The 115,343-nt window shown below is 70.3% G+C and carries 98 protein-coding genes, 1 tRNA gene, 1 pseudogene and 2 CRISPR repeat arrays; of the genes and pseudogenes, 60 read left to right on the forward strand and 40 right to left on the reverse strand.

The genetic code is table 11. The annotated features are described in order from the left end of the window. Window positions 1–816 precede the first annotated feature (816 nt). The 23 genes and pseudogenes from ACGFIV_RS08360 (at window position 817) to ACGFIV_RS08470 (ending at window position 20,599) form a co-directional block, all read left to right on the forward strand. On the forward strand, window positions 817–2,826 hold the full coding sequence (locus ACGFIV_RS08360; protein ID WP_392833151.1) for an erythromycin esterase family protein: 2,010 nt from the start codon (window positions 817–819) through the stop codon (window positions 2,824–2,826). Window positions 2,827–2,853: 27 nt separating this feature from the next. Beyond that, window positions 2,854–3,528 carry a hydrolase gene (locus ACGFIV_RS08365; protein ID WP_358554946.1) on the forward strand — a complete coding sequence of 225 codons (675 nt, stop codon included), beginning with the start codon at window positions 2,854–2,856 and terminating at the stop codon, window positions 3,526–3,528. Between the two features lie 119 nt (window positions 3,529–3,647). Then, a complete protein-coding gene (locus tag ACGFIV_RS08370; protein ID WP_358554943.1) occupies window positions 3,648–4,277 on the forward strand; it encodes an SIS domain-containing protein in 630 nt (209 codons plus the stop codon). Continuing rightward, the gene (locus ACGFIV_RS08375; protein ID WP_358554940.1) at window positions 4,274–4,507 is read left to right on the forward strand and encodes a HypC/HybG/HupF family hydrogenase formation chaperone; all 234 of its coding nucleotides are present in this window, start codon (window positions 4,274–4,276) and stop codon (window positions 4,505–4,507) included. Before ACGFIV_RS08370 ends, ACGFIV_RS08375 begins: the two co-directional genes overlap by 4 nt. 115 nt (window positions 4,508–4,622) lie before the next feature. Next, on the forward strand, window positions 4,623–5,243 hold the full coding sequence (locus ACGFIV_RS08380) for an SIS domain-containing protein (protein WP_358554937.1): 621 nt from the start codon (window positions 4,623–4,625) through the stop codon (window positions 5,241–5,243). Continuing rightward, on the forward strand, window positions 5,227–6,303 hold the full coding sequence (locus tag ACGFIV_RS08385; RefSeq protein WP_392833156.1) for a hydrogenase expression protein HypE: 1,077 nt from the start codon (window positions 5,227–5,229) through the stop codon (window positions 6,301–6,303). Before ACGFIV_RS08380 ends, ACGFIV_RS08385 begins: the two co-directional genes overlap by 17 nt. 18 nt (window positions 6,304–6,321) lie before the next feature. After that, on the forward strand, window positions 6,322–8,106 hold the full coding sequence (locus tag ACGFIV_RS08390; RefSeq protein WP_358559692.1) for a nickel-dependent hydrogenase large subunit: 1,785 nt from the start codon (window positions 6,322–6,324) through the stop codon (window positions 8,104–8,106). A gap of 58 nt (window positions 8,107–8,164) precedes the next feature. Then, the gene (locus ACGFIV_RS08395; RefSeq protein ID WP_392833159.1) at window positions 8,165–8,731 is read left to right on the forward strand and encodes a NifU family protein; all 567 of its coding nucleotides are present in this window, start codon (window positions 8,165–8,167) and stop codon (window positions 8,729–8,731) included. Next, entirely contained in the window at window positions 8,728–9,462 is a 735-nt protein-coding gene (locus tag ACGFIV_RS08400) for a DUF5947 family protein (RefSeq protein WP_392833162.1), read from the forward strand. Before ACGFIV_RS08395 ends, ACGFIV_RS08400 begins: the two co-directional genes overlap by 4 nt. Beyond that, complete coding sequence (locus tag ACGFIV_RS08405; RefSeq protein WP_358559687.1) at window positions 9,455–10,087, forward strand: DUF6084 family protein; 633 nt, start codon at window positions 9,455–9,457, stop codon at window positions 10,085–10,087. The genes ACGFIV_RS08400 and ACGFIV_RS08405 overlap by 8 nt, the downstream gene beginning before the upstream one ends. Then, window positions 10,084–11,427 (forward strand): hypothetical protein, encoded by a 1,344-nt coding sequence (locus ACGFIV_RS08410; protein WP_392833165.1) that lies wholly within the window; start codon window positions 10,084–10,086, stop codon window positions 11,425–11,427. The genes ACGFIV_RS08405 and ACGFIV_RS08410 overlap by 4 nt, the downstream gene beginning before the upstream one ends. Beyond that, window positions 11,424–11,921 (forward strand): hydrogenase maturation protease, encoded by a 498-nt coding sequence (locus ACGFIV_RS08415; RefSeq protein ID WP_358559683.1) that lies wholly within the window; start codon window positions 11,424–11,426, stop codon window positions 11,919–11,921. The genes ACGFIV_RS08410 and ACGFIV_RS08415 overlap by 4 nt, the downstream gene beginning before the upstream one ends. Then, the gene (locus tag ACGFIV_RS08420) at window positions 11,918–12,022 is read left to right on the forward strand and encodes a DUF6893 family small protein (protein WP_392833169.1); all 105 of its coding nucleotides are present in this window, start codon (window positions 11,918–11,920) and stop codon (window positions 12,020–12,022) included. The genes ACGFIV_RS08415 and ACGFIV_RS08420 overlap by 4 nt, the downstream gene beginning before the upstream one ends. 61 nt (window positions 12,023–12,083) lie before the next feature. Beyond that, window positions 12,084–12,476: a hydrogenase maturation nickel metallochaperone HypA gene (locus tag ACGFIV_RS08425; RefSeq protein WP_358559681.1), complete on the forward strand. Its 393-nt coding sequence runs from the start codon at window positions 12,084–12,086 to the stop codon at window positions 12,474–12,476. Continuing rightward, window positions 12,451–12,702, forward strand: a complete 252-nt coding sequence (locus tag ACGFIV_RS08430) for a HypC/HybG/HupF family hydrogenase formation chaperone (RefSeq protein ID WP_392833173.1) — start codon at window positions 12,451–12,453, stop codon at window positions 12,700–12,702. Before ACGFIV_RS08425 ends, ACGFIV_RS08430 begins: the two co-directional genes overlap by 26 nt. Window positions 12,703–12,709: 7 nt before the next feature. After that, the gene (hypD, locus tag ACGFIV_RS08435) at window positions 12,710–13,837 is read left to right on the forward strand and encodes a hydrogenase formation protein HypD (protein ID WP_358559677.1); all 1,128 of its coding nucleotides are present in this window, start codon (window positions 12,710–12,712) and stop codon (window positions 13,835–13,837) included. Continuing rightward, entirely contained in the window at window positions 13,834–14,901 is a 1,068-nt protein-coding gene (hypE, locus tag ACGFIV_RS08440; RefSeq protein WP_392833176.1) for a hydrogenase expression/formation protein HypE, read from the forward strand. Before hypD ends, hypE begins: the two co-directional genes overlap by 4 nt. 82 nt (window positions 14,902–14,983) lie before the next feature. Then, on the forward strand, window positions 14,984–15,388 hold the full coding sequence (locus ACGFIV_RS08445; protein WP_358559673.1) for a hypothetical protein: 405 nt from the start codon (window positions 14,984–14,986) through the stop codon (window positions 15,386–15,388). Window positions 15,389–15,500: 112 nt separating this feature from the next. Continuing rightward, the gene (locus ACGFIV_RS08450; protein ID WP_358559694.1) at window positions 15,501–16,511 is read left to right on the forward strand and encodes an LLM class flavin-dependent oxidoreductase; all 1,011 of its coding nucleotides are present in this window, start codon (window positions 15,501–15,503) and stop codon (window positions 16,509–16,511) included. Window positions 16,512–16,538: 27 nt separating this feature from the next. Beyond that, window positions 16,539–17,200 (forward strand): annotated as a pseudogene (locus ACGFIV_RS08455) (NAD(P)H-binding protein). A 267-nt stretch (window positions 17,201–17,467) separates the two neighbouring features. Beyond that, window positions 17,468–18,970, forward strand: a complete 1,503-nt coding sequence (locus ACGFIV_RS08460; RefSeq protein ID WP_392833180.1) for a cellulase family glycosylhydrolase — start codon at window positions 17,468–17,470, stop codon at window positions 18,968–18,970. Window positions 18,971–19,163: 193 nt separating this feature from the next. After that, window positions 19,164–20,039, forward strand: coding sequence for an alpha/beta fold hydrolase (locus ACGFIV_RS08465; protein ID WP_392833183.1), 876 nt, complete (start codon window positions 19,164–19,166; stop codon window positions 20,037–20,039). A gap of 59 nt (window positions 20,040–20,098) precedes the next feature. Next, window positions 20,099–20,599 carry a DUF523 domain-containing protein gene (locus ACGFIV_RS08470; RefSeq protein WP_358555869.1) on the forward strand — a complete coding sequence of 167 codons (501 nt, stop codon included), beginning with the start codon at window positions 20,099–20,101 and terminating at the stop codon, window positions 20,597–20,599. Window positions 20,600–20,679: 80 nt separating this feature from the next. On the opposite strand, the gene ACGFIV_RS08475 is transcribed toward ACGFIV_RS08470, so the two are convergent. Further along, complete coding sequence (locus tag ACGFIV_RS08475) at window positions 20,680–21,915, reverse strand: DUF4032 domain-containing protein (protein ID WP_358555866.1); 1,236 nt, start codon at window positions 21,913–21,915, stop codon at window positions 20,680–20,682. A 485-nt stretch (window positions 21,916–22,400) separates the two neighbouring features. On the opposite strand from ACGFIV_RS08475, the gene ngcE reads away from it, so the two are divergent. Genes ngcE through ACGFIV_RS08490 form a run of 3 tightly spaced genes read left to right on the forward strand, consistent with a single transcriptional unit; the run spans window position 22,401 to window position 25,720 of the window. Beyond that, window positions 22,401–23,852, forward strand: coding sequence for an N-acetylglucosamine/diacetylchitobiose ABC transporter substrate-binding protein (ngcE, locus tag ACGFIV_RS08480; RefSeq protein ID WP_358555863.1), 1,452 nt, complete (start codon window positions 22,401–22,403; stop codon window positions 23,850–23,852). Between the two features lie 6 nt (window positions 23,853–23,858). Next, window positions 23,859–24,812 carry a sugar ABC transporter permease gene (locus ACGFIV_RS08485; protein ID WP_358555860.1) on the forward strand — a complete coding sequence of 318 codons (954 nt, stop codon included), beginning with the start codon at window positions 23,859–23,861 and terminating at the stop codon, window positions 24,810–24,812. Beyond that, window positions 24,812–25,720, forward strand: coding sequence for a carbohydrate ABC transporter permease (locus tag ACGFIV_RS08490; protein ID WP_358555858.1), 909 nt, complete (start codon window positions 24,812–24,814; stop codon window positions 25,718–25,720). Before ACGFIV_RS08485 ends, ACGFIV_RS08490 begins: the two co-directional genes overlap by 1 nt. Window positions 25,721–25,769: 49 nt before the next feature. Here ACGFIV_RS08490 and ACGFIV_RS08495 read toward each other — a convergent pair whose 3' ends face one another. Beyond that, window positions 25,770–26,963, reverse strand: coding sequence for a helix-turn-helix domain-containing protein (locus tag ACGFIV_RS08495; protein ID WP_358555855.1), 1,194 nt, complete (start codon window positions 26,961–26,963; stop codon window positions 25,770–25,772). A gap of 182 nt (window positions 26,964–27,145) precedes the next feature. On the opposite strand from ACGFIV_RS08495, the gene ACGFIV_RS08500 reads away from it, so the two are divergent. The 3 genes from ACGFIV_RS08500 to ACGFIV_RS08510 all read left to right on the forward strand — a co-directional run bounded on the left by ACGFIV_RS08500 (window position 27,146) and on the right by ACGFIV_RS08510 (window position 30,266). Further along, a complete protein-coding gene (locus tag ACGFIV_RS08500) occupies window positions 27,146–29,212 on the forward strand; it encodes a M6 family metalloprotease domain-containing protein (RefSeq protein ID WP_358555852.1) in 2,067 nt (688 codons plus the stop codon). A gap of 202 nt (window positions 29,213–29,414) precedes the next feature. Continuing rightward, window positions 29,415–29,960 carry a peroxidase-related enzyme gene (locus ACGFIV_RS08505; RefSeq protein WP_358555849.1) on the forward strand — a complete coding sequence of 182 codons (546 nt, stop codon included), beginning with the start codon at window positions 29,415–29,417 and terminating at the stop codon, window positions 29,958–29,960. Between the two features lie 12 nt (window positions 29,961–29,972). Then, window positions 29,973–30,266: a 4a-hydroxytetrahydrobiopterin dehydratase gene (locus ACGFIV_RS08510; RefSeq protein ID WP_358555846.1), complete on the forward strand. Its 294-nt coding sequence runs from the start codon at window positions 29,973–29,975 to the stop codon at window positions 30,264–30,266. Between the two features lie 141 nt (window positions 30,267–30,407). Here ACGFIV_RS08510 and ACGFIV_RS08515 read toward each other — a convergent pair whose 3' ends face one another. Then, window positions 30,408–30,923, reverse strand: coding sequence for a hypothetical protein (locus ACGFIV_RS08515; protein WP_392833192.1), 516 nt, complete (start codon window positions 30,921–30,923; stop codon window positions 30,408–30,410). Between the two features lie 449 nt (window positions 30,924–31,372). Beyond that, on the reverse strand, window positions 31,373–32,224 hold the full coding sequence (locus ACGFIV_RS08520; RefSeq protein WP_358555840.1) for a fused MFS/spermidine synthase: 852 nt from the start codon (window positions 32,222–32,224) through the stop codon (window positions 31,373–31,375). Between the two features lie 62 nt (window positions 32,225–32,286). Here ACGFIV_RS08520 and ACGFIV_RS08525 point away from each other — a divergent pair, with 62 nt between their 5' ends. Together ACGFIV_RS08525 and ACGFIV_RS08530 are read left to right on the forward strand one after the other, a co-directional pair. Continuing rightward, a complete protein-coding gene (locus ACGFIV_RS08525; protein ID WP_358555837.1) occupies window positions 32,287–33,840 on the forward strand; it encodes a penicillin-binding transpeptidase domain-containing protein in 1,554 nt (517 codons plus the stop codon). A 141-nt stretch (window positions 33,841–33,981) separates the two neighbouring features. Beyond that, a complete protein-coding gene (locus ACGFIV_RS08530) occupies window positions 33,982–34,662 on the forward strand; it encodes a hemolysin III family protein (RefSeq protein WP_358555834.1) in 681 nt (226 codons plus the stop codon). On the opposite strand, the gene ACGFIV_RS08535 is transcribed toward ACGFIV_RS08530, so the two are convergent. Continuing rightward, window positions 34,636–35,856, reverse strand: a complete 1,221-nt coding sequence (locus ACGFIV_RS08535; protein WP_358555831.1) for a M20 family metallopeptidase — start codon at window positions 35,854–35,856, stop codon at window positions 34,636–34,638. The genes ACGFIV_RS08530 and ACGFIV_RS08535 overlap by 27 nt on opposite strands. Before the next feature lie 213 nt (window positions 35,857–36,069). Here ACGFIV_RS08535 and ACGFIV_RS08540 point away from each other — a divergent pair, with 213 nt between their 5' ends. Both ACGFIV_RS08540 and lat read left to right on the forward strand, forming a co-directional pair. Then, window positions 36,070–36,648, forward strand: a complete 579-nt coding sequence (locus tag ACGFIV_RS08540) for an HdeD family acid-resistance protein (RefSeq protein WP_358555828.1) — start codon at window positions 36,070–36,072, stop codon at window positions 36,646–36,648. A 124-nt stretch (window positions 36,649–36,772) separates the two neighbouring features. Beyond that, window positions 36,773–38,071, forward strand: coding sequence for an L-lysine 6-transaminase (gene lat, locus ACGFIV_RS08545; RefSeq protein ID WP_358555825.1), 1,299 nt, complete (start codon window positions 36,773–36,775; stop codon window positions 38,069–38,071). Between the two features lie 18 nt (window positions 38,072–38,089). Here the strand turns inward: lat and ACGFIV_RS08550 are convergent, their stop codons facing one another. The 7 genes from ACGFIV_RS08550 to ACGFIV_RS08580 form a co-directional block, all read right to left on the reverse strand. Continuing rightward, the gene (locus tag ACGFIV_RS08550; RefSeq protein WP_358555822.1) at window positions 38,090–38,320 is read right to left on the reverse strand and encodes a response regulator transcription factor; all 231 of its coding nucleotides are present in this window, start codon (window positions 38,318–38,320) and stop codon (window positions 38,090–38,092) included. A 197-nt stretch (window positions 38,321–38,517) separates the two neighbouring features. After that, window positions 38,518–38,593: transfer RNA gene (locus tag ACGFIV_RS08555), tRNA-His, on the reverse strand. Between the two features lie 73 nt (window positions 38,594–38,666). Then, window positions 38,667–39,263, reverse strand: a complete 597-nt coding sequence (gene orn / locus ACGFIV_RS08560) for an oligoribonuclease (RefSeq protein ID WP_358555820.1) — start codon at window positions 39,261–39,263, stop codon at window positions 38,667–38,669. 21 nt (window positions 39,264–39,284) lie between these two features. After that, window positions 39,285–40,688 (reverse strand): DUF2510 domain-containing protein, encoded by a 1,404-nt coding sequence (locus tag ACGFIV_RS08565; protein WP_358555817.1) that lies wholly within the window; start codon window positions 40,686–40,688, stop codon window positions 39,285–39,287. 105 nt (window positions 40,689–40,793) lie between these two features. Further along, on the reverse strand, window positions 40,794–42,302 hold the full coding sequence (locus ACGFIV_RS08570; RefSeq protein WP_392833200.1) for a hypothetical protein: 1,509 nt from the start codon (window positions 42,300–42,302) through the stop codon (window positions 40,794–40,796). Further along, the gene (locus ACGFIV_RS08575; protein ID WP_358553003.1) at window positions 42,303–43,940 is read right to left on the reverse strand and encodes a serine/threonine-protein kinase; all 1,638 of its coding nucleotides are present in this window, start codon (window positions 43,938–43,940) and stop codon (window positions 42,303–42,305) included. A 339-nt stretch (window positions 43,941–44,279) separates the two neighbouring features. Further along, complete coding sequence (locus ACGFIV_RS08580; RefSeq protein WP_358552999.1) at window positions 44,280–44,921, reverse strand: pyridoxamine 5'-phosphate oxidase family protein; 642 nt, start codon at window positions 44,919–44,921, stop codon at window positions 44,280–44,282. Between the two features lie 67 nt (window positions 44,922–44,988). Here ACGFIV_RS08580 and ACGFIV_RS08585 point away from each other — a divergent pair, with 67 nt between their 5' ends. After that, window positions 44,989–46,386 (forward strand): PLP-dependent aminotransferase family protein, encoded by a 1,398-nt coding sequence (locus ACGFIV_RS08585; RefSeq protein WP_358552997.1) that lies wholly within the window; start codon window positions 44,989–44,991, stop codon window positions 46,384–46,386. A gap of 26 nt (window positions 46,387–46,412) precedes the next feature. On the opposite strand, the gene ACGFIV_RS08590 is transcribed toward ACGFIV_RS08585, so the two are convergent. The 3 genes from ACGFIV_RS08590 to ACGFIV_RS08600 form a co-directional block, all read right to left on the reverse strand. Next, window positions 46,413–47,576: a DegT/DnrJ/EryC1/StrS family aminotransferase gene (locus ACGFIV_RS08590; protein ID WP_358552995.1), complete on the reverse strand. Its 1,164-nt coding sequence runs from the start codon at window positions 47,574–47,576 to the stop codon at window positions 46,413–46,415. 77 nt (window positions 47,577–47,653) lie between these two features. Then, window positions 47,654–48,736, reverse strand: a complete 1,083-nt coding sequence (locus tag ACGFIV_RS08595) for a GNAT family N-acetyltransferase (RefSeq protein ID WP_358552993.1) — start codon at window positions 48,734–48,736, stop codon at window positions 47,654–47,656. Between the two features lie 123 nt (window positions 48,737–48,859). After that, on the reverse strand, window positions 48,860–49,393 hold the full coding sequence (locus ACGFIV_RS08600; protein WP_358552991.1) for a hypothetical protein: 534 nt from the start codon (window positions 49,391–49,393) through the stop codon (window positions 48,860–48,862). A 323-nt stretch (window positions 49,394–49,716) separates the two neighbouring features. On the opposite strand from ACGFIV_RS08600, the gene ACGFIV_RS08605 reads away from it, so the two are divergent. Beyond that, entirely contained in the window at window positions 49,717–51,102 is a 1,386-nt protein-coding gene (locus ACGFIV_RS08605) for a xylan 1,4-beta-xylosidase (RefSeq protein WP_358552989.1), read from the forward strand. 65 nt (window positions 51,103–51,167) lie between these two features. Here the strand turns inward: ACGFIV_RS08605 and ACGFIV_RS08610 are convergent, their stop codons facing one another. From ACGFIV_RS08610 to ACGFIV_RS08650, 9 genes are all read right to left on the reverse strand, one after another. Next, window positions 51,168–53,624 carry a hypothetical protein gene (locus tag ACGFIV_RS08610; protein WP_358552987.1) on the reverse strand — a complete coding sequence of 819 codons (2,457 nt, stop codon included), beginning with the start codon at window positions 53,622–53,624 and terminating at the stop codon, window positions 51,168–51,170. Continuing rightward, window positions 53,621–55,009: a hypothetical protein gene (locus tag ACGFIV_RS08615; protein ID WP_358552985.1), complete on the reverse strand. Its 1,389-nt coding sequence runs from the start codon at window positions 55,007–55,009 to the stop codon at window positions 53,621–53,623. Before ACGFIV_RS08615 ends, ACGFIV_RS08610 begins: the two co-directional genes overlap by 4 nt. Window positions 55,010–55,058: 49 nt before the next feature. Next, on the reverse strand, window positions 55,059–55,859 hold the full coding sequence (locus ACGFIV_RS08620) for a polysaccharide deacetylase family protein (RefSeq protein ID WP_358552983.1): 801 nt from the start codon (window positions 55,857–55,859) through the stop codon (window positions 55,059–55,061). 4 nt (window positions 55,860–55,863) lie between these two features. Further along, window positions 55,864–56,850 (reverse strand): glycosyltransferase family 2 protein, encoded by a 987-nt coding sequence (locus tag ACGFIV_RS08625; protein WP_358552981.1) that lies wholly within the window; start codon window positions 56,848–56,850, stop codon window positions 55,864–55,866. A 5-nt stretch (window positions 56,851–56,855) separates the two neighbouring features. Then, window positions 56,856–57,623 (reverse strand): glycosyltransferase family 2 protein, encoded by a 768-nt coding sequence (locus ACGFIV_RS08630; protein WP_358552979.1) that lies wholly within the window; start codon window positions 57,621–57,623, stop codon window positions 56,856–56,858. 193 nt (window positions 57,624–57,816) lie between these two features. Then, window positions 57,817–58,935: a GNAT family N-acetyltransferase gene (locus ACGFIV_RS08635; protein WP_392833209.1), complete on the reverse strand. Its 1,119-nt coding sequence runs from the start codon at window positions 58,933–58,935 to the stop codon at window positions 57,817–57,819. Window positions 58,936–59,562: 627 nt separating this feature from the next. Next, window positions 59,563–61,197: an RNA polymerase sigma factor gene (locus tag ACGFIV_RS08640; protein WP_392833212.1), complete on the reverse strand. Its 1,635-nt coding sequence runs from the start codon at window positions 61,195–61,197 to the stop codon at window positions 59,563–59,565. Window positions 61,198–61,700: 503 nt separating this feature from the next. Next, complete coding sequence (locus ACGFIV_RS08645; RefSeq protein ID WP_358552973.1) at window positions 61,701–63,503, reverse strand: substrate-binding and VWA domain-containing protein; 1,803 nt, start codon at window positions 63,501–63,503, stop codon at window positions 61,701–61,703. 552 nt (window positions 63,504–64,055) lie between these two features. Then, window positions 64,056–64,697 (reverse strand): hypothetical protein, encoded by a 642-nt coding sequence (locus ACGFIV_RS08650; protein ID WP_358552971.1) that lies wholly within the window; start codon window positions 64,695–64,697, stop codon window positions 64,056–64,058. Between the two features lie 126 nt (window positions 64,698–64,823). On the opposite strand from ACGFIV_RS08650, the gene ACGFIV_RS08655 reads away from it, so the two are divergent. Further along, entirely contained in the window at window positions 64,824–65,594 is a 771-nt protein-coding gene (locus tag ACGFIV_RS08655; RefSeq protein ID WP_358552969.1) for a DUF4184 family protein, read from the forward strand. After that, window positions 65,587–66,399: a TrmH family RNA methyltransferase gene (locus ACGFIV_RS08660; protein WP_392833217.1), complete on the forward strand. Its 813-nt coding sequence runs from the start codon at window positions 65,587–65,589 to the stop codon at window positions 66,397–66,399. The genes ACGFIV_RS08655 and ACGFIV_RS08660 overlap by 8 nt, the downstream gene beginning before the upstream one ends. Before the next feature lie 9 nt (window positions 66,400–66,408). Here the strand turns inward: ACGFIV_RS08660 and ACGFIV_RS08665 are convergent, their stop codons facing one another. From ACGFIV_RS08665 to ACGFIV_RS08675, 3 genes are all read right to left on the reverse strand, one after another. Continuing rightward, the gene (locus tag ACGFIV_RS08665) at window positions 66,409–66,603 is read right to left on the reverse strand and encodes a hypothetical protein (RefSeq protein WP_358552965.1); all 195 of its coding nucleotides are present in this window, start codon (window positions 66,601–66,603) and stop codon (window positions 66,409–66,411) included. 212 nt (window positions 66,604–66,815) lie between these two features. Then, window positions 66,816–67,331: a GntR family transcriptional regulator gene (locus ACGFIV_RS08670; RefSeq protein ID WP_392833516.1), complete on the reverse strand. Its 516-nt coding sequence runs from the start codon at window positions 67,329–67,331 to the stop codon at window positions 66,816–66,818. Between the two features lie 82 nt (window positions 67,332–67,413). Beyond that, window positions 67,414–68,244 (reverse strand): serine hydrolase, encoded by an 831-nt coding sequence (locus ACGFIV_RS08675; RefSeq protein ID WP_358552963.1) that lies wholly within the window; start codon window positions 68,242–68,244, stop codon window positions 67,414–67,416. Between the two features lie 113 nt (window positions 68,245–68,357). Here ACGFIV_RS08675 and ACGFIV_RS08680 point away from each other — a divergent pair, with 113 nt between their 5' ends. Further along, window positions 68,358–68,897 carry a hypothetical protein gene (locus ACGFIV_RS08680; protein WP_358552961.1) on the forward strand — a complete coding sequence of 180 codons (540 nt, stop codon included), beginning with the start codon at window positions 68,358–68,360 and terminating at the stop codon, window positions 68,895–68,897. 87 nt (window positions 68,898–68,984) lie between these two features. Here ACGFIV_RS08680 and ACGFIV_RS08685 read toward each other — a convergent pair whose 3' ends face one another. The 3 genes from ACGFIV_RS08685 to ACGFIV_RS08695 all read right to left on the reverse strand — a co-directional run bounded on the left by ACGFIV_RS08685 (window position 68,985) and on the right by ACGFIV_RS08695 (window position 74,470). Beyond that, a complete protein-coding gene (locus ACGFIV_RS08685; RefSeq protein ID WP_358552959.1) occupies window positions 68,985–72,350 on the reverse strand; it encodes a BTAD domain-containing putative transcriptional regulator in 3,366 nt (1,121 codons plus the stop codon). A gap of 114 nt (window positions 72,351–72,464) precedes the next feature. Further along, window positions 72,465–73,529, reverse strand: a complete 1,065-nt coding sequence (locus ACGFIV_RS08690) for a YbhN family protein (RefSeq protein WP_392833223.1) — start codon at window positions 73,527–73,529, stop codon at window positions 72,465–72,467. Between the two features lie 113 nt (window positions 73,530–73,642). After that, on the reverse strand, window positions 73,643–74,470 hold the full coding sequence (locus tag ACGFIV_RS08695) for a PIG-L family deacetylase (protein WP_358552955.1): 828 nt from the start codon (window positions 74,468–74,470) through the stop codon (window positions 73,643–73,645). A 148-nt stretch (window positions 74,471–74,618) separates the two neighbouring features. Here ACGFIV_RS08695 and ACGFIV_RS08700 point away from each other — a divergent pair, with 148 nt between their 5' ends. Continuing rightward, window positions 74,619–75,746 carry a glycosyltransferase family 4 protein gene (locus ACGFIV_RS08700; RefSeq protein WP_392833227.1) on the forward strand — a complete coding sequence of 376 codons (1,128 nt, stop codon included), beginning with the start codon at window positions 74,619–74,621 and terminating at the stop codon, window positions 75,744–75,746. Between the two features lie 45 nt (window positions 75,747–75,791). Here the strand turns inward: ACGFIV_RS08700 and ACGFIV_RS08705 are convergent, their stop codons facing one another. The 3 genes from ACGFIV_RS08705 to ACGFIV_RS08715 all read right to left on the reverse strand — a co-directional run bounded on the left by ACGFIV_RS08705 (window position 75,792) and on the right by ACGFIV_RS08715 (window position 79,288). Then, entirely contained in the window at window positions 75,792–76,175 is a 384-nt protein-coding gene (locus tag ACGFIV_RS08705) for a hypothetical protein (protein WP_392833230.1), read from the reverse strand. Window positions 76,176–76,976: 801 nt separating this feature from the next. After that, a complete protein-coding gene (locus ACGFIV_RS08710) occupies window positions 76,977–77,225 on the reverse strand; it encodes a LuxR C-terminal-related transcriptional regulator (RefSeq protein WP_392833233.1) in 249 nt (82 codons plus the stop codon). A 110-nt stretch (window positions 77,226–77,335) separates the two neighbouring features. Continuing rightward, a complete protein-coding gene (locus ACGFIV_RS08715) occupies window positions 77,336–79,288 on the reverse strand; it encodes a BTAD domain-containing putative transcriptional regulator (protein ID WP_392833236.1) in 1,953 nt (650 codons plus the stop codon). Between the two features lie 349 nt (window positions 79,289–79,637). Here ACGFIV_RS08715 and ACGFIV_RS08720 point away from each other — a divergent pair, with 349 nt between their 5' ends. The 7 genes from ACGFIV_RS08720 to ACGFIV_RS08750 all read left to right on the forward strand — a co-directional run bounded on the left by ACGFIV_RS08720 (window position 79,638) and on the right by ACGFIV_RS08750 (window position 87,084). Further along, window positions 79,638–80,579, forward strand: coding sequence for an ABC transporter ATP-binding protein (locus ACGFIV_RS08720; protein ID WP_392833239.1), 942 nt, complete (start codon window positions 79,638–79,640; stop codon window positions 80,577–80,579). A 2-nt stretch (window positions 80,580–80,581) separates the two neighbouring features. Further along, entirely contained in the window at window positions 80,582–81,394 is an 813-nt protein-coding gene (locus ACGFIV_RS08725) for an ABC transporter permease (RefSeq protein ID WP_392833241.1), read from the forward strand. Between the two features lie 23 nt (window positions 81,395–81,417). After that, entirely contained in the window at window positions 81,418–82,578 is a 1,161-nt protein-coding gene (locus ACGFIV_RS08730) for a YcaO-like family protein (protein ID WP_392833244.1), read from the forward strand. Continuing rightward, window positions 82,578–83,897, forward strand: a complete 1,320-nt coding sequence (locus ACGFIV_RS08735) for a TfuA-like protein (protein ID WP_392833247.1) — start codon at window positions 82,578–82,580, stop codon at window positions 83,895–83,897. Before ACGFIV_RS08730 ends, ACGFIV_RS08735 begins: the two co-directional genes overlap by 1 nt. Before the next feature lie 43 nt (window positions 83,898–83,940). Beyond that, window positions 83,941–85,170, forward strand: a complete 1,230-nt coding sequence (locus tag ACGFIV_RS08740) for a cytochrome P450 (protein ID WP_392833250.1) — start codon at window positions 83,941–83,943, stop codon at window positions 85,168–85,170. Between the two features lie 14 nt (window positions 85,171–85,184). After that, complete coding sequence (locus ACGFIV_RS08745) at window positions 85,185–86,219, forward strand: methyltransferase (protein WP_358554573.1); 1,035 nt, start codon at window positions 85,185–85,187, stop codon at window positions 86,217–86,219. Between the two features lie 181 nt (window positions 86,220–86,400). Further along, window positions 86,401–87,084 carry a response regulator transcription factor gene (locus tag ACGFIV_RS08750; RefSeq protein ID WP_358554570.1) on the forward strand — a complete coding sequence of 228 codons (684 nt, stop codon included), beginning with the start codon at window positions 86,401–86,403 and terminating at the stop codon, window positions 87,082–87,084. On the opposite strand, the gene ACGFIV_RS08755 is transcribed toward ACGFIV_RS08750, so the two are convergent. The 4 genes from ACGFIV_RS08755 to ACGFIV_RS08770 all read right to left on the reverse strand — a co-directional run bounded on the left by ACGFIV_RS08755 (window position 87,041) and on the right by ACGFIV_RS08770 (window position 90,638). Continuing rightward, window positions 87,041–88,465, reverse strand: coding sequence for an NAD(P)/FAD-dependent oxidoreductase (locus ACGFIV_RS08755; protein ID WP_392833254.1), 1,425 nt, complete (start codon window positions 88,463–88,465; stop codon window positions 87,041–87,043). The genes ACGFIV_RS08750 and ACGFIV_RS08755 overlap by 44 nt on opposite strands. A 51-nt stretch (window positions 88,466–88,516) precedes the next feature. Beyond that, window positions 88,517–88,795, reverse strand: a complete 279-nt coding sequence (locus tag ACGFIV_RS08760; protein WP_358554564.1) for a PqqD family protein — start codon at window positions 88,793–88,795, stop codon at window positions 88,517–88,519. Between the two features lie 12 nt (window positions 88,796–88,807). Beyond that, on the reverse strand, window positions 88,808–90,268 hold the full coding sequence (gene stsB / locus ACGFIV_RS08765; RefSeq protein WP_358554561.1) for a StsB family radical SAM/SPASM domain sactipeptide maturase: 1,461 nt from the start codon (window positions 90,266–90,268) through the stop codon (window positions 88,808–88,810). A gap of 94 nt (window positions 90,269–90,362) precedes the next feature. Further along, the gene (locus tag ACGFIV_RS08770; RefSeq protein ID WP_358554558.1) at window positions 90,363–90,638 is read right to left on the reverse strand and encodes a StsA-related sactipeptide RiPP; all 276 of its coding nucleotides are present in this window, start codon (window positions 90,636–90,638) and stop codon (window positions 90,363–90,365) included. A gap of 346 nt (window positions 90,639–90,984) precedes the next feature. On the opposite strand from ACGFIV_RS08770, the gene ACGFIV_RS08775 reads away from it, so the two are divergent. From ACGFIV_RS08775 to cas2e, 13 genes are all read left to right on the forward strand, one after another. After that, window positions 90,985–91,185 carry an aroma-sacti cluster domain-containing protein gene (locus ACGFIV_RS08775; protein ID WP_358554555.1) on the forward strand — a complete coding sequence of 67 codons (201 nt, stop codon included), beginning with the start codon at window positions 90,985–90,987 and terminating at the stop codon, window positions 91,183–91,185. Then, window positions 91,182–94,202, forward strand: coding sequence for an AAA family ATPase (locus tag ACGFIV_RS08780; protein ID WP_392833261.1), 3,021 nt, complete (start codon window positions 91,182–91,184; stop codon window positions 94,200–94,202). Before ACGFIV_RS08775 ends, ACGFIV_RS08780 begins: the two co-directional genes overlap by 4 nt. Then, window positions 94,199–95,077 (forward strand): S8 family serine peptidase, encoded by an 879-nt coding sequence (locus ACGFIV_RS08785; RefSeq protein WP_358554549.1) that lies wholly within the window; start codon window positions 94,199–94,201, stop codon window positions 95,075–95,077. Before ACGFIV_RS08780 ends, ACGFIV_RS08785 begins: the two co-directional genes overlap by 4 nt. Further along, window positions 95,067–95,666, forward strand: a complete 600-nt coding sequence (locus ACGFIV_RS08790) for a GAF domain-containing protein (protein ID WP_392833264.1) — start codon at window positions 95,067–95,069, stop codon at window positions 95,664–95,666. Before ACGFIV_RS08785 ends, ACGFIV_RS08790 begins: the two co-directional genes overlap by 11 nt. Before the next feature lie 326 nt (window positions 95,667–95,992). Further along, complete coding sequence (locus ACGFIV_RS08795) at window positions 95,993–98,752, forward strand: LuxR C-terminal-related transcriptional regulator (RefSeq protein WP_392833267.1); 2,760 nt, start codon at window positions 95,993–95,995, stop codon at window positions 98,750–98,752. An 88-nt stretch (window positions 98,753–98,840) separates the two neighbouring features. Next, window positions 98,841–99,538: a CRISPR direct-repeat array (repeat unit 28 nt; unit sequence GGATCATCCCCGCGTGCGCGGGGCCGAC). A 158-nt stretch (window positions 99,539–99,696) separates the two neighbouring features. Beyond that, window positions 99,697–102,528, forward strand: a complete 2,832-nt coding sequence (gene cas3, locus ACGFIV_RS08800) for a CRISPR-associated helicase Cas3' (protein WP_392833270.1) — start codon at window positions 99,697–99,699, stop codon at window positions 102,526–102,528. A gap of 670 nt (window positions 102,529–103,198) precedes the next feature. Further along, window positions 103,199–104,827: a type I-E CRISPR-associated protein Cse1/CasA gene (gene casA / locus ACGFIV_RS08805; protein ID WP_392833273.1), complete on the forward strand. Its 1,629-nt coding sequence runs from the start codon at window positions 103,199–103,201 to the stop codon at window positions 104,825–104,827. A 37-nt stretch (window positions 104,828–104,864) separates the two neighbouring features. Further along, window positions 104,865–105,470 (forward strand): type I-E CRISPR-associated protein Cse2/CasB, encoded by a 606-nt coding sequence (casB, locus tag ACGFIV_RS08810; RefSeq protein ID WP_392833276.1) that lies wholly within the window; start codon window positions 104,865–104,867, stop codon window positions 105,468–105,470. Between the two features lie 38 nt (window positions 105,471–105,508). Then, the gene (cas7e, locus tag ACGFIV_RS08815; RefSeq protein WP_392833279.1) at window positions 105,509–106,630 is read left to right on the forward strand and encodes a type I-E CRISPR-associated protein Cas7/Cse4/CasC; all 1,122 of its coding nucleotides are present in this window, start codon (window positions 105,509–105,511) and stop codon (window positions 106,628–106,630) included. Next, window positions 106,615–107,430, forward strand: a complete 816-nt coding sequence (cas5e, locus tag ACGFIV_RS08820) for a type I-E CRISPR-associated protein Cas5/CasD (RefSeq protein ID WP_392833281.1) — start codon at window positions 106,615–106,617, stop codon at window positions 107,428–107,430. Before cas7e ends, cas5e begins: the two co-directional genes overlap by 16 nt. A gap of 6 nt (window positions 107,431–107,436) precedes the next feature. Then, window positions 107,437–108,189 carry a type I-E CRISPR-associated protein Cas6/Cse3/CasE gene (cas6e, locus tag ACGFIV_RS08825; protein WP_392833284.1) on the forward strand — a complete coding sequence of 251 codons (753 nt, stop codon included), beginning with the start codon at window positions 107,437–107,439 and terminating at the stop codon, window positions 108,187–108,189. Window positions 108,190–108,195: 6 nt separating this feature from the next. Next, window positions 108,196–109,227: a type I-E CRISPR-associated endonuclease Cas1e gene (gene cas1e / locus ACGFIV_RS08830; protein WP_392833287.1), complete on the forward strand. Its 1,032-nt coding sequence runs from the start codon at window positions 108,196–108,198 to the stop codon at window positions 109,225–109,227. After that, a complete protein-coding gene (gene cas2e / locus ACGFIV_RS08835; protein WP_392833290.1) occupies window positions 109,224–109,532 on the forward strand; it encodes a type I-E CRISPR-associated endoribonuclease Cas2e in 309 nt (102 codons plus the stop codon). Before cas1e ends, cas2e begins: the two co-directional genes overlap by 4 nt. Window positions 109,533–109,550: 18 nt before the next feature. Continuing rightward, window positions 109,551–111,779: direct repeats of the CRISPR family, unit length 28 nt; unit sequence CTCGCCCCCGCGCACGCGGGGATGCTCC. Between the two features lie 59 nt (window positions 111,780–111,838). On the opposite strand, the gene ACGFIV_RS08840 is transcribed toward cas2e, so the two are convergent. Further along, a complete protein-coding gene (locus tag ACGFIV_RS08840) occupies window positions 111,839–113,050 on the reverse strand; it encodes a hypothetical protein (protein WP_392833293.1) in 1,212 nt (403 codons plus the stop codon). Between the two features lie 63 nt (window positions 113,051–113,113). Continuing rightward, a complete protein-coding gene (locus ACGFIV_RS08845; protein WP_392833295.1) occupies window positions 113,114–114,046 on the reverse strand; it encodes a nucleoside hydrolase in 933 nt (310 codons plus the stop codon). Window positions 114,047–114,145: 99 nt separating this feature from the next. Here ACGFIV_RS08845 and ACGFIV_RS08850 point away from each other — a divergent pair, with 99 nt between their 5' ends. Further along, window positions 114,146–114,850 (forward strand): DUF427 domain-containing protein, encoded by a 705-nt coding sequence (locus ACGFIV_RS08850; protein ID WP_392833297.1) that lies wholly within the window; start codon window positions 114,146–114,148, stop codon window positions 114,848–114,850. A 79-nt stretch (window positions 114,851–114,929) separates the two neighbouring features. On the opposite strand, the gene ACGFIV_RS08855 is transcribed toward ACGFIV_RS08850, so the two are convergent. After that, window positions 114,930–115,229 (reverse strand): hypothetical protein, encoded by a 300-nt coding sequence (locus ACGFIV_RS08855; protein ID WP_358560980.1) that lies wholly within the window; start codon window positions 115,227–115,229, stop codon window positions 114,930–114,932. Window positions 115,230–115,343 lie beyond the last annotated feature (114 nt).

The raw sequence follows: 115,343 nt of genomic DNA on the forward strand, positions 1-115,343 counted from the left end.
GGTGGCCAGGCTCTGCTGGGTCTGGCCGTTGTGTGTGTCTGTTCTCGCGTCGGTTGTCTCGGTCACAACCCACACCACCAATCACTGTCGCGCTGGAAGGGGACAAATGGATCAGCCGGAGAACTCCGGTTTGGTGCCGTGCGCGGAGAGCCGGTCAAGCCGGCAGGAATCAAGGCGTGGAACGCTGAGGTGAGGTGACACGCTCGGCCGGCCGATGGCGCGCATCGCCGATCGCGTGAGCCGGGCGGGCCCGGCACGCGCGATTAATGGCTGCCGATTATTCGTGGCTCTGTCGCTCGGAGGGGATTGTCGCTCGGGGGATGTTCGACATATCGATAACGGACAGAACGGGTGGGCCGTTCTGTGATCCGGGGGCTTTCCGTTGCCGCTGTGTAATTATGCGGTGCCGATCTTCGGCGTGTCAATTACGTGTTCGGCCTGCTTCGCAGGTGGGAGGGATAAATAGATTGGCCCGGAACGGCGGCAACGATTAGGTATTTCCATAGAGCGCGGTGTTTGCGGTCAATGAAGGTAAAAGACATATTAAATGCGCTTATTAAGCCAGATTTCATGTTAAACGGGACATGGGCCGCCCCACGTGCGGCGCCTGCCCGCCAAACCACCCACAAACCCCCCGGACATGGGGCAGAGGCATGGCCGCGGGGCCTGAGCGGGGAGGAGGCGTAGGCTCGATGTAACGGCCAAGGCCCGCCCGAGACCGTGTCGGCGGTGGCGCGGCCGGCGTGGGCGAACGCCGGCGGCGGCATCGTCGGCGCGTGACGGGCGGTCCGCCTCCGAGCGCGTTAGGGGGCCGCCATGCCCGACCGTCTGTTCCGCGACCGCAGAGATGCCGGTCGCGCGCTGGCTGGCCTGCTCGACCACTACCGCGGCCGCGGCGACCTCGTGGTGCTGGCCCTGCCGCGCGGGGGCGCCCCGGCGGCATACGAGGTGGCCAGAGCCCTCGGCGCGCCGCTCGACGTCTTCGTCGCCCGCAAGCTCGGCGTCCCGGGGCAGGAGGACCTCGCGATGGGCGCCATCGCCGGGGAGGGGACGATCGCGCTCAACGACGACGTGATCAGGGGCCTGGCCATCCCGCCGGAGGTGGTCGAGCACGTCGCCGACTGGGAGGGGCGCGAGATCGCCCGCTGGGAGCGCCACTTCCGGCAGGACCTTCGGCCGCGGATCGTCCAGGGCAGGGTCGCGATCCTCGTCGACGACGGCCTCGGGACCGGGGCGGGCATACGGGCCGCCATCAAGGCCCTGCGCCTGCTGCGCCCCGCGCGCGTCGTCGTCGCGCTGCCCGCCGCGTCCGAGGCCGCCTACGCGGAGATGGAGGCGGAGGCGGACGAGGTGGTCTGCGCGACGACCCCGTCGCCGTTCTTCGCGGCGGATCAGTCCTACTGGGACTTCACCGAGGTCACCGTCGAGGACGTACGTGACCTGCTGCGCGCGTCCGCCGCGTCGGTGGCGGCCAAGGCGGGCGGGCAGGGCCGTGCGGAGGTCACCGCCATCCGCGCGGAGGCCACGCACGCCGATGACGGCATCCCGAGCCCGGAGGCGCTGTTCGACCTCGTGGGCGACGCGCACCTGGTGCTGATAGGCGGGTCCTCCCACGGCACGCACGAGTTCTACGCGGCCCGCGCCGCCATGACGCGGCGGCTCATCGAGGAGAAGGGGTTCCGCGCCGTCGCGGTGCAGGCCGACTGGCCCGACGCCTACCGGGTCAACCGGTACGTCCACGGCCTCAGCCAGGACGCCACGGCCGAGGAGGCGCTGCGCGACTTCCGGCATTTCCCGGCCTGGATGTGGCGCAACGCGGTGGTGCTGGACTTCGTGGGATGGCTGCGCGAGCACAACGACCTGGGCCTCGGCGGGAACTCCGACAAAGCGGGCTTCTACGGGCTCGATCTGTACGGGATTCACCGGGCGATGTATGAAGTGATCACCTATCTCGACGGCGTCGACCCCGCCGCCGCGGCCCGAGCTCGCGAGCGCTACGCCTGCTTCGACCACCTCGGCACCGGCGCCGGTCAGGCGTACGGGGCCAAGGCGGCCTGCGGGGCAGGGGAGGGCCGGGAGGACGAGGTCGTCGGGCGGCTGGTGGAGCACCTGCGGCAGGCGATGGACCGCGCGCGCAGGGAGGGACTGCCGGCCGAGGAGGAGCTCTTCTACGCGGAACTGAACGCGGCGGCCATGAAGACGGCCGAGGAGCACTACCGCTCGATGTTCTCGGGGCGCGTCTGCTCATGGAACCTGCGAGACCGCCATATGGCCGACACCCTGGACGCCCTCCTGGAACATCTCGGCCGCGGCGGCGGGCCGGCGAAGATCGTCGTATGGGCGCACAACGCCCACGTGGGCGACGCCCGGGCGACGGAGGCGGCGTGCCGCGGCGAGATCGACCTCGGCCGGCTCGTACGTGAGCGGCACGGGAAGGGATGCCGCGTCATCGGCCTCACCACCTACACCGGCACCGTCACCGCGGCGGACGGCTGGGGCGGGCCGGCGGAGCGCAAGTGGCTGAGGCCCGCGCTGTGCGACAGCGTCGAGGAACTGTTCCACGAGGTGGGGGAGAAGGCGTTCTTCACCTCGTTCGACAGGGCTCCCCGATCGGCTGATGTGCTGAGTTCCGCGCGCCTGGAGCGCATGGTCGCCGCCGTCTACCGGCCCAGGTCCGAGCGGCGGAGCCACTACTTCCGCGCCCGCCTGCGCGACCAGTTCGACGCGGTGATCCACCTCGACGAGACGCGGGCCGTCGAGCCGCTCGAACGGCCGGCCCGCTGGAGCCGCGGCGAGATCCCCGAGACCGGCCCGACCGGCCACTGAGGGCCCGGACGGGAAGAGGAGGACGTGATGGTGGTTCGCCAGAGCCTTTCGATCCCGGCGGCGGGCGTCTCGCTCGGGGCCGACGTCGTCGTGCCGCGGCCCGCCCACGGTGTGGTGGTGTTCGCGCACGGGAGCGGGAGCGGCCGCCACAGCCCGCGCAACCGCCACGTGGCGGACGAGCTCCAATCCGCCGAACTGGCGACGGTGCTCGTGGACCTGCTCACCCCCGAGGAGGAGGACGTCGACGCCCTCACCGGCGCGTTGCGCTTCGACATCGGCCTGCTCGCGACCCGGCTGGCCGGGGTGACCGACTGGCTCGGGCATCACCGGCCGGTCGCGGGGCTCGGCGTCGGGCTGTTCGGCGCCAGTACGGGCGCGGCGGCGGCGCTCGTGGCCGCCGCCGAGCGCCCGGCCTCGGTGCAGGCGGTGGTGTCCCGAGGCGGGCGGCCCGACCTCGCGGGCGGCTTCCTCCGCGTGGTCCACCAGCCCACCCTCCTGATCGTGGGCGAGTACGACACCACCGTGATCGAGCTCAACCGCCAGGCGATGGAGAAGCTGGCCGGGGAGACCGCGTTCGCGATCGTGGCCAGGGCGACGCACCTGTTCGAGGAACCGGGGGCTCTGGACCACGTGGCCCGCCTCGCCCGCGACTGGTTCGCCCGCCACCTGAGGAGCCAGCCGGCGGCAAGCCGTATGCGATAGGGCTAACCCGCGCTTTCCGCCCACGATCAAGCCTTTACTCCGGGTTGTCCCGCTTAGGGTGTCGGTTCCGTGCGTACGCACCGTAGCCTGGCGACTACGGTACATAACGGAGCGTACACATGCCTGTGACATCCACCACGCGCCTGGCGGTCAGCGAGGCCTTCGCCCGGCGCGACGCCGCGGGACGCCGCCTCGCGGAGGACTCCGAACGCATCGCGCAAGCGTGCCGGGACATGGCGGCGCGGTTCCACCGGGGCGGGAAGCTGATCGTCTTCGGCAACGGCGGCGCGGGCACGGACGCCTCCCACGTCGCGGTCGAGTTCATGCACCCGGTGATCATGGGCAAGCGGGCGCTCCCGGCGATGGCGCTGAGCAACGACACCGCCACGGTCACCGGGGTCGGATGCCGCGAGGGGTTCGACGAGGTCTTCGCCCACCAGATACGTCACTGGGCCGACCCGGCCGACATGGCGCTCGGGATCTCACCGGACGGATGCTGCGCGAACGTCCTGCGGGGCCTTGAGACCGCCCACGAGCTGGGCCTGTTCACGATGGCGCTGGTGGGCGGCGACGGCGGCGACATCGCGCGCGGCCCGGCGGCCGGCCACGTGCTCGTCGCGGGCTCGGAGGATCCTGCGGTGGTGAAGGAGATCCACGTCACCGCCTACCACGTGCTGTGGGAGCTCGTCCATGTCTTCTTCGCCCAGTCCAGCCCGCGCAAGGCGCCCGACCGGGAGGCCGTGAGATGACCGAACGCGTGAACTGCCTGGCGGATGTGTGCCTCACCTGCTCAGACGAGGCCCTTCCCGCGCTCGTGGTCCGCCTGATGGACCACGGCCTCGCGATCGCCGAGATCGGGGGCGTCCACGAGCAGGTGAGCGTGGCGCTGGTCGACGCGGCGCCGGGCGACACCGTGCTCGTCCACGCCAAGGAGGCCATCGCCGTGATCACGAAGGGGACGGGCGATGGGCATGGATGACGGGGCCTGCTCCGAAGGGCTACACCGCCTGTACCCCTTTCTCCACGCAGACCACGCAGACCACGCAGACCACGCAGACCACGCCGACCACGCGACCCGTCCGCCCGTGGGGCACGTGAACCGGTCGACCGAGGTCAAGGCCGTGGAGATCGTACGGCTGCGCGAGCAGGTGGCGGAGCTGTACACCGAACGGCTCGCCGAGTGCGCGGAGGCGATGGCGGCCCGGTTCGAGGCCGGAGGCCGGCTCTTCACGTTCGGAAACGGCGGAAGCAGCACCGACGCGCAGGAGGTGGCCACCGCGTTCCTGCACCCCCGGCACGGACGGCCGCTCCCGGCGCTCTCCTTGACCACCGACGTCGCCCTGGTGACCGCCCTGTCCAACGACGTCGGCTTCGACGTCGTGTTCGCGCGGCAGGTCGCGGCGCTCGGCAGGCCGGGCGACATCGCCCTCGGCCTGTCGACCAGCGGGGGGTCCTCCAACCTCGTCCAGGCCTTCGAGGAGGCGTGGGGCAGGGGCATGCTGACCGTCGGCCTGGCCGGCTACCAGGGCGGAAGGCTCGCCGAGCTGGCCGAGCTGGACGTCCTCGACTACCTGTTCGTCATCCCGTCGTCGTCCGTGCACCGCATCCAGGAGGCGCAGACGACGGTCTACCACGTGCTCTGGGAGGCCACGCAGCACGTGCTCGGAGCCGACACCGACCAGCAGTGGGGGAGGCGGTATGGCCGCGACGACTGAGAAAGCGGGCAGCAGGGCGCCGGAGCAGGAGGAGCCTGTTGTCCACATACTCTGGATCAACGCCGGGCTGAGCTGCGACGGTGACTCCGTCGCGCTCACCGCGGCGATGCAGCCGAGCATCGAGGACATCGTGCTCGGAACGCTCCCCGGGCTGCCCAAGGTCGAGGTGCACTGGCCGCTGATCGACTTCAACAGCGGGCCGATGCAGGGCGCGGACGCCATGATCGAGTGGTACTTCATGGCGGCCCGCGGCGGGCTCGACCCGTTCGTCCTGGTCGTCGAGGGCTCGGTCCCGAACGAGTCGATCAAGCAGGAGGGCTACTGGTCCGGGTTCGGCAACAACCCGGAGACCGGCCAGCCGATGACCCTGAGCGAGTGGCTGGACCGGCTGGCGCCCCAGGCGACCGCCGTGGTCGCCGCCGGCACCTGCGCCACGTACGGCGGCATCCACGCCATGGCGGGCAACCCGACCGGCGCGATGGGCGTCGCCGACTACCTCGGCTGGGACTGGCGGTCGAAGGCCGGGCTGCCGATCGTCAACGTGCCGGGCTGCCCGATCCAGCCGGACAACATGTCCGAGACGCTCCTCTACCTGCTCTACCAGCTCAACGGACAGGCCCCGATGATCCCGCTGGACGAGGCGCTGCGCCCCGCGTGGCTCTTCGGGCAGACGGTGCACGAGGGGTGCGACCGGGCCGGGTACTACGAGCAGGGCCAGTTCGCCGTCGAGTACGGCTCGCCGAAGTGCCTGGTCAAGATCGGGTGCTGGGGTCCGGTCGTGAAGTGCAACGTGCCCAAGCGCGGCTGGATGAACGGCATCGGCGGCTGCCCGAACGTCGGCGGCATCTGCATCGCCTGCACGATGCCCGGCTTCCCGGACAAGTTCATGCCGTTCATGGACGAGCCTCCGGGCGCTCTAGTGTCCTCGGCGGTCAGCACGGTGTACGGCGGCGTCATCCGCAGGCTGCGCGACATCACCCTCAGAACGGTCGACAAGGAGCCGAAGTGGCGCGCCAAGGGCCGCGCCCTGCTCACCGGCTACAAGGCGCCCTGGAGCTGACATGAAGACGGAGCTGACATGACGACCTCAAAGGACCAGAACCCCGACCTGGTCGAGATGGCCTGGGATCCGATCACCCGGATCGTCGGCAGCCTGGGCATCTACGCGAAGATCGACTTCGCGAAGAAGGAGGTCGCGGAGTGTTACAGCACCTCCTCGATCTTCCGGGGCTACAGCATCTTCATGAAGGGCAAGGACCCGCGCGACGCCCACTTCATCACCAGCAGGATCTGCGGCATCTGCGGCGACAACCACGCCACCTGCTCGGTCTACGCGCAGAACATGGCGTACGGGGTGCGGCCCCCGGCGCTGGCCGAGTGGATCATCAACCTGGGCGAGTCGGCCGAGTACATGTTCGACCACTGCATCTACCAGGAGAACCTGGTGGGGGTCGACTACTGCGAGAAGATGGTCCGCGAGACCAACCCGGGCGTGCTTGAACTGGCCGAGCGCACCGAGTGCCCGCACGCGGGCGAGCACGGCTACAAGACCATCGCCGACATCATGCGCTCGCTCAACCCGCTCGAAGGCGAGTTCTACCGCGAGGCCCTGGTGATGAGCCGGGTCACGCGGGAGATGTTCTGCCTGATGGAGGGCAGGCACGTCCACCCCTCGACGCTCTACCCGGGCGGCGTCGGGACGGTCGCGACGGTGCAGCTCTTCACCGACTACCTCACGCGGCTGATGAGGTACGTCGAGTTCATGAAGAAGGTCGTGCCAATGCACGACGACCTGTTCGACTTCTTCTACGACGCGCTGCCCGGGTACGAGCAGGTCGGGCGGAGGCGCGTGCTCCTGGGCTGCTGGGGCAGCCTGAACGATCCGGCCCACTGCGACTTCACCTACGAGAACATGAACGCCTGGGGCCGCGAGATGTTCGTGACGCCCGGCATCATCGTCGACGGGAACCTCGTCACCAACAACCTGGTGGACATCAACCTCGGGATCCGGGTCCTGCTGGGAAGCTCGTACTACGACGACTGGGAGGGCCAGGAGCCCTTCGTCACCCACGACCCGCTGGGAAACCCGGTGGACATGCGGCATCCCTGGAACCAGCACACCATCCCCCGCCCGCAGAAGCGCGACTTCAACGACAAGTACAGCTGGGTCATGTCGCCCCGCTGGTTCGACGGGAAGGACCTGCTCGCGCTGGACACCGGCGGCGGCCCCATCGCCCGGCTGTGGTCGACGGCCCTGTCGGGGAAGGTGGACATCGGATACGTCAAGTCCACCGGCCACAGCGTGCTCATCAACCTCCCGAAGAGCGCCACCAAGCCGGAGAAGACGTTCGAGTGGAAGATCCCCGAGCGCGGCGGCGAGCTGCTGTCCAACGCGCTCGAACGCAACCGCGCCCGCTCCTACTTCCAGGCGTACGCCGCCGCCTGCGCTCTGTACTTCGTCGAGCGGGGGCTGGACGAGGTGAGAAGAGGGCGCACCCAGACCTGGGAGCCGTTCGATGTGCCCGAGGAGGCGATCAGCTGCGGGTTCACCGAGGCGGTGCGCGGCGTCCTGTCGCACCACATGGTGATCAAGAACGGGAAGATCGCCAACTACCACCCGTACCCGCCGACGCCCTGGAACGCCAGCGTCCGCGACAGCTACGGAACCCCGGGCCCGTACGAGGACGCGGTGCAGAACACGCCGATCTTCGAGGAGAACCCGCCGGAGACCTTCAAGGGCATCGACATCATGCGCACCGTGCGCAGCTTCGACCCCTGCCTGCCGTGCGGGGTGCACATGTACCTCGGCAACGGCCAGGAACTACGCAAGCTGCACAGTCCGCATGCCTTCAACTCGGCCTGAGCGATCGGGCGCCGGGAAGCTCTCCGCTCCCCGGCGCCAGGAGGGGGAACCGGCGCAGATGCGCGAGGACCATGACATCCGGGCTGCCGGAGACCGCGTCGAGACGCTCATCGACGAGCTCGGCGCGCTCGCCGGCCCGGTGACGCGGGTGAAGGCCGAGGAGCTCGTGCGCGGCGTCGTCGGCCTGTACGGCGCGGGGCTGGAGCGCGTCATGCGGATCGTGGTCGAGAGCGAGGCGGCCGAGGTGCTGCACCGCCTCACCGGCGACGAGGTGGTCTCGGGCCTGCTCGCCCTCCACGACCTGCACCCGCTCGGCACGGCAGATCGCGTCCGCGCCGCGCTGGACGAGGTGCGCCCGTACCTCGGGCTGCACGAGGGCGGGGTGGAACTGCTCGGCGTGGAGGAGGGCGGCGTCGTACGGCTGCGCCTGGAAGGCACCTGCCACGGGTGCTCGTCGTCGCGGGCGACCGTGACAGGCTCCATCGAGCGCGCGGTGCTCAGGGCCGCGCCCGAGGTGTCCCGCGTGGAGGTCGAGGGGGTGGCGGACGACCGGACGTCCCCGCTCCTGCAGATCCAGCACCGGCCGCCGGGCGAGTGCCCGGTGCCACAGGAGGCGGCCCCGTGACCCCGGGCGGAGCGGAGCGGCGCGATCCGGGGGAGCCTGCCGGGTTGCGGCGCTTCCGCGAGCCTCGCCCCCAGGCCGGGCCGAGGTGCGAGATGTGCGCCGAGGCGCTCGACGAGCGCCACGGCCACGCGGTGAACATCGACAGCCGCGGGCTGCTCTGCGTGTGCCGAGGCTGCGTCCTGCTGCTGTCGCGTGGAGGGACGGTCGCGCGCGGGCGGTACCGCGCGGTGCCGGAGCGCTATCTGCACGTCCCCTCGTTCCGGCTGGACGCGATGGACTGGGAGGAGCTCCAGATCCCGGTGCGCACGGCGTTCTTCTTCCGCAACTCCACGCTCGACCGGTTCGTGGCCTTCTACCCGAGCCCCGGCGGGGCCACCGAGTCGCTGCTCGACCTGTCGACCTGGGACCGCGTCCTCGCCGCCAACCCGGAGCTGGCGGAGGCGCTGCCGGACGTCGAGGCGTACCTCGTCGACCGCGGGCCGGACGGGTTCACGTGTCACCTCGTGCCGATCGACTCCTGCTACGAGCTGGTCGGCCTCGTGCGGCTGCACTGGAAGGGGTTCCACGGCGGGCAGGAGGCGTGGGACGCCATCGACGGCTTCTTCGCGGAACTGCGCCGCCGCGGCGAGGTGGTCCACCCGGTCGCGCCCACGTCGTACGTGCCTTCCGGCGCCGCGCCGCACGTGCCATCCGGTTCCGCGCCCGGGGCGGAGGGGCGCGGTCGTGTCTGAGATCCGGTTCGACTGCCGCGGCGTGCGCGTGGACCCCTACGCGGCCTTCCCGACGCTGCTCTTCCGCGTGGGCATCACCGAGCCGGAAGGCGAGGCCGTGCACGCCATCGCGCTGCGGTGCCAGATCCGCGTCGAGCCCCAGCGCCGGCGGTACGGCCCCGCGGAGACGGAGCTGCTCGCCGACCTGTTCGGGGACCCTTCACGGTGGGGGGACACGATGAGGGCCCTGCAGTTCGCCAACATCTCGATCATGGTTCCGAGGTTCACCGGCGCCACCGAGGTCGACGTCCCGGTGCCGTGCAGCTACGACCTGGAGGTGGCCGCGGGCAAGTACTTCGCCTCGCTGGACGAGGGCGAGGTTCCCCTGCTGCTGCTCTTCAGCGGCACCGTCTTCGCCAGGGCCGGGGAGGGCTTCACCGTGCGGCCGGTGCCCTGGCACTGCGAGGCCCGGCAGGATCTGCCCGTCTCGGTGTGGCGGGAGATGATCGACCGCTACTTCCCGGCGAGCGGCTGGCTGCGGCTCCACCGGGACACGCTGCGGGCGCTACAGCGGTTCAAGTCGGACCGCACGCTGGCCACCTGGGACGAAGTCGTCGAAGTGCTGCTGAAGGAGGCGCGGGGATGAGCGTGCCGATGGACACGGCCCGCAAGGTGGCCGACGCGGTGCTGTACGAGGGGTACCTGCTGTACCCCTACCGTGCCTCGGCCGCGAAGAACCGGCTGCGCTGGCAGTTCGGGGTGCTCGTGCCCCCCTGGTACACGGCCACGGCCGAGCCGTCGAGGAGCGTGACCGAATGTCTCCTCGAACGCTCGTCCAACGCGCTCGTACGCCTGCGCCTGCGGTTCCTCCACGTCAAGGAGCGCCGGGTGGAGCGCGCCGAGCCCGGTGGCTTCCGGCCGGTCGGCGAGCTGGAATGCGACGGCACCACCCACATCACCTTCGACGAGGCCACCTCGCGGGAGATGGAGGCCGTGCTGCCCATGCCGCACCTGTTCGGCGCGGAGCGCACGGTCGTCGTGCGCGTCCCCGGTGACCGGTCCGAGGAGCCGATCCTCACGGCGTCAGGTGACACGCTGGGCCGCGTCGTGAACGTTCACCAGCCGGTGCGGGCCGTGCTGCGGGTCGCGGCCGAGCGGATGGCCGGGCCGTACGGCCTGGTGAGGCTCCGCGTCCGGCTGGAGAACGTCACCGAGCCAGTACGGGCGGCGGCCTCGCGCGAGCAGGCGCTGCGGCACTCGCTGGTGGCGGCGCACCTGCTCATCGGGGTGACGTCCGGAGGCTTCCTGTCGCTGACCGACCCTCCTGAGTGGGCCAGGGCGGCCACGGACGGCTGCCGCAACGAGAACACCTGGCCCGTGCTCGTCGGCGAGCCCGGGCAGCGCGACGTGATGCTGTCGTCCCCGATCATCCTGTACGACCACCCGGACATCGCCCCGGAGAGCCCTGGTGACCTGTTCGACTCCACCGAGATCGACGAGATGCTCCACCTGCGGACCCTCACGCTCACCGACGAGGAGAAACGGGAGGCGCGGGCCACCGACCCCCGGGCGGCCGAGATCATCCAGAGGGCCGGGGACCTGCCGCCCGAGCTGGTGGAACGGCTGCACGGCGCGATCCGCCACCTGGGCACGCCCACGCCCCCGTCCACGCCCTGGTGGGACCCGGCGGCCGACGCCTCGGCCTCGCCGGACACCGACAGCGTGACCGTCGCGGGGGTGGAGGTCACCAAGGGGAGCCGCGTGCGGCTGACCCCCGGAAGGCGGCGCGCCGACGCGCACGACATGTTCCTCGCCGGGAAGACCGCCCAGGTGGAGGCCGTGCTGCTCGACGTCGACGGAGGGCGCTACCTGGCCGTCACGCTCGACGACGACCTCGGAGCCGACCTGCACCGTTCGCACGGGCGCTTCCTCTACTTCGCCCCCGACGAGGTCGAACCGCTCACCGGCGGGGAGGTGAGCGCGTGAAGATCCTTGTGGCGGGCGTGGGGAACGTCTTCCTCGGCGACGACGGCTTCGGCGTCGCCGTGGCCAGGCTCCTCGCCAAGAGAGAGCTCCCGGAAGGGGTCGTGGCGACCGACTTCGGCATCCGCGGCGTCCATCTCGCCTACGAGCTCACCGGCGGGCGCTACGACTGCACGATCCTGGTCGACGCGGTCTCGCGCGGCGGGCCGCCGGGCACGCTGTACGTCATCCGGCCGACCGCCGGCGAGGACCCGGGCACCTTCGTCGACGCCCACGACATGACCCCGGACGCGGTGCTCGCGCTGGCGGACACGCTGGGCGGGACCGGGCAGGTGCTGCTCGTGGGATGCGAGCCCGCGGACGTGTCGCCCGGCATGGAGCTGAGCCCGCCGGTCGCCGACGCCGTGCCGAGGGCCGCCGACCTGGTTCTCGAACTCGTCCCCGAACAGATCGCGACGGCGTCCGCCGTCGCGGGCCGAAAGGAGGAACGGACATGACCAAACGGCTGATGACGCTCGCGGTCCTGGTGGGGGTGGGTGTCCTGGTCTACCGGTCGATCCCCGACATCAAGCGCTACATGCAGATCAGGCGGATGTGACCCGGCACGTACGGGCCGACCAGCGGAGACCGAGAGACATGAGAGATGAGGTGAGGTAATCGTGCATGAGTACGGGATCGCGGAGTCGATCCTCGCCGCGGTGGAGGGCCGGGCCGACGGCCGGCGGATACGCCGGGCACGGGTACAGGTAGGTGCCCTGCTCCGCGTCGCCGAGCCCTCGATCAACGACGCGTGGGCCATGGTCGCAGAGGGAACGGTGGCCGAGGGCGCGAGTCTCGACCTGGTCACCCTTCCCGTCCGGCTCACCTGCCGGGCCTGCGGGAACACGGCCACGTCGGTGGACCCCTACGCGGTGTGCCCCGGCTGCGGGGCCACCGACGTCGACACCGAGGGCGGCGACGACCTCGTCCTCGAATCCATCCAGCTCGCGGAGGCGACCCATGTGCCTGGGGATTCCCGGGGAGATCGTGGAGATCCTGTCGGATCGCCCTGATCTCGCGAACGTCGATGTGTGCGGCGTCCGGCGCGCCATCAACATCGGCCTGCTGGAGGGCGAGGCTCTCGTCCCCGGTGACTGGATCCTCATCCACGTCGGGTTCGCCCTGTCGAAGATCGACGAAGCCGAGGCCGCGTCGGCCATGGACTTCCTCGAAAGCATCGGCCAGGCGTACGAGGACGAGATCGCCGCTCTGCGTGAATCCATGATCGAACAGGGGTGACGTTCCGATGCGCTTCGTCGACGAGTACCGCGACGCCGACAAGGCACGGGCGCTCGCCGCCCGCATCGCCGCGCTGTGCGAGCCGGGCCGTGCCTACAAGTTCATGGAGGTCTGCGGCGGGCACACCCACACGATCTACAAGCACGGGCTGGAGGACCACCTGCCGCCGGCGGTCACGCTGGTGCACGGGCCGGGCTGCCCCGTCTGCGTCATCCCGATGGGAAGGGTGGACGACGCCATCCACATCGCGGAGCGGCCCGGCGTGATCATGACGTCGTTCGGCGACATGATGCGGGTGCCGGGCGGCCGGGGGTCGTTCCTGGACGCCATGGCCAGGGGCGCCGACATCAGGATGGTCTACTCGCCGCTGGACGCCCTGAAGATCGCCCGGGAGAACCCGGGCAAGCAGGTCGTCTTCATGGCCATCGGGTTCGAGACCACGGCCCCGTCGACGGCGATGACCGTCCTGCGGGCCGCCGCCGAGAAGATCGGCAACTTCTCGGTCTTCTGCAACCACGTGACGATCATTCCCGCGATCAAGGCGATCCTGGACTCTCCCGACCTGCGGCTCGACGGGTTCATCGGGCCCGGCCACGTGTCGACGGTCATCGGCTGCCGGCCGTACGGCTTCATCGCCCGCGACTACGGCAAGCCGCTGGTGGTCGCCGGGTTCGAGCCGCTCGACGTGTTGCAGTCGGTCTACCAGAACCTGCTCCAGCTCGCCGAGGGCCGGGCGGCGGTGGAGAACCAGTACGCCCGGGTGGTCCCGTGGGACGGCAACCTCAAGGCGCTGTCGGTGATCAACGAGGTGATGGAGCTGCGCCCGCACTTCGAGTGGCGCGGGCTCGGGTTCATCTCCGAATCGGCGCTCAGCGTGCGTGAGGCGTACGCGGACTTCGACGCGGAACGGATCTTCGACATCCCGGGCGGGCGCGTGGCCGACCCGAAGGCGTGCCAGTGCGGTGAGGTGCTCAAGGGCGTGCTCAAGCCCTGGGAGTGCAAGGTGTTCGGCACGGCCTGCACCCCGGAGACGCCGATCGGCACCTGCATGGTGTCCTCCGAGGGAGCCTGCGCGGCCTACTACAACTTCGGCCGGTTCTCGCGCGACCGGGTCAAGGAGGCGACGCGGACGTGAGCTCCGAGGAACAGGTGCTGGAGCGGATCGAACGGGCGCGCCGCCGCAGACCGCGTGTCCGCGAGGACCTCATCACCCTCGCGCACGGCGCGGGAGGCAAGGCGACGCGAACCCTCATCGAGGCCGTGTTCCTGGAGTCCTTCCGCAACCCGCTGCTGGAGCCGCTGGCGGACGGGGCGGTCGACGGCGGGATGGCGTTCACCACCGACTCCTACGTGGTCACGCCGCTCTTCTTCCCCGGGGGCGACATCGGGGACCTGGCGGTGAACGGCACCGTCAACGACCTCGCGATGTGCGGGGCGCGCCCGGCGTACCTGTCGGCCGCGTTCATCCTCGAAGAGGGCTTCCCCGTCGCCGACCTGCGCCGGATCACCGCGAGCATGGCGGCGGCGGCCCGGGAGGCGGGCGTGGCGGTGGTCACCGGTGACACCAAGGTCGTGCAGCGAGGGAAGGCCGACGGCTGCTACATCACCACGGCCGGCGTGGGGACGGTGGACCCGGAGGTCCGGCTCAGCGCGTCCGCCGCCGAGCCAGGCGACGCGGTCATCGTGTCAGGGCCGATCGGCGAGCACGGCGTCACGGTCATGCTCGCCCGCGGAGGGCTCGACATCGAGGCCGCCGGCCTGGTCTCCGACACCGCGCCGCTCAACGGCCTGACCGCGCGGCTGCTCGCGGCGTGCGACGGCGGGTCGGTGCGCTGCCTGCGGGACGCCACCCGCGGCGGCGTGGCGACGGTGCTCAACGAGGTCGCGGAGTCCTCCGAGGTCGCGGTGGTCCTCGACGAGGACGCGATCCCCGTACGGCCCGGCGTGCGCGGGGCGTGCGAACTGCTCGGCATCGACCCCCTCTACGTCGCCTGCGAGGGCCGGATGATCGTCGTGGTGGACCAGCGGTCCGCCGGGGCGGCGCTGGACGCGCTTCAGGCGCACCCACTGGGAACGGGCGCGGCCGTCATCGGGCGGATCGCCGGGGATCCCCCCGGGCTCGTCCTGCTCAAGACCGCCTTCGGTGGCACCCGGATCGTCGACGTGCTGGTGGGCGACCCGCTGCCGCGTATCTGCTGAGGCGCCCGGGGTACGAACCCTGTGGGGGGAAGGTCCCGCCCGGCGCCCGCCGGCGGGAACGCTATGCGATGGGGGTGCAGTCATGACCGATCCGCGGGAGCCCGGGGCCCCGGGCCGCAGGACCAGCCTGGAGAAGCTCCGCGCCAAGGTCCACCAGGAGGTCGTCATGGCCGGCAACCGCGCGTTCGAGAGCCCGCCGCGAGGCGACAGGCGGCCTCCGCGCGTGGTCACGGAGGTGGAGGAGCACGGCGTGAGCTCGACGGACACCGAGGCCAGGTCGCCGCTGGGCGTCGGCACGAGCACGAGCGCCCGCGCCGAGAAGATCGCCCAGCGGGAGGACGAGGCCGGCCGCAAGAAGGTCGGCGTCGAGCACCCGTCCGGACGTCCTTACGGCGTCTCGACTCCGGAGCACGCCACCGGCGTCGGACGGAGCCGGACCGCCGGAGGCGCGAACCCCTCCATGCCGCCAGGAGACCAGGCCGGCTGACCCCGCCGCCGGACGGGGCCGTGCCGCCTGCGGCCGCCACCTGGTCCGGCTCGCCCGTATGAGCCGGTCGGTGGCGTCGTGGGCTGGCAGAGTTGGCTCCGTGGCAGAGGAAGTGCGGATCGGGGTGTTCCTGCCGGCCGCGCGGTTTCCCGGGCGTGACCACGGCGAGGTGCTGTCGGCCGCCGTGGACACGGCGGTGGCCGCCGAGCGGGCCGGGTTCGACGACGTGTGGATCGCGGAGCACCACTTCATGTCGTACGGAGTGTGCCCCTCGGCCACGACGCTCGCGGGGTACGTGCTCGGCCGCACGCGGCGCATCGAGGTGGGTACGGCCGTGAGCGTGCTGTCGTCGCAGCATCCGATCGCGCTCGCGGAGCAGGCCGCACTCCTCGACCAGGTGTCCGGCGGCCGCTTCCGCCTCGGCGTCGGGCGCGGTGGCCCATGGGTCGACCTGGAGGTCTTCGGCACCGGGCTCGACCGCTACGAGAACGGCTTCGTCGAGAGCCTCGACCTGCTGATCGCCGCGCTCACGCGGGAGCGGGTCGCGGCGAAGGGGGCGATCTTCCGGTTCAGGGAGGTGGAGATGGTGCCGAGGCCGGGAAGGCCGATGCGTCCGATGGTCGCCTCGACCTCGCCGGGCACGGTCAAAGTGGCCGCGGCACGAGGGCTGCCCATGCTGCTCGGGATGCACATCGGCGACCCGGACAAGGCCGCCCTGGTCGAGGGCTACGCGGGCACGGCCGCCGCGCACGGTCACGACCTGACGGGGATACGGCACGTCGCGGCCGGCGTCGCGTACGTCGCCGATACGACCTCCGAAGCGGTCGCGGCCATGAAGGAGTCGCTCCCGAGGTGGCTCGCGCCCGGCCTGGCCGGCTACCGGACGGTGGACGACCGCACGTACATCCCGAGGGACGCGGACGACTACGCCGACCTCCTCTGCCGCCTGCACCCGGTCGGCTCGCCCGGCCACTGCGCCGACACGATGCTCGCCACGATCAAGCGGACGGGCGTCCGCCACCTCATCCTGATGGTCGAGGGAGCCGGCGACCCCGCCCTCACCCACCAGAACCTGTCCAGACTCGGCGCCGAGGTGCTGCCGGTCGTACGGGCGTCCTGCTGATCAGGGGTCGACGGGAAGGCGGCTCGTATGCGCGTTGTCATCGCGGGTGGGCACGGGAAGATCGCGCTTCGGCTGGCGCGGGTTCTGGCGGGGCAGGGGACACGCCCGTCGGGCTGGTCCGCGACCCCGGCCACGAGCGGGACGTCCGGGAGGCCGGGGCCGAGGCGATCGTGTGCGACCTGGAGACGGCCGGGGTGGAGGAGGTGGCCGCCCACCTGCGGGGAGCCGACGCCGCCGTGTTCGCGGCCGGAGCCGGGCCGGGCAGCGGCGCGGCGCGCAAGGACACCGTCGACCGCGCGGCGGCCGTGCTGCTGGCGGAGGCGGCCGAACGGGCCGGCGTGCGGCGCTTCGTGCAGATCTCCGCGATGGGCGCCGACCGGCCGCCGGAGCCCGGCGCCGGCGAGGTCTGGGCGGCGTACATCAGGGCCAAGGCCGACGCCGAGGACGACCTGCGGGCTCGCGACCTCGACTGGACGGTGCTGCGTCCGGGCGGGCTGACCGACGACCCCGGCACCGGCCTGGTCACCCTGGCGGAGCCGCCGGTGCCGCGCGGCGGGGTCACCCGTGACGACGTCGCCGCCGTGATCGCCGGGTTGCTGGGCACCCCCGGCACCGGGGGGCGCACCCTGGAGCTCGTCGGGGGTGACACGCCGGTCGACGAGGCAGTCCGCGCGGTGGCTTCGAGTTGAATGTTTCATCCTTCTTTCGGGGCAGCGAAGGCTGGTTAATCGGTTCAACCAGCGATTGACTTCCGGCGTTTCTCCAGGCTGTGAAGCCGCCGGTGTCAGGTGAACGCTCTTTGTCATCCGATCGCCTCCGACGTGCCGGTGCCGGTCCGGATGGCCATTGCCGGTATGAGTCGCGATCAATGACTTAATCGGTTAATTTCAGGACGCTTCCGCCAGCGGCAACCCATTTCTTGCCGAGGGCTGTTCATTTCCCGAAAGGAAGTCCTGATGAGACGCAGTCTCGCCACCTTCGCGGCGGCCGTGCTGGTCGCCGCCGGTGGAGTCGCCGCGGTGAGCATGTCCGCGGCGAACGCCGCCGCCGGGTGCAAGGTCGTGTACAAGGTCGTCAACCAGTGGTCGGGAGGCTTCCAGGGCGACGTCGCGATCACCAACCTCGGTGACCCGCTGACGAGCTGGAAGCTGGAGTTCGACTTCCCCGACGCCGGCCAGAAGGTCGGGACCGGCTGGAACGCCACGTGGTCGCAGTCGGGGGCGCACGTGACGGCGACCAGCATGTCGTACAACGGGGCCCTCGCCACGAACGCCACCATCAGCGGCGTCGGCTTCACCGGGACCTTCACCGGGAGCAACCCGGTGCCCTCCGCCTTCAAGGTGAACGGGGTGACCTGCACCGGTTCTGTGACGGCGACCCCGACCCCGACGGTCACGCCGACCCTCACGCCGACGCCGACCCCGACGGTCACGCCCACCGTTCCCCCGGGCACGGCGCCCAAGCTGCACGTGTCGGGCAACAAGCTCGTCAACGCCTCCGGCCAGGCCGTACGGCTCCTCGGGGCCAACCGCTCCGGCGGCGAGTTCGCGTGCCTCCAGGGCAACGGCATCTGGAACGGCCCGATGGACGACGCTTCCATCAACGCCATGGCCGCGTGGAAGATCCGGACCGTCCGCGTCCCGCTCAACGAGGAGTGCTGGCTCGGCACGAGCAACGTCCAGCCGCAGTACGGCGGGACCACGTACCAGAACGAGGTGAAGGGCTACGTCGCAAGGCTGCTGGCGCACGGCATCACCCCGATCGTCGAGATGCACTGGAGCTACGGCACCTACACCGGCAACTCGTCCGCCTGCACCGACGTACACGCGTCGTGCCAGAAGCCCATGCCGGACGCCCAGTACGCGCCCAGCTTCTGGACCTCGGTCGCGAACACCTTCAAAAGCGACACGGCCATCGTGTTCGACCTGTTCAACGAGCCCTACCCGGAGCGGGCGACCGGCAGCGCCGCCTCGGGCTGGGCCTGCTGGCGCGACGGCGGCACGTGCGCGGGGATCGGCTACCAGGTGGCCGGGATGCAGACGCTGGTCAACGCCGTGCGCGCCACCGGGGCCCAGAACGTCATCCTGCTCGGCGGCCTCGCGTACTCCAACGACCTGACCGGCTGGCTGGCCAACAAGCCGTCCGACTCGACCGGCAACCTCGCCGCCGCCTGGCACTCCTACAACTTCAACACCTGCTCCAGCCAGAGCTGCTGGGACAGTCAGCTCGCCCCGGTCGCGGCGCAGGTGCCCCTGGTCGCGGGGGAGATCGGCGAGAACGACTGCGCCCACGGGTACATCGACACCCTGATGAACTGGCTCGACCAGAAGGGCGTCTCCTACCTCGCGTGGACGTGGAACAACTGGGACTGCTCCTCCGGTCCCTCGCTGATCACCGACTGGAACGGCACCGCGACCAACTACGGCGCGGGTTTCAAGGCCCACCTGGCGACCCAGTGACCCAGGGAGGAACGACGGCCGCCTGAGCGGCACGGCGGCGGGCGCTCACGGGCGCCCGCCGCCGTCGTCGTCGTCAAGGCGGCTTCCGGGCGGCTTTCGCGCGGTCTTCGGGTGGTCTACGGGCGGTCTACGGGCGGTCTTCGGGTGAAGACGGGACTTGCCGCCGCATGAAACAGAATGGAATTCTGTTCTCATGAACCGCGTGACCGCGAACGACATCGAGATCGTGTACGACGCCTTCGGCTCCCCGAGCGGGCGCCCGCTACTTCTGATCATGGGGCTCGGCTCCCAGATGATCCACTGGGACGAGGAGTTCTGCGAGCTGCTCGCCGAGCGAGGGCACCACGTCGTCCGCTTCGACAACCGGGACGCGGGCCTGTCGACCCACTTCCACGAGGCCGACATGCCCTACCTCGGCGCGGCGTCCGACGGCGGCGCGCCCGCGGTCCCGTACCTGCTCGGCGACATGGCCGACGACGCGGCCGGGCTGCTGGACGCGCTCGGCTGGGCGAGCGCCCACGTGCTCGGGGTGTCGATGGGCGGGATGATCGCCCAGGCGTTCGCCATCGCGCACCCGGCCAGGACCCGCAGCCTCACCTCCATCATGTCCACGCCCAGCCCGCAGATCGGGGGGCCGACCGAGCAGGCGATGGCCGCGCTCCTGTCACGGTCGGCCCCGGAGCGGGAGGCGGTCGTCCGCCGCGCCGTGGAGGTGTGGAAGGTCATCGGCTCGCCCGGCTTCCCGATGGACGAGGAAGGGATCACCAGGGTCGCGGGCCAGAGCTTCGACCGCTGCTACGACCCCGCGGGGTTCGGCCGCCAGTTGGCGGCGATCATGGCCTCCGGCGACCGCACCGCCGCCCTCCGCGAGCTGTCGGTGCCCGCTCTGGTGATCCACGGCGAGGCCGACCCGCTGATCCAGCTTCCGGGTGGCGTCGCCACGGCCGACGCGATCCCCGGCGCCAAGCTCCTGACCTTCCCCGGGATGGCCCACGACCTGCCGCGCCCGCTGTGGCCGGACATCGCCACCGCCGTCACCGAGCTGACCGAGCGCGCCGATCGCCTGTAGCCCTCGAAGCGCACGGCGAGGCCGTCGAGCGGACGGGTCTCGCGGGTTACCGTGGAGGGGTGGAGAGGATCCTCGTCAGCGCGTGCCTGGTGGGGCGGCCGGTGCGCTTCGACGGGCGTGCCAGGACCGTCGACGACGCGCTGCTCGCGGGCTGGCGCGCCGAGGGGCGGCTCGTGCCCTTCTGCCCCGAGGTCGAGGGCGGGCTCCCCGTGCCGAGGCCGCCCGCCGAGATCGAGGGAGGCGCCGGCGGCGCGGCCGTGCTGGCCGGCGCGGCGCGGATCCTCACGCCCGAGGGCGACGACGTCACGCGCCACTTCCTCGCGGGGGCCCGCTCCGCCCTCGCCCTGGTCCGGTCGACGGGCATCAAGATCGCCCTGCTGAAGGACGGCAGCCCCTCCTGCGGCAGCCTGCGCATCCACGACGGCACCTTCCGGGGGAACGTCACCCCCGGCGCCGGGGTGACCGCCGCCCTGCTGGAGGCCGACGGCGTCCGCGTCTTCGGCGAGGACCGCATCGCGGAGGCCGCCGGGTATCTCGGCGAGCTGGAAGGCACCGGCTGAGCCCTCGCCGCGCCGGAAGGCCGGTCGCGGTTCGGAGGCGGTGGGGGTCGGGGACCGGCCGGGTTCGCGGACGGAGGCGGTCAGGGGCTGACCGGGTCCACGGTGGATTCGTCGCCGATGATGGCCTTCTCGTCGGGCTTGTACACCAGAACGGTGTCGACGTACGAGCGCAGGGCCGCGTCCAGGCCGACGTCGTGGCCCTCGGCCTCCGACATGAACCACCGGTGGTCGAGCACCTCGTGGAAGAGCTGCGCGGGCTCCAGCTTGCCGCGCAGGTTCTGCGGGATCATGTGCACGGTCGGCTGGAAGGTCTCGGCGAGCCAGCGGTGCGCGACGATCGCCTCGTCCTCGTGGCGGAGCCCCTTGGCGACCCGGAAGGAGTCGAGGTCGTTGAGCAGCCGCCTGGCCTGGTTCTCCTCGACGTCGAGCCCGGTGAGGCGGAGCAGGCGGCGCTGGTGGTGCCCGGCGTCCACGACCTTCGGCCGTACGATCAGCCGGGCGGTGCCCGCCTTGCGCCTGACCATCATCTCGGCGACGTCGAAGCCGAGCGAGTTCAGCCGCCGGATCCGCTGGTCGATGAGATGCCACTCGACGTCCTCGACGATCTCCTCCTGCGTGAGCTCGTCCCAGAGCCGGTGGTAGCGCTCGCAGAGCTGGTCGGCGAACGCGAGAGGGTCGATCGAGGGGTGTAGGAACCCTCCCGCCTCCAGGTCCAGCATTTCCCCATAGATGTTGATATAGGCGACTTCGATGTCGTGGGTGCGCTGGCCTTCGCTGATCACCGGGTGCAGCTCGCCGGTCTCCGCGTCCACCAGGTACGCCGCGAACGCTCCCGCGTCCCGCCTGAAGAGCGTGTTGCTCAGCGAGCAGTCGCCCCAGTAGAACCCGGCCAGGTGCAGCCGTACGAGCAGCACGGCCAGCGCGTCCAGCAGGCGGATCAGCGTGTCCGGCCGGAGCGTGCCCGACAGCATCGCGCGGTAGGGGAGCGAGAACTGCAGGTGCCGGGTGATCAGCGCCGAGTCCAGCGGCTCGCCGGAGGCGTCCGTCCTGCCGGTGACGACCGCCACGGGCTCGACGGACGGGGTGTCGAGCCGGCTCAGGTCCCACAGGAGCTGGTACTCCCGCTTGGCGTACCGCTCGCTGATCTCCTTGATCGCGTAGACCCGCCCGGACAGCCGGGCGAACCGGACGACGTGCCGGGAGATGCCGCGCGGCAGGGTCACGAGGTGGTGCTCGGGCCAGCTCTCCAGGGGAAGGTCCCAAGGCAGACGGATGAGGTCGGGATCGCTGGGAGCGCCAATCATCTGGAGCGGCAACCCATTGCTCCTCGAATGTCGGGGATGTTGGGTTCGACGCTAGCCGCTTCGCGGGTCCGGCCGCAGCCCGGTCCGGTCCGTGGACGCCCGCGTCTCGCGCGGACCCCGAGGTCTCACCCCGGCCGCCGACGCCGCGCGCTCGCGCCCTCGCTTTCGGTCACCGGCAGGATGGGCCGGAGGGGTGGCATACCGGACCTCTGGCGGCATGACGAGCCGCCCCGACTTCACTGGTCTAGACCGGGTCAAAGGGGTGTCGATTCGGCTTCAATTTGTGCCATCATCGGGCGGTGACCTGTGCTGTTGCTAGGTTACGGAGGAGTTTCACAAGGTGTCGGACGTCCCCCTCTGTCGCGGGTCGTTTGCTGGTCGGCTACAGCTCGATCACGGGTTGGCCCATACCACTTGACGCTGTACCGGGATGGACGTACGTTCCTCAAACGTTTAGGAAACTTTCCTAATTGATTGCCCCATTCCTGGAGGGTCGCATGTCCAACTCCGCCGGCACGCCCCGAGAGATCACCCGGCGGCAGATGCTCCGCCGGATCGGCCTCACCGCACTCGTCGCAGGACCGGCGGCGAGCATGCTGAGCGCCTGTGCGACCAGCGGAGGCAACTCCGCGGCCTCCCCGACCGCCACGGCCGGCGGCGCCGCGACCTCGGCGGCCAACCCCTTCGGGGTCGCGGCGGACGCCCCCCTCGAAGTCGTCATCTTCAAGGGCGGTCTCGGCGACAGCTACGCCACCGACGTGCACGAGCCGCTGTACAAGAAGGAGTTCCCGAAGGCCTCCGTCAAGCACGTCGCCACGCAGCAGATCGCCCAGACGCTGCAGCCCCGCTTCGCCAGCGGCGACGTCCCCGACTTCATCGCCAACTCCGGCTCCGACCTGATGGACAACGGCGCCCTGCAGACCGAGGGCCAGCTGCTCGACCTCACCCAGCTGTTCGACGCCCCCTCGCTCGACGACCCGAGCAAGAAGGTCAGGGACACGCTGATCCCCGGCACCGTCGAGTCGGGCCTCATCGCCGGCAAGCCGTACATCCTCAACTACGTCTCCAGCGGATACGGCCTCTGGTACAACGGCAAGCTCTTCCAGGAGAAGGGCTGGACCCCGCCGAAGACATTCGACGAGTTCAAGACCCTCTGCGAGACCATCAAGAAGGCGGGCATCACGCCGTACGCCTACGCGGGCAAGAACGCCTCCTACTACCAGTACTGGATGATCCTGATCACGGCGGCGAAGATCGAGGGCAACCAGCTCCTGATCGACATCGACAACCTCGAAGACGGCGTCTGGAACCGCGACTCCGTGAAGCAGTCGGCCGCCGCGTGGGCCGAAATCGGCAAGTTCATGGACAAGAGCTACGAGGGCCTCATCCACACCGAGGTCCAGACCCGTCAGAACCAGGACAAGGTCGCGCTGTACCCCTCCGGCTCCTGGCTGGAGAACGAGCAGAAGAGCAACACGCCCGACACCTTCGAGTACGCCGTGACGCCGACCCCGAGCCTCACCCCGTCCGACAAGATGCCGTTCGAGGCCATCCGCTCCGCGGCGGGCGAGCCGTACATCATCCCCTCGAAGGGCAAGAACACCGCCGGCGCCCTTGAGTACGCCCGCATCATGCTCTCCAAGGAGGGCGCCAAGGGCTTCACCGAGAAGTCCGGCAGCCTCACCGTCGTCGTCGGCGCCGCCGAGGGCCTGTCGCTGTCCCCGGGCCTCAAGAGCATCAACGACGCCCAGACGGCCGCGGGCGCCAACATCGTCACCTACAGCAGCTTCGAGAACTGGTACAAGGAGCTGGAGACCGAGCTGCGCAAGCAGACCAACTCGCTGATGTTCGGCCGCATCACCGCCGAAGAGTTCTGCGCCAAGATGCAGAAGAAGGCCGACGCGGTCAAGGCCGACTCCTCCACCACCAAGCAGAACCGGACGGTGTAGTAGATCATGCGGCAAGGCGACGGCGGGCTCGCCGCGAGGCTGGTCAGCGCGAGGGCCAGGAAGTACGGGTTCATCTTCTCGTTCCTGGCGATCCCGTTGATCCTCTACGTGGTCTTCGTGATCAGCCCCTACGCGCAGGCGTTCTACATCTCGCTGACCAACTGGCGGGGGATCTCCGCGAATCCGCAGTTCATCGGGTTCGAGAACTTCACCCGCCTGCTGGACGACGACGTCTTCTGGGCGGCCGTGCGCCACCACGGGCTCCTGCTGCTCGCCATGCCGCTGATCACCATCGCGATCGCGCTGTTCTTCTCGTTCCTGCTGAACCTCGGAGGGGGCAGCAGGGGCGGGAGGATGACCGGGGTCCGGGGGTCGAGGTTCTACCGGGTGGTCTACTTCTTCCCCCAGGTCCTGGCCGTGGCCGTCGTGGGCGTCCTGTTCCAGGCGATCTACCGTCCCGACCAGACCGGCGTGCTGAACGGCCTGCTCAAGTGGGTGGGCGTCAACCCGGTCGGCTGGCTGATCAACACCGACCTCGCCCTCTGGTCGATCATGGGCGTCGTGGTCTGGCAGTCCGTGGGCTTCTACGTCGTGCTGTTCTCCGCGGGGATGTCGGCCATCCCGAGCGACGTCTTCGAGGCCGCGGCACTCGACGGGGCGGGCCGGTTCCGGCTCTTCTTCAGCATCACGCTCCCGCTGATCTGGGACACGATCCAGGTCGGCTGGGTCTATCTCGGCATCGCGGCCTTCGACTGCTTCGCCCTGGTGCAGGTGCTCTCGGTCGACCGCGGCGGTCCCGACAACGCCACCACCGTCCTGCCCCTGGAGATCTGGCGCACGGCGTTCACCTTCTCCAAGTTCGGCTACGCCTCCGCGATGGGCGTGGCCCTGTTCTTCCTGACCATCACGTTCGCCGCGCTCAGCCTGCGCGTGACGCGCCGCGAGAGGATCGAGCTCTGATGATGGCGACCCAAACCGACGCGGTCCGGGTGGCCAAGGCCTCGCACGCGGCCTCCCGCCGCCGTCAGAAGAATCCGACGGGCGTCTTCGGGGCGCTCTCCCATATCGCGCTGATCGTGTGGACGATCCTGGTCGTCGGCCCGATCCTGTGGACGTTCCTCGCGTCCTTCAAGACCAACCCCGAGATCGTCGGCGACGCGCCGCTCGCGCTGCCCGACAACTTCAGCTGGGCCTCCTGGGGCCGGGCCTGGGAGAAGGCCCACATCGGGCGGTACATGCTGAACACGGTCTTCGTGGTCGGCGTGAGCACGCTGTTCACGATGCTGTTCGGCTCGATGGCCGCGTACGTGCTGGCGCGCTACAGGTTCTTCGGCAACCGGGCGATCTACTACCTGTTCGTGTCGGGCCTGTCGTTCCCGGTGTTCCTGGCGCTGGTCCCGCTGTTCTTCGTGGTACGCAACCTCGGCCTGATCGACACCCACATCGGCGTGATCCTGGTCTACATCGCGTACTCGCTGCCGTTCACCGTGTTCTTCCTGACGGCGTTCTTCAAGACGCTCCCCAACTCGGTGGCCGAGGCGGCCATGATGGACGGCGCCTCGCACACCCGCACGTTCTTCCAGATCATGGTGCCGATGGCCAGGCCGGGCCTGATCAGCATCACGATCTTCAACATCCTCGGTCAGTGGAACCAGTACCTCCTGCCGATCGTGCTGCTGTCGGGCAGCGTCGAGGACAAGTGGCTGATCACCCAGGGCATCGCCAACATCAACACGACCGCCGGGTACGAGGCCGACTGGCCCGGTCTGTTCGCCGCGCTGAGCATGGCGATCATCCCGATGCTGATCGTCTACATCATCTTCCAGCGGCAGATCCAGTCCGGCCTCACCGCCGGAGCCGTCAAGTAGCCGTCGAGCCGTCGAGCCGTCGAGCCGTCGCGTGGCCGTCACGTGGCCGTCACGTGGACGGGCCCCGGCCGGCCCGTACCGAGGCCGCCACAGGGTAGCGGCCGAGGAGGCGGGCGAGCTTCAGGCTCAGATGGAGCGTGAGCCGCTCGCCACCGTCCCGCAGATCGGTGCCCGCCAGCTCCTCCACCCGCCGCAGCCGGTAGTAGAGCGAGGTCCGGTGCAGCCGCAGCCGCTCGGAGGTGGCGTGCGCGCTGCCCGCCAGGTCGAGGTAGGCCTCCAGCGTCTCCAGCAGGGGGCGGTGCGCCTCGTCGGCGAGCAGGCGTTCGAGGCCCGGGTGGATCTTGAGAGTGGCCGGCGGCAACTGGGTCAGCAGCCGGTAGACGCCCAGGCGTGACCACTCGGCCGACGGCCCGAGGGCGGGCAGGCGCGCCGCCACCTCCGCCGCCCGCGCGGCCTCCAGGTACGACTCGGCGGCCTGGTCCAGGCGCGCGCGGGGGTCGCCCGTGCCCACCACCACGGGAAACTCCATCGCGGCGTGTATCTGCTCGGGGCGGGCGGCCCCGGAGAACAGCAGCACCGCGTGGTCGTACCGCACCAGATGCAGCGTGCGCCGCGGCCCGAGCCGGTGCCGCACGGTCAGCAGCGCCCGTTCCATCGCCTCCCGCAACGGCTCGTCGACCTGCCCGTCCAGGAGAGGCCTGGCGACCGCCACGGTGACCGGCTCGGACTGCGGGAAGCCGCCCGCCTCGATGAGGCTCCGCGCGCCCGCCTCGGCGGCGCCGGGGGTGCCGAGCAGCACGCTGGTGACCGCGTCCAGTTCCCGGTGCGCCGCGAGCCCGTTGGCGAGGCTCTCGTGGAAGAGCGCGACCCCGACGGCCGAGGCCACCTCCGCGACGACGCCGATCTCCTCCTCCGACATCGGCGGGCCCGCGTCGATGAACCACAGGAACCCGAGCAGCCGTCCGCCGTGCCGGGCGGGGACGCACACCCGGGGCAGCAGGCCGAGACCGGCGGCGCCCGGCGTGCGGATCGGGCCCTCGGCCTCGAAGATCCCGGCGGCGCGCAGCCACTCGCGCACCTCGGGGGTCGTCTCGCGGCGCAGGATCGAGTCGCGCCGGATGTCGTCCAGCGGCTCCTTCTGCCGGCTGTAGGCGAGCACGTGCTGTAACCGGTCCTCCAGCATTACGGCCCTGCCGAGCTGGACGGCCAAGCCGTCCACAATACGTTGCAGCCCGTTGGACATCGAAAGCCTCCTGAGCGGCCGGTTTCATCGCATGTAGGACAAACCCCCCCAAGAGTCCCTACAGGTGTCGGATGATCTCCGTCAATAGCGTCGGTAGCGTCCCCGCTGAGTGCTGGCCCAGAGTTAGAGGTGAGGCCGTGACCGAGTCGTCGATTCACCGCAGGAGAAGACGGCTGTCCGTAATGTTGTTGGCGATCGCGCTCGGTCCGGTAGGACTGGCGGCGGTCCCCGCCTCGGCGGAGCCGCCCCCCGAGCCCGCGCACCCATGGCAGGCCGATCACTGGCCGCAGCGGCAGCCCTGGCAGGAACAGGAGCCGGCGGCCCTGTTCAAGGGGAAGCCCGGTGGCCCGGTCGCGATCGACCCGCAGAACTGGAAGAACCCGGACCACATGACCTGGGAGGACGACTACAAGCCCGTCCCCGGCACCAGCTGGTCCGACCCCGCGGGCAAGGGGTCCAAGCGCACGTTCAAGGGCGCTCTCGTGCTGCTCGACTACCCGAACCAGCCGTTCGTGGTCACGCAGCCGGCGAGGTCCACGGTGTTCGGCAACCCGAGCAGCGAGGCGCACGACATCCCCCGCGACCAGGTGGCCAAGTTCTACCAGGACTTCCTCAACACCCCCGGAAAGCTGAACCGGGGCCACACCATCCACGAGTACTGGATGGAGGACTCCGGCGGCAGGTACGGCGTCGAGCTCAACGCCTTCGGGCCCTACCAGATGCCGGGCAAGTCCCACGAGTACGCCATGGAGTTCCAGGGCGGCACCGCCTGCCCGGCGGGGGACACCTGCAACCGCAACATCCGCACCGACGGACGTGCCGCCTGGGCCGCCGCCGCGGGTGACGACGAGCTGAGCAAGTTCGACTTCGTCTTCTACCTCAGCGCCGGCCAGGACGAGTCGTCGACCTGGCAGGAGTTCGGGCCGATCAAGTTCCCGACGAAGGAGGAGGTGACCGACGACTTCGGGCCGCCGGATCCGAACCTCCCCAACTGGGCGAAGACGCGGTACGTGGACTGGACCTCCTGGGCCTCGGCCTCCACCATCTGGCCTAACGCCGGCGGGGGTTCCTCCACCCAGGCCGAGAGCTCGGGACAGGGCGTGTACGCCCACGAGTTCAGCCACATCCTCGGCATCGGCGACAACTACAACAACCCGTTCGGCGTGCCCGCTCGCCGCGCGTACACCGGCATCTGGGAGATGCTCAGCCGGGGCAGCTTCAACGGCCCCGGAGGCCCGCACAGCCGGTGGACGATCCCGCCCACCGGGGGCGGCTCGATGGGCGCTCAGCACATGCTCAGGAACAAGCTGAAGCTGGAGATGGTCGACGAGCAGAACGTCCTGCGGCTCTCGCGGGAGGCGCTGGCCGAATCGGGCCTGGTCGTCGCCCGGGTGACGGCGCGGGAGGTCCAGCCCGGCAAGAACGACCTGTCGGGCGTGAACATCACGCTCGGCACCGGTGACCTCAGCCCGGCGTGCAGCATCCAGACCGACCCGCTCTGCGACGGTCGCGGCTACCAGAACTACACGATCGAGGTCGTGGACCGGATCGGCGCCGACTCCTTCACGCCCGACTCCGGGGTGCTGCTGGCCAAGACCAAGAACCAGGACCAGGCGCCGTTCGAGTGGGTCATCGACGCCAACCCGCAGGACATCGGCATGACCGACTACGTCCTGCCGGACGGCACGCGGGTTCCGATCACCGTCGGCGACTACCGGCAGCTCTCGGACGCCCTGTTCCACGCGGGCACCGACTCCGGCAGCGAGTACGAGTACGTCGACGAGGCCAACCGCCTGCACTTCTACGTGCTGGACCTCCAGCGCGACAAGAAGGGCACGCTGTCGTACACCGTCGCCGTCCGCTCGCTGGACGGTGCCGGTCCCCAGAAGCGGGGCGTCAGCGTGCTGCCGAGCGCCACGATCGCCAAGGGCACCGAGTGGGCGGCCTGCCGCTTCCCGCTCACCAACACCGGTAAGGCGGCGACGCCCGCGGGCCGGCATCCCGAGGATGTCGGCTCGTACCTCAAGTCGGACGTCTACCGCCTCTCCGCCACGGTGGACGGCAAGGGCTGGTCGACCTGGATGCCCAACAAGCTGTCCTCCCTGGAGTTCGGCAAGACGGCGCTCGTGCCCGTCTACGCCCAGCGCGCCAAGGGCGGCGCCCTCCTGGCGAAGCTGAAGCTCACCGCCACCTCCGAGAGCGACCCGTCCAAGAAGGCCACCGCCACCTGCCACATGGTCGGCATCTGAGCGATCCGCCTTCGTGAACGACACCGGTGGGTACGGCCTCACGCAGGCCGTGCCCACCCCGTTTTTCGTCCCTCCTCCGCCCTTCCCCGCGCCCGAGGCTTGAGGTAAAGATGGAGCAAAGCTGATCGTCTAGGGTCGTACGCGGGCGCGTCCACCGCCGGGCATTCCGGCGTGCCGCCCGCCCCGGCCCGGGAAGGCTCCCATGCCGCACATCGAGTTGGGGAACGACGCTCCCGGTATCCGTGGCCTGATGCGGTACCGGCCCGAGACGGGCAGGGTGCTGAGTGATCTCGCGGAGACCCTGCTGCGCGACGACAACACGCTGTCGCGAGGTGAGCGCGAGCTCATCGCCTCCTACGTCTCCACTCTCAACCAGTGCAAGTTCTGCTCGGCCTCGCACAAGGCATTCGCGGCGGCGCAGTTGCCCGGAGGTGCGGAGACCGTCGCCCACGCCTGCTCGGACGTCGACACCGCCCCGGTCTCCGACAAGATGAAGGCGCTGCTGCACATCGCCGGGGCGGTCCAGAGGCTCGGCACCGAGGTCACCGAGGACCACGTCGCCGCCGCCCGCAAGGCCGGCGCCACCGACGTGGAGATCCACGACACCGTGCTCATCGCCGCCGCCTTCTGCATGTACAACCGCTACGTGGACGGCCTTGGCACGTACGCCCCCGAGGATCCCGCCGCCTACGCCCAGATGGCCGAGCAGATCGTCACCGACGGTTACCTGTCCCGCCTGTCGCCGTGAAAGACTCCTCCTATGGACAGGTTGGATGACGCGGCGATTTCCACCCGGCTCGACGAAGTACCCGAGTGGCGGCGTGAGGGCGACGAGATCCGGCGCACGGTGGTCGCCCCCGATTTCCCGACGGCCATCGCGATCGTGAACGACGTGGCCGAGCAGGCCGAGAAGCTCAACCACCATCCGGACATCGACATCCGGTGGCGGCGGCTCCATATCGCCCTCACGACCCACGACGCCGGCGGGCTGACCGACATGGACTTCACACTCGCCGCGAGGATCGACGCCATCGCCGCCGACCACGGCGCCTAGAGGCGGGCACCTACCCGAGCGACCAGAGGGAACGGCTTGGAACGGCGCATAGCGGGCCTCAGGGTGCCCTAGGCTCTACCGACGCCGGTTCTGGGCGGCGGCATACGCCGCCGCCCAGCGACCGGGTCACCTCGGTGGTGCTCAGCAGGAGATCTGTCCAGGACCGCGCTGAACGTCTACCGAGTCGGCAATCGCACTACCAGGGGGCATCGTGGGCGATATCCACCTGGACATGCCCGCGGTGCCCCCGACCGTGCCGAGGTAATGCGCCTGCTCGCTGTCGAGCACCACGGCTCTGATGGTGAACCAGCTGTCCTCCGGCCCGTTCAGGGGGACCGTTATCTGCCATTCCCCGTCGACGACGCGTACGTCGGGGAAGAACGTGATCGCACCCGCCTCCGGGTAGCTCTGCTGGACCGCGACGACGAGTTTCGACCCGGCCTGAGGGGTGCCGTGCCCGCTGACCGTCAGGCAGGGCAGCGCCTTGTCGTGGGTTCCGTCGTGCGGCCGTTCTATGCCGATGTCCGCGGTGATCGGTGACCAGGTGCTGAGGGCCTGGCCGACGAGGGGGGCGGAGACGGCCACCGCCACGCCGCTGGTGAAGCCCACGATCTGACGGGCGACCGCTCGCGCGGCGCGTTTCGCCCACGGAGGCACGGGGGCCGCCGCCTGGCTGTCAGGCGGTTCGCTATGGGAGCCGCGCTGCATCATATACTCTTTTGCCCTTCTAATCGACTTCATTCGGCATTGTTCTGCCTTGTGGGGCCAAATCGTAGGGCATGGCGATGTGGCAGCAGCGGCTATGCCTGATATTTCGTGAAAGATCATCGCTATGTGGCTCTGAGCTGCTTGAATGGCGGTTGGAATGGCGTTCGGAATGATCGTCGCGGGGGTGGAAATCGGGGGAGATGACCGGTTTCCGGCTAATTCTCCTGATTTATCGATAGGGAGGGCGTTCATCGTCGGACGACGAACATGCAATCGAAGTCTGCAAATGCACGTGCAGATGTACGTGAAAATGCATCGTCTCCCATAAATGCCGTGTTTCTGGCATCGGGAAAGTGGTCTTACCTGATTCGCTAAATGTTCGGCCAGCGGCGAAGGGCCTACTCGAACAGGGCGGCAGGGGGAACCGGGGAGACGACGGAGTCGCCGTCTTTGATCGGCGCCGCGCCGGCGACGAAGTTCACCAGCCCCTCCTCGTACACGCAGCGGGCCTGCGTCAGGCCGCCCGCAGCCTTGCGGATCAGGTCCTGGAGGGGCAGCGGGGCCGGCGAGGCGACCACGATGAGGTTCCCGAACCGGCGCCCGCGCAGGACGCCGGGCTCGGCGAGCAGCGCCACGTGGCTGAACGTGCCGCGCACGGTCGCGACCACGCGGCGCGCGAAGGCCAGCCCCTTGCCGTCGGCGATGTTGACCAGCAGCGTGCCCGAGTCCTTCAGGACGCGGGCGACGTCTCCCATGTACTCGGCGGTCGCGAGGTCGAGCGGCATGGTCGCGCCGCTGAAGGCGTCCAGGATGAACAGGTCGGCCGAGGCGTCGTGCAGGCCGGCGGCGGCCGAGCGGCCGTCGGCCACGCGGACCTTCAGCCGGGGCACGGACTTCAGGTGGAGCTGGTCCCTCACGAGCTGCACCAGCAGGCCGTCCGGCTCGATCACGATGTGACGGGAGCCGGGCCGGGTCGCCGCGACGTACCGGGGGAGCGTGCAGGCGCCGGCGCCCACGTGGACGACGTCCAGCGGGCCCTCCTCCATCGCGTCGATCACGTCGGCCATGAGCCGGACGTACTCGAAGTCGAGATACGTGGGATCTCCGAGATCCACGTACGACTGGGGGACCCCGGCCATGCTGAGCAGCCAGCCGTTCGGCCGGTCGAGGTCCCGCAGGAGCTCCACCTCGCCGAAGTCCACCGGGTAACGGCCCGGCAGGGGAGTCACCTCAGCCTTACGCTTGCCCACACGATCTCCATGGCTTCTGATATATCGGGATGTGCCATAACCGGCACTCTTGGGAGAACCGTATGCGCCGCCGAGGACTGCTCGCTCTGGTCGTGGTGAGTCTCGTCATCGTCGCGGCGGCGCTCGTGGCCCTGGTCGTCGACTCGCGCCGGGTGACCGGAAGCCCCCAGGAGACCGGCCAGGCCTACCTCGACGCCTGGGCGGCCGAGAACCTCAGCGAGATGCGCGAACTGGTCGCGTCCCCGCCGTCCGACTTCCTGGACCAGCACCGGCGCCTCAGCTCCGATCTGCAGATCCTCTCCATCAAGCTGACGCCCGGCACGGTCGTACGCCGGGGCGAGCAGTCCGCGGACCTGCCCTTCGACGGGATCAGGCAGATCGGGGAGCTGGGGCAGTGGAAGTTCTCCTCCGTGCTGCACCTGGCGGTGAGGGACGGCGGGTGGAAAGTGGTCTGGACGCCCGAGACCCTCCATCCTGGGCTCGGGGCGAGCGAACGGCTGCGCATGAAGGAGATCCCCGTGCCGGGGACCGACCTGCTCACCCGGCAGGGGAAGCCGCTGCCCCACGACAGCGGGGCCGAGAGGTACTTCGAGGACCTCATCGGCAGGGTCGACGACCTTTATGTGGATCCGCCGACGGGGTGGGCGATCGAGGCGGTGGCGTCCACAGGGAAGTCCAGGAGGCTCGTGGTCTTCCGCCAGGCGGCCGAGCGGACGTTCCGCACGACCCTCGACTGGTGGACGCAGGCCGCGGCGGCGCGGGCACTCGACCGCATCGCCGACCCCGCCGCCATCGTCGCGGTCAGGCCGTCCACTGGGGAGGTGCTGGCCGTGGCCGACCGGCTGCCCGGCCAGGGCGCCTTCTACAAGCCCTATCCGCCCGGGTCCACGTTCAAGATCATCACGGCGGCGGCCCTGCTGGGCAGCCAGATGACCGGGGACACGCAGGTGGACTGCCCGGCCCACTACACGGGCCCGGACGGGGAGACCTTCGACAACTACCGTGACGAGAACCACGGCACGGTGACGTTCCAGCAGGCGTTCGCACTGTCGTGCGACACCACGTTCACCCGGCTCGCGGTCGAGCATCTGGGGGAGGGCAGGCTCCGGCGGGAGGCGGTGGAGTTCGGGTTCGGAGGGAAGCTGCAGTCGGGCATCGGCGGGGTCTGCGGGTCCATGCGCGACGCGGGCAACGGTGACGAGCTGGGCGCTGACGCCATCGGGCAGAACTCGGTGCGGGCCACCCCGCTCTGCATGGCCCTGGTAGCCGCAGCCGTCCAGAACGGCACCTGGCGCCCGCCCAGGCTGATGTCGGAGGACGCCGTCGGGCGGCTGGAGACCGACGGCCGCCCCAAGCCGAGGAAGCTGCCGCCGCAGGTCCTGGGCCCGCTCCGGGCGATGATGACGGCGGTCGTGCCGGACGGGACGGCCGCCCCGTCCGGGCTTCCCGAGGGCGTGTCGGGCAAGGCCGGCACGGCGCGGGCCTCCTCGGGGGAGGACCACGCCTGGTTCGTCGGCTACCGGGGCGACCTCGCCTTCGCGGTGCTCGTCGAGCACGGCGGCACTGGCCCGGACGCCGCCGCCCCCATCGCCGCGCGCTTCCTGGACGCCCTCTGAACGGACGCTCTCATACGGGCGCTCTCCGTACGGACGCTCCGATACGGGCGCTCTCTGACTGGGCACCCCATTGAGCGCGTGATCGAGCTCACAACCTACGTAAGCGTAAGTTACGCTAGCGTAGGTTGTGAGGAGGTCGAGATGACCACAATGACCGCAGGCCCCGCCGTCTCCCCTGATCGAACGGTTCCCCCGCCGAAGCTGCGTGGCTGGCTCCACGCGGGGGCGCTCCCCGCGACGCTGATCGCCGGGTTCGTCCTCGTGGCCCTCGGGCCGACCCTCCAGGCCCGTCTGGCCGCCGCGGTCTACGCGGTGACCTCGGGCCTGCTCTTCGGCGTCTCGGCGACCTACCACCGTGGCCGCCCGGCCTCGCGCCTGGCCGAGGTCCTGCGACGGCTCGACCACGCCAACATCTACCTGATCATCGCCGGCACCTACACCCCCCTCGCGCTGCTCGCGCTGGAGGGGCCGGTGCGGGTGGTCGTGCTCTCTGTGGTCTGGACGGGAGCCGTCGCCGGGGTCGTCTTCCGCTCGGTGTGGATGGGCGCGCCCCGCTGGCTCTACACGGCGCTCTACATCGCGCTCGGCTGGATAGCCGTCTTCGTGATGCCCCAGCTGGTGGGGGGCGCCGGGGTCGCGGCGGTCGCGTTCGTGGTCCTCGGCGGCGTCCTGTACAGCCTCGGCGGCCTCGTCTACGGCCTGCGCCGCCCGGACCCCTCGCCGCGCTGGTTCGGCTTCCACGAGGTGTTCCACGCCTTCACCCTGGCCGCCTACGTGGCCCAGTACATCGCCGTCTCACTGGTCGTCTACGCCGCCGGCTGAGGCCTCCTGGGCGAGCCTGCGCGTGGCGAGCTCGGCGTAGAGCGCGGCGCCGTCGGGCAGCACGGCGTCGTCGAAGGCCGCCTCCGGCGCGTGGTTGTAGGCGGCCTTCGACGGGTCGGCCCCCGTCGGGCAGGCGCCGAGCGCGACGAACGCCGACGGCACCTCGTCGCAGACGAAGGAGAAGTCCTCCGAGCCGGCGAACGGCTGGGGCGCCGTGATGAACCGCCGCTCGTCGAACACCTCGCGCACGGTGGCGCCGACGAACTCCGCCTCCGCGGCGCTGTTGACGGTGATCGGGTAGCTCACCTCGTAGTCCGCCTCGACCTCCAGGCCGTGGGCGGCGGCGATGCCCCTCAGCAGCCTCACGATCCGCTCCTGGACGCGGCTGTGCGCCGCCGCGGAGAAGGACCTGACCGTCGCCTCGAAGCGGGCCTCGCCGGGGATGACGTTGTCGGTGGTGCCGGCGTGGAAGCTCCCCACGGTGACCACCACTGGGTCGAACACGTCGAAGCCCCGCGTGACCATGGTCTGCAGCGCGGTGACCATCTCGCACGCGGCGGGGATCGGGTCGTTGGCCAGGTGCGGGGTCGACCCGTGCCCGCCCGAGCCGCGTACGGTCACCGTCAGCCGGTCGGCCGCGGCCATGATGGGCCCGCCCCGGCTGACGAAGACGCCCTGGGGCAGGAGCGAGCTGATCACGTGCAGGGCGTACGCGGCGACGGGACGGCGGCCCGAGGCGTCCAGCACGCCCTCCTCGATCATGATCTTCGCGCCGCCCTCGCCCTCCTCGCCGGGCTGGAACATGAAAACGACGTCGCCGGCCAGCCGGTCGCGGCGGGCGGCGAGCAGGTGCGCGGCGCCGGCCAGCATCGCGGTGTGCAGGTCGTGCCCGCAGGCGTGCATGCGCCCGGCCAGCTCGGAGACCACCGGGGCGCCGCTCCGCTCCGTCACGGGGAGCGCGTCCATGTCGCCGCGCAGCAGTACGGTCGGGCCGGGCCGCGCGCCGCGCAGCACGGCGGTGACCGAGCTCAGCCGCTCGCCGGTCGACACCTCAAGGGGCAGCCCCGCCAGCGCGCCGAGCACCTTCTCCTGCGTCCTCGGCAGGTCCAGGCCGATCTCCGGCTCGCGGTGCAGTGCGTGGCGCAGCCGTACGAGCTCGCTGCTGAGGTCTTTGGCCGCTTCGCGAAGTGACACCGGCGTCCTTCCAGGTCTTGTCGCTGACATGTCCCATGTCAGTTCAGTTCACACGATATTGCTGGGCTTGATAGGTGCTGGACAGCATTTGACGTTGATTTGGTCTGGTCACAGGTCCTTTCCGGATATGAACGGAAACGTGGGGCTGAGGTGGTCGTCGTTCCATGAGCGTATTGCCGATCATGAATCCCCCGGCCAAACTAGGAGGACGATATGCAAGATGTGCGGGCCGAGGTAGGCCACCACTGGTGGGTGCTCGCGGTGCGCGGTGCCTGCGGGATCCTGTTCGGCATCCTGGCCATCGTTTGGCCCCTGATCACGCTCCTCACGCTGGTGATCCTCTTTGGCGCCTTCGCGATCGTCAACGGGGTGTTCACGCTCATCGGGGCGGCCAGGGGGACCCATCCCGGCGACTCGAAGACGTGGATGATCGTCTCCGGCGTCATCGGCGTCCTGGCGGGGATCGTCGCCTGGGTCTGGCCGGGCATCACGGCGCTCGTGCTGCTCCTGCTGATCGCCGTCTACGCGGTCGTCATGGGCGTGGCCGAGATCGTCACGGGGATCAGGCGCAGGACGGCCGGCGACACCGACTGGACGCACATGATCAGCGGCGTGCTGGCGGTGATCTTCGGAATCCTGCTGTTCGCCTGGCCGGCGGCCGGCGCTCTCGCGCTCACCTGGCTGATCGGCATCTTCGCGATCGCGTACGGAGTCTCGTTGCTGTTCCTGGCCTTCCGGGCCCGGGACGTGGGGCACAGGGGAACCGCGGGAACGGCCGCGCACGTCGTCTAGACGCCGCCCTGGTGACAAAAGAATTACGGTGGCAAAACGGATGTGCCGGAAAGTGTGAACATACGCGCCCGGTCGGCGGGGAATAATCTGGCGTAAGTGTCGAGCTCCGCATCTGGGAGGGCACATGAGCGTCCTCGACCGTCTGGCCCGCCACCTTCTCGTCGACGGCTACCGGCTGGAGCTCGACCTCGAACGTAGCGGCGGATCCTGGATCGTGGACGCCGGCACCGGCCGCCGCTACCTCGACTTCTACACGTTCTTCGCCTCGGCCCCACTCGGGGTGAACCCCTTCGACGACGATCCGGAGTTCCTGGCGCTGCTCGGCCGGGTCGCCGCCAACAAGCCGGCGAACTCCGACCTGTACACGGCCCACCTCGCCGACTTCGCCGACACCTTCGCCCGGGTGCTGGGCGACCCGGAGCTGCCCCACCTGTTCTTCGTCGAGGGCGGCGCGCTGGCCGTCGAGAACGCCCTGAAGTGCGCCTTCGACTGGAAGAGCCGCCACAACGAGGCGCACGGCCGTCCCCGGGAGCTCGGGACCAAGGTGCTGCATCTCACGCGCGCCTTCCACGGCCGCAGCGGGTACACCCTGTCGCTGACCAACACCGAGCCGGCCAAGACCGACCGCTTCCCCGCCTTCGACTGGCCGAGGATCGAGGTGCCCGCGATCCACTTCGGGGACGTGGAGGCGGCCGAGGAGCGGTCGCTGGCCCAGGCCCGGGAGGCCTTCGACCGCCACCCCCACGACATCGCGTGCTTCATCGCCGAGCCCATCCAGGGCGAGGGCGGGGACAACCACATGCGCCCCGAGTTCCTGCGGGCCGTCCAGGACCTGTGCCACGAGCGGGACGCCCTGTTCGTCCTCGACGAGGTGCAGACCGGCGCCGGCCTCACCGGCACGCCCTGGGCCTACCAGCAGCTCGGCCTCGCGCCCGACATCGTGGCCTTCGCCAAGAAGGTCCAGGTCGGCGGCATCATGGCCGGTCGCAGGGTGGACGAGGTCGAGGGCAACGTCTTCCAGGTGAGCGGGCGGATCAACTCCACGTGGGGCGGCGGCCTCGTCGACATGGTGCGCTCCCGCCGGATGCTGGAGATCATCGAGCGCGACGGGCTGATCGCCCGTGCGGGAGTGCTCGGGGAGACCCTGCTCGACGGCCTGCGGGGGCTGGAGGACGCGTTCCCCGGCCTGGTGCTCAACAGCAGGGGAAGGGGCCTCATGTGCGCCTTCGACGTGTCCTCCGGCCGGGATGGGCTGATCACCGCGCTCCGCGACGACGAGGGAGTGCTCGTCCTGCCGTGCGGGGAGCGGTCCGTGCGGCTCCGCCCCGCGCTCTCGGTGACCCCTGAGGAGATCCGGTACGGCCTCGCGGCGCTGCGCCGCGCGCTCGCGGCCGTCCGGGACGCGATGACCGTGCCCGCCTGACGGTCGCCCGCGTCGCCGTCACCGGGACGCGTCTCCCCTCCACAGGCCGATGGCGGTCCCCCGGGAGTCCGCGCCCAGCTTGGAGTAGATGCGGTTGACGTGGTTCTTCACCGTCTTCTCGCTCAGGAACAACCGTTGTGCGATCTCTCCGTTCGAGTGGCCCGTCGCGATCAGCTCCATCACCTCGGCCTCGCGTTTGCTCAACCCGGTGTGCGCGTGCTCGTTGTACGTGGCGTCATCGACACTCATCCGGCCTCCGGTGGCACGAATCATTGTCAGATCGCCGAGCCCCCCGCGCTGGCGGCGTAGCGGTTCTGTGCGAGCATAGCCCGCCATTTCAATCTATGGGGGGCAAGATGCCTGAAAAGGGCTGCTATCCATGTGAAAGGACGGAAGTGCCCGGAAAAGCACGATGGCCGGTCCGTCTGGACCGGCCATCGCCCGCATGGGGTGAGTGATGGGACTTGAACCCACGACATCCAGGACCACAACCTGGCGCTCTGCCAACTGAGCTACACCCACCATGCTCCGCGGTCAGCACCGCGGCACAGGGAAAAGTGTAGCGGGCTTTGGGAGGTTCTGACGCCGTGGCGCGTCAAGATCCGGCGATGGCTTCCGCGACCTCGCGTGCGGTGGCCGAATCGGGGCCCGGCTGGGGCACGAAGACGGCGGCGCGGTAGTACCTCATCTCCTGGACGCTCTCGGTGATGTCGGCCAGCGCGCGGTGGCCGCCCTGCTTGGCCGGGGAGGCGAAGTAGACGCGGGGATACCAGCGGCGGACCAGCTCCTTGACCGAGGAGACGTCGACCATGCGGTAGTGCAGGTAGGCGTCCACAGCCGGCATGTCACGGGCGATGAACGAGCGGTCGGTGGAGATGGAGTTTCCGCACAGCGGCGCCTTCTTCGGCTCGGGAACATGCCGCCGGATGTACTCCAGCACCATGGACTCGGCCTCGGCGAGCGTCACGCCGTCGCCGAGGGCGGTGAGCAGGCCGGAGGAGGTGTGCATCTGGCGCACGACCTCCGACATCTGCTCCAGCGCCTCCCGCGGCGGCTTGATGACGACGTCCACGCCCTCGTCCAGCTGGTTCAGCTCGCCGTCGGTCACGACGCACGCGACCTCGACCAGCGCGTCACGGCCGAGATCGAGCCCGGTCATCTCACAGTCGATCCAGACCAACAGGTCACTCATAATGCTCAGCGTAGTGCCCGGTCACGAGGCCTTGAGAGAGTCCAGTGTGCGATCGATCACCGAGGTGTCCAGATTGTCGGGTATGGAGGCGTAAAACATGGAAGGTCGCTGTCCGGAACCCTGATCCACCAGAAGGAACAGGCCCTCTTCCTTCCGGAACTTCCAGCCCCCCTTCTTGGCTTCGGCGGTGAAGTCCATCTCGAACCGCAGGATCCACGCCTTCTTGCCGCTGATCTCAAGCGCGGCGTCCTTCACGATCTTCCGCTTGTGCGCGGGGCTGTAGAACAGCTTCTCGTAGGCGATCAGCACGGCGCCGGTCACGTTGCGGAGATCCTGGGGGCCGGAGTAGTCGAACGCCTCCGGCAGCCGGCTGGTCAGGACCTGGCCCATCCAGTCGTGGTTCTCGCCGTCGAAGTTCTCCTGCGAGACGGCCTCGAAGCCGCTGGTCCACTGCGGGAAGTTCGGGTCGGCGGGGCCGGTGCCGTTCACGTCGGACCACTTGGGCACCCTCCAATCGGTGCCGGGGTACGCGTACGACAGTCCCGTGCGGGAGTCGCTGATGACGTTGCCCTTGGGCTGCGGCAGCTCGGCAGGGAAGTCCGTGGAGTTCGGGTCCGGGGCGGGGGTGGTCTCCAGGGGCGGGGTGATCTGCGGGTCCGAGGGCTCGACGGTGGTGCTCGGGGCCGGGGTCACGGCGGCGACCGGGTCGCTGCCGCTGTCGCGGTTGACGACGCTGATGCCTACCACCAGGGCCACGACCAGGAGGATCACTACGGCGCCGCCGCCGAGGACCCAGGGGAGCACGCTCTTCTTCCTCGGCGGGGGTCCCTGGGGGCCGAATTCCGGCGCGGTGAACTGGGCCGTGCCGCCCTGGTTGCCCCACTGCTGCGGTCCCGAGGGCCCGCCGTACGGGCTGCCCGGCGCGCCGAGCGGCGTCGTCCCCTGTTGCCCGCCGGGCGGCGCGAAGGCGTACGCCCCCGTTCCCGGCTGCGGGTATGCCCCCGTTCCCGGCTGGAACTGCGGTCCCGGGCCGGGCTGGGGACCCGTTCCCGGCTGCGGGTAAGCCCCCGTTCCCGGCTGCGACTGCGGTCCCGTGCCGGGCTGGAACTGCTGCCCGGTGCCCGGCTGGGTTCCCGTGCCGGGCTGCGAGTGGGTTCCCGTGCCGGGCTGGAACTGCGGTCCTGTGCCCGGCTGGGGTCCCGTGCCGGGTTGGAAGTGCGGTCCTGTGCCTGGCTGGGTTCCCGTGCCGGGCTGCTGCTGGGGTCCAGTGCCGGGCTGTGCCCACTGGCCGGTGGTCACGGGCGCACTCTGCCCCGCCGGGCCCTCCAGCGGGTGAGTGGCGTCGGTCCACTGCGTGCCATCCCACCAACGCAGTTGGGGGCTTCCGTATGGGTCGGGGTACCAGCCGGCGGGGGTCTGCGTCATGCCCGTCAGAATAGTGACATCGCCGCTTTTTGCGCATTTGGAGCGCAAGGCTGGTCGTCATCGCCCGAGCGGGTCACGCATCCCCCGGCCCGGACGATGAACGGATCAGCACTTGTACGTGAACGACGCCTTGTCCTCCAGGCGGGCCCCCGAGGCGACCGGCGACAGGACGCGCAGCCGGGCCGTCAGCTTCTTGGTGCCACGGCCGCCCACGTCCCACTTGAGGCTGACCTGGTGGGCGGACTGCCCCGACGGCACCGAGTCGGTGTGCTTGACCGGCTGCTCGCCGCTGGGCAGCCACTCGTAGGACACCTGCCCCGCCGCCCCGTTCGTGGTGATCACACCGATGACGTTGACCATGATGTCGCAGCCCTTCGCCTTCGGCGTCTTCACCTCGACCGCCGTGACCGAGAGCGGCTCGCCGCGCTGGAACCACAGGAACAGCGCCGCGGCGATGACCAGCGCGAACACCGCGCCGGACCAGAGCGCGCCGCCCCGGCGGCGCCTGGCGGGCGCCCGCCGCGGACGCTCGTTGGCGGGCACGGTGACCTGCTCGCGCCCGGACCGCCAGATCTGGGCGGCCGTCGTGCCGGTCGGCACCCCCGGGCCGAAGCGCATCTCACCGCTCCGCGCCGCCTCCGTGGGGCCGGTCGGGCCCGAGGCGGCGGCCTCGGGGCCGGTCGAACCGGCGGAAGCGGCCGTGGGGCCGGTCGAGCGGGTGGAAGGGGCCGTACCGGCGGGCGTCGCCCCCTCGTACCCCGCCCCCGCGATGCCGGCGGCGGCCGCGCCCCCCGCGTAGAGAAGGGTGACGACCTCGCCGCTCTCCCCGCCCGTGCCGAAGAAGCCGGACGGTCGCGCAGGCTCCGCGGTCGGGACGTCGCTCGCCGACCACCACTGGATGGTCCGTACGAGCCGCTCGCGGGTGGTGAACCCCGTGGGCAGCAGATCGCGCCCGCTGACCAGGGCGTCCCTGGCGGCGCTCAGGCCGTGCGTCGTGGCGGTCGCCGCGGCCCGGTCGAACAGCTGGGCCGCGCGTGGATCGCCCGCCGCCCAGCCGGCGGCGAGGCCCCGGGCCAGCGACGCCCACGCCGCGAGGTCGCGATCGGGCGAGGGCCGCTCGCCCCGCAGGGCAAGGGCCAGCCCGCGCTCGGCGAGGACCGCGGTGCCGTCCTCGCCGATCACCACCGTGCCCGCGTGCAGGGCCCCGTGGGCGAGGCCCGCCGCGTGGACGGCCAGCAGGGTCTGGGCGGTCTCCACCAGGACGGTCGCGGCGCTCCCCGCGTCCGGAGGGGGCACGCCGGGACGTCCGGCCATCAGCTCGGCCAGGGACGGCGTGGCGGGACGGCCGGCGAGCAGCCAGACCTCCCCGCGCGCGGCCACGAGGTCGACGATGGGCATCAGCCCCGTGAGGCCGCTCTGCGCGAGCCGCCGGTCCGCGGTGACCTCGGCGACGACCCGTTCTCTGGCGCCGGGGGCGGACATGGATCGCGGATCGAGCGTGAGCGCCCCGCCGCGGGTGCCGTCAGGCCCGATCGCGTCGAACCACGTCCCCACCTCGCCCATGCGGGACCGGCCCGTGAGCCGGTAGCCCGCGATGCTGTCGCCGTCAGGCATCTACCGCCGCCTCCGGTGCCGTCCCGTCATGCGCTGTCTCAAGGCCAGTGTGGCGGGTACGACGGCGGCCGTCATCAGCCCGGCGGCCAGGGCGCCCCTGGAGTCGCCCTTCGGCGTCGACTCGGGCGAGGGGGTGTCGCCCCTCACCGTCGGCGTCCTCGGCGGCGTACTGGTCGGTTCGGGGTCGGGGGACTTGCTCGGGGACGGAGGCGCGGGCGACGGCGTGGTGGGCGTCGGGGTCGGGGTCGGCTTCGGCTTGCCGGAGGGCAGCGGGTCGTCGATCTTCGGATCGGACTGGTCCGACTCGGAGGGCGAGGGGCTGGGCGAGCCGGTCGGCGAGGCCTTGGGCGACTTGGAGGGCTTCTTGCTCGGGGAGGGTTTCGGCGAGGCCGCCTTCGTGGTCGGAGCCCCCGTCGGGGCCCCAGCGGTGGTCTTGGTCGGCTCGGCGGCGGTCGGGTCCGCTTCCGGGGTCTTCGACGGCTCGTCCGAGGGGTTCTCCGGAGGGGAGTCCGCGATGGCGGGCTCGGGGGAGCCGGAATCCTCGCCCGGGTCCGGCGGGCTGACGGTCGGGGTGGCGACCGTCGTCTGGGCCTGGAGCGTGGTGTCCCCCAGCGACCCCACCAGGACGGCGGTGATCGCGGAGATGACCGCCAGGCCGACCGCGCCGACCGCGATCTTGACGCTGAGCTTCTTCATCCCCCGTGCGCCGCCGCCGAGGTCGGTGTCGGCGAGGGACGTGCCCGCCGCGGGTGACTCGCCCGCGAGCGGGAACAGCAGCGCGAGGAGCCCTGCCAGGGCGGCCAGCCTGCGGCGCCCGCGGTCCTCCCAGCCCGGCCCGTACCCGTCGGCGGCGACCGCCTCCAGCTCCGCGAGGAACACCTCGGCGCTCATCGGCCGGTCGGCGGGATGCTTGGCCAGCCCGCGCTCGACGAGGCCGCGCAGCGGCGCGGGCACCTGGTCGACCGGTGGAGGCATCGACTGGTGCTGGCGGGCCAGCACCGCGATGTTCTGCGACTGGAAGGGCCGGGTGCCGGTGAGGCACTCGAAGAAGACGATGGTCGCGGCGTAGACGTCGGTGGCCGGACCGGCGGGAGCGCCCGCCCACTGCTCGGGCGCCATGTACGACGGGGTTCCCGCGCCGCTCGCCCCGTCGCCCGAGCGCACGGCGATGCCGAAGTCGATGAGCTTGCTGTGGCCGGTGCCCTCGATGACGACGTTCTCCGGCTTGAAGTCGCGGTGGACCACCCCGCTCGCGTGCGCGGTGGCCAGCCCCAGCAGAGCGCCCTTGAGCAGGACGAGCGCCGCCTCGGCTCCGGTCGGCCCCTCCGAGCGCAGCATCGTGCGGAGCGAGACGCCGTCGACGAGCTCCATGACGATGGCGGCGCCCCCGTCGCCCTCGACATACTCGTAGAAGCGCGCCGCGTGCGGGCTGTCAATCAGCTCCAGCAGGCGTGCTTCGTGCCGGAAGCGGATGATGAATCCAGGGTCGGCGCAGAGCTCGTCCGACAGGTACTTGATCGCGACGTATGACTGGTCCGCCTCGTGGCGCGCCATGACGACGCGTCCCGAGCCCCCGCTGCCGAGATCGCGGATCTCGGTGAATCCGGGGACTCGCCATTCCCCCGTGTGGCCGTCCATGCGGTCTCCTTGTTGTGGCCGGGCCCCCACCCATCACGCGAGAACGAAGCCTAACGATGGCGTGGCTGATCCGTGATGTCTAAAGGGATATTCCGCATATTGTCGACACCGTTGTCAGCATTCGGCGGCAGGAAGCCCGGCCGCCCACGCGAGTCCGCCGGCGAGTACTCGATGGCCACATGGGTGCCGGACTCCCCGTGGGTCGCGAGCACCACCCGCACCCCGGCGCCGGCGCCGAGTAGCCGCACCTCGGTGTAACCGGGGGACGGTCCAGTCGCGTGGTGTACCACCCACACATGTGGGACGCGCACGCCCCCGGCGGGGTTGGCGGCCCGTACGTTACGCGTGCCGGCCGCGGTCGGCGATGTGGGCCGGTACGGGGGTTCCCGGGGCGAGCGCGGGGTCGGGTTCGGGGGCGCCCCAGCTCACCTGGAGCGGCAGCACGCCCGCCCACACGGGCAGCGCGTAGTCCTCGTCATCGTCCACGGGCGGGCCCTGCCGCACCTTGACCGACGCCTCGGAAAGGGAGAGCGCCACCACGGCGGTGGCGGCCAGTTCCTTCGCGCCAGGCCGCCGCACGGTGTCCCACTGGCCGGGGGCCAGTTGCTCGGTGATCGCCCGCAGCGCGGCCAGCCGCTCGTCCGCGTCCTTCACCGGCCGCGCGGTGCCGTAGATCATCGCCGAGCGGTAGTTGACCGAGTGGTGGAAGGCCGAGCGGGCGAGCACGATCCCGTCGAGGTGGGTCACGGTCACGCAGACCTCGCCGCCCGCGCGCAGCGAGGTGGCGCCCGTCGATCCGTGCAGGTAGAGCGTGTCGCCGATCCTGCCGTACCCCGTCGGGACGACCATCGGAGACCCGTTCACCACGACCCCGAGGTGGCAGATCAGCCCGGCGTCCAGGATGGCGTGGAGCTCGGAGCGGTCCGTGCGGCCTCGCTCCTTCGAGCGGTTGAGGGCGGTGCGAGGAGTCGTGGAGAGCATGCCGCTAACGTAGGCACCAAGTGGACTGGCGGTGTATGTCCACTCGTGATGACTTCCGGGAGACCACTTGCGGGATCACGTCGACCTTCCCCTCTTCCTCGACCGTGGAGCGCCGGTCCCGCTGGCCGTGCAGCTCGGCGACCAGTTGAGGGACGGCATGCGGGCGGGCGCGCTGAAGTCCGGCGAGCGCCTGCCGTCCAGCCGGGGGCTCGCGCGGCTGCTGGGCGTCAGCCGCACCGTCGTCACCGAGGCCTTCCAGCAGCTGTACGCCGAGGGGTGGCTGGAGGGAAGGCACGGCTCCGGCACCTACGTCGCCGGCTTCTCCCGCTTCACGCCCGGCACCCCAAGCGCCATAGAGGCTCGTCCGGGGGACGGAGGCGCGGACGGTGAGACGGCGCCGGGCGTCCCTGCCAGGGGGACGATCGACCTGCGTCCCGGCCGGCCCTGGGTGTTGGACTACGACAGGGCCGCCTGGCGGCGTGCCTGGCGACGCGCGGCGGACCGGCCGCCCTCCGACACCGCCGATCCCTACGGGCACCCGCGCCTGCGCGAACTGCTGGCCGACCACCTGCGCCGGGCGCGCGCCGTACCCGTGGGGCCGGAGAACGTGCTGGTCACCCGGGGAACCGGCCACGGCGTCGACCTGATCGCCGCGACCGTCCTGCGGCCGGGGGACGGGGCGGGCGTGGAGGAGCCGGGCTACCGCACCGCCCGGCGGGTCTTCGCCGCCAGGGGCGGTCGCATCGTGCCCTGCCCCGTGGACGAGCAGGGCGTCGTGCCCGCCGACCTCCCGGACGACCTCCGGGTGCTCTACACCACCCCCGCGCACCAGTACCCGCTGGGCGGGAGGCTGCCGATCCCCCGCAGGGAAGGGCTGCTGGCCTGGGCGCGCCGTACGGCCGCCCTGGTGGTGGAGGACGACTACGACGCCGAGTTCCGCTACGACGTGGCACCGCTCCCGGCCCTGTACGGCCTCGACCCCGAGCGGGTCGTGCTGCTCGGCACGCTGTCGAAGTCGCTCGCGCCCGACGTGGGCATCGGGTGGCTCGTCGCCACGCCCGGTCTGCTCGCCGAGATCGCCCGCACGCGCACGATGCTGGGCGACCGCACCTCGGGGCCGGTCCAGGAGGCCGTCTCGGTGCTGCTGGAGCGCGGCGACCTCGACCGCCACCTGCGGCGCATGCGGCTGGAGTACGCGCGCCGCCGCGCCGCCATCGTGGAGATCCTCGGACCGCGCGTGAGCGGGGACTCGGCCGGGCTCCACGTCTTCCTCCGGCTCCCCGAGGCGTCCGTGGCCCCGCTGGTCGCCGAGGCGGCCGGGCGGGGGGTGCTCCTGGACACGACGGCACGGCACCACCACGGGCCGCCGCGCCACCACGGGCTGGTCATCGGGTACGGCTCGGCGTCCCTGGGCGAGGTGCGGAAGGCCTGCGCGGTCATCGCCGAGCTGGCCGCCGGCCTGTGAGCCGCGCCCCGCGGATCCGCCCGCGGTCAGGCGGCGCGTTCGGGCGGCGCGCTCAGGAGGCGGTGGTCGGGGGGCGGAGCCGGTCGCAGCGACTCGACGATCGGCAGGGCGCGCTCGGCGTACAGCGGGTCGACGGGGAGCACGTGCCGGGCCCACCACCGGGCGGCTTCCCGGTCGGGTGACGGTTCGACGAACGGCTCGGCGTAGTCGTCGTACGGCGGGTCGTAGAGGTAGCCCGTGGGGACGCCGCGGCGCCCCAGCGCGGCGACGGCCTCCTCACGATCGGACACGAGCAGCGGCACGCGGAAGAGCGGCTGGTCGACGTGGTCGAGCACCCCTCGCGCCACGGTCGGCAGCTCAGCCAGCCTGGCGACGCCCGCCAGCCTCCTGTCGCGCTCTGTCTGGAGGCGGCCCAGGCGACGCCCCTGGTACCACCGTGCGACAGCGCCGCGTGAGCTTCGGTAGTCGTGCAGATCGGCCCGCACCCAGGAGTCCAGCGCGGGAAGGCCGGGCGCCTGCGCGATCGCCGGGCGCAGCTCCTCCGGCCGCAGGGCGATGCGGTAGCCCTCGCGGGGCTCCTGCAGGCCCATGATCCGGGCGAGGCGCATGGCGGGGCGGGCCATGTCGAACTTCAGGGCGAGGCGGCGGCTGACGGAGGTGGCGACGCCGAAGAGGTCCCTGCCGAGGGCGCCGGGCTGGAGCAGCAGGTCGCGCTCGCGCTCCAGCGCCCGCCGGTCGGCGACGCCGTCGACCACGAGCACGCCCCCGGCCCCGGCCCCGGCGTGCTTGGAGAGGCTGAAGACGCCCGCGACGCCGAACGTGCCCACGGGCCGGCCGTCGACAGACGTCTCGGCCGCGTGGGCGGCGTCCTCGATCACCACCAGCCCGCCCATGGCGAGCACGTCGTCCGGCAGGCCGTACAGGTTGGTGGTCAGCACCGCGTCGACGGCGCTCAGCAGGACGCGCGCCATCTCGATGTTGCCGTCGAGGACGGAGACCGGCGCGATCACCGGGATGAGCCCGGCCGCGAGGACCAGGAAGACGATCTCGTCGGCCGAGATGGGCGACATGAGAAGCCGCTGGCCGGGCGTGCACCAGTGCCTGAGGGCGAGGTAGAGGCCCAGCCTGTTGGACGGCAGGTAGACGCATTCGCGGCCGGTACGGGCCGCGAGGAGTTTCTCGGGGCTCACTGCTCCTCTTTCCACCGCCTGGCCTTTCGGCCGCCTAGAGGGCCAAAGCAGAAAGTTAGCGCATGGGAGTGGTCCCGTTACGACGCGATGGAGGTACGGATCTTCCCGTAGGTCTTGAGCGCCAGGTCAGCGGTCTCCCGGAGCATCGAGTTGGCGAGGACCGTTCCACGCGCCTTCCGGACCGGCACGCGGACGAGCCAGTGGACTCCGGCCCCCGCGGAGGGCCGGGCGACCCGGCCCTCGGCGACCCAGAGCTCGCCGGTCTTGAGCTTCTCCTTGTACTCCTTCTCGCCGCGTCCCATGTCGATCAGGCGGATGCCGGCGCCGGCAGCACGCTCGGCCATCGCGAGGTGGTGGATCAGGCCCGGGGAGTACTTGGCGAAGGCCGGGTCGTAGGCGGGGAACCAGCCGGCGAGGGTCGTCTTGGTGCGTAGCCCGAAATGTCCGGCGACCGGGCGGCCGTCGACGTAGATCATGTCGAGCGAGGCGCCGAAGTGCTCGGTGTCGATCCGGAGCAGGTTCTCGACCAGGCGCAGGATCCATGGGCGCGAGAACCTGTCGGCGCGGCCGGTGCGGCGGTACTGGTCGGTCTTCCAGTCGATGAGGGTGCGCAGCACGCTCGCGTCGAAGACCCCGAAGTCGTGACGGAGCTCGCCGAAGTCACGCTGGAGCTTGCGTGACTTGTACGCCGTGGACTTGTAGGTCTTGCCGGACACCTGCTTGAGCGTCTCGACGTAGGCCTCGTAACCGTCGGACAGGTCGATGACCGGCGACGGGTGGCGGGTGTGCTTGGCGGGGACCAGCGGCTGGGTCGCCTGGAGGTGGTCGAACTCGAACACCGCGAGCCCGCAGGACTTCATCAGCTCCTGCGGGTCGAGTTCGATGTCCTTGGCGTGGACCATGCCCTGGGCGTCCGTCAGCCCCGCCGCCATCGGCATGCCGATGCCGAGCTGATGGCGCTCGTACGGGAAGAAGCCCACGATGTCGGAGCCGTCGGTCAGGACGGCCACGCGCGCCTGTTCCCGCACGCGGCCGGTTTCGATCGTGAATTCGGGCGACAGGAAGGGGCTGTCCAACGAGGGATCCCCGCTTTGAAGCGCCCGCCACCGGGCCGCCTCGGACGGGCCGAGCTCCCGAGGATGGACGACGGAGATGCGCATGGGCTCCTACTGGGTGGCGTTGTGAGACGAGAGCGAGGCCCGCGTCTTTTACCCAGCTTGGTGCCTGGGGTGTAATAGTACGATAAAGATCAGATCACGGTGCTGTTGTGATACCTGACAGTTTTATCGCTCTACTTTTTCCGCCGCGCATTCCTGGTCCATCTCCTCGCGGGGCCGGGGCACCTCCAGGGCCGTAACGTGCCCACCCACGATGCGGTGGACGTCGATAGGCCCCGGGTCCCCCTCGACGGTGCCCGGCACCTGAGAGTTCCCGAAGTGGCCGCCTCTGGCCCACAGCCGGCGGCTGCCTTGCGCCGCCACCGAATGGGGATAGGGGAGCGGAGGCCCGGCCGGCCAGCGGCGCGGGACCTCCCACGAATCGAGCCAGCTCAGGATGTCGTCCAGCCCGTCCAGCTTGGTCTCGGTGAAGGGCTCCTCCACCGATCCGAGCACGCGGATCTGGACACACACCCGGCCGTGCCTGTTGAGATCGCCCGGCAGGCCGTTCGCCGCCCTTGTAGGGGGGAGGGACTGCATGATCTGCCCGGTGACGGGATTCCACACCAGGTGGGCGGGACGTTTGGTCTGTACAAGCCGCTGGGCCACGGATCTGGCCGACACCCGATGGGGATCGGTCGGCCAAAGAAACCAGACCACCCGGGGAACTCCTCCGAGCATGGGGCCGGAGTCCTCGAGAGCGGGAATTCGACTGGCGACGGGCAGCCATGCCTGGGCCACTGTGCCCCCTCAAATCCTCGGTCGCCGGGCTTTATACCCCTTTCGCGAAGCGGTTGACACCTTGTGATCCTTGATTATTAGTTGAAGCCCCGTGCGAAGACTTGGTTTCGGAGACCGTTTTGGGGCAGTTTGCCGCCATATGGCGGCTGTGACCTGGGGGCGGGTGATGGCGAGCCATTGTTCCTTGGCCGACATCGGAATCATTCAAGAGTTCCGCAAGCCTCAACGGATACGGTGACTGAGTGTTGGAGAGCAACGGTCGGCACGCGCGGAGCCGTTACGTCCCCCGTGGGCCGGTCGCCGTCGGCGCCGGCCTGGTAGCGCTGGCCATGGTGGTCGGGCTCCTGGCCATCGCCGCCCACCGGGGCGGCGGCCGCTCCGACGGCGTGGCCGCCACGATCCTCGCCACGCCGGAGCCGCCTCCCACCCTGGAGCAGCCGCCCGTCGTGGACTCCTGGCCGCGCTGGGGCGTCACGCACACCCAGTACAGCGCCGACAACGAGGACCGGGACGTCCACACCCGCGTGAGCGACCTGTTCAGCCGGGTCCCCATGCTGCAGAACCAGCACATCATGGGCTGGGGGGCGGGCAACCCCGAGCCCGCGCCGGGCAAGTACGACTTCCGCGACCTCGACCGCCGGGTCGAGCTCATGGCCGCCACCAAGGCCCAGCCGGTGCTGACCCTCTGCTGCGCCCCCGACTGGATGAAGGGCGGCGCCGAGGGCCGCACCGACTGGGGCAAGATCGAGGGCGCCCCGCTGCGCGACCACTTCGACGACTTCGCCAAGCTCGCCGCCACGGTCGCCAAGCGCTACCCGACCGTGACGCACTTCATGGTCTGGAACGAGTTCAAAGGCTTCTGGGACGACGCGCACAACAACTGGGATGTCGAGGCCTACACCGACCTCTACAACCGCGTCTACGACGCGGTGAAGGCCGCCAACCCCAAGGCACAGGTCGGCGGCCCGTACATCCCGATCGACAGCCACGTCTCCTCCGCCAACGCCTCGACCATGAGGGGTCCCTGGGGGGCGGTCGACAGCCGGGCGCTCGACGGCGTCGACTACTGGCTCAAGAACAAGAGGGGCGCCGACTTCATCGTGGTCGACGCCTCCTCGGCCACCAACGACCGGGGCCTGGTCCCCGACGAGTTCACGGCCGTCAAGAAGTTCTCGGCGGTCACCACCTGGCTGCGGCAGAAGAGCGGCGACCTGCCGGTCTGGTGGGCCGAGTGGTACGTCGCGCCCGACAGCGCCGACTGGGACGAGCGGCACCGCACCGCGGTGCAGACCGCCGCCATGATGGAGTTCGCCAGGAGCGGCGCGGCCACCGCGCTCTACTGGAACCCCCAGCGCCGGGTCGGCGACGACTGTCCCGGCTGCATGTGGTCGCCCGGCGCGGGCGACGAGATGCCCATGGCCGGTCTGCTCAGCGGCTTCACCCGGTGGTTCCCCGCCGGCGCCCGGCTGGTCGACGTCCCGGTGTCCGACCCGCGGGTCCAGGCGCTCGCCGTGCCGAACCAGATGATCATGGTGAACACCACGGGCGAGCCGCTGTCCGTCGACGTCGACGGCAGGGCGTTCCAGCTCGGCCCGTACGACGTCAAGTGGAGCGACCGCGGGCAGTGAGGTCCCGCGCCCGTACGGCCATCGCCCGTACGGCCCGCGCCCGTACGGCCTGAGACCTCACGCCGTCAGCCTGAGGTCAGGGTCACGAACCGCTCCACGATGACCGCCATCGCGGCCAGGGCCATGACGACGCCGAGGATCACCAGCTTCCGCCTGCCCCGTGGAGCGCGCTCCGTGCCGCGCAGCCTCGACAGCTCCGCCGCGAAGAGGGTGGAGACGGCCAGGGCCAGGGCGACCAGCCCGAGGGGCGTCCACGGCGTGGAGCGGTCGCCCACCATCGTCACCGGCGCGGGCGGCGGGATCTCCGACCCCTTCGGGTACGAGGCCAGTGTGTAGATGGCGGCGTCGGTGTTGGAGAAGACCCGCTTGAGGCTCGGCGAGGCGTCGAGCGCCACGCGGAAGCGCTCACCCCACCCGGCGGGGAAGCCGTGGTTGAGCTCCAGGTACGCCGCCTGCCCTCGGCTGGTCATCACGAAGCTGTTGGGCGGCTTGGAGCGCAGCCCCGTGAGCACGCCGCTGAGGTCGGCGGGGTTCTCGTTGACGAGCGCCTGGTAGTACTCCACGCGGTCGATGTCGCGCTCGCGCCACGGGATCGTCGGGGTGACCTCCTCGCCGAGGACGGGCACCAGGTAGAACAGCCGGGCGCTCGGCCGGTCGTGGGCGTAGACGTAATGCATGGCCGCGGCCTCGCCGGTCGTGACCCGCTCGAACTTCTCGTTGCCGTAGCGCGCCACCAGGAACGCGACCGCCAGTGCCAGCGCCGTCACCGCCGCGAGGACCGCCGAGATCCGCCGCGTCGTCCCCGGGTCGAACCGCAGGGGCCGTGGACGGCGCCTGACGGGCACGGTCTCGCCCTCGCCCTCGCGCGCGTCGCTCGTATGCTCGGGGAGGTTCGGGAAGAAGGCGTACGCGCCCAGGACGCAGGCGGCGGGCAGGGCGAACATGTAGACGCGCAGCCCGATCTCGCCGCCGTAGCTCTGCAGGCCGAGCGCCAGCACGGGCACGCACAGCAGCACCGCGGCGGTGCGGTCGCCGACCCCGCGCCGCAGCCGGCGCAACAGGCCGATGGCGGCGAACAGCAGGATCACCCCGCAGATCGCGAGCCGCACCTTGAGCACGATGGCGTGCTGCGGGTCGGTGCCGATCAGGCGGTCGCCCGTGTTCTCCTGCAGGTTGGCGAAGATCTTGCCGATGCCGCCGAACAGCTCGTTGATCCGGCCGCTCCAGAACGGCGTCGCCTGGTAGTTGATCCAGGCGATCACGATCAGGCCGAGGAACACCGGAAGCCCGAGGGACAGGGTGCTGCGCCGCAGCAGGATCAGCCCGGTCAGGGCCCCCAGCATCATGAACGGCGTGATCTGGTGGGTCGCCGTGGTGGCCACGAACAGCCCCACGAGCAGCGTCAGCAGCACCACCCGGTCGGTCACGGTCGTGGGCCGCGCCGGCAGCTCACCGGGGGACAGCCGGTCGAGCCGGGCGAGCAGGCGCCGTACGAGCCCCTTCGCGGGCAGCGGCGCCGTCCTCGGCTCCGCGCGGCCGAACCAGCGCATCAGGATCGCGACGAAGACGAGATACAGCGCGTAGGTGAAGCCCTGCGGCGAGAAGTAGTCCTGCCCGATCCACTGGACCAGGACGAACAGCAGCGCGGCGAACCAGCGGGCCCGGGTGGTGGCCACGAGCTGGCGCAGGATCAGCACGAACGGCAGCAGGTAGAGCAGGTTCGAGATGAACGGCGTCCACTGCAGCACGGTCGAGGGGTCCTGGATCCCGGCGGCGCGCAGGACGAACCCGAACAGGGCGAAGAAGCCGGGCCAGGCGAAGCGGGCGTCGAGGCCCGGCAGCGCCTCGCCGGCACGGCCGATGTACTCGGCGAAGCCCGCGTGGACCCACGCGGTCGGGAAGCGCGGCTCCGCCTCGACGAGCGCCGCCGCCCCGTGCAGGGTGAACGTGATCGCCGCGAGCTGGAACAGCAGCAGGCCCTTGCGGTCGGTGTTCTGCGTCAGCGTCACGAAGAACGACACGATGATCAGGGCGATGGCGGCGAAGGCCGTCACCGGGAGGACCGAGACCAGCCCCAGTCCCTCGATCTTGTCGAGGTCGACGCCGCGCATGATGCCGTGCGGCACCCGCAGCGCCAGCACGTACATGACCAGTCCCTCGATGGTCAGCAGCGGCGGCAGCCACGAGGCCGCGCTCGTCGCCAGCCGGGTCACCCGGGACGGCCTCTCCGCGATCACCCGCTCGGGCTCCGGCGTGGCCGGGGGTGCGTCCCCGGCCTCGTCTTCGGGCTCGGCCGTCGCCGTGGGTGCGGGTTCGGGTACGGGCGTGGGCCCGGCGGGGCTGGGCGGCTCGTCGAGCTTCAGGGGCTTCTCGGGCGCGGGGGAGGGCTGCACCGCCGGGGCGATCGGCAGGGACACCGGGCGGGTCATCTCGGATGTGGCGTCGAGGTCCACTTCCATGTCGTCGTCGGCGAGCCTCGCCGCCGGCTCCTTTTCCACCTCGTTGCCCGTCCGTTGACTCACGTAGACCATGATGCGGCCTCGGGCGCCTCCCGCGCGCTGGACGACTGCGGCGTTTCCCCATGATTAAGAATCTTGCGGAGCCCATTGAAGATCAACAGGGCGATCAGGGCCTCGCTGAACAGCAGCCCGTAGCCGACCGAGGTGATGCCCGCCACCGGCAGCAGGACCAGCGAGGAGGACAGCACGAGGACCGCCAGGCCGATCTGGACGAGGGCGAGCTTGCGGGCCTGGCTGCGGGCGCGCAGCCCGCTGAGATAGATCTCGATGAGCACGCGGGGGAGCGCGGCGAGGGCCATCAGCCGGAGCAGCGGGGTGCCGTGCTCGGAGAAGCCAGGCCCGAAGACCGAGAGGATCAGCGGCGCGGCGAGGAACGTGACGGCCGACACCGGGCCGATGATCAGGTACGAGCGGCGTAGCGCCTGGCGGCAGTTGGCGGCCAGGCGCGACCGGTCGGTGGACCCCTCCACGGTGAGGGAGGTGGCCATGTTGATGGCCAGCAGCTCGATCATCGCGCCCAGGGTCTGGGCCATGGCGAAGTAGCCGAACAGTTCCCCGCTGACCCGCGAGGCGACGTACACCGGCAGGAAGTAGACGATGGCCAGGATGGAGAACGCGCCGGGATAATCCCCTGCGAGGAAGCGGCCGACCTCGCGGAACCTCGGCGGCCGCGACCCCTCGGGCGCCAGGCGGGCGTGACGGGGCACGAGGACGCCGAAGATGAACAGGTTGATCGGGATCAGCGCCAGAGCGGTGGGGATGATCCAGGAGACGTAGATGCCGTCGTCCGGCAGGGCCCCCGCCAGCGCGATTAGCAGCCCCATCTTGACCACGCCGAAGCACAGGCTGTTGACCGGCACCCACACGGCCTTGCGCATCCCGGCCAGCGCGACGTCCTGGAGGGTGAAGACCGACCAGATGGCCACCGAGGCGAGGAAGAACAGGCCGGGGCCGACGCCGGCGAGCGTGGCGTAGTTGTCGCCCCAGAACGGCAGCGTCAGCAGGAACCCGCCCGCCGCCACGACGGCCGTGAGGGTGGCGACGAGGTAGCCGCGGCCGATCAGCGCGCCCGTCCGCCTGCCCGCCACGGGGATGAACCTGGCGAGCGCGCCGGTCAGGCCGAGCGCTATGAGCCCGGCGAACAGCCGCATCGCTGTGATCAGCGCCTGGCTGCGCCCGAAGTCCTCGGGGGTGTAGAGCCGGGCGGCGAGCAGCCAGTAGCCCATGCCGAGGATCGCCGTGACGCCGGTGTTGGCCATCAGGGCGTATCCGTTGAGAAAGAGTGGGTTGCGCAGGTCGCGTAGGAGCCTTCGCCACAGAACGGCCAGCCTTCCGGCCCTGGGCGCGTCCGGCTGCTTCGGCCTGTCGTCGGCCACTGTGGTGTTCATGGTCGCGTCACCCCCCTCTTCGACGCGCGGCGTCTTCCCCGCGGTTACCTCACTCACGCCCGACCACGTGGCGCAGGCCGTACCGTGTGCGGCGCACCATCGCGTAACCCTTGGTCAGCGCGTGTTCCTTCAGGTAGATGAGCGGCACGCCGCGCCCCTCGACCGCCCGGCGGAAGCGGTCCATGGTCGTCGACCGGCCCACGGTGAGCCGGGGCAGCGCCATCACGTCGCCGGAGTCGGCCGCGAGCGTGTTGGCCACGGCGCAGGCCGCCCAGTAACCGGCCTTGCGCACCTCCCTGCGCACACGGGCGCTGGAGTAGCCGTACGGGTAGGCCATCGTGGCGACCGGGCGCCCGACCTTGTCCTCCAGTAGGGCCTTGTTGCGCCGGAGCTCCTGGCGCAGCGCCGCGTCGGACAGCTGGTCGAGCTGCGGATGGCTGTGGCTGTGCCCGGCGATCTCGATGCCGCAGGACACGGCCTCACGCGCCTGGCTCCAGCACAGCATGCGGTCGAGTGGTCTTCCCGCGGCGTCGCCGCCCGCGTCGCTCACCCACCCGCTGGTCAGGAACACCGTCGCGGGAAAGCCCAGTTGCTCAAGGACCGGCAGGGCCTCGCTGTGGAAGTCGGCGTACCCGTCGTCGAAGGTCACGACCACCGGCCGCTCGGGCGCCGGGGCGCCGCCCGTGCCGTACAGGGAGGCGACCAGGTCTCCGAGGGTCAGGGGGGTGAACCCGCGGTCCTTGAGGTAGGTCATCTGGGACTCGAACACCGAGGGACGTACCGCCAGTGGCCGGGTCGCGCTGTTCGGGCGGTCGGTCACGGAGTGGTACATCAGGATCGGCACGCGCATGTGCTCACCGTTCGTGGTCGATGGATCGTGCCGCGCGGTTTCCCCGCGCGCGCAGCCGGGCGGAGCCCACGGCGTACCCCCACGTCGTCCAGGCCAGGCCGGTGACGATCGCCCCCGCCCTGGCCAGGCCGGTGAGATCGCCCCGCAGGGCGTCTCCCACGCCGCGAAGGGCGCCCATGGGCAGCGTCTTCATGGCGTGGGCGCGCTCGCTCGACAGCCCGTCGCCCGCGCCGACCTCCCGCGCGACCAGCGCCTTGGAGAGCCCTTCCGCGTAGCACCGGGAACGGAAGTAACGGAACGTGGCCCGCGACGCGGGCACTCGGTGGCCGATGACCGCCCGGGGCTCGAACATCATGATCGAGCCCGGCCTGCGCTGGGAGAGCCGGATGCAGAACTCGGTCTCCTCGCAGCCCAGCGGGCGGCTCTTGCGACCCTGGACACTGCGGCCGATGCCGGAGTGGAACCCCCCGACCTCGGCCACCACCTCCCTGCGGAAGGCGGCGTTCCCTCCCATCACGTTGCGGATCGGCTTCCTCTCGGCCGGCAGGCCGCGGTAGGTGCACCCGATGGTCCAGTCGAACTCCTCGGGGAACCATCGCGGCCGGTCACCGTTGTCCCAAAGTGGCCTGGTCAACCCGCCAACCCCCACGACGGTCGGGGCGCCACCCGGCTCAACGGACATGGCCTGCTCGAACGCGGCGAGCCACTCGGCGTCCGCGACGGCGTCATCGTCCAGGAAGGCCACGACGTCGCCGGAGGCGGTCGCCACCCCGGTGTTCTTGCCACCGGACAGACCCCGCTCGTGGGAGTTCTCCACGACGATCGCGTCGGCGTACTCCCGCTTGAGCCTGAGGTGCAGGTCAGGGTTGTAGTCGACCACGAGGATCAGTTCGTACGGCTGACGCCTCTGGCTGCGCACCGATTGCACGGCGGCCCTGATGTCGTCCCACCGGTCTTCGGTGTAGACACAGATGACGACGGAGATGTTCATCCCGGCTATGCCGCGCCCTGGTCGGCGGCCGGTTGGGCCGTCGGAGCCGGGACGGCCACGGTCAGGGGACGGCGCCACTCACGCATGATCGTCTTGAGCACGCGCCAGCCGTCGCGCACGACGCGGAGGTTGCTCTCGCCGTGGATGCGGCACCTCTCGTGGCTCGGCACCTCGTGCACGCGCAGCCCGGCCCTGGCCGCGCGGATGTTCAGCACCGTCTCCACCTCGAAGCCCTCGCAGTCGAGGTCGAGGACGTCGAGGTGACGCGCCCAGAAGGCGTTGTAGCCGTAGCACAGGTCGGTGTACCGGGTGCCGTAGATGCGGTTGACCAGCCCGCGCAGCACGCTGTTGCCGAGTCGACGGCTGATCGTGAGGTCGTCGCTGCCGCCACCGCTGGCGTACCGCGAGCCCTTGACGAAGTCGGCCCCGGTGACGAGCGCGCCGACGAAGTGGATGATCTCCCTGCCGTCGGTCGAGCCGTCGGCGTCGATCATCACGATGATGTCGCCGGTGCACTCGGCGAACCCGGTGCGGAGGGCGTCTCCCTTGCCCTTGCCACGTTGCTGGATCACGCGGAGGTTCGGGCGCAGGCGGCGGGCCACCGCCACGGTGTCGTCCGTGGAGTTGCCGTCGACGAGGACGATCTCGTGGATCCAGTGGGGCAGCGTGGCGAAGACGTGCGGAAGGTTCTCCGCCTCGTTCATGGCCGGTACGACCACGCTGACGGTCGGCGAAATGGCCAGGTGCGGGGTGAGAGGGGTGAAACGGTCCACTGCCGGTAGTGGCCTCAGGCTGTGAAGCTGAGGTTTCCCGCTGTGCTTGGTGATCTCGGGACTCATTTGAGGGATGTCCTTCCGGGCGGTCTGACATCGGCGGCGACTGCCAATAGGACCGGCGCGACTGGACGGAGAGGGGTTTCTCCGCCCCGGTCAGATCAATAGAGGGTGGGCTCGCTTCCGGGGACCTTCAGCTCGCCCCCGAGGGTTCCTTATGTATGGACTGGGGCTGTACGGAGGTGCGGACCCGCCCGAACCCCTTCAGCAGGCGGTCGGCCAGCCGGTAGAGAGAAGGACGGTCGACCACTATGTTGCGTGCCTTGTTCACAGGCGTCCGGCCCATCCAGTGGACGGCGGCCGTCGCCGACGGACGGGAGACCCGGCCCTCGGTGACGTGGATGACGCCGTTCTTCAGCCAGCCCTTGTACTCCCGGCCGCCCTTGCCCATGTCGACCTGGCCCAGACCGTGAAGCGCGGCCTGCTCCGCCATGTGCAGGTGGTGCATTATGCCGGGGGAGTACCGGGCGAACTCGGGGTCGTAGGCGGGGAACCACCCGACCAGCGTGTGGTGCGTACGCAGGCCGAAGTGCCCCGCCACCGGGGTGTCCCCGGCGTAGAGCATCGTCAGCACGCCGCCGAACGACGGCGAGTCGGCGCCGTGCATCTCTTCGATGAGCTCGACGATCCACGGCTGGGCGAACCGGTCGACCCGCCCGGTGCGGCGGTACTGGTCGGACTTCCAGCTCGTGAGGGTGCGCATCGTCTCGGGGTCGGCCGCACACCACTCAAGCCGGATCTCGCCGTGCTCGCGCGCGAGCTTGCGCTCCTTGTAGCGAACCGTCTTGTAGTTCTTGGGAGAGTTGACGCGCACGTACTCGATATAGGAGTCGAACCCGCCGGTGAGGTCCATCAGCGGCACCGGGCGCACCGCCGACTCGTACGGCCCCCAGGTGGGCTGGTCCGCGACCATGTGATCGAAGTCGAAGACCGAGAGGCCGCACGCCCGCAGGAGCTCGCGGGCGCAGATGTCGAGGCCGGCGACCGAGATGAGCCCGTGGCAGGTGGTCAGCCAGCTGCCGAGGGGCTTGCCGATGCCGAAGGCGTGCCGCTCGAACGGGAGGAAGCCGACCACCTTGCCGCCGTCCTCGATGACGGCGACGCGCACGTACGAACGGAGCCGGCTCAGAGCCAGAGCGAACTCGACCGAGAGAAAGGGGTTGTCCAGTGACGGAGCCGCGTGCTGTAGTTCACGCCAGCGGGTGAGCTCCGGCTCTCCGAGCTCCCCAGGCCGAACGACCGTGACTTTCACCTTGACCCGGCCCCCTGTTCGGTGTGCGCACTGCCGTTCCCCCGGTACAAAGACCGAAGAACCCACATGAATCCACCGAGCACCGCGACGGTGGCCACTCCCGCGCGAGGGGACCAAGCGTCAAACATAAGCATGGCCTCGGCTAACAGAACGTTTATAACGAGACTCGCGGCGGCGCCCACCGTTAGAGCCGCGAGAGGGTCACGATCACGCAACAGTCCCACGACCGATGCTCCTGGCACCACCAAAAGGAACAGAGGCGTAAGAATCAGGCGTGCCGGCGTCTGGATATCGGCGAGCGCGATCACCGCTCCCGCGGCGCACGCGACCGTCAGCACCCATGTGAGCACTGTTCTGTTCGTACGCATCTCTCCTGGCTCCGCTGGTCAAGGCCGACTAAAGGCATGGTTGATCGCTGCTCTCATAGGATCAACCACGCCATGCGATCGTCAATGCCGACGCCCCAACCCGGTCAATGGTTTACCTGGACAAGGGTAAGAACCGTTGTCTAGTCAATCACGTCACCCACGCCGACGACTGATACCCCCGAGACCGATGGGACTGATGGGATCGGGGGTCTTCAAAAGGTACCCCTGGTTTGCTCCAAATGTGCGGTCGCGCATGAATTCAGGCGGGGCCCCTACTCGATTCCTCGCTCGGTGTGCCGGACGCCGACGGGTCCGGAGTAGGCGACTGATCGGGGGGCGGATCGGAGGCGGGAGGCGGATCCTGACCGTCCCATGACAGCCGGCATGAGGCCTCTCCTGACACCGAACGCAAGGTCACGGTGCCCTCCCCGGCCTCCCCGGGCTGGGAGACCACGACAGACAGCCTCTCCTTCACGCCGGACTTGAGCACGCCCTGGCCGGGCGTCACCGCCAGCCCGCCCGTCGCGCTGGCCGTCCAGGAGAGGGTCGCGTTACGCGCGGACACAAGGATCACACCATCTCCCTCCTCGCCGAGCGCTCCCGGGCACGAGACGACGAGCTTGGCCGCGGGCGTCGGAGCCGGCCGGGGGGTCCGCGAGGGGGGACGCGGCCTGCCGGTGGGTGCGGCGGGCGCGGAGGCGGCGCTCCGGGTCGGTGACCTCCTGGCGGGGGTGGCGGAGGCGGACGGTGGCGGCGGCTCGGACGTGAAGGAGGCCTCCGTGGGCTCGGGGCCATAGCTGATCTGGAGCTCGCCGGGTGTCTGGCTCGGGAAGCGCAGAGTCTGCGTCAGCCCGCCCGGACTCGGGGATCCCTGCCCGGTCGCGACGACCATCGCGCCGGTCGCCACGAGCACGCACGCGACGGTGGCGAAGACGGGCGTCCGCCGGGACGTCCGGCGGGCGTGCGCGACCGCGGTCCCGTACCGGGGGGTCTCCGTCCCGGGGGGCGTGCGGCGGTTCTCACGGGATTCGCGGCTCCTGGACCGGCGCTCGGCGCCCACCGGAGGGAAGCCGTTCTTGTCGAACCGGTCGGCCACCGCCATGATCGCCGTCCGTCCCGCGTCGCGCTCCGACTTGGCGCAGGACTCGGCGACCCGGCGGCGCAGCGACAGAGGAGGGAAGGCCACGGGGATGACGTCGAGCAGGCGCTCGGCCGACACCCGGCGGCGCCGCCCCTCGGTGCATTCCTTGCATCCGATGATGTGCCTGGTCAGGCGCCGTCTCAGCTGCTGAGGGAGCGGGCCCTCGATGGAGTCGAGCAGGGCCGACAGGTCGGGGCAGTGCGCGCGGCCGGTCCTGGCGAGGATCAACGCCGCGGCGGCGTTCTCCAGGTGGTCGCGGGCCCGGGTGAGGCGGACCCCTGTATGCCGGGAAGTCAGGCCGAGCACGGCGCCGATCTCCGAGACGGTGAGCTCGTGCCGCAGCGCCAGGAGGAGGACGTCCCGGTCCTTGTGGCCCATCTCGGCCAGGCCCTCGCGCACGATCGCCGCGAGCTCCGGATCCTCTTCGTCCCCTTCCAGGAACAGTTCCGGCGTGGTGCCGTTCGCGGGGGTCCGCCCGCGCCGGGTGGCGCACTGGAAACGCGTCAGCGCGTACAGCCAGGCACGCGTGCGTGCCGGTTCTCGCAGCGCTCCGGCCCGTCCATGGGCGGTGACGAGCGCGTCGTGCACGGAGTCGGCGGCGGCGTCGGTGTCATGGAGCAGTGAATAGGCGTAGTCGTTGAGTCGGTCGGCATAGGCGTCGTAGAGGCCGTCCGCCGCGCGGCCGTCCGCTCGGCGCAGGGCCTCCAACAATCGCTGGTCGTCGGCACGGCCGACGCTCGGCCATCCGGGCACGAATCTTCCTCCCCGCAGGACGGGTACCTGGCATTTGGTCGCGCTCGCTCGCGAGAATTTCCCCTGCCCGCTCCAGGCCCCACACGCGTAGGACGTCCGTTCCCCTCGCCCGGTTCACCCGGGATTGCTTGATAATCATCGGATATGAGCTGGGAAAATAGGGTCGCATGGGACTTCTGAAACAGGTGTTTCCTAGAGAAATATCTGAGGTGATGATCGGTGACGCGGGCAGGCGTCCACGGTGACACATCGCGATGGAACGCCGCGATGGAACACCGTGATCCAATGACGGATTCGGCGGCTGATTCGGTGATAAATCCGGCGGCCACAACGGGCGGATCCGGTGGCGGATTCGCCGGCGGATCCGGTGGCGGATTCGCCGGCGGATCCGGTGGCGGAATCGCCGGCGGATTCGCGGGCCGGGGAATCCGGGGGGTGAAGAAAAAGCGCCCGACCCCGGGCCCGTGAGGGGCAGGGATCGGGCGCTCGCGCGCGGGGCGCGTCTACTGCTGGGAGGTGCTGCCATTGCAGTTCGGGGCGCAGAGGCGGCGGGAGATCCCCTCCAGGAAGACCTTGCGTATCTCCAGGGCGTTGTTCGGGAAGAAGGCCTGGCCCTGCGTGGCCTTGGCGATCGCCTGCATCTGCCGGCGACCGGCCACGTCGTTGGCGCCGAGGGCGACGATGATGACGCTGATCGGCTGGGTCTCGTCGAACTCCGTGCGGAGCTTCTTGAGGATCGCGGCGTTGGAGATGCCGCCTTCGGGATCGTCGTTGCCCACGCCGTCGGTGAAGACCAGGATCGTATTGATCTTGTCGGCCTCGTACTCGGCCTTCATCTTGTCGTAGGCGGCGGCGAGCGTGTCGTTCAGGCCGGTGTCCCCGGTGGCCTTCGCCTTGATCTGGGCGAGGGACTGGCCGATGACGTCCCGGCGGGTCACGCCGTTGATCTTGGCGCCGATGGGTCCGACGGGCACGGCCTCGCGGTAGTCGACGCCCTTGCCGTTCAGGTTGGTGGAGAAGACCCAGGTGCCGATCTCGGTCTTGTCCGGGAAGAGCTTCAGGCCCTCGATCGCGGTCTGCGCGATCAGCTTCATGCGGTCGACGGGGGCGCCGACGGCCGGTAGCGCCATGGTGCCGGAGATGTCCAGCAGGGCGAGGAGCCGGCCGCCCAGCTTGAGGCGGGACCACGCCTGCGAGAGCTTGGTGACCGAGGCCGCTTCCGGGATCTTGATGGCGGGCGGTGCCACCGGGTTGAGCCCGTTCGCCTGGCTGATGGCGCTTCCGCCCTTGCCGTCCGGCGTGCGGAAGCCATACTGGCGGATGGTCTTCTTGGCCTCGGCGCCGGAGAGCGCGGTGGCGAAGCTCTTGGCCGCGTCGCGGGTGGCCTGGTCCTTGGCGGTCACCACGATCGGGTAGTCGAGGCTGATCGTGCCCTCGGCCGGGTAGAGCGCGACGATCTCGCCCGGCTTGGACTTGGCGTTGAACGCCCAGATGCCCTGCTCGGAGGCGATGCCGATCGGGACGCGGGACGACTGCTTCGCCATGGTGGCGAACATGTTCGCCGGGCTGTTCACGGCGTTCTCCGAGAGCTGCCGCAGGACGCCCACGAGCTGGTCCTCGCCGGCGCCCGACGCCTGGAGGACGCCGGACCCGGCGAGCAGGGCGCTCAGGCCGGCGGCGTTGAGGGTCGGGTCGAGCGGGAGGACGCGGATCTTGCTCGCCAGGCCGTCCGGGTTGGCGGCGTTGGCGGCGGACATCAGGCCGCTCCAGCTCGGCTCGCCGAAGGCGCTCCGCAGCTTCTCGACGGCCGGCTTCGGAACCGCCAGCACCACGGGCGAGCGGGCCACCGAGCCCACGGGCGCCGTGATCCCCGACCCCTTGGGCGTGGAGCGCAGCTTGGCGACCCACAGGCTGGAGTCCGGGATCCAGATGTCGCCGTCGAACTTGCCGGCGCTCGCGCCCGACCCGGCGATGGCGTTGGTGACGCCGGCCGGGTCGCTCTCCTTGACCGCGACCGCGAAGCACTTGCCGTTCACGGGGGCGGTGTTCTTGGAGAAGCCGGCCGCGATCTTGCTGATGGCCGGCTCGATGTCGGGGGAGACCACGACCTGGAGCGCGACCTTGTCGCCGCAGGTCCTGTCGCGGCTCATGATCACGTATGCCGCGACGCCCAGCAGGACGGCGAGCGCCACGGCGCCCGCCAGCGGCACCAGCACCTTGCCCCGGCCCGCGCGACGGCGGGCCGACGGCTCGTGGTAAGGGTTGTAGCCGCCCTCAAGCTCGTCTGTGCGGTGGCGTCCGCCCACGGTGTCCTCTTAATGTGTCGATCTTTTCCCGAACGTGGCGCGCTCTGGAGTGACCATATAGGGAGATCCCTGGCTAATGCCTACGGAACCATAGCGTCAAGCCGGATGGGGGTAAAACCGATCATTTGGTGCAGTGATTACGGTACGTGCGGGTAACTTCTGATTACGTGGCCCGCTCGCGATGCATCTTGACACTTGTTTGACGCGATGTATCGTGACTAAATACTTCGCGACATTTCGGTGTTTCTGTGTTCGTGATTCGGCGCTTCGGCCGGGAATCGAGGGGGCCGTACGCGGCCGGCAGGGGGTGGCGGCGGGGGTGGACGTGGGCGGCGCGGGTGTCCTGAGCGGGAGGCGTCCGGACCTGTTGCTCATCGAGTTGCACGGGCGCGGATGCCCCGAGGAGATCAGGCGGGCGCTCAGGGAGTCGGACTGCGTACGCGAGGTCGTCATCGCCGGGCGCGTGTGCCGCGTGCTGGCGGACCCCGGCACCGCGCCCCGCGTGGCGGGCGCGCTGCGGGCTCAGGGTCTGCAACTCGCCGTGGTGATCCTTCAGTGGTGGCGGCAGGAGTGGCCGCGCCAGGCGCTGCGGCCCTCGCGGACGGCCACGGCCGCCAGCAGGAGCGCGACCGCAGGATCGAGCCACCACCAGCCGAGCGAGGTGGCGGTCAGCCCCGCCAGCACGCCCCCGGCGAGCAGGGCGCACAACAGGTTCTGGGTGCCCTCGCCGGTCGTGGCCACCGAGCCGAGGCGGGCGCCGAGCCTGCGCTTGGCGACCCCGAGCAGGGGCATGCTCACCAGGCTGATCGTGGTGACGACGACCCCCAGCACCGTGGGCGCCGATCGCTGACCCGACCCGAGGTCGTAGGCGACGTGGAGCACCAAATAGGGCGCGAGCAGCCAGAAGCTGACCGCCACGGCCTTCTGCGCCCGGTGCTCCGCCGTGGCGGAGTGGAGCCGGCGGCCGGTGAAGCGCCAGATGACGATCAGGCTGGCCAGCGCCTCCACGAGCGACGACCAGCCCCAGCCGATCAGGGCCACCGAATGCGCCGACAGGCCCGCCACCAGGCCGAGCGAACTCTCGGCCCCGAGCCACACCAGCGTCGCGAGAGACAGGCTCCTGGCCAGGCGCGCGTCACGCACCCAGGTCGCCGACGGGGCCGCCGGGCGCGTGTACGTACCCTGATCTGGCACGATGGCCCCCTGATCGATCGAACCTGGCCCTGACAGCGGTGAGTAGCCTACCCGTTACAGATTGCGTCACGTCCTCGTCCGCGTAAAGCTGTGGACGGGCACGCGGGCCCGTATCAAGGAGTGCCCTTGCCGTTCACCCCGAGCCACGTCGCGGCGGTGATCCCGCTCATTTCCTCGGCCCGGGTGCGGAGGGTGCTCGACCCCTGGGCGCTCGGTGTGGGCGCGATGGTGCCCGACCTGCCGACGTTCCTGCCCTACCTCGACGCCTACACCCGGTGGCACTCGCCCGTCGGAGTGGTCACCGACGACGTGGTGGCGGTGTTCGTGCTGCTGGCGCTGCTGCAGTTCGTGTTCCGCGACCCGCTGACCGCGCTGCTGCCACAGCCGCTCGCCGCCCGGATCGCCTCCCTGCCCGGACCCGGCTGGCGCAGGTTCCCCGCCATCGCGCTCGGCGCCGCCGTGGGCGCTGCCACCCACGTCTTCTGGGACTCCTTCACCCACGAGTGGGGCGCGCGGTTCTGGGGGTGGGCGTGGCTGACGGCCCCGGTGGCGGGATTCGTGAACGGCTACCGGCTCATGCAGTACGGCTCGTCGGCGGCGGGCCTGGCCCTGGTCGGCTGGTGGCTGCTCCGCGCGCTGCGCCCCTCCGCGGGCAGGCCGCCGGCCCGGCTCGCACTCCCGGGCCCGGTGCGCTGGGGCGTCCTGGCCTGTACGGGCGCGGGCGCGTGCTGCGCCGCCGCGGCCTGGAGCTTCGTCGACCCGCCCAACCCCGTTTTCGGCTGGGCCGGGATCATCACCAAGACCGGGGTCGGCCTGATCGTGGGGTTCTGCGCGGTGCTGACCGTGTACGCGCTGCTCTGGCAGCTCAGACGGGTCATACGCTTGTCTCGTGCCTGAGCTCATCCCCCTTTCCGACGCCACCGACCCCCGGCTGGCCGACTACGTGCGGCTTCGCGACGTCGAGCTGCGCAAGAGCCTGGAGGCCGAACGCGGCCTGTTCGTCGCGGAGGGCGAGAAGGTCATCCGGCGGGCCATCGCGACCGGATACCCCGTCAGGTCGGTGCTGACGACGCGCCGCTGGCTCCCCGGCCTCGCGGACGTGCTGGGCGGCGCGCGCGTCTACCTGGTCTCCGACGAGGTGATGGAAGGCATCGCCGGCTTCGCCGTCCACCGGGGCGCCCTGGCGTCCATGGCGCGGCTGGAGCTTCCCTCGGTGAGGACCCTGCTGGAGCGGGGGGCGCCCCGCCGGATCCTCGTCCTGGAAGACCTGGTGGACCACGGCAACGTCGGGGCGATCTTCAGGTGCGCGGCGGCCCTGGGCGTCGAGGCCGTGATCCTCTCGCCCCGGTGCGCCGACCCGTTGTACCGGAGATCGGTCAAGGTCTCGATGGGCGCGGTGTTCGCCGTGCCGTACGCGCGCATGGCCAACTGGTACGACGGGCTGGCCGAGCTGCGGGCCCTCGGGTTCCAGAGCCTGGCCCTGACGCCCGACCAGTCGGCGGTTCCCATCGAGAAGGTCTCCATGGGGGAGCGGGTGGCGCTCATGCTCGGGTCCGAGGGCGACGGGCTGTCCTCGCGGTGGCTCCACGAGGCCGATCACGCCGTGTGCATCGCCATGAGCCCGGCGGCCATGGGCCTCGGCGTCGACTCCCTCAACGTGGTCGCCGCGGCGGCGATCGCCTGCCACAGCCTCATGCGCTGACCCGGCTGGTTACTTTTTCCGGTATTCGGTGGCGTAGTAGAGGCCCGCGCCGAAAATATTCAGGAAAAGGAGTATCGCCATCCAGGTGTATCGCGCCTGCGGGTGCAAGGTTGGATTTGCCGCCATATCGCGCACCATCCATACCCAGAAGGCGAGGAGCGGCGTGATCGCTATGAGGGGGATCAGCGGCATCAGCTGACTCATCGCGCACCCCATTTCATGACCGATGCTCTCATCGTGGCAAAACGCTAACATCGTCGAGGGCGGTCATGCCATGGCAACTGTTGACCTGCTGACGCGTCCATGACACTCACCGTAGGCCGTGTCAAGGAGGTCGCGGACGGACCGGCCGGGGTCGTCCAGTCCGGTGACGGCAGCGGACCGTCACGGACCTGTGGAGTACGGCCTGCGCCGCCTCACCGACCGGACCTGATCACAGGGGGCCGGCTGGTCATCGGGCGCCGTGCTCTGGTGAGAGGAGGTAGCCGGGCCAACTGCCGTACGTGCTGATGTCGGCCGCTTCCTCGGTGGCGTGGGACTCGCAGAGGAATCCGTCTGGACGGCTGGGCTGCCGGCATAGGTATGGCTGCCGGTGCAGGGATGGAATGAGGCGGCGAGGGAGGCGAGGAGAGTTCGTCGGAGCCCGCGGGGGCCATAAGAGTGATGCCGTGCGGGCGCCCCGCCGACGTCTGAGTCCGGTGCCGTTGCTGAGCACCTCGCGGGTGACCGGGTGGACTTCGTCCGGGTTCCGCGCCGCGAAGTCGCCGCCCGCGCTGTGGCAGGTGCTCCACCAGTCCCTGCTGCCCGAGGGAACGCAGCGCCTCGCGCAGCGGTGCCCTGCTGGTGCCGAACCGCTGGGTGAGCTGCTCCTCGATCAGGCGCTCCCCGGGTGCGAGGGCGCCGCTGAGAATCTCGTGGCGGATGCGCCGCATCGAGAGCTCGACGAGGCTTGGGGGTTCCAGCACGCCGTCCGGTTCCACCCGTCCACCTCCTCTCGCCGTTGGGACAACTCCCTCAGACGGCGGTGGCCGCGGCGGTCGCGTCGAGCAGCCTGCGGGCTGTGCGGTAGCGGGCGGCGTCACCGGTGTCGCCGAGGAGCACGCCGACCATGGTGTGCCCGCCGATCACCGACGCGAACATCAGGCAGTAGCCGGCCGCCTTGGTGTAGCCCGTCTTCAGACCCTGTGCCTCGCTGGGCAGCAGCCTGTTGGTGTTGCGCCAGATGTGGGCGCGGTGTACGGCCGTCTTGCTCACCGCGTGCCTCTCGGTGCGGACGATCGTCGCGATGATCGGGTCCTTCAGCACCGCCTGGGCCAGAGTGACCTGGTCCTTCGCGGTCGAGTGGTCGCCGCCGGTCTGGGGGAGCCCGTCGGGGTTGGTGTACAGCGTGTCGCGCAGGCCGAGGGACCGTGCCGCCTGGTTCATCCTGGCGACGAAACGCTTCACGCCCGGCCCGTACCGCCGTGCCAGGGCGTTGGAGGCGTCGGCCCCCGACGGCAGCAGCACGCCGTAGAGCAGTTCCCGCACGGTGAGCCGTTCCCCGGCCTTGAGGCCCGCGTGGGTGCCGTCGTTCGCCGCCGCGTGCCGTACGTCGGCCCTGGTGATCGTGACGACGTCGTCCAGCGACGCCACGCGGCGCACGACGTACGCCGTCATGATCTTCGTCAGGCTGGCCACGGGCACGCGGCGCGTCTCGCGCTTGGCGAACTGGACCGTTCCCGTCGTGGCGTCGACCAGGTAGAACTCCTTCGCGGTGACCCGTGGAGCGGTCCGGGCGAGCGCCGGGTCGCCCAGGCCGAGGATCGCCAGAACCGCCGCCAGAAGAGAGATCGTCACCATACGCATCCGGTTATGATCCCATGTCGGCCATTGTGGACATGAAGAATGACTGCAACCAGACAGCAAGTAGGGAGCAACCGCCCCGTCGTACATCTGAGGGTGAACGAAAGGGGAGGGCCATGGGAGCGCGAAAGGGCCTGAAGCCGGTAGGCGATCTGGTACCGATCATGGCAGGCGGTACGGCCACCGTGTTCAAGCTGCTGGTCGCCACGCTCGCCGTCTGCGGCGCCTATTTCGGAGTCTCCCAAGGAACCACCGGCCCGGAGCACGCCGCGGAAAGCGGCACGCACGTCAGGACCGTGGTCCTCTCGGCGCAGTCGCTGCCGATCGAGGCCAGGCGCGTCCCCGAAGCGGGCATGGTGACGGTGGGAGCCGGTGACGCCGGCGCGTCCTGTGAGCGGACCTACCACGCGCAGAGCGTGATCGACCCCGGTCCCTCGGGAGACCCCGTGGACTACGACTGGCGCCTGCTCCGCTGGAGCTCCCGCGCGCACGCCTGGAAGACCTACCTCTACTCGGAGACCGCCGGCTTCATGGGCGCGCAGCGCACCGTCGAATGGCATCCCCGCGTCGTGAACAACCCCGGCTGGTACCGCGTCGAGCTCACGGTGTCGGGCAAGGGCGTCATCGTCAGCGAGAAGTTCCAGATCAGCTGCTGAGGCGCGGGCTCCCGAACCGGCCGCCGAAGCCGCAGGTCAGCCGCTCAAGCGAGACGTTCCGGATCAACCGCTGACCGGCGGCGCGGATCACACACTGTCGAGGGCCCGCCGCGCCGCCGTGACCCACCGGGGGATGCCCACCCGCTCGGCCACCGCCAGCGCCTTCTCGTAGTGCCTGCGTCCCTCCTCGGGCTGCCCCAGGTGCATGGCGAGGTCGCCGAGCGTCTGCGCCACCGGCCACAGGGCCACCACGCCGGTTCCCGCTCCCGCGATGCGGTCGGAGAACGGCCCGAGCGTGGAGAAGGCGTCCTGCATCCGGTCGCGGTCACCGAGGAGCATGCCCGCCAGCGCCCGCCACGTCATGGCCAGCTCGTAGAGGAAGTCCGGGCGGACGGGCGTCCTGGTGGCCGCGATCGCGCGCGCGTCCTTGATATGGCCGGCGGAGGCGAGCGCGACGGCGTAGGCGTCGAGGGTCCACTTGGCCCCGCGCCGGTGCGCCTCCTCCAGCGACTCGACCATGTCGGCGGCCTTGCCGTCGACCAGGCGCAGGCAGAACGTGGTGATCAGCGGGAGGTCCTGGCGTCCTTCGAGCATCCCCGCCCGCGCGGTGAGCCGCGCCGCGTTCCGGTACGTGCGCTCGGCCCCGGCGTAGTCGCCCGTGATCATCATGCGCATGCCGGCGTACCAGGCGCCCACCGCCGACGGCGCCGGCAGGTCGTACCGCCTGGCGAGCCGCTCGGCCGCGCGGATCTGGGCGTCGGCCTCGGCGAAGTCGCCGCGCGCCGCCGCGCACTCCATGAGCACCAGGTGGGCCAGCGCCTGCACGGCGATCTGCCCGGAGGCGGCCCCGACCTCCAGCAGCTCGCGGCCGATGGCCTCGCGCTCGTCGACGACCGTGATGACGTACGACTGGCGCAGCCGCCCGCTCAGCGCGACCGCGAGCAGGGCGGGGTCGCCGCTCTGCCGCGCCAGCTCCTCGGCCTCCAGCGACGCTTCGTACCCACGGCCGGTGGCGGAGCCCTCCAGCTCCAGGGCCAGGGTCGCGAGCAGGCTGGCGCGCAGCGACTGCTCGCCCGGCGGCAGCTCGATCAGCGCCCGCTCGGTGACGTCGACGATCTCCCACGCCGTGCGGGTGAGGTCGCGGGCGATGCCCTTGTAAGGCACGGCCACCGACGCGGCGATGCGCGCGGTCATCTCCAGGTCGCCCAGCGGCAGCGCGGCGTCCATCGCCTCGCGGCGGCGGGCACGGGCGGCCGCCATGTCGCCGCAGAGCGCGAGCGCCTTGATCAGCCGGAGCTGCAGCAGCAGCCGCTCCTTGGGCGGCCCTCCGAGGGGGTGGGCCCGGTCGAAGGCGGTGATGGCGCGCTCCCACAGCGTCGCCGCCTCCCGGTGGGCGAACCGCCGCTCCGCCTGCTCGGCGGCCAGGCCCGCGTAGTGGACGGCCTTCGCGGCGGTCTCCACCGTGCCCGCGGAGTCGTAGTGGTGGGCGAGCGCCGCGACGTCGGACGCCGACCGGCTCTCGATGACCGACGCGACCGCGGCGTGCAGGCGCGACCTGCGCAGCCGCGAGGCGTCGGAGTACAGCGTGTCGCGGACCAGGTCGTGGTCGAAGCGGAGCATCCCCGGCCCCGGCTCGGTGACCAGACCCGCGAGCAGCCCGGCCTCCACGGCGTCGACCACGGCGTCCTCGTCGCCCGAGACGTCCACCAGCACGTCGATGTCGACGTCGCGGCCGATCACCGCCGCCTGCAGAAGGATCTGCTGGGCGGTCACGGGAAGCCGGGTGATCCGGCGGCGCAGCACGTCGCGCACGCCCGACGGCACCTCCGAGATGACCTCCGCGGCGGTGGCACGGTCGCCGGTGGCCTCGGAGTCGAGCAGCCGCACCGTCTCGCGGACGAAGAACGGGTTGCCGCCCGTGCGCTCGATGATCCTGCTGACCGCGTCCTCGTCGACCTCGCGGACGCAGGTGGCCCGTACGAGCTCCGCCACCGCGTCCTCGTCGAGCCCCTCAAGCCCGACCCGCACGGGGCCGAGCCGGGCGAGCGCCGCGAGCACGTCGGACTGCTGGTCGTTGAGCTCGCCGTCACGGCAGGTCACGACCAGGAGCACCCGGCTCGTCGCCAGCAGGCTGGGCAGGGCGCGGAGCAGGGCGAGGGTCTGGTCGTCGGCCCAGTGAAGATCCTCAAGCGTGAGCAGGACGGGAGCCTCGCGGGCGATGCCCGCGATGTAGCCGCCGACCGCGCGGTGCAGGCGGAAGCCGCCCGACGCCTGGTCGTCCTCGTCGGCGGGGGCGGCGTCGTCCAGCAACGGCGCCAGCAGCGAGCCGTACTCACCCGCCCCCCGGACGGCGACGAGCATGCGCAGGACCTCCACCCAGGCCCAGCCGGGCGGGGTGGCGCTGCTGTCGGGACAGCCGCCGGACGCGGTGATCCAGCCCTGCCGGGAAAGCTCCAGCCCGAGCTGCCGTACCAGGGTGGTCTTGCCCGCGCCCGGGTCGCCGCCGACCACGGCCGCGGTGAAGCGCCCGGCGAGGGCGTGCGGCGCGGCGCCGGTCAGCCGGGCCAGCTCGGCGTCGCGGCCGACGAACGGCTCCGGCGACAGCGGGGGCAGGTCGGCGGCCGGGCTCTCGGGACGCGGCGGCCAGGTGCCGGCGACCTCGAAGCGGGGGCGCTGGGGGAGCGTGAGCTCAAGGGCCGGGTCCTGGGAGAGGATGTCCGACTCCATCTTGCGCAGTGCGGGGCCCGGGTCGATGCCGAGCTCGTCGGCCAGCGTCATGCGGGCCCGGCGCAGGGCGGCGAGGGCGTCGCCCTGCCTGCCGCAGCGGTAGAGGCCGAGGGCCAGCAGCCGCCAGCCCTCCTCCCGCAGGGGGTTCTCGCCTGTCAGGGCCTCAAGGTCGGGCACGGTCTCGGCGTGCAGGCCGAAGCGCAGCCCCGCGTCGGCGTGCCGCTCGCGGGCCACCAGCCGCAGCTCGGCGAGCCGGCTGACCTCGGCCTCGGCCCACTGCTGCTCGGCGAAGTCGGAGTACGGGGTGCCGCGCCAGAGCCCGAGCGCCGTCTCAAGGCCGGTGCGCGCGGGCTCGGGGTCGTCGTTGTCGAGGTACTTGCCCGCGGCCCTGACCATGGCCTCGAAGCGCAGGGCGTCGACCTGCTCGGGCGCGGTGCGCAGGGCGTACCCGGAGGCGACGGTGACGAGCAGCCGGTTGGGACCGCCGCGCGGCCTGCCGGGTTCGAGCACACGGCGCAGGCGGGAGATGTAGACCTGGAGCCCCGACTGGGCGCCCTTGGCGCCCTCGTCGGTCCACAGGTCGAACAGCAGCGTGTCGACGGGCACGACCTGTCCACGCGCGACGAGTAATCGCGCGAGCACGGCCCGTTGCCGTAGGCCGCCGAGGTCGACCTCGCCGTCGTCGCCGTACGCCTCGACCGGTCCAAGAACGCGGAACGTCACCATGTCAGCCGCCACGCTATGCGGGCCCGTCGAGCACGCACAAGGTATTCGCCAAGGCCCGCCTTCCTTACGTGGGTGTCACGAGGCTACAGGTACCGGAGGGCCCGCGTTGACGCCTCAGGCGCGGGAGGCGGGCTCCGGCGAGCGGTGGTCGTTCGAGGCGCCGCGCCGCCGCAGCAGGGACCAGGCGCCGAGGGCGAGACCGCCCCACGGGATCTCGATGGTGTAGGTCCAGAAGCCGAACAGGATGGCGGCGGCGGTCGCGGCGCCCGGGGGCTGGCCGAAGGCGATCAGCAGCGAGGCGGTGCCGCCCTCCATGATCCCCGCGCCACTCGGGGTGATCAGCGCGCTGGTGAGCACGCGGCTGATGGCGAACACCGCGACGGTCTCGGCGGGGCCGGGATAGGACCCGGTGGCGACCAGGCAGCACGCCATGATCAGGCACTGGAGGGTCAGGAAGGCCACCATGCCGAAGGACAGGCCGCGCCAGCGCTTGCGCACGATCTCGGTGATCTCGGCGCGCATCCGGTGGATCGCCTCCGAGGCGTAGTGCTCGGCCGGGCGGATCCTGCGGGGCAGCACGCCGAGCAGCCCGTCGAGGACGCGGCCGAGCAGGTCGGCGGCCCGTTCCCAGTAGAGCGCGGCGGCCACCACGGCGACCAGGACGAGGATGGAGACCGCGCCGCCCCACGCCGCGCTGGTGACCCTGGAGTCGGGGATGCGCCCGGCGACGAGCAGCGCGATGATGCCGACCGCGGGCAGGATGAACCGGAACAAGGTGTTCCAGATGCCGGTCACCAGCGTGTACACCACGACGGAGCGGGCGGCGAACCCCCAGCCCTTGGTCATCGCGAAGGTCACCGCCACACCGGCCGCGCCGCCGAAGGGCAGCAGGTTGCTGACCGCGCTCCCGGCGGCGTTCAGTGTCAGCGCCTGCACGTGGGTGAGCCCGGGCAGGGCCGAGGTCATCACGTACGTGTAGGCCCACAGGCTCGCGAACCACAGGGCGCTCATCAAAAGGATCATCGTCCAGCTCAGCGAGCGGAAGTGCGCGCCGATCTGGCTCCAGCTGACCTCGGCCCCGGTGAGCGTGTGCACGATCTGCGGCAGGTACACCACGAGCAGGACGGCCAGGACCAGGGAGGCCACGGAAAGGCCGGCCTGAACCCACTTGTTCCTCATCGCGATGCCCCCTATCACTGTCCGCGCGCATGTTCTCCGCGCGCCGGATCGGCCCCGATCAGTCTGCCCGGAGGCCGACGGGCGGATCTCATCCTCCAGGAGGAGATCATCCCCTACCCGGTCTGCTCGGGAAGGTCGTCGAAGGGATGCGACCGGCGGGTGCCCGGGGGCAGGTCACGGCGGACGTACCACTCGGTGCCGAAGATCAGGCGGTACAGCGGCCCGGGGATCCTGAGCATGACCGCGAGCGTGCGGTCGGTGTCGCCGCCCGTCGCCTGGGAGGCGTGGGCGGCCATGCTGGCGCGCTTGACCTTGGCGAACCTGCGGACGTTGACGCGGTGGGTGATGTCCTCGCCGGGGGAGTAGGCCCGCTCGAAGGACCGCACGTCGAACTCCGGGGGGAACCGGTAGAAGCGCTGGGCCAGTCGCAGGCCCTTCAGCAGGGGGTCGCGGTTGACCGTGGCCTCCAGCAGGATGGGCGTGCCCGCGATGTCCGCCGCGCGCTGCCCCACCCGGTAGACCTGCACGTGGTCCGGATGGCCGTACCCCCCGGCCGGGTCGTAGATCGTCAGCAGGTCGGCGCTCTCCTCCTTGAGCACCGCCGCGAGCCGCTGGGCGGCCTCCTCGATGTCGGCGTCGATGAAGGCGTTCTCGGCGCGCTCGTCGCCGACGCCGCCCTCGCCCTCCCCGAGCCCCGAGTCGCCGTAGCCGAGCAGGACCACGCGGGCGACGCCGAGGGCGGCGGCCGACTCGTACAGCTCGGCGGTGCGCGCCTCGGCGAGCTCGTCGCCGTGGGGCAGGTCGGCGAGGCCGCGCTCGCCGGCGGTCGCCACGACGAGGACGACCCGATGGCCCTCGGACGCCAGCATCGCCATGGTCCCGGCGGTCAGCAGCGCTTCGTCATCAGGATGGGCGTGGAAGAAGACCGCGGTACGTGCCACGCGGCCATGATTCCACGTACGGAATGCCCGAGCCCCAGGCGCCTCCCCGGGAGGGGTTCGAGAAGCCTTCCTGAACCGTTCAAGAACCCGTGGCGCGGGTGAGGTGGTCCCGTTTGATGCGGGTCGCGGGCTCTGCCAGGCTGGCGGGGTGCGGATCCTTCACGTCAGCGACTGTTACCTGCCACGGCTCGGGGGCATCGAGGTGCAGGTGGCCGATCTGGTGCGGTCGCAGTCCGAGGCGGGTCACGAGGTCGAGGTGGCCACAGCGACCCCTGGTGAGCGCATCCCCGGGGTCCACCGCGTCGTCGCCCGCATGCCCTTCGACCTGCCGATCCACCCTCGGGGAGGCCGGCACCTGCTGCGGCTGATGACCTCTCGGCGCCCTGACGTCGTGCACGTCCACACCGGGGCGGTGTCGCCGTTCGCCTGGATGGGGGTGCGCGCCGCCGTCCGCGCGGGCCTGCCGGTCGTGGTCACCGTGCACAGCATGTGGGATCCGCTGACGCGCGCGCTCTACCGCGTCCTCGACCTGCTGTTCGGGTGGAGCCGGTGGGGCATGGTGGGCACCGCCGTCAGCCACGCCGCCGCCCGGCACATCCGCGCCGTCGCGGGCAGGCGGGTCCCCGTCGACGTCGTGTCCAACGGCCTGGACGTGTCCGCCTGGCGTCCCACGCGCGACGTACGGCCCGAGGGCGCCGGCGACGGCCGCGCCGTGCGGCAGGGCGGCGTGCACATCGTGGCCGTGGGGCGCCTGGCCCCGCGCAAGCAGCCGGTGCGGTTGCTGAAGCTGCTGCTGGAGGCCAGGCGCAGGGTTCCGGGGACCATCGCGATGCGGGCCACCCTGGTGGGCGACGGGCCCGCGCGGGGTTCGATGGAGCGTTTCCTGCGTGCTCACGGCATGGAGGGGTGGGTGTCGCTGCCCGGCCGCTACACCCGTGAGCAGATCCGCGACCTGCTGGCCTCGGCCGACGTGTTCGTGGCGCCCGCGCCGAGGGAGTCGTTCGGCATCGCGGCCCTGGAGGCCAGGGCCGCCGGCGTCCCCGTCGTCGCCAGGGCGCAGAGCGGGGTCGCCGACTTCGTACGGCCCGGCAAGGAGGGCCTGCTCGGACGCACCTTCGACGAGCTGGTCCAGTCGGTCGCGCGGCTCACCCGCGACCGGGAGCTGCGGGAGCTGATCGCCCTGCACAACAGGGAGACCGAGCTGACCCGCTGCGCCTGGCCGGCGGTGCTCGAAGGCTTCGAGCGCAGTTACGCGCTCGCGGCGGCCAGGGCCTGACGCGGACGGCGTGGCCGGCGCGCGCCGGCCACGCCGTCCGATGGGTCAGGAGCAGTTCACGGCCAGCTTCTGGGTGGCCTCGGTGGCCTTCGTGGCGAACTCCGGCACCTTGGTCGCCGCCGCGCCCGGGTCAGCGGTGTCGATCTTGAAGCCGCCCCACGAGGTGGCCAGGTCCGTCAGTGTGGTCTTCAGGTCGCCGTCGGCCTCGCCCGACAGGTCCTTGAGCTTGACGGCCAGGTCGGCGGTCGCCTTGTTCCAGCTGTCCAGGTTGCCCGCACCGGCGGCGGCCTGGTTGCCGTAGTCCTGGAACGCCTTCAGCGCGTCGTCGCAGACGGCCTTGGAGCTTCCGCCGCCACACGCGGAGGTGAGAGAGACAAGGACGGACGCCGCGGCCACGGCGAGGATACGGCGGGTAAGGGCGATGTTCATCGTGTGCCTTTCCTAGTGTTCTGTCGCGATGGACAAGCTAGGGAGGGCACCTTGCGGATCACTTTCACCGTGCCTGCACGGCGGGAAGGGGAACTTTCACCCTGGTGACACGCCTGGTCAGGGCGCGTGATGGTACTTCTCGGGTCTGGGGTCGGCTTCGGAAGCGGCCGGCCGTGGAGAGCTAGAAGGGGAGCGCTCGGCCTGAGGGACTGCGAAGATCAAGGGGGAGGGGCTGGCGTGGGGGCTTGGGCCGTTGCGTGATGAGAATCCGCTTCATGTCCTTCTCCTTCGGTACGGGCTCACACTTCCCTCGTCACTCGTCGGCGGACAGGTCCTGTGCCTCACTGGGTAATCCGACGGCCGGGCGAGGTGCGTGGACCCGACCTCACCTCCTGTTTACCCTTTCGGGGGCTGCCGCAGACGCTTCCGACCTCAGTTTCTCTGATCTTGATTTGCCACGTAACCCCTACCGCCCCCAGGTGGGACGGCCGCGAGCGTGCCCGCGGAGGCCGGCTCTGAGGGCATGAGATGGCGTGGACATGTCTGAAGGCTAAGAACGTAATGTTTCCGCTGGAGCCCTCATTTGTTGCAAGCTCACGCCTCCGCGAACGACGAAGATAGCCCGGACAAGCCGGACACGGGGTCGGAGGACACCGCGACCAGGACCGGGAGGGCCGCCCGCGCAGGGGGCGTTGTGTCGTCAGAGTTTTCCGGCGAAGACGCCGGACCGGCCGCGACCGGAGCCGGCTCGTCCGCCGGGCGGGCGGCGACCCGATGCCGAGCCGGTCATCGCCAGGCGTGCTAGCCGATCACGTTGGAGGCGCTGGGGGGCCAGATACCGACGTGCAGGAGCTCGTGGGCATAGGAGTACGCCACGAGCTGGCTGCGGTTGCTGCAGGCGAACTGGTCGAGGAGCTTGCTGATCCGCTCCGCCACCGTGTACCTGCTGAGGTGCATCTCCCGGGCGATTCTCGTTGTCGTGTACCCCCGAGCCAACATGACGATCAACCATGTGTCGCGATCATTGATCAGGTCGGAAGCAAGATCCATGAGAATCCCTTTTCGGATCGCCTTCACGGGAGGCGCCCTGATAGAAGTGCCTCTGTGTGAACTCTAGAAAAGCCCGCTTAACCATCGGTATGGCGCGACGACGCGGCCGGTTATCGATGGTGGTTCTGGCCCCGCCCTCCTGTGATCGATGTGACCGGAGACCGCGCGTCGAGGGTCCCGCCCCTGATCGGTTCGTCCCACGACGTCGCCGGGGCCGCCCGCCGGGGCGCTTTGCCCTGGAGAATCTCCTCGTACAGTTTCCTGAGAACCGGGCTGGGATCGATGCCCAGTTCGGCCGCGAGGTGCAGGCGCACGGTCTCGAACTGCGAGAGCGCCTCGGCCGCGCGCCCGCAGCCGGCCAGAGCGGTCATCCTCGCCGCGACGAGCCGCTCACGCTCGGGGAAGAACGGCACCAGATCGTCGAGCCCGTACAGAACCTCGATGTGCCTGCCCCGCTCGATTTCGAGCTCCGCCCAGTCCTCGTTGATCGTGAGGTACAGCTCGGTGAACCTGCCGACGGCCTCGTCGATCAGGGGAACGCCCGAGAACTCCGCGAGCGGCCGGCCGCGCCACAGGCGCGTGGCCTGGTCGAGGTACGTCAACGCCCCCTCGGGGTCGCCCCTGCGCCGCATGTCGCGGCCGGCGCCGGCGAGGTGCCGGAACCTGATGAGGTCGAGGTCCTCCGACCCGGCGTCGAGCCGGTACCCCCAGCCCTCGTAGAAGATCCGGTCACCGATCTTCCTGCGCAACGCCGAGACGTAGACCTGGAGGTTCTTGCGCGCCGTGGGCGGCGGTCGTTCGCCCCACAGGGAGTCGATCAACTGGTCCGTCGGGACCACCTGGTTCGGGCTCGAAAGCAGGATGGCGGCCAGGAGCCGGGCCTTCCTCGCGCTGAGGTGGACGCTCGCGCCGTCCACCCGGATGTCGAGCGCTCCGAGCACGCGGGCGTCCATGCTCGGTGTCCTGTCCCGCGCCCGTCCCGTCTGGTCGGTCCCAAGCGCCAGGAACCCGGCCAGGTCGATCGGGGGCGAACTTTGCCGGGTCGCCTGGCGGTGGAGCGTCCGCACCATGGAGAGCGCGCAGATGGAGACGTCGTCGACTCCGGCCTTCGATTCGAACCACCGCCAGTCGCCGTCGGGGTTGACTTCGAGGAAGACCGGCTCGTCCCCGGTCAGCAGGAAGTCGAAGGCGCCGTAGCGCAGACCCCACAGCTCGGCGAGCTTGCGCACTGCCCCGGCCACGGACTCGGGGGCCGCCATCGGGGCGACCGTGACCGACGCCGCGTCGCGCCAGATCGCCTCTGGTGACGGTTTGCCGACGCGGAAGGCCCGGATCTCGCCGTTCAGGTAGTAGACGCGAAGCTCCGCCCGGTGGTCGACGAACTCCTGGACGATCATCGGCACGTCTCGCACGGCCAGGCACCTGGCCGAGGCGCAATCCATGATCTCCGGGAAGAGGCCCTCCATGGTGCCCGGTTCGGTCTCGACGAAATGCCGGTTGAGGACCTTGACGATGATCCGGTCGCTCGACAGGGCCGCGCTCGCCGCTCCCGGATCGGTCGTGACGATCGTCCGTGGAGTGCGGACCCCCGCCCGTGCCGCGTCGTCCAGCTGGACCAGCCGTCCCGGATCGGCGCCGCCGGGCAACCGGACGGCCGACAGCGAGGAGATCTGGTCGACGAGGGCGCACCACGAGTCGGCCCGGAACAGCGACGGAGCCGATCCGTTTCCGGCAGGGATGGCCTGCGGCGAGAAGTGCCGTACCCAGGTAACGGTAGGGACGATGCGGTGCCCGTCCACCGTCAGCGACCCGTCCTCGTGCAGGGTGAGGATCCGCAGGTCGGCGAGCGATCCGGCGTCGATCCGCAGGCTCGGCACGCCGAGCGTCCGCAACCCTCGCTGGAGCACGGCGCACTCGGCGAGTCCCGCGCGGTCCGCGAGGACCACGCAGGGCAGGGGGGTCGTGGGGTCGATCACCTCCGGGAGGTGCCAGGTCACCCCAGGACGGTCGGCCGGCATCCGCAGGGTGTAGGGAACGTCGCCGGATCGCCGATTGAAGTCCACTCAGAATCCACCGCCTCGGGCCTCGCATAGGGACGTGAGCTTCGAGCGGCGGCGGCTCAGCTCCGATCCACGAGCGTGCCGGTGGCCAGTGGCGGGGTGGGGGGGATCAGCGGTTCACACCAGCCGCTTGTGGTGAGCTCGTCCATGCGCCGATGGTCATCGGACTGGCGGGGCCGCACAATCGCTCCTCTGTCGTTCGGCATATGGATTGCCCCGCGATCCGCGCCGGGACCGGTATCGGTAGCCCACGTTTGTGGGGTTGCGTCACCTCCTTATGACCAGCCCATACTCAACCTGCGACTGATGGACCGGCATGGACGCAGCGGACGGCGAAGTGAAGGGTGGGGCTGTGTCGGGTGACGTGGTGATGGCCGAGGGACTGACCAAACGCTATCGGCGGAGCACGAGACCGGCCGTGGACGACGTCTCCTTCGAGATCGCCCGGGGGGAGACCATCGGGCTCCTCGGGCCCAACGGCGCCGGGAAGACGACCCTGATCAAGATGATCTGCGGAGTCACCGCCCCCTCCTCCGGTCGGATCCGCGTCTTCGACGCCGACCCCGTGCGCCAGCCGGTCGAGGCCAAGAGCGGCATCGGGGCGATGCACCAGAGCGGCCCGTTCGACATGATGCTGCCGGCGCTCGACAACCTGCGGATCGCGGCCCGCTTCCGCGGTCTGAAGTGGCGTGACGCCCGGCCGTGGGCGTTGGAGGTGGCCGAGTACCTCGGCTTGACGGAGGCCCTGCAGCGGCTCTGCTTCCAGCTCTCGGGCGGTCAGCGGCAGCGGTTGCAGCTGGTACGGGCGCTGCTCACCATCCCACGGCTGCTGATACTCGACGAGCCCTCCGCCGGGCTGGACGTCGCGGGGCGGCGCCAGGTCGAACGCTTCGTGACCTGGCTGCGCGAGGAGCACGGCGTGACCATCATGTGGACCAGCCACCACATCGACGAACTGGAGCGCAACAGCCAGCGTGTCCTGGTCATCGACCGCGGGCGCGTGCTGCGCTTCGCCAAACCGCGCGAGCTCGTCGAGGAGTTCGGCAGCACCCACATGCTCGTGACCGTCGAGGACGCCGAGGCGGGCCGCGTCGTGGCGGCCTGGGCGGAGCGGGCCGGTCTGACGGCCACGGCGGCGGACGCGGAGGTGCGCGTCCACGGCGCGAAGGTGCGGGACGTGCTGCCGGAGCTGTCGCGTCACTGCCAGGACTACGGAGTCGCGATCACCGGAGTCTCGACCGCCTCCGACTCGCTGGAGCAGGCCTTCCTCCGGATGACCGGGAACAAGGGGTGACGATGATCGACACGCTGCGGTTCGACAACGCCCCCCCTCCCCGGACCGAGAGAGCGGCCGACCTGTCCGCGGTGCTGTACCGGGAGTACGCGCTGCTCGCCCGCAACCGGGTGTACCTCATCCTCGGCCTGACGCCGATGCTGGTGTACCTGCTGCTGGTGAACACCTCGCTGAGCAACCTCGTCACCGTCGTCGACTACCAGGGCGTCCAGGTGCGGTTCGCGGTGTTCCTCCTCCCCATGACGCTGGCGATGTCGGTCGTCAGCGCGGCGGGGACCTCCAGCATGGCGCTGTTCCAGGAGGAACTGAGCGGGGTCGCGACGCAGCTGTGGTCCTACCCACTGCGCAGGTCGCGGTTCCTGCTCGGCAAGGTGATCGCCGGGGTGTCGCTGGTGCTGGTCCAGAGCCTGCTGGGCCTCGGTGTGGCGGTGCTCATCTTCGACTTCCCGTTCGACCTCGAAGGCTGGCTCGGCCTGCTGACGGCGCTCACGCTCGCCGCACTGGCCTTCAACGGGCTGTACCTGGCGGTGGCGATCACGATCACCGACTTCCAGGCGTTCATGGTGCTGTCGAACGTGTCGATCCCCGTTCTCGTCTTCAGCGCCCCGTCGCTGTACACGATCGACAGCATGCCCACGGTGCTGCAGTGGGTGTCGGCGATCAACCCGCTGACGTACGCGATCAACGGCATGCGGGACGCCTCGCTGTTCGGTTTCTCCGCCGCGTGGGGGAACCTGCTCGTGCTCACCGTCATGGCGGTCATCGGCTACACGGTGGGCGGCCGTGGCCTGCTCAACCGCGCTCGCAACATCTGATCCCGTACAAGGGGCAAGGGACGATGCGGACAGACAACTTTCTCTCGTGGATCCTCTCGAACTCCGACCGGTCCAAGGTCCGGCTGCCGGGCACGGACAGAGCCCACGACCCGGCGGCCACGCTGGAGATGGCCGGCCGCGCGGCGCGGAAGGTGGGGATCACCAGGGTCGCGGACATCACCAGGCTCGACACCATAGGGATCCCGACCTTCCAGGCCATCAGGCCGACGTCCGAGACGCTCGCGGTGTCGCAGGGAAAGGGAGTCACCCCCGAGCTGGCGAGGCTGTCGGCGACGATGGAGTCCGTCGAGCTCTGGCACGCGGAGCAGCCCATGCCCCCGATCACGACGGCGCCTCCTCGCGACGTCGCCGGGCACCTGGGATACGACGTCCGCGATCTCCCACGTTCGACGCCGACCTTGCTGCATGACGGGCTGCCGCTGGACTGGGTCGTCGGCAGGTCGCTGGTCGACGGTTCGGAGACGCTCGTTCCCAAGGACGTGGTGGGTTTCTCGCTCGTGCGGAAGGAGGGCTGGAACCCCCCGGTCTTCCTGGAGTCGACGAACGGCCTGGCCAGCGGGAACACGCTGGTGGAGGGCATCTTGCACGCGCTGTACGAGGTGATCGAGAGGGACGCGGTGACGGCGTCGATGACCGGCGGCGACCGGGGCGTCCGTGTCGACCCGGGGACGCTGGGGTCGCCGGTCGTCGACGAGCTGTGCGCGATGATGGCGCGCGCCGGGGTCTCCCTTGAGGTCAGGCTCCTGCGGTCGCCCACGGAGCTGCCGTGCTTCCTCGCCCGGATCACGTGCGACGACTACCCTCCGGAGTTCGCGGGATACGGCTGCCATCTCAGCTCCGAGATCGCGCTCACCCGCGCCGTCACCGAGGCCGCGCAGTCCAGGCTGGGCTACGTTTCCGGCGCGCGGGACGACCTCCGGCCGGACGTCCACAAGGACCCGCCGAAGAAGCGGCCCCCCGTCCCGGTGGCGGAGGCCGGCGAGGCGATCCAGGAGCTGCCCGCTCACGAGAGCCTGGTCGACGACCTGGAGGACGTGGTCAAGCGGGCCGCGGTCGCGTTCTCTAACGCGCCGCTCGTCGTCGATCTGACCCGAGACGACATCGGAGTCCCCGTCGTCAGAGTGGTGGCTCCGGGAAGTCGCGTCATCCCGGAGGTGTTCTAGTGTCGCCGAAAGTGGTCGTGTACGCCGGGCCGACGATCTCTCGCGACGAGGTCCTCGGCGTGGTCCCACAGGCGCGGGTCCGGCCGCCCGCGGCCCGGGGCGATCTGCTGAGGGAGCAGTGGAGCCGGGACGACACCGCCGTCATCATCGACGGCTACTACCGTGAGCGGCTGTCGGTGGGTCACAAGGAGATCCTCTGGCTGCTCAACGAGGGTGTGAACGTCATCGGCGCGGCGAGCATGGGCGCGTTGCGGGCGGCGGAGCTGAGCCCGTACGGCATGAGCGGCGTCGGGTCCGTCTACCGCATGTACGCGAGCGGCGAGGTCGACGGGGACGACGAGGTCGCGATCCTGCACGGGCCCGCCGACAGGGGATACCCCGCGGGCACCGTGGCGATGGTCAACCTCCGCTACGGCTGCCAGGAGGGGGCCAGGACGGATCTCGTCCCGGCGGCGGCCGGCGAGCGGATCGTCCAGGCGGCGAAGGCCAGGCCCTTCACCCACCGCACATGGGAGGAGCTGGCAGGGGAGCTCGGCGCGGACGACCACGACGCTCTGCGAACGCTCGAACGCATGATCGGCACGGGTGAGTGGGACCTGAAGCGGCTGGACGCGGTGTCGGCCCTGCGAGCCGTCGGCGACCGCGGGGCCGGAGCGTCCAGGGAGTGGACGGCGGAGGCGGCACTGACGGGGATCACCCACTACGAGGCGCTGAGATGGCGGTCGACGCGCGAGTACGCGCCGGGCAGGTGGATGTCCGATCTCGACGTCCTGAACGCGGCGCGGCTCTTCGGCGAGGACTACCCCCGGCTGCACGAGGAGGTCCTGACCCGTCGGCTGGAGGACATCGCGGCCGCGCAGGGCATCACGGTGGAGGAGTACGTCCGCGCCAAGCTCGGGGTCGACGAGGAGTCCGCCCTGCCGTCCGTTCTCGCGTCCTGGCTCACCGAGACGGAGTCGGCCACGCTGCCGGCGGCCGAGCGGCTGCGGCTGGTCATGGTGAGGGTGTGGCCGGTCTGGCAGTCGGCCGACTGGAGACCGGACGTCCTCGCACGGCTCAGGGAGTCGAGCCGCTGGCCCGAGTGGTCCGAGATGGTCGCCCACGCGGACGAGGTCGCGGAACAGACCCGAGGCCGGCTGGTCGTCCCGCCGCCGGAGCTCTGCGGACGGCTCTTCCTGCGCCACTGGCAGCGGCGCGGGACCTCGGCGGAGGTCGAGATGGCCCGTCGGGGGTTCTTCGGCATGGAGGACCTGGGCCGCACCGCCACGCGGTTCTTCGCGCTGGACGTCCACAACACCCGCGCCTCCAAGGGGCATTGAGCGATCACCAGGCGGGCGTCCACGCACTCATGAGGAGACGGTGATGAGCGCGACCACGCTTGGCCAATCGTTCGACCCGGCAGGCCCGGAGCATCGTCCGGACCCGCACCCGCTCTTCCACCGGATGCGCGAGCAGGCGCCGGTCTACCGCCACGTGAGCCCCACCGGCCGCGCGCTCTGGTACCTGACCAGGTACGCGGACGTGCAGCGCGCGCTGCTCGACCCGGACATCGGGCGGCAGCTCGACCGTCTGCCCGACGAGATCGCCGCGGTTCACCACAAGTGGGACCACGACCCGCTGGCGATGGTGCGGCGCAACATGTTCAACCTCGATCCGCCCGACCACACCCGGTTGCGGCGGCTGATGGCGCCCGCGTTCGGCCCCCGAAGGGTGGCGGCCCTTGAGCGGCGCGTCCATCAGGTCGTCGGCGAACTGGTCGACGGCATGGCGGCGGCCGAAGGCGAAGTCGACCTGATCGAGGCGCTGGCCCTGCCGCTGCCGCTCCTCGTCGTCGCCGAGCTGGTCGGCTTCCCGACCGGCGACCGCGCCCGGCTCCGCGCGTGGAGCGACGACATGCTCCGCAGCCGGGACGCGGCCCGGGTGCGCCGCGCCGGGATGGAGTTCGTCGCCTACGTCGACGAGAAGCTCGGCGAGCGGCGGGCCCACCCGGGCGACGACCTGCTGTCCCAGCTCGTCCAGGCGGAGGAGACCGGTGAGCGGCTCAGCCACGCCGAGCTGGTGTCCAGCGTGTTCCAGTTGCTGCTCGCCGGGGACGAGACGACGGTCAACCTCATCGGCAACGGAGTGCTGGAACTGCTCCGCCACCCCGGCCAGCTCGGGCGGCTCCGCGAGCGACCGCGGATGATCGACTCCATGGTCGAGGAGGCGTTGCGGTTCAACGGCCCCGTCGGGCACTCCCGGCCGCTGTTCGCGATGGCCGATGTGGAGATCGGGGACTCCGTGATCCCGCGCGGGGACATCGTCGTGCCCGTGCTGCTGGCGGCCAACCGCGACCCGGCGGTGTTCCCCGAGCCGGACGTCTTCGACATCGGCCGCGACCCGAACCGGCATCTGGGCTTCGGCCACGGAATCCATTTCTGTCTCGGCGCGGCGCTGGCCCGGCTGCAGGCCAGGGCGGCCATCGGCACGCTGGTGCGCCGCTTCCCCGACATGGCCCTGGCCGTCGATCCCGCCGGCCTGCGATGGACGCCCGACCTGTTCCTGCACGGTGTGCGACGCCTGCCTCTGCTGCTACGGCAGCGCCCCCGGTGAAAGGTTCTCAGCCGATGACCGACCACGCGACCAGCCGCGAGGCGTACGCGAACCTCTCCCGGATGGCGTTCGGCTACGCCACCTCACAGATCCTGTACGCGGCCGTCCGCCTGGGCGTGATGGACGCTCTGGCCGCCGGCGCGCTGCCGGTCGAGCGGCTGGCGCACTCCACCGGATCCGACCCCCGGGCGCTGAACCGGCTGCTACGGGCGCTGGTCGTGCTGGGCGTGGCCGGCGAGGAGGCGCCAGGGCACTTCGCGCTGACCGAGATGGGCCGGCCGCTGCGCGCCGACCATCCGCTGTCGATGCGCTCCAGCGTGCTGCTGCTCGGCGACCCCGCGACCTGGCGGGCGTGGGGGGCGCTGACCCACGGCGTACGGACCGGCGAGGCGGCGTTCGACCACGTGCACGGCCTGCCGCTCTTCGACTACCTCGCGGGCCATCCGGAGCTGTCCGGGGTCTTCAACACGGCGATGCGCGAGGGCACCGAGCAGATCGCACCCGCGGTCCCGAGGGCGTACGACTTCACCGGTGTCCGCACCGTGGTCGACATCGGCGGCGGGAACGGCACCCTGCTGGCCGCGATCGTGGCGGCCACGCCCGGCGCCCAGGGGATCCTGTTCGACACCGCCGAGGGAGGCGCGGGCGCGGCCGGGACCTTCCGGCGGGCAGGGGTGGAAGGTCGCTGTTCGATCGAGGTCGGCGACTTCTTCGACGCCGTTCCGGAAGGCGATCTGTTGCTGGTGAAGGGCATCCTGCACGACTGGGACGACGAGCGGTGCGCCACCTTGCTGCGCGGCTGCCGAAAGTCGATCGCGGACCACGGGCGCCTGCTGGTGCTGGAACCGGTGCTGCCGTCCGAGAACGACACGCCGGAGGCGGCCGGGGCCGTCATGAGCGACATCGCCATGCTCGTCTACACCGGCGGCAGGGAACGCGGCAGGGACGAGTTCCGGGACCTGCTCGCGGCCGGCGGGTTCGACCTGGCCGGCGTCACGCCGCCGCTCGCGGGTTCTGCGATCCGGATCCTCGTCGCCGATCCCGTCTGACCGCGGCGCTGACGCACGGTGATCTCATGAGTACCTGGCCCATGTGGCCGGGTGGCTTGAGTAAGTCGCTTGCTCTGGTGGTCCGGCGGGTGGGCGTGCATAGTGTGCCGGTGCCACAATCTCGCTCAATTCGGATTGAAACGTGACACATCGGGGCGAATTGGGCCCCTCGGGTGAGGCGATGCCCGCTCTGCGGGTCGTCGTCGGCGACCCGGACCGGGTGTTGCGCGCAAGGCTCAGGGGCATGCTGCACCTGGGCAACGGCTTCTACGTGGTGGGGGAGGCCAGCGCGACCCAACGGCTCAGTGACCTGGTCATCCGGCATCGGCCCAGGGTCGCGGTGGTGAACGCGGCGCTCTTCCAGAAGGGCGGCGTCGAGTTCGCCCTGACCGCCACGGCGCAGACGAGGAGCAGGACGCAGGTGGTGCTGATCTCCGAGGAGCTGGACGAGGAGCTGCTAGGGCGCGCGCTGCGCGAGGGAGTCGGCGGCTTCGTCCACAGGGATTCGCTGCTCGAAGAGATCGTGCCCGCGATACGGCTGGTCGCCGCGGGGCAGACGTTCATCTCCAGCTCGATGATCACGCGGCTCCGTGACCGCATAGCCGCCGTGATCACCGGGGTCGATCACCAGCTCGCGGCGCTCACCCGCCGCGAAGCCGAGGTGCTCGCCCTCGTCGCGACCGGTCTGTCCAACGCCGGCATCGCCGAGCAGCTCGGCATCGGCGCCGGAACCGTCCGCTCTCACCTGGCCCGCATCCTCACCAAGCTCAAGGCGACGAACCGGGCGCACGCGGTCGGCATCGCGTACGAATCCGGCTTCATCACGGGCGGATCTCCACGCCGGCGGGAACACGGGCCGGCTTGACCGGCGAGAGCGGCCTCGAAAGCCACCATTTGTACAGCTCGGGGTACTGCGCTATCGCCTCCTCGGCCGTGAGGAGAGGATCCGGTTCGCCGGTCATCGCCCGGAACAGCGCTGACTTGTCCTGCCGGTCATCGGCGGGGATCAGCGTCTGGGCGCGGAAGACGCCGGCCGCGATCTCCGGGCTGCTCAGCGCCGCGCGGGCCATCCGGACCTGGACCTGGCGCTCGAACGGAGACGGCTCCCGCCGGCCCACTTCGAGGTCGGCGCCGTCCTGCTGGATCGCCATCCGCCATGACGTCTCGGCCTCTTCCGCCATGGCGCTCCGCAGTACGGGGGACAGGGACGGCCCGAACCCGTGCCGGGTCAGCTCCCTGTCCAGCCTGAGCGCGCTCAGCGCGGCGACCGACATCCCGTGCGAGTGGACGGGATTCACCGCGGCGACCGCGTCGCCGATCGCGACGAAGCCCGTGGGCAGGCGCGCGCGTTCGAAGAACCGCCTCCTGTTCGAGGTGTCGCGATAGGGCCGGACGCCACCGACGGGTGTGGCGGCCGCCATGAGGTCCGCCACGATCGGGTCGCGCAGGGAGCGTGCGAAGCGCACGAAGCCCTGCTCGTCGGCCGGGGGCTCACCACCCCGGGTGCCGGTCAGGGTGACGATCCACCGGTCGTCCTCGACCGGGAACAACGTCGCCCCCTGGGCCGGCTCCCCCTTCGCCGGACGGGGGTGAATCATGATCGCCGGAATCTCGGAGGCCAGCCCGGGAGGCGCCTGGTAGACCCGCGTGGAGTAGGCCAGGCCCGAGGAGACGGTCACCTCCTCGACCTCCGGCGCTCCGATCGCGGCCAGCCACCGTGGCGCCTTCGACCTGCGCCCCGTCGCGTCGACGACGAGATCGGCCTCGATCGTCTCCGCCCGGCCACCCTCGCGCCTGACCTGGATTCCGGTGACCCGGGTGGCGTCTCCGGCCATCCCCAGCGCCCGCGCGCCCTCCCACGTCGTGACGGCGCCGCCGCCGAGCGCCCGCGGCCTCACCACGTCATCCAGCAGTCCCCGGCCGCACGCGATGAGGTGGGCCCCGGTGTCGAGCCGCCGGAACCATCCCTCCGAGGCGAGGATCAGCGCGTCGCCGGGCAGTCCCCGCCGGTGCGCGCCCCGCGCGTAGAGAGCGGCGAGGGTGCCGGGAAGCAGCGTCTCCAGAGCCCTCGCGCCACCGGTCACGAGCACGTGGTTGTGGTGCGACTGGGGCAGTCCCCGGCGGGGGCGCGGGCTGGACGGGTAGTGATCGCCCTCGACCACGATGACGTCGTCCGCGTGCTTGGCTAGCACGGCGGCGGCCAGCACCCCCGCGAAGCCCCCGCCCAGGACGACGGCCCTGGTCATGGGAGCCCGGTCAGCACGGCCGGCCGGACAGGGTTCGTGACCACCTCACGCTCATGCCGGGAGCTCTTCGATCAGCTCGCCCTTGATCATCATGCCGATGAAGTCCTCCACGTCCATCCGGATGCGGGCGCTCACCAGGGCGTTGCTGCCCGCGAACTCACGCGACAGCTTCGAGATGATCGGTTCCCGTTCCCCGTCGCTCGCGACGAGCGCCCATATCCTGGCGGCCGTCTCGTTCAGGGCGTGGAACTCCCCGGTTTCCGTGTGGTATAGCGAGATGCCCTCCGCGGTCTCTTGCCATATCACAGCATCGCTGATCTGCAGTGACACACTCCACCTCCGCTATACCGGGCTGATGGGAAGCAGCTCGCCGATCTTGATGGCGTCGGGCGAGGGGGCGACGTAGGTCTTCCAGTCGTCGAAGACGGGGTGGATGTCGCCGTTGACGACCAGGCGAGGGGTCGTCATCTCCACGTTCTTCTTGGTGAGCTCGGAGGCGCGGACGCCGGCCTCCAGCCAGAGCTGCGTGGCGATGCCGTGCCGCAGGATCCTGCACTGGTGGCGGCTGTTGCGCCTCAGGTCGCCGGACTCCGCCATGTGGGCGGCGCGGCATCCTCCGCCGCAGGACGACTTGATGTAGCACTTCGCGCAGTCGGAGTGGAAGTCGCCGCCGAACACCGAGCTGTTCCGCATGTCCCGCAGCACCGGGCTGGCGAAGGTCTCCGCCAGAGACTGCCGGCGTACGTTGCCCGCGTAGTGCGACCGTCCGGTGACGAGCTTGCACGGGTAGACGTCGCCCAGCGAGTTGATGTAGATCTCGTTGCCGCCCATCCCGCAACTGGCCCGCACGGAGCACGGCGACATCGGCTTGGGCCCGTCCGGGCTCAGCTTTCCGGCGGCCGGTGACGTCCAGGTGATCTCCTGGATCCTCATATGGTCCTGCCAGCCGAAGTCGTACTCGTCGGTCACCCCGCGGCCCAGGTTGTTGTGGTACATCAGCCGGATGCTGTGGACGTCGAGCCCTTCGACGAACAGGGCGAAGTCCTCCAGCTCGTCGATGTTGTCCGAGGTCACGATGTGATTGATCTTCGGCACCACGCCGGCCTCGTTGAGCAGTCGCAACGCGCGGTAGGTCTTGGCGAAGGAGCCGGCGCCACGAGTGCGGTCGTGCGTCTCGGCCGTTCCTCCGTCGACGCTCACCGTGACGGAGCCGAACAACTCGGCGAACCGCCGCGCCGTCTCGGGCTTCCTGATCATCGTGGCGTTGGTGACGATGTTCGACTTCAGGCCGCGCTGATTGGAGTGTTCCACTATCTGGAACAGGTCCTTTCTGAGCATCGGTTCACCGCCGGTGAAAACCAGGATTTCGGTCCCGAAGTCGGCGATCTCATCGACCAGGTGGAGCGATTCGGCGGTGTTGAGCTCACCCGGCAGGCATTTCTCGGAGGAGGCGTAGCAATAGGGGCAACGGAGATTACAGCCGTCGGTGATGGCGTAGTACACCTGGCGGAGCGGTGGCTCCTTCACTTTCACGGTCGGACGCCTGCCGTCGTAGTAGACGACCCAGCTCAGGATGAGCTTGGCGAGGGTCCGTTCGGTCTCGTCGGTCTCCTCCAGCGGCGCCGGCTCCCCGCTCGCCTGGGAACGGGCCAGGGCGGAAAGGACGCCGAACTCACGCGCACTGAGGACGCACCGACCGCCCACCTGTGGGTTGACCACCATGAAGTCGTCGTCGTGCACGAAGTAGGTGAGGTCTTCCGGTACGTCGATCAACGCGCGGTTTCTGGCCAGCTTCCCGGACATCCGTTCCCCTTCACACTCCCAGCGGCAGATGCGGCCCCGTACCGTGCACGGCGACATGCGGTCGGGGCCGCCTCTGCGAGCGAATTTGACTAGTTCACCCGGATCCGGACCCGGACCAGGCTCCACACAGACACGACGGCGCGACCCCGATCTCGGTGTTGTGCGCCACGACCTCCGGCGTGGCCCACGGCGCGCTCGCCCCGGATTGCGACAGCACCTCGGGCAGGACGGCGGGAAGCCGGGACTTGAGGGAGATGAGGAGGTCGACTTCCTCTCGGGTCAAGGTGGCGAACGCCTCCTCGATCTCCGCGGCGATCGGGCTGTGCAGGACTCCCGCGTCTCGCAGCTCTTCCGTCGGATCGAAGGCCATGCCTTCACCTCTCTAACTGGTGGGGTTGTGTTGCAGGTTGAGTATGGGCTGGTCAGGAGGAGGTGACACAACCCCACAAACGTGGGCTTACCGCCGCCGATGGCGTGCGGTGGGGACGCTCCCGACCGGCGGAATGGCAACCACACGAATGTGGGTGCCCGGGTCACTTGCGATCACCGATGAGCCGTTTAAGGCTTGTCGCGCAGGCCGATCTCCCCACCTCGGAGGACTCATAGGCCGACCACTTCCGACGTCACGCGGTTCCTGGGCTGGACGCCTCGTCCGATGGCCGAGCCACCGGCACGGAAGCGACCGGCGAGCCGGTCGCTGATGAAAGGAAAAGCTGATGAACAGAACCGGATCGGGCGCGTTCGACGCACTGGCCAAGTTACGCGCGGCCGGGCATCCCATCGACCTGCTCGACGAGCGGCAGCGACGGGTGTTCGCCGAGCTCTCCGAGTCCGAGGTGACGCTGCTGAACTCGATCAAGAAGCGCCTGGACGACGTCGCGGGTGAGGTCGAGGGACAGGACCTCAAGCTCGTATGATCGGCAAGGGTCCGCGACCCGCCCGTCGTCACATCGTGGTCCTGTTCATCGACATCGTCGGGTCGACGGAGCTGGCCGAGCGTCTCGACCCCGAGCTGCTCCTGCAGATCCTTGAGAGCTACTACGCCGCCTGCAGGGCCGAGATCTTCATACACGGCGGCGTCGTCGAGAAGTACATAGGCGACGCGATCATGGCCGTGTTCGGCGTCCCCGCCAGCCGGGAGGACGACGCGCTCCGGGCGGTACTCGCCGCGTACGGGGCGATGTCGGCCGTGCACCGGCTGAGCGCCGAGATAGCCCCGACCCACGGGGTCCTGCTGGACGCCCATTGCGGTATCGCCTTCGGTGAGGTGATCGTCGTCGGCTCGTCCGATTCGGACGTGCGGGTGATCGGCGACACGGTCAACACCGCGAGCCGCCTGCAGTCCGCGGCCGGAGACGGCGAGATCCTCCTGGGGGACGAGGTCGCCCGCCTGGTCCGGCACCACGCGGTGCTGGACGAGGTGCCTCCGCTCACGCTCAAGGGCAAGAGAGACCCCGTACGTGCGTGGCGGCTGGTCACCGTGGAGCCCGATCGCGGAGAGCCGGGAACCGACACCATCCCGTTGATCGGCCGTACCGAGGAACTGCGCCAGCTGACGCAGCTCCACGAGCGCGTCATGCGCGACCAGCGGTGCGGCATGGCCACCCTGCTCGGCGTCTCCGGCATCGGCAAGTCCCGGCTGGCCAGGGAGTTCCTGCACAACCTGCCCGATGACGTGACCGTCCTCACCGGCCGGTGCCCGTCGTACGGCATCGGCGCCACCTACCGGCCCATCGCGGAGATGCTCCAGGCGCTCAACGGCGACTGGCCCGCCATCGCCGAGGCCGTGGGCACCGAAAGCGCGCGGGCGTTGCGCGGGCTGGCGGGCCCGGACGCCTCGGAGTACGGCGACACCCCCGGCATCGCGGAGATCGCGCAGGCCGTACGGTCGTTCTTCGAGGTACTCGGACAGCGCCGGCCGCTGGTGGTGGTTCTGGACAACCTCCAGTGGGCCGAGCCGACCCTCCTCGACCTCATCCTGGACTGCGCGAGATGGCTCGCCGACGTGCCCGTGCTCCTCGTCTGCGTCGCCCGGCCCGAGCTCTACGAGATCCGTCCCTCCTGGGGAGGAGGCATGGCCTGCGCCATGTCGCTGGAGCTCGGCCCGTTGAGCCGGCCGCACATAGAGCGGCTCGTCGCCGAGCTGTGCGCCGGACGGGCGGACGTCGTCGCCCACGACGACGACATCATGTACCAGCGGGTGATCTACGGATCGGACGGCAACCCGCTCTTCGCCGAGCTGATGCTGGAGACCCTCGCCGAGGGCGCCGCCTCTCTCCCGCCCACCATCAAGGCGCTGCTCGGGGCCCGGCTCGACCGGCTCAGCGAAGCGGAGCGCGGGGTCCTCGAAAGGGCCGCGACCATCGGGCAGTCCTTCACGGTCGACCAGGTCGAGGCACTTTTCGACGCCGACGGCCCCACGACGGCGCTGCCCCTGCGGCGGCTCCAGCGCGACCGGCTGATCCGGCGCGGCGCGCTCCCGCGGTCGTTCGAGTTCACCCAGACCCTCACCCGGGAGACCGTCTACGCGATGACGAGCAAGGAGTCGCGCGCGGACTGGCACCGGAGGCTGGCCGACTGGTTCGCCGAGCAGGCCGCCGACGCCTCCGACGACGCCCCGTTCTCCGGGCCGACGTCGGGAGACGTCAGCCAGCACCTGCTGGCGGCCTGCCGGCTCGTCCGGGAGGTGCGCCCCGGTGATCCGCTCCTGCCCGAGCTGACGGACCGGGCCGCGGACTCGCTCATCAGGGAGGGCGGTCAGGCGTTGCACCGCAGGGACCTGCCCGCCGCGATCGCGCTGCTGGAACGCGGACGGGAGATGCTCCCCCCGGGCAGGGACGAGCACCGCTGGCTGGCCGTTCGCATCAGCGACGCGGAACTGGCGCGGGGGGAGAGCCTCCGGGCGGTCGCGGCGCTGGACTGCGCGGAGAAGCTGCTGCCCGATGACCCGCGCAACCTGCTCAGCTGTGCGATACAGCGGGGGATCCTCGCCCTCCGCTCGGGCGCCGGCGGCCCGGAGATCGAGCCCCTCCGCGAGCGGCTGGCGCTCGACCCGCAGGACGAGCTCAGCTGGTGCCGGTTCCACCAGCTCGAAGCCTGGATCCACATCGACGCCGGCCGGTTCGGCGCCGCCGACCGCGCGTTCCGTGACGGGCTCCATCGGGCCCAGGCGATGGGCGACCGTTACGAGGAGGACCGCCTGCTCGGCGGGCTGTGCGAGCTGGTGCAGTGGTCGCCCACCCCGGTGCCGGAGGGGCTCGCGCTCTGCGAGGACCTGCTGTCCCGGTTCGCCGGTGACCGCGCTCTGCTGGTGCCGGCGCTCGTCACCAAGGCCCGCCTTCTCGCGCTCCGCGGCGACCTCGGCACCGCCCGCGAGACGCTCGACACGGCCGACCGTTACGTGGCCGAGCTCGGCCTCGGCCTGTCGGCGATCGCGGTCGTCCAGGTACGGGGGCTCGTGGAGTCCCTCGACGGGAACCACGAGGTCGCGTCGGGCCTGTTCAGGCATGCCGCCGCCGTGCTCCGTACGGCGGGGCACGGGGCGGCCGCCGCCGCCCTGGAGGTCTACGCGGCGCGCGAGACACTCTGGCGGGGGGACGTACGGCAGGCGGCCCTGGAACTGGCGCGGGGCGAAGCCGGGCCGCGCCGGCTCCGCGCCGAGGTGGCGGCCATCGTGACCAGGGCCGCGATCGCCTCGCGCGACGGTGCGCACGGTGAGGCCGTACGGGCCGCCGCGCGCGCGACCGAGCTGCTCGAATCGACCGACGACCCCTGTCTTCGCGGAGACGTCCTGGTCGAGGTCGCCCAGATCCACCGGGCCGCCGGAAGGGACCCGGCCGATGCCGCCCAGCGTGCGCGCGACGCCTACCTGAGCAAGGGCGCGAGCCTGCTGGTGCGACGAGTCGACGACTGGATGGGGGAGCCGTGTCCATGACGCCGGCGAGTGTGCCGCCCTGGCGCAGGGAGAAGCGTGCCCACTTTCCCGGGGTGCCCGCGTGGGGGCTGGCCACCACGCGCCAGGCCCCGGAGCGCTTCCAGGTCAGCCCGCTGGCGGAGGTGTCCAAGGAGTGGGCCTGGGGAGGGGCCGACGGCACAGGTGTGCGCGTCTGCGTGGTGGACACCGGCGTGGACGCGAAGCATCCAAGGATCGGTGGCCTCGAACGGTCGTTGCAGGTCGTCAGCGGGGACGGGGGCAAGCCGGCGATCGCCGACTGCGATCCCGCCGACCCCGCCGGGCACGGTACGGCCTGCGCGGGAGTGATCAGGTCGATAGCCCCCGGAGTGGCGCTCACCTCGCTCCGTGTGCTCACCGACGGGAAGACCGGCACCGGTGACGCCCTCATGGCCGGGCTCGGCTGGGCCATCGACGCGGGGTTCGACCTGATCAACCTCAGCCTGTCGACCACGAGGTCCAGCTTCCGGGAATCCCTCCAGGACCTCGCCGACCGCGCGTACTTCCGGCGTTGCCTGCTGGTCGCCGCCGCGCACAACATGCCGGTGCTCAGCTTCCCGTGGACGTTCTCCTCGGTCGTCTCCGTGGCCAGCCATGACGAGGCCGACCCGATGACGTACTACTACAACCCCTCGCCGCCCGCGGAGTTCCACGCACGAGGGGTCAAGGTGCCGGTCGCCTGGAGCGGCGGCAAGGAGATCCGCAGCACGGGCAACAGCTTCGCGGCACCGCACATCACCGGCATCTGCGCCCTCATCCTGAGCAAGCACCCCTGGCTGACGCCGTTTCAGCTGAAGACGGTCCTCTATCTGGCCGCGGACAACACCACGCAGAACGGAGAGGCACATGTCCCCTGACGACTTCGACGGCACCGAGCGAAGGCTGCTGCAGTCCATCGTCGAGGTGGCCCGCCACATGTTCGGCGCCGCCGCCTCCTCCATCTTCCTGGTGGACCCTGACACCGGTGAGCTGGTCTTCGAAGCCGTCTCGGGCGAGGGCGAGAAAGAGCTGGTCGGGAGCCGCTTTCCGGCGGGAACCGGGATCGCCGGCTGGGTGGCGGCGAGCGGGCAGCCGATGGTCGCGGACGACGTGTCGAGCGTGACGGAGTTCGCCCACGAGGCCGCCGAGTCCACCGGGTACGTCCCGCGCACCATCATGGCCGCGCCGCTCATCCGGTTCGAGGAATGCGTCGGCGTCCTTGAGGTGCTCGATCGCGCGGGGTCCCGCGGCGATCTGGACGACATCGAGCTCCTTGGGCTGTTCGCCACCCAGGCCGCCTGTGGCCTTGAGTTCCTGCTCCGCGTGCGGGAGAGCCATCGGGAGCCGGAGCGGGATCCGCGCCTGCTCCTGCAGAGGATCAGCGAGAGACTGCCGGGCAAGTCCCGTCCGTCGGACGCGGCGGCCGTCCGTCTCCTCGCCATAGCCGACGACCTCCTCGCCCTCTGAGGGTCTTCGCGCTCTCTGATGACCTCCTCGCCCTCTGACGGTCTTCGCGCTCTCTGACGGTCTTCGCGCCTGGTCAGGCGAATACGGCCCAGGCGTCACGAAAATGCATTCAGCACATGCGCCGATGAATGGGGATTAAGCGCCCAATGTGAGTCTATTTGGGTCGCCTAAACGGCGCGTTGCCTCATCGCGCCCGGCTCGTGACTCGACAATCACCGAACCAAGTTCGATTCTGGATTGACCGCTCATCAAACACAGCCGTGGCTTTACCGACCCGGTCAGGGGGAAGTGTCGTAGTCACTGTGACGACATTCTGAAAGGGCGACATGGGAGAGAGCCGTCCGCGTGACGCGCGCCCCAGCGATCTGTGGCCGCTCGTCGGACGCGACGCCGTGCTGCGCACCATCACCGAAGCGGCGGAGCAGGCGGGTGTCGACGGCGTGGTGATCGTGGGCACACCCGGAGTGGGCAGGACGCGCCTGGCCAGGGAGGCGGCCGCGCGGCTCGACGCGATGGGGCACCCGACTGCCTGGGCGACCGGCACCCGATCCGCCGGGACGATCTCACTGGGCGCGCTGCTCCACCTCGCCCCCCTGGGCGACTCGGCGATCCCCGTCACAGGGCACACCTTCGGCCGCATAGTGGAGCGATTCACCGTCTGCGGGGGAAAACGCCCCGTACTCGTCGTGGACGACACCCACCTGCTCGACAGCGCCTCCGCCGCGCTCGTCTATCACCTCGCCGTGCACACCAGGACCTTCGTGCTGCTCACCGTACGACAGGGCCAGACGACGCCCGACGTGGTGACGACGCTGTGGAAGGAACGGGTGGCATGGCGCGTCGATCTGCAGCCGCTGAGCGACGGCGACGTCGACACGCTGCTCGAACGCGGCCTGGACAGTCCCCTGGACGCCGTCACCCGGCGCACGCTCCGCCGCCTGTCCGTCGGCAATCCCCTCGTGCTGCGCGAGCTCGTACAGTCGGGCCTGGACGGATCGGCGCTGCGCCGCGTCGACGGACTCTGGCATCTGGACGGCCGGATCCAGGTCACCCTCCGGCTCGGCGACCTGATCGAGGCGCAGATGCAGGTCGACGACCCGGCCGTGCTGGCCGTGCTGGAGGTGCTCGCCTGCAAGGAACCCCTCTGCCAGCCCGTGCTCGAAGGCATCACCGGCCACGCCGCCGTGGTGCAGGCGGAGCGACGGGGGCTCGTGGTGGTCGAACGCGCCGGCTCGCGCCACCAGACCCGGCTCACCATCCCCGCGTACGGGGAGGTCATCCGTGCCCGGATGCCACGCGCACGGGCCCGCGCGATCTGGGGACGGCTCGCAGAATCCCTCGCCGCGTCGCCGCGCCGCCGCGCGGACGACCCGCTCGAACTGGCCGTGTGGAGGCGGAGGGCGGGGCTCGGCTCGTCGGCGCGGGAACTGCTGGCCGCCGCCCGGCGCGCCGCCGAGCGGCTGGAGTTCGAGGTCGCCGAGCGCCTGGCGGTCGCGTCCCGCGACGCCGGCGGCGGGGTGGACGCGGATCTGACCCTGGCCGAGGTGCTGGCGTCGCAGGGACGCTACGCCGACGCGGCCGGCGTACTCCCGGCTCCAGACGAATGCGACGGCGAAGAACGCGCCGACCGGCGAGCCATGCTCAACGAGAAGATCGACTACTGGCGTCACGCGGCATCACCGGCTCCGAGGCCCCCGACCGGCGACAGGGCCGCGGACGCCGTCAGAACCTGGACGATGCTCCTCGAAGGGCACGTCGCACGGTCGCTCGCCCTCGGCACGGCGTTACTCGTCCGGCCCTGCCCGCAACCGTCGCCGCTCGCCGGGCCGTGCCCGCAACCGTCGCCGCTCGCCGGGCCGTGCCCGCGACCGTCGCCGCTCGCCGGGCCGTGCCCGCGACCGTCGTCGCTCGCCGGGCCGTGCCCGCCTCCGGCGCGGGCCACGATCTCGGTCGCCACCGCCATCATGGTCGCCGCCGCCCTCGTGGGAGACACCGGCCTCGTCGAACGGGCGAACGCCACGGGCCTCGCGGTCGCGTCGGCGCACCGTACGGCGCTGCCCTGGGCCCTCGCACAGATCCACGGCGCCAGGTGCCTCGCCGACCTGCTGGGCGGCGCACTCACCGCCGCGTCCGAGGCCGTGGAGACCGCGTACCGCGAGGCCGTCGAGACCCAGCTGGCACCCCTGGTCGGCTTGTGGACCGCCGCCCGTGGCATGGTGGCCAAGGCCCAGGGCCGGGTGGAGCCGGCACGGCAGGCACTGCGCGAGGCCATCGTGCTGCTCGACGGGAATGACCCGCTCCGCTTGAGGCGCGTCTACCTGGCCGAACTGGCCGGCGCGCACGCGATGGCGGGGGACACCGTCCAGGCGGACACCTGGCTCAACCGGATGGACGACGCCGCGTCACCGGGTGCGCTGTTCGAGCCCTGGATCGAGCGAAATCGCGCCTGGTCGGCCGCCGCCGCGCTCGACCTCCCCCTCGCCGCGAGCCGCGCCATCGGTGCCGCGAAGGCCGCCCGCGAGGCCGGGGCACCGCTGGTCGAGGCCCTGGCACTGTCCGACGCCGCGAGATTCGGCGCCGCGAAGGAGGTGTGCGACCGGCTGAACGAGCTCGCCAGGGACACCCCCACCCCCGCGACGGAGGCGTTCGCCACGGTGGCCACCGCGCTCGCCACCGACGACGCCCAACTGCTGGTTGAGGCGGCCGAGACGCTTCACCACATGGGCCACCTGCTCTCCGCCGCCGAGGCCGCCGCGACGGCCTACCGGTTGCACGTCGCGGCGGGTCGTCGCACCGCGGCCAAGAACGCGCTCGTGTTCGCGCGTGAGCTGCTGGCCGAGTGCGGCGGCGCCCGTACGCCGCTGACGGACCTGACCGGAAGCGAGTCGTCACTGACCCCCCGGGAACTGCAGGTCGCGAAACTGATCGCGGCCGGCATGCCCGGCCGCGCCGTCGCCGACCGCCTCGACCTCTCCCTCCGAACCGTCAATAACCACCTGGGCCACGTCTACGCCAAACTAGGCATCTCCGGCCGCCACACCCTCGCCCAAATCCTCACCCAACCCCCCGCACAAAAGGGCCCATAACCTTGTTCTACTCCCGCCCTCTGGCCGTGCACCTCACGCCCGACACGGGGCCGCCCCGTTCGGAAACGGAAACGGCAGGACTACACGCGGATCATCCCCGCGTGCGCGGGGCCGGCCGGGTGGGGCAGGTCGTCGAGACCGAGACGGCAGGATCATTTCCGCGTGCGCGGGGCCGACTCGTCCCACGGACGCGGAACGAGTCGGTAGGTGGGATCATCCCGCGTGCGCGGGGCCGACAGCCTCCGCGCCGCGATGGGTAAGTGACCCATGGGATCATCCCCGCGTGCGCGGGGCCGACATGCGCTCGCGGACCTCGGGGTCGTCGGGCGGGGGATCATCCCCGCGTGCGCGGGGCCGACGTGGATCCCATGGCCGCGCCCGCGGCCAATCGGGGATCATCCCCGCGTGCGCGGGGCCGACTACGACGCCGCCAACTCCAGGATGATCGCGCAGGGATCATCCCCGCGTGCGCGGGGCCGACGCGTCGCAGCTCATCCCGCTCACGGATGGCCAGGGATCATCCCCGCGTGCGCGGGGCCGACCCACGGGTCGGCCCTCTCCAGGGGGCCGACCTTGGATCATCCCCGCGTGCGCGGGGCCGACTCCTCCATGCTCTGGGGGTACGGGAACGACCCCGGATCATCCCCGCGTGCGCGGGGCCGACCTGCGCGGTCGCAACGGGCTCGTCGTCCGCAGGGGATCATCCCCGCGTGCGCGGGGCCGACGGGCTCCACTGGCATGCTCGGCTATCACGGGCAGGATCATCCCCGCGTGCGCGGGGCCGACACTTGTTGACCTGTGGGTTTGCTGGGCTGGGCCTCGGTTTTCATTTAGTTCGTTCCCGGATCACGCGCCGACCTTATACGACATACGACGATCGCCACTCCTTTGTCGGTGGCGACTTCTAGTGTTGCTGCCTGGTCGGCGATGCCGAGGAGGCGATCTTGGACGGTCATGAGCTCGGGTTCCTCAAAGATCCGGACGCGATTCGGCAGTTAGGTGTCTTGTGGGGGAAATCGGCTGCGAAGGCAGCGGGGCGCATGAATTTGCTGATATGCCACCTCCTGGATACAGCTGCGGTCTCTGAGCAGATCTGGGATCGATACCTTGCCCCGTCAACGAAGGCGCTGCTGGAGGAGGTGGCTGGAGGTCATGGGCGTGGGCGCCGGTTCTTCGCATGGGTCTGCGGCGTTCATGACTGCGGGAAGGCGACCCCGGCATTTCAGCAGATGGACGAGGTTGGGGCGCAGGCCGTCCGGCAAGCAGGCCTGACCTGGATGCCCACGGGAGGCCAACGCTGGCGACATGACCGGGCCGGCGGGAAGCTCATCCGGGACGTGCTGCGCGGAGCCGGGTGGTCGGATGACCAGATTTCGTGGATATGGCCGTTGGTCGCCGGGCACCACGGGAAGTTTCCTTCTTCAGGGAGATTGATCGAACCTGTCCGTGCGCGGGGTCATCTGCATGGCAAGGGCCTCGAATGGCGCCGGGTGCAGTCGGCGGTTGTCGAAGTCCTCACCCGCCAGCTGGGGTTCGAGGATCTGAAGGATGTTCAGCCTGTGCGGGTGCCCAGCCGAGCCGACCAACTGCACCTGAGTGGCCTGGTGGTGATGGCCGACTGGATCGCCAGCGACGAACGTTATTTCCCGGGGGTGGATGATCTGCGGGATGTGAGCCTGGCGGCATCCCGTGAGCGTGCCGCCGGGGCTTGGGAGAAGTTGGGGTTGCGGGGCGGCTGGGGCAAGCTTGAAGTTCCTGGGGCCAATGCCTTCCAAGATCGCTTTGGGGAGAAGCCGCGTCCTTCGCAGGTGATGGTGACAGACGCCGCTCGACGCATGGCCGGCCCGGGGCTTTTGATCTTCGAGGCGCCGATGGGTGAGGGCAAGACCAAGACCGCTCTGTTGGCGGCGGAGATCCTGGCCGGCCGGTTCGGAGCGGATGGGGTGTTCATCGGCATGCCGACCCAGGCGACCAGCGACCCGATTTTCTCCCAGGTACGCGCCTGGGCGGGAAAGGTGTCGCCCGGGCTGGAATCACAGGTGGCGCTGCTGCATGGCAAGCGCCGTTTCAACCGAGAATGGCAGGAGCTGCTGGAGGAGGTCGGAGATAGTCCTGATGACATTTATGGGACGGTCGACGAGGACGCTCTGTACGGATTCTCTTCGTTCAGCGCCGGGGAGGTCCCCGAGCGGCGTGCCCCCGCAGAATGGTTTCTGGGGAGCAAACGTGGACTGTTGACTCCCCTGGTCGTGGGAACGATCGATCAGCTGCTGTTCGCCGCGACCCGCACCAAGCACGTGATGCTGCGGATGGCCGGGCTCGCGGGGAAGATCGTGATTTTGGATGAGGTCCATGCGGCTGACGTCTACATGTCCCAGTTCTTGCTCGAAGGGTTGCGTTGGCTAGGACAGGCGCGTGTCCCGGTGGTGCTCCTGTCCGCGACCCTGTCGCCTTCTCAGCGGCGTGCCCTGGTCGATGCCTATCTCGCGGGCGCTTCGTCACGCGAGGAGCCGCCGGCACTTAACCTGCCCACCCCCGGCGGCTACCCGAACGTCACTGCGGTCTGGGTCGACGGTGCGGGGCCGCGCGAGCTCGTCGACGACCGCTCGTCCTGGCGCGAGGATCTCGACGTAAGGGTCGAGGTGCTCGCCGAGTCCCCTCATGCGAGGTCCGAGCCATCAAGCAGCACGCATGCCGATGTCGTCGCGGTCCTAACCGAGCGTCTGAGAGACGGCGGGTGCGCCCTGGTGATCCGCAACACCGTCGAACGCGCGCAAGACACCTACCAGGCGCTACGTGCTCACTTTGGAGAAGCTGACGTCTACCTCCTTCACGGCCGGTTGCATGCCAGCCACAGGGCAGACCGAACGCAGGAGGCTCTGGCCCGGCTCGGACCATCGACCGATCGTCGCCCCCGCACCGTCCTCGTCGCTACGCAGATCGCAGAACAATCGTTCGACGTCGATGCCGACCTCCTGATCACTGATCTGGCCCCGATCGACCTGCTTCTCCAGCGGATCGGCCGGCTCCATCGCCATGATGGTGTCCCGCGCCCCGCACGGCTCCGCGAACCCTGTGTCGTCATCACGGGAGTAGGAGCCTGCGACAAGGGCGCTCCTTGGATCCTCCCGGCCAGCGATGCGATCTACGGTCGCTATCTGCTGCTGCGAACGTCCGCGCTTGTACGCGCAGCCGACCACTCGCACTGGAAGATCCCCGGTCAGGTCCCTGAACTGGTCGCGGCCGCCTACGGCGATGAGGCGGTCGTCCCAGAAGCATGGGCACAGGCAGAAGCCGCGGCGTTCGCCACATGGGAAGCAGAGCAACGGGCTCGCGCCACAAGCGCCGAGAAGTTCCTGTTGACCCGCTTCAAGGAACACGAGAACAAAACCTTGGAAGGCCTGCACTACGCGGAGACAAAGGCAGATGAGGAGATCGTCCACGCCATCGTCCGCGACGGGGAGCCCAGCGTCGAGGTCGTCATCGTCCACAACGACGATGACGGCTACACCTCCTGGACGGGCAGGCGTCTCGGCCCCAACGGCGAGGTGCCGGCCCACCTCGTCGACGAGGTTCTCGGCGGTATGGTGCGCCTTCCGGCGAAGCTCGCCGCGGCGGCCGAGAAGGAGCTCCAACCGTTGGCGGGCTGGCGGGGACATCCGTGGCTTCGCTACAGCCGAGCCCTGAAACTCGACGCCCAAAGCCAGGCGAGGCTTGATCGATTCAGGGTCCGCTACGACAACGACCTGGGGCTGGTCCTCGACAACCCCCAGTAGCGACCTGGGTTGGAATACCAACAAACTGCCTGCCCGGCGCAACGCGAGTGCGAAGCGACCGGCAGAGCACGCGAACCCGTGCAGGTTCTCTGTGAGTGTCAGTTGACGCTCACAGAGGATCCGGCTGGTGATCCCCGCGCGCGCGGGGCCGACGCCGCAGACCGGGCGCATCGTTGGATCATCCCCGCGTTGGCGAGGCCGATGGGCGACCCAGCGTCAATGGCTGCCATTGTCAGTGAACCATCTTCGACGTGTGAACCGCATGGCGACCCGGCCTCGACTGGATTCGCTGACTTCCTGCGCGCGACGAAATTGGCCGCTTAAGATGCCCTCAGTATCGCGGAGCGCAACCCAAACAGGACGCATCGTGTTCATCAATCGGTGCGCCCGTAGCTCAAGGGAGGAAGTAATGTCCGGTAAATCCCGTTCTTCGCGTCCCTCTCCACGCCGGTACCCGCCGGAGCTAAAGGACCAGGCTGTCCGGATGGTCCGGGAAAGCATCGAAAGTCGTTCACGGATCGGCTGACGACCTGGAGACTTCGGTCTATATGTGCCCAAACCATGATATTCGGACCGTGAAATATCCGTGCGGCGGAAAACGTCGGTGCCCGCCTCTAGGCTCACACCTGACTTTGTTACCTGGTAGCCGCTCCCCCTGAGGCAGGCCATTATGAATCATTTCGACCTGACATCCGACGGATGGCTGCCGCTTCGGCGGCGGGATGATGGCGCTCTGCTTGAGGTGGGGATCGAGAGGGCTCTGACAGAGGCGAACTCGTTCACTGAACTGGTCGTCGAGCTTGCGACCCAGGTTCCCGCGCTGCTGAGGCAGGTGCTGCTGCCGATCGTCGCAGATGCCGTGGGCTTGCCTGCGGATCGAGCGGAGTGGCTAAAGCGTTTCGAAGCTGGGGCGTTCAATGAGACCGAGCTTAACCAGATCCAGAAATATCTGGCGGAACATGGCCCCCGGTTCCATGCCTTCGGTGATACCCCGTTCGCCCAGGCGGGGGAGCTGGAGGCGGTGAGCGGGGAGACCAAGGGGGCGGGGCTGCTGGTGGCGACGGAGTTCACCGGCAACAACGTGCCGCTGTTCGGGTCGCGGACCGAGGCTGAGCCGCCTGCGTTGACGGCGGCTGAGGCGATGCGGTGGTTGGTTCACGCACACTGTTGGGATACGGCGGCGATCAAGACCGGTGCGAAAGGCGATGGCAAGGTCAAGGCCGGCAAGACGACGGGCAACCCCACGGGTCCGCTGGGTCAGCTCGGCGTCCTCATCCCCACTGGCCGTACGTTGTATGAGACGCTGCTTTTGAACCTGCCCATCGGACCAAGGGGGGCGCTCGGCACCCCGCAATGGCGGCGTCCTCCGGCCGGTCCGGGCTGGGACGCCGACGGCTACCCGGACGGGTTCCTTGGTCTGTGGACGTGGCAGTCTCGCCGAATCCGCCTCATACCGGAACAGACGGCACAGGGTGTGCGTGTGAGGCGCGTGATTGTGGCAGCGGGGGACCGCATGCGAGAGCTCCCGGAGTGGGAGCCTCACACGGCGTGGAAGTACGACAAACCCGTCGGCAAGTCCAAGGCCGCCGACCGCAAACCACGTCGGCACGTCCCGGGGAAGGCGATCTGGCGCGGCTTGGAAGCGCTGCTGGCCGTCCACCAAAGTGACCTGGAAACCGGCTCGGTCGAGACGAGCAGTCTGCTCAGGCAGGCCGCGGACCTCCGCTCGGATGGAACGCTCCCGGAGGACTACCCTTTGCGTGTCGAGGCTTTCGGGATCACCTACGGGAACAAGTCTGCCGCCATCGACGACATCTACCACGATCTGATCCCGTTGCCGGTGAACGCGCTGCAGGCGGACGCTGAGGTGTACGGCGCACTGGTGGAGATGACCAGTCAGGCAGAGCAGCTCTCCCGGGCGATAAATCACCTCTCGGCCGATCTGCGGCGGGCTGCGGGGCTGGATCCGATTCCATGGGACAAGGGCCAGCGCCCCGGAGAGCAGCTTCTCCACTTGCTGGACCCCGTTGTTCGCCGTGTCCTCGGTCACGCGAGCGGGCTCGATGACGAGCGGCTGTCAGCGGTGTTGCTGGCCTGGGAGCAGGTCGCGTACAGGATCACGCGCGAGGTCGCCGACACGGTGTTCGCCGCGGTGCCGGAGTCGGTGTTCGCCGGTCGCCGGGCCGGTGGCGAGGCAGAGTCCGGTTCGCCTCCAGGTCTGGGGGACGCGGAGCGGCGGCTGCGGCGAAATCTATCCACCATCCTGCAGCGCGCCGCCGCCCAATGGCGTGCGGCCTGACGGGCACACCCCGTTCCCCCCCAATTGCTGATGGAGCGTGAACAACTCGATGGCGACCCGCTACTGGAATCGTGTGGCATCGGACGGGACCTGGTTGACGGACACACGAACCAAGCGTCCGATCGGCCCGCCGCCTGGAGAGGACCTGGCGGCGATGCGTGCCGGACTCGGTCGGCAGTTCGGCGAGGTACCGAAACTGTGGCCGCACTACACCTGCGAGATCAATGATGAGCTGGCTCGACGCGGAGAGACGTCCTTCGAACAGCGGGCCGAGCACGCGGCGCTCGCCCTGTACGGGCTGCATCAGCAGTCCAAGAGCGTCTCGATGCACCGGCCGGACGTCCGGCTCGGCAGGGCCCTGTCGCAGTTGCGCGACAGCGACAGGTTCAGCCCGAAGGCGATCGACGATCGGGTCGAAGCGGCTGCCACGACCACCACTTTCGATGCGCTGCTGATCCGCCTGCGGGGCCTGGTCGATCTGCTGCGCACCATCAATCAGCCTCTCGACTACGACCACCTGATGCGGCTCGTTCACGACTGGCATTACGACGACGGTCGACGCGCCGCGCGCCGCCAATGGGCCATGGACTACCAGGTCTGGAAGCACAAGTCGGCGGGCGACGAGCCTTCGGCCGAATCCTGAAACACGTCCCCCTTTTTTCGAGATCAGCGGAGACAACGATGTCTAAGCGCCAGTACGTCGACATCCACATCATTCAGACGGTTCCCCCGGCCAACTTGAATCGGGATGACCAGGGCAATCCGAAGGACGCCAAGTTCGGCGGGGTACGCCGGGCCCGGGTCTCGTCCCAGGCGTGGAAGCGCGCCACCCGGCGCGCCTTCGATGAGAAGCTGCCCGAGGCCGACCAGAGCACCCGCACCAAGCGGATCGCTGGACAACTGGCCGAGCGGGTCGTCCTGCGAACGGGTGTTGAGCCCGAATCCGCTCAGCGGATCGCCGGGGCGCTGCTGGAACCGCTGGGCATCAAGGCCGGCAAGAAGGCAGGGAACACCGCATACCTGCTGTTCTTCGGCTACCAGCAGCTGGACGCGATCGTCGGTCTGATCGCCGACCAGGCCAAGGACCTGGCCGAACTGGACGACGAGCAGCTCAAGGCGGCGACGAAGGACCTAGCGGTCGCGGAGCGGCTGAAGACCGGCCACCCGATCGGCGTGGCCCTGTTCGGCCGTATGGTCGCCGACATCCCATCGCTGAATGTGGACGCGGCCACACAGGTAGCCCACGCCATCTCCACCCACGCGACCGAGATCGAATCGGACTACTACACAGCCGTCGATGACGAGAACGAGGCTGACGAGTCCGGCGCCGGGATGCTCGGGAACATCGGCTTCAACGCCGCGACGCTCTACCGGTACGCCACGGTCGGCGTTCACCAGTTGGCAACCAACCTCGGCAGTGTCGAGGCCGCAATCGAGACAGTCACACGGTTCGCCGAGGCGTTCGCGTTGTCAATGCCGACCGGCCACATCAACTCCTTCGCTCACCGCACCCGGCCCAGCCTGGTCGCGGTCGTGGTTCGCGACGACCAGCCTGTCAACCTCGTGTCGGCCTTCGAACGTCCGGTCAGGGAGAGCGACGGGATCGCCGCCACCTCAGCCGTGCGGCTGGCGAAGGAGTACGTGCGGTCCAGCAGGCAGTGGGGCGACGAGCCCACGCACGTCGCGGTCTCCCACGCCTTCGAGGACGACGTCCTCGCCGAGGCATTCGGCGCCAACGAGACCTTCAGCGAACTGCTGTCCGGGCTGAACGACGCCCTGACCGCCTCGTGGAAGACGAACTGATGGCCGGACCCGACCTCGTCCAGGCCGTCCTGTTGCTGAGGCTGGCCGGGCCGATGCAGTCCTGGGGCGATCAAAGTGTGTTCAACCGACGCGACACACGGCCGCAGCCGACCAAGTCCGGAGTGATCGGACTGCTCGCCGCCGCCGCGGGTCACCCGCGTGAAGAGCCGCTCGGCGATCTGCTCGGCCTGACCATGGGAGTCCGCGTCGATCAGGAGGGCACGCTGCTGCGGGACTACCACACCGTCAGCGACTACCAGGATCGGCCGCTGCCTCAGGCAGCAGTATCGGCCAAAGGCATTCAAAAGCCGACCTCACCCGCCAAGTACACGCATGTAACCCAGCGCTTCTACCTCCAGGACGCGGTGTTCGTCGCCGCCATCGCGGGGCCGGCACCATTGGTGCACTCCCTGGCCAACGCCGTCACTCACCCCGCGTTCCCCCTGGCACTGGGCCGGCGCTCCTGCGTCCCTTCCCAGCCCATCCTGCTCGGGGTCAAGAACGACTCGATTCTGGAGGCACTGACCAGCCAACCTTGGCAGGCAGGCGGCCGTGCCCGGGACGCGTTCGAAAGGAGACACGGACGGCTGGCGCGCATCGATCTGATGGTGACCGTTGAGGCGGCCGACGGGGATCAGGTCCTGCACGATGAGCCCGTGTCGTTTCACCCGCGTGATCGCCGCTACGCCACTCGTCGTGTCACGCATCTTTGGCGGTCGATCCCCACTGGTTTCCCCGATCCGGTCCCGCCTGCCGACGCCTCCTCGGCACACGATCCCTTCGCTCTGCTGGGCTGGTGACCTTCGATGAGCTATCTGTCTCGCATCAGGATCAACCCGCTTCGCGCCCAAAGCCGCGCCATGCTCGCCAGCCCCAGAGTCATGCACTCCTACATCTGTGCCGGAATCCCTGGAACGCCTGACAGCGAGCGCATCCTCTGGCGACTGGACGCCGACAACCCATACCGCCCTCTGCTGTTCGTCCTCACACAGTCCAAACCCGATTGGGCTCACATCGTCGAAGCGGCGGGCTGGCCCGACGCAGACGGCGAGCACTTCGCCATCGCTGACTACGCGCCACTGCTCGCCCGGATCACCCCCGGCCGAGAGTTCGCGTTCCGGCTGACAGCAAGCCCGGTCCAGAACACCGACCACCCCGATAAGCCGACCCCGGCTCAGGCCGCGCGCATCGCAGCCGGTGACCGCAGATCGTTCCGGCTAGCGCACCGCACCGCCAACGCCCAGCTCGGCTGGCTCCTGGACCGTACGGCGCGATGCGGCTTCGAGATCGCCGTAGCGCGCACCGACCCCCCCATTCCCAGCCTCGCCGACGACAAAGCCGTGCCCGCTCCCGACGTCCGGCTCATCGCTAGAGACCGCCGCACGTTCACCAGGGGCGGCCGGGGCAGGCAGATCATCCTTCACACCGCGACCTTCGAGGGTCGGCTGCGCGTCACCGACAGTGCTCTACTCACCAGCGCGCTGCTGGGGGGCATCGGCCCATCGAAGGCCTACGGGTGCGGACTGCTCACCCTCGCCCCACTGCCGACCGGCCAGTGAGGCGAGATGGCCGACATCTGGTGGAAAGCCCACCCCCACGACCTGCACCGCGTCTCCGACCGTGTCTCCAGCGTCTACGTCGAGCGCAGTCACATCGACCGTGACGAGAACGCCGTGGTCATCATCAACAAGCGCGAGACCGTCCGCGTGCCCGCCGCGATGGTCGCTGTCATGTTGATGGGCCCGGGAACCCGTGTCACCCACGGCGCGATCCGCCTGCTCGCCGACTCCGGCACCACCGTGTGCTGGGTCGGTGAACAGGGCGTCAGAATGTACGCCGCTGGGCTCGGCCCCGCTCGCGGTGCCGGGCTTCTGCACCGCCAAGCCTGGCTCGTCACCCGCACCAAGGAACGGCTGAACGTCGCCCGCGCCATGTACGGGATGCGCTTCCCCGGCGAGGACGTCTCCACCGCCACAATGCAGCAACTCCGCGGTCGTGAAGGATCACGCATCCGCAAGCTCTACCAGGCGCATTCACAGCGCACCGGCGTGGCCTGGAACCGTCGCGAGTATCGCGCCGGCGACGCCCATGCGGCGGGTGACGACCTCAACCGGCTCCTATCAGCCGCCAATGCCGCCCTCTACGGCATCTGCCACGCCGTCATCGTCGGCATAGGAGCCAGCCCCGGCCTCGGATTCGTCCACACCGGTTCCGCCATCTCCTTCGTTCTGGACGTTGCCGACCTCTACAAAGCCGACTTCACCATCCCGCTGGCCTTCGACCTCGCTGCCAAAGGCCTCACCGAAGAACGAGACGCCCGCATCGGCCTGCGCGACCGTGTCGCTCAGACCCGGCTTCTCAATCGCATCGTCACCGACATCAAAACCCTCCTCGCCCCCGAAAGCTCAGATCTCCTCGATGAGGATCTGAACCAACTCTGGGACGAGCAACTCGGCACCGTCGCAGGCGGCACCAACTGGGCCGACGAATCCGACCTGGCCATCAACCTCGGCCTCAACCTTGTCCGACCAACAATGGGCGAAGACCACATCGCTATCATCGGCCCCGAATTCGACACTCCCGGCGCCACCTCATGACCGTTATCGTCCTGATCGCCGCTCCCGAAGGACTCCGCGGCCACCTCACGCGCTGGATGGTCGAAGTCAACGCCGGAGTCTTCGTCGGTAACCCCAGCCGTCGCATCCGCGACCGTCTATGGGACCTGCTGTCCACCCGCATCGGAGACGGCCAAGCCATCCTCGTCGAGCCCGCCAACAACGAACAAGGCTGGACCGTCCGCACCGCAGGCACAGACCGTTGGCACCCCACCGACTACGACGGCCTCATCCTCTCAGCCCGCCGCAGAATCCAACCGAATGAAAACCGCCTCTCCACCACCTAATTGCCCAGCTCAGCAAGCCTCGCCCCCGCGCACGCGGGGATGCTCCCCTCGTCAGGTCCCCTTGCCGTAGTCGGCGATGCTCGCCCCCGCGCACGCGGGGATGCTCCGTTGCCCAGCGGCCTTTGGCAGGCGACGGTGCGCTCGCCCCCGCGCACGCGGGGATGCTCCCCGCGGGTCGTACACTTCGTCGCTGCCGCCCACCTCGCCCCCGCGCACGCGGGGATGCTCCCTCGCCGCCACCGTCGCCGAGGCCCACGACCTGCTCGCCCCCGCGCACGCGGGGATGCTCCCACGTACACGCCGGTGTCGAGCCCGTTGACGGCCTCGCCCCCGCGCACGCGGGGATGCTCCAGGGCCCCCGCGCGCGGGGGCCCTGTTGTGCGTCTCGCCCCCGCGCACGCGGGGATGCTCCGCTGTCGGTTACCTTGGCGCCCTCGACCCTGGTCTCGCCCCCGCGCACGCGGGGATGCTCCGGTGCACTACACCGGATCGCGCGTCGACCCGCGCTCGCCCCCGCGCACGCGGGGATGCTCCTTGTGCGCTCGGTCTCATCGGCTTGAAAGTGCACTCGCCCCCGCGCACGCGGGGATGCTCCCCGGCATAGTGGACAAGAGGACATGGGCGGCATCTCGCCCCCGCGCACGCGGGGATGCTCCTCAGTAGCTTTCCTTCCGACACGAGCAGAGAGACTCGCCCCCGCGCACGCGGGGATGCTCCTCATCTTCTCCACCCCGATCCAGAGGCGGTAGGCTCGCCCCCGCGCACGCGGGGATGCTCCCTACATTGACATTGCCGCTAGGACCACTGCGGACTCGCCCCCGCGCACGCGGGGATGCTCCCTCATCCCGCGCTCTCACGAGGTGCGGGTGTTCCTCGCCCCCGCGCACGCGGGGATGCTCCACCAGAACGCGAGGGTCGAGAGCGGGTTGCGCTCTCGCCCCCGCGCACGCGGGGATGCTCCTCGCCCGTGATAGCCGAGCATGCCAGTGGAGCCCTCGCCCCCGCGCACGCGGGGATGCTCCGCTGTTGGTTGGTACCGTGATCATTCTCGTAGACTCGCCCCCGCGCACGCGGGGATGCTCCGCCGGCCACCCGGTCGGTCCAGGTTTACCCCCCTCGCCCCCGCGCACGCGGGGATGCTCCCTTCTATGACGTGACCTTCTCCCCGAGCAAGAGCTCGCCCCCGCGCACGCGGGGATGCTCCTCACGACGACCTCCGAGGATTTGGTGGGGTGTGCTCGCCCCCGCGCACGCGGGGATGCTCCGATCAGTACATGGCGGAGGGGCCCGCCACCAGGCTCGCCCCCGCGCACGCGGGGATGCTCCGGCGGCGTGTACGCGGCGATGGTCACCGCGGGCCTCGCCCCCGCGCACGCGGGGATGCTCCGGCCCGCGCGACAGAGTTCGAGGCGTTGGCCCACTCGCCCCCGCGCACGCGGGGATGCTCCCTCCGCGTCCGATATGTCGACAACATTGACCGGCTCGCCCCCGCGCACGCGGGGATGCTCCGGGCACCGTGGTTTCGGGGAGGAAGGAGGAGGCCTCGCCCCCGCGCACGCGGGGATGCTCCCCCGGCACCGGAGGCGGCGGCGATGACCCCGGCCTCGCCCCCGCGCACGCGGGGATGCTCCCTCGCCGGTGGTGACCTTGACCCGTTCCCCGTCCTCGCCCCCGCGCCCGCGGGGATGCTCCCGCGCGGGAGCGGCTCTGCTACGCACCCTCGGACTCGCCCCCGCGCACGCGGGGATGCTCCCCGGTTCATGCACGCCGAACGGCACCTGGACCGCTCGCCCCCGCGCACGCGGGGATGCTCCCGCATTGCTAGTTCTACCTCGCGCCCGTCCGCCCTCGCCCCCGCGCACGCGGGGATGCTCCGGCGCCGGCGGTCACGTCCACGAGACGCTGCTGGCAGTGCTCGCCCCCGCGCACGCGGGGATGCTCCCGTGCAGGGCGTACCGGCTCTGACCGCGTCCGGCTCGCCCCCGCGCACGCGGGGATGCTCCCGTGCAGGGCGTACCGGCTCTGACCGCGTCCGGCTCGCCCCCGCGCACGCGGGGATGCTCCTGGGTAGAGGTCTCTCCCCACCCGTGGAAAGGGCTCGCCCCCGCGCACGCGGGGATGCTCCTACATGAGCAGCGGGACGCCGGACGGGCGCTGTCTCGCCCCCGCGCACGCGGGGATGCTCCCGAGCGGATCCTATGGATCCCCGGCGAGGGCGCCTCGCCCCTGCGCACGCGGGGTTGCTCCGGTGCCGAGTCCGAGTTCGACGTTGTGGGGGACCTTGCCCCGACAAGCTCGCGGGACGGTCAGTCGTGGCGGAGGATGAAGTCGTCTTCGGCGTCTCCCCAGCCCACGGAGCCTACGGCCCACAGCCGGGAGGAGCCGGGTACCCGGGTGATGCCGGTCCTGCCGATGTCGTCGGACTCCGGGTACTGCTGGTCGGCCCGCTCCCGCCGGAGCAGCGGGCCGTACGACGGGGTCCACTTCTGGCCGTCGAAGTGGAGGAAGAGCACCTGGCCCGAGTGGTCGGCGTCGATGCCGCTGATCCACACGTCGTCCGGCTTGGACGCCGTGACCCCGTCGAGTCTCCCCCGGGGGACCGGGACCTGGACCTGCTGCCAGGAGGCGCCGTCGAAGTGGAGGACGAGCGGGACCTCCGCCGCGCCGTCCGGGGGCGACACGCTGCCCACCGCCCACACGTCGGACGGTGTGACCATCCAGACCCTGCGCAGGACGCCCCCGGCGATCTCCGGGGTACGGCCGCGCTGCCAGGACTGGATGTCCGGCCCCGACACGGCGGTGCCGTGCCAGACCATCGGCGTGCCCGGGGTCCCGGGCGGGGCGTCGGTGCCGACCGCCCACACGTGGCCGGGCTTGGCGGTGACCGCCGTGAAGTACCCGTCGGCGCGCAGGGCATTGCGGAACCCCCGCCCCGTCCACTCCATGATCACCCCTTGCGAGGGGGTGCGGCCGACGAGCCAGGCGTGCTCCCCGGTGGTGGCGACGTCGGACAGGGAGTAGTCGTCGGCCACCCCGAACGGATGCCACCCGGTCCATCGGCCGCCGTCCCAGTGCGCGGCGTAGGCGCTCTCGGCGTTGCCGACGACCCACACGTCGTCGGGGCCGCCCGCGCTGACGCCGACCAGATGCCGGGCGTCAGAAGGGGAGACCGTCGTCTGGGTCCAGCGCGTGCCGTCCCAGTGCTGGAGGGCCGGGGAGCCCTCCCTGTCCTCCGCGCTGCCCTTGTATCCCACCGCCCAGGCGTCGCCCGGGCCGGTCGCCGCCACGTCGAGGAGCGCCGCGCTCCCTTCGAGTTTCGCGCCCTTGACGGGCTTCCACGCGGGGGAGACCACCGTCTCTCCCGTCGCGGCGGCGGCCGGGGAGGTGGACGGACGGCCCGGTGAGGACCCCGCCGCCGGGACGGTCGCCGACGGCGGCGTCCCCGTACGACCCCCGCCGCACGCCGTCACCAGAGCCAGGCAGGCGATCGCGATCGGCCACCGCCGCTTTTTCCCCATGGCACGGCATGCTCCCAGGAAGCGTCCCGGCCCCGCCACCGATCCGCCCCTGACGCGCCCGGGCTAGCCGATCCGCCGCGCGACGTCCTCGTACACGTTCAGGACAAGATCCCAGAAGCCGGACACGTCGAGCGAAGTGCCCACCAGGGCGTTGGGCGCGCGGCCGGCGAGGGCGAAGTCGGTCACGGTCATCCCCGAGGTGAACCGGCCCGCCGTCTCGACCTGGACCACCGCGGGCTCCAGCGTGACGAGTGCGGGGTCGATCAGGTACGCGATCGTGCAGGCGTCGTGGATCGCGGGGCCCTCGTCGGCCGTGACCATGCCGTAGAACTCCACGCACGGCACGAGCAGGTCGGCGCCGAGCCGGCCCATGGCCCGCATGCGGTCGACCACCTTCCCGACGGCGAGGGCCTGGCGGCTGACGTCCAGGCCGAGCATCGTCACCGTCCAGCCCGCGCCGAACGCGATGGCGGCGGCCTCGGGGTCGGCGGCGATGTTGAACTCGGCGGCGGGGGAGAAGTTACCCCGGGTGTACGAGCCGCCGAGGATCGCGAACTCGCGCGCCCATTCGGCGATCCTCGGCTCCTTGAGCAGGGCGAGGGCCACGTTGGTGAGCGGGCCGATCGCGACCAGGGTGATCTCGCCGGGAGCGTCCTTGAGCGTCTCGATGATGAAGTCGGCGGCGTGCCCCTCGCGCACCGGGAGCGTGGCCTCGGGCAGCCGGGCCTCGCCGAGGCCGAGCGGGCCGTGGACCTCCGCCGCGTCCACCCGGGCGCGCAGCAGGGCGCCCGCGCTGCCGGCCGTCACAGGGACGCCGGGGAAGCCGAGGAACTCCCGCAGCCTCAGCGCGTTGCCGGTGGTCTGGCCGAGGTCGACATTGCCGCCGACCGTGGTGATGCCCACGAGCGAGAGGGCCGGGCTGCCGTGCGCCAGCGTGATGGCGAGCGCGTCGTCGATGCCGGGGTCGCAGTCGATGATGATCTTCTTGGGCGGCACCCACCCAGCTTGGATGACGGCACGACATACCGGCAAGTCGGGAATATCGGTCGCGGTCGCTGGGTTGCCCGGACCATGGAGCCGACCAAGCGTGGCCGGGTGAGGGTTGAGCCCACCGCCAAGCGTGTCCGCGCGTACATCGGAGGACGGCCGGTGGCCGACACCTCCAGCGCGCTGCTGGTGTGGGAGATCCCCTACTACCCGACGTACTACTTCCCGACGGACGACGTCGACATGGAACGCCTCACGGCGACGGGGCGGACCGACCACTCGCCGAGCCGGGGCGACGGCGAGATCCACGACATCGAGGGCCGATCCGGCGCCGCCACCGTCTACGGCGACTCGCCCATCGACGAGCTCAAGGGCAGGGTGCGGTTCGACTGGGCCGCCATGGACGCCTGGTTCGAGGAGGACGAGGAGGTCTACGTCCACGCCCGCGACCCGTACACCCGGGTCGACATCCTGGCGAGCCAGCGGCACGTGCGCGTCGAGGTGGACGGTGTGACCGTCGCGGACTCGCGCGGCGCGCGCGTCCTGTTCGAGACAGGACTGCCGCCGAGGTACTACCTCCCGAAGACCGATGTCCGCTTCGACCTGCTGGAACACACCGACACGGTCACGCACTGCCCGTACAAGGGCCAGGCGGAGTACTGGTCGGTGGGGGGAAACAAGGACATCGTCTGGTCCTACCGGACGCCTCTCCCGGAGTCGCAGAAGATCGCGGGTCTGGTGGCCTTCTACGACGAGAAGGTCGACACCTACCTCGACGGCGTCCTCCAGGAACGCCCGGTCTCCCATTTCTAGGCCTCCGCACGCGTACGGCTCGCGCGTCTTGCCCTGCGCGAGCCGTACGGGAAACCGCGTCGGAGGATCGGAGGAGAGGTCAGCGCCGGATCACGTGCAGGACGCTGGCGATGCGCTCAGCCGCCGTGACGATGTCGGAGGCGTGGCCGATGCGGCCGGCCCACGACAGCCAGAACCACCACTCGCCGTCGGCGGCGTTGGCGGCGAGCACGTCCTCGGTGACGGCAGGGGCCATCGGATTGATCACGCGGAGGCGCGGATAGAGTCCGGTGCGCGCCGTGAGGCGCACCTGGAAGGCGTGGGCCTCCAACTGCGCGGCGAGTCGCTCCAGGTGGTCGATGGCCTCGGCCGACTGGATGCTTGGTTCTGCCGTCTTCATAGTGGTCTCCAGCGGGGACAAGGTGGGACCGGTTGGGGACCAGACTGAACCCGCGAGCTCCTACCGGCAATCAGAGCAAATCCACTGATATGTGGAATACCGTCGGTTGGGCGC

This window comes from Sphaerisporangium sp. NPDC049003, from assembly GCF_043197795.1.
Classification (GTDB): domain Bacteria; phylum Actinomycetota; class Actinomycetes; order Streptosporangiales; family Streptosporangiaceae; genus Sphaerisporangium.

Coding starts and splice junctions, on each gene's coding strand:
- ACGFIV_RS08485 (WP_358555860.1), top strand. CDS start 23,859: ATGCGGCAAGGCGACGGCGGGCTCGCCGCGAGGCTGGTCAGCGCGAGG.
- cas1e (WP_392833287.1), top strand. CDS start 108,196: ATGGCCGACATCTGGTGGAAAGCCCACCCCCACGACCTGCACCGCGTC.
- ACGFIV_RS08490 (WP_358555858.1), top strand. CDS start 24,812: ATGATGGCGACCCAAACCGACGCGGTCCGGGTGGCCAAGGCCTCGCAC.
- ACGFIV_RS08840 (WP_392833293.1), bottom strand. CDS start 113,050: ATGGGGAAAAAGCGGCGGTGGCCGATCGCGATCGCCTGCCTGGCTCTG.
- ACGFIV_RS08395 (WP_392833159.1), top strand. CDS start 8,165: ATGCGCGAGGACCATGACATCCGGGCTGCCGGAGACCGCGTCGAGACG.
- ACGFIV_RS08690 (WP_392833223.1), bottom strand. CDS start 73,529: ATGAGGAACAAGTGGGTTCAGGCCGGCCTTTCCGTGGCCTCCCTGGTC.
- ACGFIV_RS08360 (WP_392833151.1), top strand. CDS start 817: ATGCCCGACCGTCTGTTCCGCGACCGCAGAGATGCCGGTCGCGCGCTG.
- ACGFIV_RS08575 (WP_358553003.1), bottom strand. CDS start 43,940: ATGGACGGCCACACGGGGGAATGGCGAGTCCCCGGATTCACCGAGATC.
- ACGFIV_RS08680 (WP_358552961.1), top strand. CDS start 68,358: ATGGGAGCGCGAAAGGGCCTGAAGCCGGTAGGCGATCTGGTACCGATC.
- ACGFIV_RS08670 (WP_392833516.1), bottom strand. CDS start 67,331: ATGCGGCGCATCCGCCACGAGATTCTCAGCGGCGCCCTCGCACCCGGG.
- ACGFIV_RS08675 (WP_358552963.1), bottom strand. CDS start 68,244: ATGCGTATGGTGACGATCTCTCTTCTGGCGGCGGTTCTGGCGATCCTC.
- ACGFIV_RS08745 (WP_358554573.1), top strand. CDS start 85,185: ATGACCGACCACGCGACCAGCCGCGAGGCGTACGCGAACCTCTCCCGG.
- ACGFIV_RS08565 (WP_358555817.1), bottom strand. CDS start 40,688: ATGACGCAGACCCCCGCCGGCTGGTACCCCGACCCATACGGAAGCCCC.
- ACGFIV_RS08725 (WP_392833241.1), top strand. CDS start 80,582: ATGATCGACACGCTGCGGTTCGACAACGCCCCCCCTCCCCGGACCGAG.
- stsB (WP_358554561.1), bottom strand. CDS start 90,268: ATGTCCGGGAAGCTGGCCAGAAACCGCGCGTTGATCGACGTACCGGAA.
- ACGFIV_RS08595 (WP_358552993.1), bottom strand. CDS start 48,736: ATGCGCATCTCCGTCGTCCATCCTCGGGAGCTCGGCCCGTCCGAGGCG.
- ACGFIV_RS08855 (WP_358560980.1), bottom strand. CDS start 115,229: ATGAAGACGGCAGAACCAAGCATCCAGTCGGCCGAGGCCATCGACCAC.
- lat (WP_358555825.1), top strand. CDS start 36,773: ATGAGCGTCCTCGACCGTCTGGCCCGCCACCTTCTCGTCGACGGCTAC.
- ACGFIV_RS08740 (WP_392833250.1), top strand. CDS start 83,941: ATGAGCGCGACCACGCTTGGCCAATCGTTCGACCCGGCAGGCCCGGAG.
- ACGFIV_RS08510 (WP_358555846.1), top strand. CDS start 29,973: ATGGACAGGTTGGATGACGCGGCGATTTCCACCCGGCTCGACGAAGTA.
- cas6e (WP_392833284.1), top strand. CDS start 107,437: ATGAGCTATCTGTCTCGCATCAGGATCAACCCGCTTCGCGCCCAAAGC.
- hypD (WP_358559677.1), top strand. CDS start 12,710: ATGCGCTTCGTCGACGAGTACCGCGACGCCGACAAGGCACGGGCGCTC.
- ACGFIV_RS08665 (WP_358552965.1), bottom strand. CDS start 66,603: ATGAGTCAGCTGATGCCGCTGATCCCCCTCATAGCGATCACGCCGCTC.
- ACGFIV_RS08730 (WP_392833244.1), top strand. CDS start 81,418: ATGCGGACAGACAACTTTCTCTCGTGGATCCTCTCGAACTCCGACCGG.
- ACGFIV_RS08410 (WP_392833165.1), top strand. CDS start 10,084: ATGAGCGTGCCGATGGACACGGCCCGCAAGGTGGCCGACGCGGTGCTG.
- cas7e (WP_392833279.1), top strand. CDS start 105,509: ATGTCTAAGCGCCAGTACGTCGACATCCACATCATTCAGACGGTTCCC.
- ACGFIV_RS08775 (WP_358554555.1), top strand. CDS start 90,985: ATGAACAGAACCGGATCGGGCGCGTTCGACGCACTGGCCAAGTTACGC.
- ACGFIV_RS08465 (WP_392833183.1), top strand. CDS start 19,164: ATGAACCGCGTGACCGCGAACGACATCGAGATCGTGTACGACGCCTTC.
- ACGFIV_RS08780 (WP_392833261.1), top strand. CDS start 91,182: ATGATCGGCAAGGGTCCGCGACCCGCCCGTCGTCACATCGTGGTCCTG.
- ACGFIV_RS08530 (WP_358555834.1), top strand. CDS start 33,982: ATGACCACAATGACCGCAGGCCCCGCCGTCTCCCCTGATCGAACGGTT.
- ACGFIV_RS08580 (WP_358552999.1), bottom strand. CDS start 44,921: ATGCTCTCCACGACTCCTCGCACCGCCCTCAACCGCTCGAAGGAGCGA.
- ACGFIV_RS08755 (WP_392833254.1), bottom strand. CDS start 88,465: ATGACCAGGGCCGTCGTCCTGGGCGGGGGCTTCGCGGGGGTGCTGGCC.
- ACGFIV_RS08710 (WP_392833233.1), bottom strand. CDS start 77,225: ATGGATCTTGCTTCCGACCTGATCAATGATCGCGACACATGGTTGATC.
- ACGFIV_RS08375 (WP_358554940.1), top strand. CDS start 4,274: ATGACCGAACGCGTGAACTGCCTGGCGGATGTGTGCCTCACCTGCTCA.
- ACGFIV_RS08445 (WP_358559673.1), top strand. CDS start 14,984: ATGACCGATCCGCGGGAGCCCGGGGCCCCGGGCCGCAGGACCAGCCTG.
- ACGFIV_RS08420 (WP_392833169.1), top strand. CDS start 11,918: ATGACCAAACGGCTGATGACGCTCGCGGTCCTGGTGGGGGTGGGTGTC.
- casA (WP_392833273.1), top strand. CDS start 103,199: ATGAATCATTTCGACCTGACATCCGACGGATGGCTGCCGCTTCGGCGG.
- ACGFIV_RS08365 (WP_358554946.1), top strand. CDS start 2,854: ATGGTGGTTCGCCAGAGCCTTTCGATCCCGGCGGCGGGCGTCTCGCTC.
- ACGFIV_RS08620 (WP_358552983.1), bottom strand. CDS start 55,859: ATGCGCGTGCCGATCCTGATGTACCACTCCGTGACCGACCGCCCGAAC.
- ACGFIV_RS08460 (WP_392833180.1), top strand. CDS start 17,468: ATGAGACGCAGTCTCGCCACCTTCGCGGCGGCCGTGCTGGTCGCCGCC.
- cas2e (WP_392833290.1), top strand. CDS start 109,224: ATGACCGTTATCGTCCTGATCGCCGCTCCCGAAGGACTCCGCGGCCAC.
- ACGFIV_RS08790 (WP_392833264.1), top strand. CDS start 95,067: ATGTCCCCTGACGACTTCGACGGCACCGAGCGAAGGCTGCTGCAGTCC.
- ACGFIV_RS08615 (WP_358552985.1), bottom strand. CDS start 55,009: ATGAACACCACAGTGGCCGACGACAGGCCGAAGCAGCCGGACGCGCCC.
- orn (WP_358555820.1), bottom strand. CDS start 39,263: ATGAGTGACCTGTTGGTCTGGATCGACTGTGAGATGACCGGGCTCGAT.
- ACGFIV_RS08685 (WP_358552959.1), bottom strand. CDS start 72,350: ATGGTGACGTTCCGCGTTCTTGGACCGGTCGAGGCGTACGGCGACGAC.
- ACGFIV_RS08770 (WP_358554558.1), bottom strand. CDS start 90,638: ATGGCCTTCGATCCGACGGAAGAGCTGCGAGACGCGGGAGTCCTGCAC.
- ACGFIV_RS08385 (WP_392833156.1), top strand. CDS start 5,227: ATGGCCGCGACGACTGAGAAAGCGGGCAGCAGGGCGCCGGAGCAGGAG.
- ACGFIV_RS08525 (WP_358555837.1), top strand. CDS start 32,287: ATGCGCCGCCGAGGACTGCTCGCTCTGGTCGTGGTGAGTCTCGTCATC.
- ACGFIV_RS08705 (WP_392833230.1), bottom strand. CDS start 76,175: ATGAACATCGCCCTTACCCGCCGTATCCTCGCCGTGGCCGCGGCGTCC.
- ACGFIV_RS08785 (WP_358554549.1), top strand. CDS start 94,199: ATGACGCCGGCGAGTGTGCCGCCCTGGCGCAGGGAGAAGCGTGCCCAC.
- ngcE (WP_358555863.1), top strand. CDS start 22,401: ATGTCCAACTCCGCCGGCACGCCCCGAGAGATCACCCGGCGGCAGATG.
- ACGFIV_RS08750 (WP_358554570.1), top strand. CDS start 86,401: ATGCCCGCTCTGCGGGTCGTCGTCGGCGACCCGGACCGGGTGTTGCGC.
- ACGFIV_RS08550 (WP_358555822.1), bottom strand. CDS start 38,320: ATGAGTGTCGATGACGCCACGTACAACGAGCACGCGCACACCGGGTTG.
- ACGFIV_RS08540 (WP_358555828.1), top strand. CDS start 36,070: ATGCAAGATGTGCGGGCCGAGGTAGGCCACCACTGGTGGGTGCTCGCG.
- ACGFIV_RS08495 (WP_358555855.1), bottom strand. CDS start 26,963: ATGTCCAACGGGCTGCAACGTATTGTGGACGGCTTGGCCGTCCAGCTC.
- ACGFIV_RS08795 (WP_392833267.1), top strand. CDS start 95,993: ATGGGAGAGAGCCGTCCGCGTGACGCGCGCCCCAGCGATCTGTGGCCG.
- ACGFIV_RS08625 (WP_358552981.1), bottom strand. CDS start 56,850: ATGAACATCTCCGTCGTCATCTGTGTCTACACCGAAGACCGGTGGGAC.
- ACGFIV_RS08390 (WP_358559692.1), top strand. CDS start 6,322: ATGACGACCTCAAAGGACCAGAACCCCGACCTGGTCGAGATGGCCTGG.
- ACGFIV_RS08505 (WP_358555849.1), top strand. CDS start 29,415: ATGCCGCACATCGAGTTGGGGAACGACGCTCCCGGTATCCGTGGCCTG.
- ACGFIV_RS08370 (WP_358554943.1), top strand. CDS start 3,648: ATGCCTGTGACATCCACCACGCGCCTGGCGGTCAGCGAGGCCTTCGCC.
- ACGFIV_RS08570 (WP_392833200.1), bottom strand. CDS start 42,302: ATGCCTGACGGCGACAGCATCGCGGGCTACCGGCTCACGGGCCGGTCC.
- ACGFIV_RS08500 (WP_358555852.1), top strand. CDS start 27,146: ATGTTGTTGGCGATCGCGCTCGGTCCGGTAGGACTGGCGGCGGTCCCC.